The following is a 115,343-nucleotide window of genomic DNA, read 5'->3' as shown; positions in this document are numbered from 1 at the left end:
ACCCGGGGCATAGAAAGGTGCCACGAATTCTTCATTACGGTCAACAGAATTGGCATGAGCAATAGCCGGAGCCCAGGCTTCATCGGAAGTCGGAATTGTAGGAATTTTAACGGATTCCTTCCATTCAGTAATATCTTTTAAAACTATGTGTTCTGCATCATGAACAGGGAACGCACCAAGTTGACCTTCTGGCCATTGCCATGTTATCCCCCACTTATCTTTCCAAGTACCACCGTATTGGGACTTAACTCCCAAAGGCATTTCCATGATCATATTCAAAAATTCATATTGATTAACAAAACGATCCGGATTTCCACCTTTAATAGTTTCAAGTAAATTCTGTTTTTTAGTTAGCATACATCAATACCTCCTTATATTATTTATAATATATTTATGCCGTTGCCAATTCTTTAGCCTTAACTGCAGCGCTACCTGCATCAGGTGTATATGCATCTGCCCCTATTGAAGCTGCAAATTCAGCTGTTACAGGAGCACCACCAACCATTATCTTGAATCCTTTTAATCCACTTTTTCTTAAAGTCTCAACTGTCTTCTTCAAAGCTGCCATTGTTGTAGTAAGAAGTGCTGAACATGCTACTATTTTTACATTTTCATTTGCCTTAACTGCTTCAACAAATCTATCAGCAGGTACATCTACGCCAAGATCTACTATTTTGAATCCAGTACTTTCCATCATCATTGAAACTAGATTTTTCCCAATATCATGTAAATCTCCTGCTACTGTGCCAATAATACATGTGCCTAAGGAAGCTGAAGACCCGCTTGCAAGATGGGGTTTAAGCACTTCTACACCTCTTGACATTGCTTTTGCTGCTATTAGCATTTCAGGTACGAATATTTCTCCTGTGGAGAACTTATCTCCTACAACACCCATTGAATCAATCATAGCTTGAAGTATATCTTCTGCTTTGCTTCCCTCATCTAGTGCTTCCTGCACCAATCCTTTAATAAGTTTAGTTTTACCTGCCTCTAAATTAACTTTTACTTCTTCAATTTTGGACATTATTTTTCCTCCTTATTATCTATATAATTATTTCTTTTTACCAAATATCCCCTCTCTATATGCTCTAATATATTCCATGCAGTACTCGTCTTCACCTAATAGTGCTTCTGTTGCAAACAACATTCCTACCAAATCCTGATTTAATGGATCAAGAATAAAGCTGTCCATTCCTGCATTCATAGCCAATACTGCAAATGCCTGATTGACAATTTTTCTGGCTGGAATATTAAAGGAGATATTACTAACAGCTCCAACAACATGAATCGTAGGATACAATTCTTTGATTTTCTTCATAACTTCGGTTACCATAGTAATCCCTTCTTCTGATGTACACAGCATTTCAATCAAGGGATCAATATGCATCCTAGACGGATCTATATTATATTCTTTTGCTTTTGCCATTAAATCTGCAAATACATCCAAACGGTCTTTAGCAGTCTTTGGAATTCCTTTGTCGCTGTTCAAGAGCGCAACACACTGCCATTTTGTATCAGCAATTGCAGGGAATGCTACGTCAATCTTGTCCCCTTCCATTGACACAGAATTGAAAAGGCCCGGCTTCTTACAGTATTTCATGGCTTCTACACATGTGTGGGCATTAGGACTGTCAACTGCGATTGGCACATCGGTTGCATCCTGTACAATGTCTATAAGCCATTTCATTGTTTCCAGTTCAATGTCATCATCTACTGAAGCACAAACATCAATAAAATCTGCACCTGCTTCTGTTTGCTTTATTGCAAGATTTTTTATAAATTCTGCATCCTTTGCTGCAATAGCTTTACCCGTGGAAGGAATTGCTCCATTAATTTTTTCACCAATTATTATCATAAATATACACCCCTTTAAACATTTATTTTAAGTTACAATTATATCAATTAATGCTACAACACTTTAAATTTCTTTGATTTTCACCCATTGTACACATAGTTGATAAAAATAACGCAGCGAGAGTCAGAAAAATCAGATTTGGTGCTTTTACAAAATTTTTGCATATGATATGTTCATCATTCTGTATTGAAAAAAGTCCTATTAAACATTTACATTAGTGAAGTGTAAACCCTCAGCTGTTCACAACATTTAATTGACCCTAATCATGATATGTATCTGCTGCGTCAATTGAAAGGATATGCCATAATATCTAATTCTCCTGACTGAATTTATACATCTTTTATTATCGTATAAGTAACAGAAGAACCAGCAGAAATCGTTATAATTATACCAACCACTTTATATAATTATATTGTAGCAAATGGAAATTTATAATTCTATTTACATAATGTACATTTTTTTAGAAATAATTTGTACATTATGTATAAATTAGATGAGTTAATTACACTTCGAAGTTCTGAGCAGGATGGGGCATATATTTGTTTTTGAATTGATGAACTAAGGAACATCCTTTTAAAATCTGATATATTTCTAATTCTCTCATGTATTAAGTATTTGACATATCCGATCTTTACTCACACTTGGAAAAGTGTGAGTATTAGAGCGGGTTAGTCATCGGATAAAAATATTCGTCGCATCTTTGACTTGTTATTTTCTTTCAAATGCCTTAATCCAGTATCATAGAATCTATAAAATATTCCTGAAAATCTTCCCTTTTTGATAACTCTATATATGTCGTTTTATTAATAATATCTACTGCACTTTCTCTTATTTGTTTTGACAACAAATATGTTTTAGCTCCACCACCTGCACAATTGCCAACAGATTCAATCTTACCCTTGAGCTCTTTGGGTATCATGCCTATATCAATAGAACTTTCTATATCCATATAATTACCAAATCCACCGCCAATGTACACTTTTTCTATTTCATTAAAGTTTATATTCTTTTCTTTTAAAAGTATTTTGATACCAGCACATACAGCAGCCTTTGCTAATTGAACTTCTCGTACATCCTTTTGTGTAAAGGTAATACTTTCCTCATGTATACTATTTTGTACTAGAATAAACTGTCTCATATTATCTATCTCAACAATCCTATTCTGATAATCCTTGTTTTCCACTTCGTCCGCTCCTGCCATTCTACCTGCTTCATCTAATATTCCAAACTTCACAAACTGTGCCACAGCATCCAGCACTCCTGAACCGCATATTCCGCAGGGTTTTTCATTTCCTATTGTTTCATATATTTTATCCCTTGATAAATCAACCTTGCTTATAGCTCCTTTTACGGCACCAATTCCATGCTTAATATTGGTACCTTCAAAAGCTGGTCCAGCAGCCGTAGAGCAAGTTACTACTTCGTTTTTATTGCCCAGCGCAATTTCTCCATTAGTTCCAAGGTCTAATAATAATGAGTATTTTTCTGAATTTAACATACCACAGGATAATATACCCGCAGTTATATCACTTCCTACAAAAGCTGATATACCAGGAAGTAAGCTTACCATGCCTTTAGTATTAATCCCTATCTCCTTAGCTTCAAGCTCCAGTGCCTTTGTAACTACTGGGATATATGGCGATTTAGTTATATTTTCACATGGAAGTCCAAGTAATAGGTGAATCATAATAGTATTTCCAACAATAACTATATCATATATATTATCTTCACTTATGCTGTTTTTTTTACATAACAGTTCTATCATATCATTAAGCTGACTTATAATATTGTCCCTTAATATACCTAATCCCTTTGGATTTTCAATAGTAAAATTTATTCTTGAAACCACATCAGCCCCATAACTCCTCTGGTTATTAACTCTTGAATCTATATCTATTACTTTCCCATCATTTAGATTTAATAAATAGATTACTATAGTAGTTGTGCCTATATCTACAGCCAATCCATAGTTTTGTTGCAAACAGTTACCCTTTTCTAAATGTAAAAGACGATTCTTATAAAGTGATGCGGTAACATTAAAATCAGCTCCCCTTAACAAATTGCTTATTTGGGGTAAATATTGTAAACCAATAAGTAAATCATCACTTTCACAAGCATCACTTAACCTTCTATAATCATCTCGTTGATCATTAATGGATGGTTTCTCAATTACTAAATATTTTTTCTTCACTACAGTATCTAGAGTATATTGCTGTTCTGTCCCATTTATTAATACTTCCATATCTTTATTCTTTTCTAAAAGTACTATTTCTGCATCTTCATTTATAGTAAAATTACAGGATAACCTAAATCCACTTTCTAACTCTTCTTTAGTTAACTGTTTTATATCAAGTGGAGTAGGTTCCTTTAATCCTTTTATTACTTTAACTTTACATTTTCCACAAATTCCTTTTCCATTGCAGGGACTATCTATAAATATTCCCTTATCCATTAATACATTAAATAAATTTTTACCTGGTTTAACCCTTATGATATCTTTACCCTTTTCTGAATTAATAATAAGTTCAAATTTCTTATTCAAAATATTCATATAATTCCTCCTATGAAGTATTTTTCTTTAAATATAATTATATTCTACTTGAATATACATAATTTAAGTTTTGGAATACAACCGGTTGCGAGCCAGCACTTAAAGATGATGAACTGATTTATAGAACGAACGGAACCTATGGAGTAATTGAAATGTCATTAATAGAAAATGGTGCTATAAGATAATTAAGTTCTTTTTTGCATAAAAAACATTTTGGATTAATTTATTGTTACATTGATCCAAAATGTTTTTTATTTACAAGAAAAATGTTTTATCCCAGTTATGTAGCTTAAAACATTTTTTTACTCATTTCATCTATTGCCTTACTTACTGTCTCATATACATTTGGGAAATACCCCTGAGGTAAACCCGCAGTCAGGCATGGAATAAAGTATTTTTTTCCATTAGCTTTGCAAGCCTCTTCCACATGTTTGATACAATTTTCAATTGTCCAATCCGGAAAGTCAATCAAACCGCTGTGGAGCCCTCCCATAAAGGATATTTTTCCACCATATTGCTTGATCAGTTCAGGAATGTTATTAGTGTTCATAACGCCTTGCCAAATATCGATGCCCAATTCAATCATATATGGAACCAGGTTAGCAGCATAAGAATCACTGTGGTGAACAATCAATTCAACACCATTGGCTTTATAGTAACCATAGATTTTTTTATAAGCCGGAAGAAAGAACTCTTCAAACATTTTAGGAGCCACAAAAGAGTTTTTTTGGCTGCCCCAGTCATCATGATGGAAAATGCAATCTGGATGAATTTTTTCAACTATTACTTTTGCAGCATCCAGCTCATACTGCGTAATGGCATCAATTAACTCATGCATAGCTTCAGGCTCTTCATATAAACCCATTAATGCATCTTCCATGCCCATAAGATGATGTGTCATTTCAAAGACACCCGGAGCATAGAAAGGTGCCACAAATTCCTCGTTACGGTCAACAGAATTGGCATGAGCAATAGCCGGAGCCCAGGCTTCATCGGAAGTCGGAATTGTAGGAATTTTAACGTATTTCTTCCATTCAGTAACATCTTTTAAAACTCTGTGTTCGTCATCATGAACAGGGAACGCACCAAGTTGACCTTCTGGCCACTGCCATGTTATCCCCCACTTATCTTTCCAAGTACCACCGTATTGGGACTTAACTCCCAAAGGCATTTCCATGATCATATTCAAAAATTCATATTGATTAACAAAACGATCCGGATTTCCACCTTTAATAGTTTCGAGTAAATTCTGTCTTTTAGTTAACATACATCAATACCTCCTTATATTATTTATGCCATTGCCAATTCTTTAGCTTTAATTGCAGCACTGCCTGCATCAGGTGTATATGCATCTGCGCCTATTGAAGCTGCAAATTCAGCTGTTATAGGAGCACCACCAACCATTATCTTGAATCCTTTTAATCCACTTTCTTTTAAAGTCTCAACTGTTTTCTTCAAAGCTGCCATTGTTGTAGTAAGAAGTGCTGAACATGCTACTATTTTTACATTTTCATTTCCCTTAACTGCTTCAACAAATTTATCAGCAGGTACATCTACGCCAAGATCTACCATCTTAAATCCAGTACTTTCCATCATCATTGAAACTAGATTTTTCCCAATATCATGTAAATCTCCTGCTACTGTGCCAATAATACATGTGCCTAAGGAAGCTGAAGACCCGCTTGCAAGATGGGGTTTAAGCACTTCTACACCTCTTGACATTGCTTTTGCTGCTATTAGCATTTCAGGTACGAATATTTCTCCTGTGGAGAACTTATCACCTACAACACCCATTGAATCAATCATAGCTTGAAGTATATCTTCTGCTTTGCTTCCCTCATCTAGTGCTTCCTGCACCAATCCTTTAATAAGTTTAGTTTTACCTGCCTCTAAATTAACTTTTACTTCTTCAATTTTAGACATTATCTTTTCCTCCCTATTGTTTTATATAGTTATTTCTCTCTATTATTTTATATAATTATTTCTTTTATATAATTATTTCTTTTTACCAAATATTCCTTCTCTATATGCTCTAATATATTCCATACAGTACTCGTCCTCACCTAATAGTGCTTCTGTTGCAAACAACATTCCTACCAAATCCTGATTTAATGGATCAAGAATAAAGCTGTCCATTCCTGCATTCATAGCCAATACTGCAAATGCCTGATTGACAATTTTTCTGGCTGGAATATTAAAGGAGATATTACTAACAGCTCCAACAACATGAATCGTAGGATACAATTCTTTGATTTTCTTCATAACTTCGGTTACCATAGTAATCCCTTCTTCTGATGTACACAGCATTTCAATCAAGGGATCAATATGCATCCTAGACGGATCTATATTATATTCTTTTGCTTTTGCCATTAAATCTGCAAATACATCCAAACGGTCTTTAGCAGTCTTTGGAATTCCTTTGTCGCTGTTCAAGAGCGCAACACACTGCCATTTTGTATCAGCAATTGCAGGGAATGCTACGTCAATCTTGTCCCCTTCCATTGACACAGAATTGAAAAGACCCGGTTTCTTACAGTATTTCATGGCTTCTACACATGTGTGGGCATTAGGACTGTCAACTGCGATTGGCACATCGGTTGCATCCTGTACAATGTCTATAAGCCATTTCATTGTTTCCAGTTCAATGTCATCATCTACTGAAGCACAAACATCAATAAAATCTGCACCTGCTTCTGTTTGCTTTATTGCAAGATTTCTTATGAATTCTGCATCCTTTGCTGCAATGGCTTTACCCGTGGAAGGAATTGCTCCATTAATTTTTTCACCAATTATTATCATAAATATACACCCCTTTAAACATTTATTTTAAGTTACAATTATATCAATTAATACTACAACACTTCTAATTTCTTTGATTTGTACCTTATGCTTTTCATGCAAACTTTTTCCACTTTTAATAAATCCAATTACGGCACTACTTCTAATCCCAATACGACGCCCATAACAATCAAATAGCATACCAACATATAGTAATCGTTGACAATTGCAATATCATTGACTAAATTATCATTTTTATTACTTACAATAGATATCACAACCATATCACCCATATTATATACATAGTTAATAAAAATAAAGCATCGAGAGTCATAAAACCATATTGGTGCTTTTACAATATTTTTGGATATGATATGTTTATCATCCTACCACGAAAAAAGTCTCATTAAACATTTACATTAGAGAAATGTAATATCCTCAGCTGTTCACAGCATTTAATTGACCCTAATCATGATATATATGTGTTGTGTTAATTGAAAAGATATACCATAATTTCTCATTCTCCTGACTTAATTTATACATTTTTTATTATCATATAAGTAACAAAAGAACCGACAGAAATCGTTGTAATTTATCAATTATTTGATATAATTATATTATAACAAATAGAAATTTGTAATTCTATTTACAGAATATACATTTTTTGAAGAATAATTTATACAAAATGTATGAATTAGAGGTGCTTATGAAATTAAATGCATATATTATCAAAGACTACGTATCATTTCCTATAATCACAAGTTTTTTGAATTCCAATCCTGTTGATTGCAACCTGAAACGTGTGACAGTTTACCGTAAGGATAAAACGCGGCAATCTTCCGATTTGACTTTGATTAAATTAGATGAGTTAATCGCACTTCGAAATTCTGAGCAGGGTGGGGCATATATTTGTTTGGGATATGATAAAAATATAGAATTTAACAAAAACATGGATATTATTTTTGTAACCCCAGAACTTAATCCACTAGAAATAATGGAAAAGCTGCAGGATACGTTCAACCTGTTTTCAAATTGGGAGAAAAAGCTTTTAGAGTTGTTAACCAATAACGCTCCGCTGAAAGAGCTTGGTGAATCTGCACTTCCATTTATAAACAACCCGATTGGAATATATACGCCGGGACTTCGAAACATTTTTTTCTGCGAGAGAAAAAAATCGAGAAATCTGATGCTGTATTCAGAGGAAGACACCAATAAATATTTAAGTCCAGAAGAAATTGATGAACTAAAGTTTAATCCGGAATTTATCAGTACAATAGACGCTACGGAACCGACATTGTTTTCTGCAGAAATGTGGGGATATCGAATTCTGTTTTACAACATTCGCATTTGCGACATTTACGTAGCGCGCATCGTAATCAGTGAAACAGAGCGGCCATTCAAGATAAGCGACTCACCGTTACTGAAATTTTTAAGTAGCATATTAGAAATTTCTATGGTCAAGCAAGATTTCCCGATGAACGATCATCCTAAAGGCTTTGAAACAATGATCAACCAGATTTTAGACAAACAAAGTGTGGATGAATCAAAACTGCAGAAAATTTTACAGTATAGGAACTGGAATATAACGGATTGCTATTTCTGCATTGCAGTCGAAGTCAGTAGATATGACCAGGTTATTCATACGGTTTCAACTATTGGCTCCATACTCGAGGCAAATATTCCAGGAAGTGTAGCTTTAGAGCAGAAAGACTATATTTTGACGATTGTAAATTTAAATGCAGCTACTAAGACGAGAGAGGAACTGCTATCTGTATTAGTTTATATTTTAAGAGATGGACTTTTGAAAGCTGGTATAAGCGAAGAATTCCACAATTTTAAAAATCTCGATGAATACTATCTTCAAGCATGTGATGCAATTCGCATTGGAAGCATTTATGATGAAACAATTTGGTGCTACCGTTATGAGCACTACGCTCTAAAGCGATTAATTCTCCGGGCGGCCGCTGAATCAAACATAGAAGCTCTCTGCCCCCAGGGCTTGCTCAGATTAATGGACTATGATAAAAAGCACAAGCGGGAATATACCAAAACTTTAAAAATATATTTGCAGAACAATCTGAGTATTGCAAAAACTATACGGCACCTTTATGTGCAGAGGGCAACATTTTTATATCAGCTGAAGCGGATTCTTAAAATATCGGAATTAGATTTAGATGATCCTAAAGTCAAGCTTCATTTGCTAATCGTATTTGAAATAATGGAAGAAAGAAGTTTAATTTTGAATGTCAAAGAACATCCTTTTAAAATCTGATATTTTTAAAAATTCATGTCAATTTCTATAACTAAAGATATTAGGTATTTTCAAAGAAATAACTAGTCAGTATGCTAGCCTATTTTCTTTCAAATGCCTTAATCCAGTATCATAGAATCTATAAAATATTCCTGAAAATCTTCCCTTTTTGATAACTCTATATATGTCGTTTTATTAATAATATCTACTGCACTTTCTCTTATTTGTTTTGACAACAAATAAGTTTTAGCTCCACCACCTGCACAATTGCCAACAGATTCAATCTTACCTTTGAGCTCTTTGGGTATCATGCCTATATCAACAGAACTTTCTATATCCATATAATTACCAAATCCACCGCCAATGTACACTTTTTCTATTTCATTAAATTTTATATTCTTTTCTTTTAAAAGTATTTTGATACCAGCACATACAGCAGCCTTTGCTAATTGAACTTCTCGTACATCCTTTTGTGTAAAGGTAATACTTTCCTCATGTATACTATTTTGTACTAGAATAAACTGTCTCATATTATCTATCTCAACAATCCTATTCTGATAATCCTTGTTTTCCACTTCGTCCGCTCCTGCCATTCTACCTGCTTCATCTAATATTCCAAACTTCACAAACTGTGCCACAGCATCCAGCACTCCTGAACCGCATATTCCGCAGGGTTTTTCATTTCCTATTGTTTCATATATTTTATCCCTTGATAAATCAACCTTGCTTATAGCTCCTTTTACGGCACCAATTCCATGCTTAATATTGGTACCTTCAAAAGCTGGTCCAGCAGCCGTAGAGCAAGTTACTACTTCGTTTTTATTGCCCAGCGCAATTTCTCCATTAGTCCCAAGGTCTAATAATAATGAGTATTTTTCTGAATTTAACATACCACAGGATAATATACCCGCAGTTATATCACTTCCTACAAAAGCTGATATACCAGGAAGTAAACTTACCATGCCTTTAGTCTTAATTCCTATCTCCTTAGCTTCAAGCTCCAGTGCCTTTGTAACTACTGGGATATATGGCGATTTAGTTATATTTTCACATGGAAGTCCAAGTAATAGGTGAATCATAATAGTATTTCCAACAATAACTATATCATATATATTATCTTCACTTATGCTATTTTTTTTACATAACAGTTCTATCATATCATTAAGCTGACTTATAATATTGTCCCTTAATATACCTAATCCCTTTGGATTTTCAATAGTAAAATTTATTCTTGAAACCACATCAGCCCCATAACTCCTCTGGTTATTAACTCTTGAATCTATATCTATTACTTTCCCATCATTTAGATTTAATAAATAGATTACTATAGTAGTTGTGCCTATATCTACAGCCAATCCATAGTTTTGTTGCAAACAGTTACCCTTTTCTAAATGTAAAAGACGATTCTTATAAAGTGATGCGGTAACATTAAAATCAGCTCCCCTTAACAAATTGCTTATTTGGGGTAAATATTGTAAACCAATAAGTAAATCATCACTTTCACAAGCATCACTTAACCTTCTATAATCATCTCGTTGATCATTAATGGATGGTTTCTCAATTACTAAATATTTTTTCTTCACTACAGTATCTAGAGTATATTGCTGTTCTGTCCCATTTATTAACACTTCCATATCTTTATTCTTTTCTAAAAGTACTATTTCTGCATCCTCATTTATAGTAAAATTACAGGATAACCTAAATCCACTTTCTAACTCTTCTTTAGTTAACTGTTTTATATCAAGTGGAGTAGGTTCCTTTAATCCTTTTATTACTTTAACTTTACATTTTCCACAAATTCCTTTTCCATTGCAGGGACTATCTATAAATATTCCCTTATCCATTAATACATTAAATAAATTTTCACCTGGTTTAACCCTTATGATATCTTTACCCTTTTCTGAATTAATAATAAGTTTAAATTTCTTATTCAAAATATTCATATAATTCCTCCTATGAAGTATTTTTCTTTAAATATAATTATATTCTACTTGAACTGATTTATGGAATATGCAGAACCTATGGAGTAACTGAAATGTCATTAATAGAAAATGGTGCTATAAGATAATTAAGTTCTTTTTTGCATAAAAAACATTTTGGATTAATTTATTGTTAACATTGATCCAAAATGTTTTTTATTTACAACAAAAATGTTTTATTCCAGTTATGTAGCTTAAAACATTTTTTTACTCATTTCATCTATTGCCTTAGTTACTGTCTCATATACATTTGGGAAATACCCCTGAGGTAAACCCGCAGTCAGGCATGGAATAAAGTGTTTCTTTCCATTAGCTTTGCAGGCTTCTTCCACATGTTTGATACAATTTTCAAGTGTCCAATCCGGAAAGTCAATCAAACCACTGTGGAGCCCTCCCATAAAGGATATTTTTCCACCATATTGCTTAATTAGTTCAGGAATGTTATTAGTGTTCATAACGCCTTGCCATATATCGATGCCCATTTCAATCATATATGGAACCAGGTTAGCAGCATAAGAATCGCTGTGGTGAACAATCAATTCAACACCATTGGCTTTATAGTAACCATAGATTTTTTTATAAGCCGGAAGAAAGAACTCTTCAAACATTTTAGGAGCCACAAAAGAGTTTTTTTGGCTGCCCCAGTCATCATGATGGAAAATGCAATCTGGATGAATTTTTTCAACTATCACTTTTGCAAAATCCAACTCATACTGAGTAAGGGCATCAATTAACTCATGCATAGCTTCAGGTTCTTCATATAAACTCATTAATGCATTTTCCATACCCATAAGATGATGTGTCATTTCAAAGATACCTGGGGCATAGAAAGGTGCCACAAATTCCTCGTTACGGTCGACAGAATTGGCATGAGCAATAGCCGGAGCCCAGGCTTCATCGGAAGTCGGAATTGTAGGAAATTTAACGGATTCCTTCCATTCAGTAGCATCTTTTAAAACTATGTGTTCTGCATCATGAACAGGGAAAGAACCAAGCTGACCTTCTGGCCACTGCCATGTTATCCCCCAATTATCTTTCCAAGTACTACCGTAATTGAACTCAACTCCCAAAGGCACTTCCATGATAATATTCAAAAATTCATATTGATTAACAAAACGATCCGGATTTCCACCTTTAATAGTTTCGAGTAAATTCTGTCTTTTAGTTAACATACATCAATACCTCCTTATATTATTTATGCCATTGCCAATTCTTTAGCTTTAATTGCAGCACTGCCTGCATCAGGTGTATATGCATCTGCGCCTATTGAAGCTGCAAATTCAGCTGTTATAGGAGCACCACCAACCATTATCTTGAATCCTTTTAATCCACTTTCTTTTAAAGTCTCAACTGTTTTCTTCAAAGCTGCCATTGTTGTAGTAAGAAGTGCTGAACATGCTACTATTTTTACATTTTCATTTCCCTTAACTGCTTCAACAAATTTATCAGCAGGTACATCTACGCCAAGATCTACCATCTTAAATCCAGTACTTTCCATCATCATTGAAACTAGATTTTTCCCAATATCATGTAAATCTCCTGCTACTGTGCCAATAATACATGTGCCTAAGGAAGCTGAAGACCCGCTTGCAAGATGGGGTTTAAGCACTTCTACACCTCTTGACATTGCTTTTGCTGCTATTAGCATTTCAGGTACGAATATTTCTCCTGTGGAGAACTTATCACCTACAACACCCATTGAATCAATCATAGCTTGAAGTATATCTTCTGCTTTGCTTCCCTCATCTAGTGCTTCCTGCACCAATCCTTTAATAAGTTTAGTTTTACCTGCCTCTAAATTAACTTTTACTTCTTCAATTTTAGACATTATCTTTTCCTCCCTATTGTTTTATATAGTTATTTCTCTCTATTATTTTATATAATTATTTCTTTTATATAATTATTTCTTTTTACCAAATATTCCTTCTCTATATGCTCTAATATATTCCATACAGTACTCGTCCTCACCTAATAGTGCTTCTGTTGCAAACAACATTCCTACCAAATCCTGATTTAATGGATCAAGAATAAAGCTGTCCATTCCTGCATTCATAGCCAATACTGCAAATGCCTGATTGACAATTTTTCTGGCTGGAATATTAAAGGAGATATTACTAACAGCTCCAACAACATGAATCGTAGGATACAATTCTTTGATTTTCTTCATAACTTCGGTTACCATAGTAATCCCTTCTTCTGATGTACACAGCATTTCAATCAAGGGATCAATATGCATCCTAGACGGATCTATATTATATTCTTTTGCTTTTGCCATTAAATCTGCAAATACATCCAAACGGTCTTTAGCAGTCTTTGGAATTCCTTTGTCGCTGTTCAAGAGCGCAACACACTGCCATTTTGTATCAGCAATTGCAGGGAATGCTACGTCAATCTTGTCCCCTTCCATTGACACAGAATTGAAAAGACCCGGTTTCTTACAGTATTTCATGGCTTCTACACATGTGTGGGCATTAGGACTGTCAACTGCGATTGGCACATCGGTTGCATCCTGTACAATGTCTATAAGCCATTTCATTGTTTCCAGTTCAATGTCATCATCTACTGAAGCACAAACATCAATAAAATCTGCACCTGCTTCTGTTTGCTTTATTGCAAGATTTCTTATGAATTCTGCATCCTTTGCTGCAATGGCTTTACCCGTGGAAGGAATTGCTCCATTAATTTTTTCACCAATTATTATCATAAATATACACCCCTTTAAACATTTACTTTAAGTTACAATTATATCAATTAATACTACTGACAATTACACATCCAAACACAGAAGTAAACGTCAACAAGACAAAGCCGATAATTATCAATGTCTTTTTGTTTATTCTATCTACTAAAGCACTACCAATAAAGCAAAAATCACACCTATTATAGATGGCTCTGATGATAATAGCATTGACTAAGTTATCATTTTTAATACCTGATATGAATTACTTACAATAGATATCACAACCACATAACCCATTATATACATAGTTAATAAAAATAAAGCAGCAAGAGTCAGAAAACCAGATTAGGTGCTTTTACAATATTTTTGGATATGATATGTTTATCATCCTACCCCGAAAAAAGTCCAATTAAACATTTACATTAGGGAAATGTAACCTCCTCTTTTACCATCGTATAAATAACAGAAGAACTAGCAAAAATCGTCATAATTTATCAACTATTTTGATATGATTATATTATAACAAACGGAAATTTGTAATTCTATTTGCAGAATGTACATTTTTTGAAGAATAATTTATACAAAATGTACACATTAGAGGAAGACACCAATAAATATTTAATTCCTCAAAAGAAAAAAGCCTTAAAAGAATTTTGTAAATCCTTCTAAAGCTTGTAATATCAACTGGCGGGAATATGTGAGAATCGAACTCACCCATCGTGGTATTAGCACGACAACACAGTTTTGAAGACTGGCAGGCACACCAGCACCTATCTACTCCCATTTCAAATCACCAAGTACTATTATAAGTAAACCAAAACCCAATGTCAACGAATTCCCATGTGGTTAATAAAGGATTCTTTTATCTTCCATTCTCTTGGTAAACTTTATAGTATCAAAATGCTCCATAAGTGCCAGGGCATACTTTCTACTCGTTTGCAACTCATCTCTAAATTCAGCAATTGATATGCTTCCATGCTCCTTTATAAAATTTATTACAATATCTTTAGCTTTTTCATAGTATTCAGAGAGAAGCCAGAAATTCTCAGAAACTTTAACTATATCTTCCCTATCGACTAAAGATTCAAATACCATTTTAAATGATTTTTTATCCTTGCACATACTCTCTAAATCTGAATACTTTGGTGGAATAAACTTTTGCTTTTCAAATTCACTCAGTATATTTTTCCTAATAGTATTCTGCATATCATTATATTTAGGTTGAAAATCTATTAGGTATACAAAATTTTTATAAGTCTTTATAACATTTTCTTTTTCCAAAAGCTCCATTATGCAATCATATATTTTTTGCTTAATTTTTTTTCCAAATACTTTATTTTTAATTTCCTCTTTTGATATTCCTATTTTTAAAGAATTATTTTCATGAAACCTTTCTAATATATCCTCTAATACATTAATTTTTTCATTCAAAAAATCTTTATGAAGATATACAGTTTTTTCTCCTCCATTTAGCATTACTATTGTTCCACTATCTACTAGTTTTTTTAACTGATCCTTTATACTGACTTCGTTTTTACCCAAAGCTTTTAATATATCCTCTTCTTTAGGATAATTATCGCTTAAATTTTTAATGACACCTTCTAGTATATTTTGTGTATTCCCTTTTTCTTTTATTCTTAACTCTTCTATATATTCCTCATTAAATCTTTTAGCTTTCTTAGCAGAAGGTTCTATTATAATTCCTCCACCTATTGTACTCATAGGAGAATAGCTTCTTATTACAAATCTATCTTTTCTCTGAGAAGTAAGTTGCTTTTCCAATCTAAATTGAACGTAAGAATCTTCTCCTGGATTTACTTCCTTCTTATCAAGTATCACTACCCTACATATGATTTCACTGGTACCATGGTAAATCCTTACCCTTTGTCTATTCTTCAGAGGTTTTGGTGCACTCTTTAAATAATGTAATTTACAATCTATCATGAGAGATGGTTCCATTAAATTTTCTAGTGATATGACATCTCCCCTATTTATACTACTAGTTTTTACATTTGCTAAATTTATTCCGCATCTTTCACCTGCTTCAGCTTTTTTTACCTGCTTATCATTTATTTGTATACCTCTCACTTTAGATAATACTTTGGAGGGATATATTTGTACTTGTTCACCTTCTCTAATACTTCCACTAATTACAGTACCTGTTACAACTGTGCCAAATCCACTTATAGAAAAAACTCTGTCTATTGGAAGCCTAAAATGTCCTCTTACATCTTTACAGGAAACATCTTTTGTAAGTCTATCTATTTCTTTTGCCAGAGAATCTAAACCGATTTTAGTTTTAGAAGAAACTTTACATATAGGAGCATTCTCTAAAAAAGTTCCTTTAAACTCTTTCTTTATATCCTCTATTACCATATCCAACCACTCTTCATCTACTAGATCTATTTTAGTAACGACGATAATACCTTTACTTACATTTAAAAGTTGAAGTATTTCAAAGTGCTCTCTAGTCTGAGGCATAACTCCCTCATCTGCTGCAATTACCATGAGTACCAAATCTATACCACTAACCCCAGCTAACATATTTTTTATAAATTTTTCGTGACCAGGTACATCTATAATTCCAGCTTTTTTCCCTGATGGCAAATCAAAGAAAGTAAATCCAATGTTTATGGATATTCCTCTTTCTTTCTCTTCTTTTAAAGTATCAGTTTCCCTTCCTGTCAAGGCTCTTATAAGTGCAGTTTTGCCATGGTCTATATGTCCTGCTGTTCCTATTACAACATGCTTCATGCAAAATTACCTCCAAACTGAAATGTATCAAGTTAGACATTTGAAAGAAAATACCTTAAACTACAACTCTGTAAAAGCATCTACCAAAACATCAAAATCCCTATCTAGTATAGTCCTTAAATCCATTATAACTTGATTATGTGCTAACCGTACAATTATAGGTACTCTTCTTTTTCTAAACTTTTTATCCACCTGCTCTGGTGATACACTGCTGCTTTCTGCTTTAATTACATAAGTAGGTATTTTTTGTCCCGGCATAGATCCCCCTCCTACCATAGAATTATCTTCTTCTACAGCAAACTTGAAATTCAAATTCTTATTTTCCAGCTTCTCCTTCAAAATAAAAGCCCTACGTTTTTGCTCATCCTCACCTGCAAGTATCATATGCAGTGTTGGTATATTTTTTATTGCTTCACTTTCATCTAAATAATATTTTAATGTGCCTTCAAGAGCTGCAAGAGTCATTTTATCTATTCTAAGAGCCCTTGTAAGCTGATTTTGTTTCATCTTGTCTATATATTTTTTCTTTCCTACAATTATGCCCGCCTGAGGGCCTCCTAGCATTTTATCTCCACTAAAAGTAACTACATCAACGCCTTTATCTATACTTTTCTGTACTGTAGGCTCATACTCAAATCCATATTTAGAAAAGTCTACAAGTGTTCCGCTTCCTATATCCTCTACTACTGGTATCCTGCTTTTTAATGAAAGTTTCACCAATTCTTCTAAAGACACCTCTTCTGAAAAACCAATTATTTTAAAATTAGATGTGTGAACCTTTAAAAATGCTCCCGTATTTTCACTAAGGGCATTTTCATAATCTTTCAGATGAGTTTTATTAGTTGTTCCTACTTCCACAAGATTAACTCCACTAAATTCCATAACTTCAGGTATTCTAAAAGAGCCCCCTATTTCCACTAGTTGTCCCCTGGACACTATAGCTTCCTTTCCACTGCAAAGAGTATTTAAAACCAAGACCACTGCAGCTGCATTGTTATTTACAACTAAAGAAGCCTCTGCTCCTGTAATTCTTTTGATTAGCTCTTCTACATGACTATACCTGGATCCTCTTGTGCCTTTTTCCAGGTCATATTCTAAATTACTATAATTGTGAGCTGCGTCAATTACATTTTTTAGAGCACCATCACTTAAAATGGATCTTCCTAAGTTAGTATGTATGATAACTCCCGTAGCATTTATTACATTTTTCAAGTTGGGCTGCTTTTTTTGTTCAATTATTATTCTAAAGCTTTTCAATATATCTTCTTTTGTAAAGTTTTCAATTTTACCTTTTAAAATAAGATTTCTATAATTGTCTACAGCTTCTCTCAAAGATTCCATTACAATTTCTTTCATTGTAGTACCAGCCTCTAATTTTACAATTTCTTCATTCAATAGTTCATCCATTTTAGGAATTCTTCTTAACAATTGTTTTTTATCCACAACTTGACTTTCACCCCTTTAAACCATTATTCTACTTCTATATATTTCTTTCCCTGAAAAGGTATGACTTCACCTATTACAGAAGATTTGACTTCAAGCTTTGAAAGTTCCTCCATGATTTTAGTAGCTTCTGTCCTACTGCAGGTTATAAGAAGTCCACCAGACGTCTGTGGATCAAATAAAATATCTTCCATCCACTCAGGTACATTTTCTATTGAATATTTACCTTTCAAATAGTCTTTATTTCTATATGCACCTGCCGGTACCAATCCCATTTCAGCATATTCTCTTGCCTCTTGTATATAAGGTATTCTACTTGCATAAAGCTTTAATGTAACACCAGATGCAGAAGCCATTTCATATCCGTGCCCCATAATTCCAAAACCAGTTACATCTGTACATGCACTTACAGAGTATTTACTTACTATTTCTCCTGCATACTTATTTAAAGTAGACATAACTTTAACTGCCTTATCATAAACTTCTTTAGATGCCATTTCTCCTTTTATGGCAGTATTAATTATTCCTATACCTAAAGGCTTAGTAAGTATAATTACATCCCCTACTTCAGATCCACAATTTTTAAGTATGTTACCAGGATGTACGAGTCCCATAACTGACAACCCATATTTAGGCTCATTATCCTCTACAGTATGGCCTCCAACTACTACTGCACCTGCTTCAATAACTTTATCAGCACCTCCTCTTAGTATTTCTCCTAACACCTCTTCAGGAAGACAGGAAGGAAAACAAACTATATTAAGTGCTACTTTAGGCTTTCCTCCCATGGCATATATATCACTTAGAGAATTTGCTGCAGCTATTTGACCAAAAGTATAAGGATCATCCACTATTGGTGTAAAAAAATCAAGTGTTTGTATTACTGCTGTCTCATTATCTAATTTATAAACCGCAGCATCATCCGAAGTCTCTATTCCAACCATTAAATTTTCATTTTCCATTCGAGGTAACTTACCCAGTATTTTAGAAAGGACCTCCGGTCCTATTTTAGCTGCTCACCCAGAAGTTCGACTAAGTTCTGTTAGTCTCTTATGCTTCAAAATAACACCTCCAATAGAAATTCATTCTCTACAATATTGTACACCATTTTATAACAAACTTCATCTATCTATATCTACCTTACCTCTATCTTATCCTTTATCTTTTCAATGGTTTTATCACCTATTCTTCCTACCTTTTTTAAATCCTCAATAGAAGAAAAATCTCCATTTTTTTCTCTATAGTCTATTATCTTTTGAGCAGTAACATCTCCAACTCCAGGTATTGTTTTTAATTCCTCTTTGGAAGCTTTGTTTATATTTACCTTTCCATCTTGTTCTACTCCTCCACTACTACCTCCTTTTCCCCCGGATTCAGCCTTATTTGCTCCATTCTCTCCTTTTTTGTCCACATATATATAATCTTCATCCTTTAACTTCTTAGCTAAATTTAGTTTACTTGTATCTGCTGCAGCTGTAAATCCACCTGACTCCTTCACAATATCCTGTATTCTACTATCATTTTTTAATTTATACACTCCAGGATTTTTAACTTCCCCATTTACATATACAGTTATGCCTTTATCTGATTTACTTTTAGATACTTCTCCGACATTATCCTGATCTTTAAATACTTCTTCACTTTTCGCTGCAGCATTACTGGATGGCCTTGAGTTTACGTACCCTATAATTAGGAACAAGGCAAATACAATCAAAATAACAATTGAACCTACAATTTTTTTCTTATCTCTCATTACTATTCCCCTTTTATATAATTGTGATTTGCAATGAAATATATTTATGTTTATAATTTAAATTATTGACAATTTAAAAAAATTATGTCGCATATATATTATTTTTTTGATATAATATTTAGGAATTGTCCTAAAGGAGGAAAAAATGAAAAGAATAGTCACATTTGCACTACTGTTTTTGCTTATTTGCTCTAATAATCCCTATGGAGTAGTTCATGCTAAAGAAATGCCTCCTCCTGTTTCAGCTGATGGCGCTGTAATTTTGGATGCAGCCACTGGCCAGCTTTTGTATTCTAAAAACCCGGATACTGCATATCCACCAGCATCCACTACCAAAATAATGACTGCACTTTTAACACTTGAAAATACAAATTTAAATGATAAAGTTATAATCGGTAAAAATCCACCAAATGTAGATGGAACTAGAGTTGGACTTTGTGAAGGTGAGCAATTAACTGTAAAGGATTTGTTATATGGTTTGCTGCTAGCTTCAGACAACGATTGTGCAGAGGCACTAGCAGAACATATAGGCGGTACTATGGATAAGTTTGCAGTTAAGATGAATAAAAGAGCTAAGGAACTTGGAGCTAAAAATACCAATTTTGTAAATCCTACTGGATTATTTAATGAAAACCATAAAACCTCAGCAAGAGATTTAGCTCTAATGATGAGAGCACTATCTAAGCATCCTGAATATTCTAAGATAGCTACTACTATATCTTATACTATTCCAGCTACTAACAAATCCCCACAACCAAGGGAAGTATGGAATGAAAATAAATTAATACAAAAACAATCCACCTATTATTACAGTGGATGCTTGGGAGGTAAAACAGGATATACTATACAATCATTTCACTCCTATGTATCTACAGCTACAAGAAATGGACAACAGCTTATAGTGGCACTAATTCACGATAAAAATAAAACTTTTTTTCCTGACGCAGTATCTCTATTTAATTTTGGATTTAACAATTTTACCTTTACTAAATTGTACCAAAAAGGAGCTTTAGTCACAACTTATAATAAAGATGGACTTTCTGTTCCACTGATTGCCGCTTATGATTTTTACTATATTAAAGCTAAAGATGATACAAATGTACCACAGGTAACCCTAAAGGATAAAAACTTAATGTTTAGATTCTTTAAAAAGGGAAATATAGTTGATGAGGCTTCTATATCCTTTGAAGGAAGAGAAATAGGAAAATTAAAGCTTGCAAGCAGCATAACTCATGGTGAAAAACAAGTATTAAATTCTAACAATATGCAAAAAATTATTATGAAAAATAAGTATTTACTCGCTGTACCACCTATCATTATAATTTTAGCTGTTGTATTTGTGTTGAAAAGACGTGTATTCTCTAATAAATAATTATATTAAAATAAGCTGAAACTTAAAATACATAGAGTTTCAGCTTATTTTTTCTATTAATTTTAGAATATCTTCTGGGATAGCAGTTTCTAGCTCCAATATCCTATTTCCTCTAGGGTGTGGAAATTTAAGCCTATAAGCATGAAGTGCCTGCCTATTTATATACATACTGTCGTCCTCTTTTCCATACAATGTATCTCCATAAAGAGGATGACCTAAATAACTTAAATGTACCCTTATTTGGTGGGTTCTTCCCGTTTCTAACGTAAGCTTTAATAACTGATCATTCTTAAAATTCTTCATTACCTTATAGTGAGTAATGCTTTTCTGTCCTCTTTCATCTATAATTCTTCTTATGTCTTCTCCTTCTTGTCTATATATTGGCAAATCTATAGTTCCTTCATTTTCTTCCATCTTTCCATGAATGACGGCAATGTAACTCTTTTCAAATTCTTCACTTTTCATGTCTCTTGCCAGAGCCATATGAGCAAATTGATTTTTTCCAACTATTATAAGACCTGAAGTATCCATATCCAATCTACTTACTAATCTGACTATACAGTCTTCTCCCTTCTCTTTAAAATAATACATAAGTCCATTAGCCAAAGTACCTGAAGGATAACTTCTTGTAGGATGCACCACTATACCCGGTCTTTTATTTACAACTATCAGATCATCATCTTCGTATGCTACTTCTATATCCATTTTCTCAGGCTCTACATTTTGAGACTCCTCTTTTACAAGGTTTAAAGATATACTTTCCCCTGACTTTACTATATGGTTTAATTTTACCCTTTTATTGTTTATCTCTATCCTTCCACTCAAGGCCGCCCCTTTTATAAGTCTGCCTGAAAGTCTCTGAACTCTTTGCAGGTAGTATCTCAATTTCAAGCCTTCATCTTTTTCATCTACTGTAAATACTATCTTATTTTCTTTCATACAACTTTTCCTTTCCACAGCAAGCTGCTAAATACAATTAAGAATTAATAGTTAAGAATTAATAGTTATGGATGATTTTCTTCCGTTAAAACTGCAGAAAATCTAAAATATAGTGCTACTCACGCAAAACTTTAATAAGCTTCAAATTATAAACCTTATATAGTGATTCTAATTGAAATTTGAACTTATACATAAAATATACTGACAAAATTGAAATCACCTTTAAAAACTTTTTAAATAAGTCTTAGCTTGGTATTTTAGAAAATCCTAAGAGATTATATATGTCTGAGGTACGATTTTATATAATCTTCTTTAGGTTTTCTGAAGTGTTAGGAGTTTCTAACTAAAAAATAAACTTATACGTAGAAATATTTTACAATAAACAAGTACATTTAAATATTTTGTATATAAGTCTTAGTGGAAAATTTACAAAAAACTTAGGGCTTTTAAATTGTCTGAGGTACGAGTTTTTAAAAGCCCTTATGTTTTTGCAAATTTTCTGCTTAGACTTATCAAAACATTTAATCGTACTTGTGATTGTAAAAATATTCGGAGTATAAGTTTATTTTTCGTTTAGAAACTCTACAATTAATCAACTAATGCTATTACTTCTACTTCAACCAATGCATCTTTTGGAAGCTTTACTTCTACACAAGATCTTGCAGGCATATCCTTTTTAAAATATTTTGCATATACTTCATTTACAGCTGCAAAATCTGACATATTTTTTACATATACAGTAGTCTTAATAACTTTATCAAAACATGTTCCTGCTTCTTCTAGTAAAGCTTTTATGTTTTCAAGTGACCTCTCTGTTGCCTTTTTAATATCACTTGAGACTAATTCTCCTGTAGATGGATCCAGTGGAATTTGGCCTGATGTAAATAAAAAGTTTCCAACCTTAACAGCCTGAGAATAAGGTCCTACAGCCCCTGGCGCTTTTTTTGTGCTTATTATTTCTTTTTCCATTATAAAAAACCTCCTAAAATAAGCTTAAAATTTATAATATACTAATTATAGCGTATTTACTTGCATACAATTAGAATCTATTTATTAGCTTTTTTAAAAACCAAATAATTTCTGCCGCTAATTGTATTTACATGCAAGAGTTGTCCCCTATCAATTACAACTTTTATAGTATTATTAAAGGCATCTAAAAGTGCAGTATCTAAATTTGTAAACGCCTCTTCTCTAAGTATTTCTACTCCCGGGAAATTTCTTAAAGGCTCTATGTAATCTGCAATATACACTATCTTTTCTAAAAGATTCATATCTTTTTTACCTGTAGTATGACAAGCTACTGCACTCAATATTTCCTCATCATAAATCCCCATAACATTTTTTGCTATCACTGCAGCAATGTTTCCATGGAGAAGTTGAGGATTTAATGCACTTACTTCATCTATAGGAATCTGATTCTCATGTGCCATAGACAAAATTTCATCATTTGACATGTGCTTGGCACAATCATGAACAAGCCCTGCTGTACTTGCCTTTTTAACATCCACATGATAAAATTCAGCTAACTTTATCGCCGTATCCTGTACACTCAAACTATGCTCATATCTGTTTTTCTTCAGCTTCTCATTTAAATATTCTTTGATCTGTTCTTCACTCCACATCCCTTATCACTCCAAAAAATTATTTAATTTCATTTATCCGATGACTACCTGCTCTAATATTCCCGTTTCTCCAAGTGGTAATAAAGAGCAGCTACGTTCCTGGATAACGATTCCCCCTAAAGGATAACGCCTTCTAAGTGCTGAAGCACTAAGAAGCCTGTTAATAAGCATCAGGTGGAGTCAAAACTCCATCTGACGTCAAGGACTCTGTTTATAAAGATTATGTTGTTTAATAATGTCATAAACACTCTCGGGAAGAAGATAACTCACATTTCTGCCCATCCTAATATTTTTTCGTATATCTGTAGAAGAAATATCAAATAGCGGAGCATCTAAATATATAATTTTAGTAGAATACTTTTTTTCTATTTTTTCTTTCTGTTCTTTTATGTTTTGTGCAGTAAAATCTGGAAACCCCGGCCTATTAAATACTATAAATTGACACAACTTAAATATATCCTCTACCCTGTTCCAATTTTCAATGTCCATTAGACAATCTACTCCCGTTAGAAAATACCATTTGGTTTTCCTTTCAGCCTTATTAAAATGTTTTAAGGTATTATACGTATAGCTCAAATTAGGTTTATTTATTTCATATTTACTTACAGAGAATTTACTTTCCGTACCTACAGCTGCCTTTACCATCTCGTATCTCAAAAAAGCACTTGTTACATCTTTGTTCGCTTTATGGGGAGGATTACCTGTCGGTATAAATACAATATTATCTACTCCCAATCTATATAAAGTTTCATAAGCTATATGTATATGTCCATTGTGTATTGGATCAAATGTTCCCCCAAAAATAGCCTTTTTAACCATCTATTTTCTCTCCATTTATTTTTTTATTACATTACATAATCAAATTCAAAATCATTCAGCTTAACTACATCCCCATCTTTAATTCCCATATCCATTAATTCCTGCATAACTCCTTTGTTTTTAAGTACTTTATAAAAATATCGTAATTCGTCAGGATCATTTACATTGACACTTCCAAGTAACCTATCAACAAAACTTCCTTCCACTATAAAAGTATTTTCTTCTTTTCTTATGTTATAAGTAAATTTCTTTTCTTCAGGTACAAATTTATCTTCTTCATTTATTTCAATATTTTCTACAGGTATAGTACTTAGTATCCTAGCAGCTTCCTTCATAAGTTCTTTAACACCCTGTCCTGTAGCTGCAGATATTTTAAATACCTTGTCATATCCTAACTTGCCAACTTTTTTTCTGAAGTTTTCAAATAGTTCATTGTCATATAGCATATCTGATTTGTTTGCAGCAATTATCTGAGGCTTATCCCAAAGTTTAACATCATACTTTTTCAATTCCTTATTTATTTTTGTAAAATCATCAAAAGCATCTCTTCCTTCAATTCCTGATATATCTACTACATGTATTAAAAGTCTTGTCCTTTGGATATGTCTTAAAAATTCAATTCCAAGGCCTACTCCTTCTGCTGCACCTTCTATTATACCCGGTATATCTGCTATTACAAAGCTTTTTATTCCCGAAATATTAGTTACTCCCAGATTAGGAGATAATGTTGTAAAATGGTAATTTGCAATTTTAGGTGTAGCCTTAGTCACTATAGACAAAAGAGTTGATTTTCCTACATTTGGAAATCCTAAAAGTCCTACATCCGCCAATAACTTAAGTTCCAAGGATATATATCTTTCTTCTCCTGGCATTCCTGGCTCAGCAAAATCTGGTGCCTGCCTTACAGGAGTTGTAAATCTTACATTTCCTCTTCCGCCTCTTCCACCTCTTGCAACTATGCATTTGTCTTCAGGATGCGCAAGATCTGCCATTATTTTATTCGTTTTCACATCCCTTACAACTGTTCCCATAGGTACTTTTATGTAAAGATCTTTTCCATTTCTTCCAAAACATTTAGATCCTGAGCCATTTTCACCTTTTTCTGCACGATACTTTTTCCTATATGCAAAATCCAAAAGTGTAGTGCTTTCTGTATCTGCTGCAAGTATAACATCTCCGCCTTTTCCGCCATCTCCACCATCTGGTCCTCCAAAGGCCACATACTTTTCTCTTCTAAAAGAAATGGATCCATCTCCACCATCTCCTGAGGTTACAAATATTTTAGCTGTATCTACAAACATGCCGCTCACTTCCTTTCAAAAATTAATTATATTAAATTAAAAAATCACTTTATTCTAAATTCTATTATTCCCACAGATAAGTAAGTAATTCACTCTAACCACAGTATACAACTTTTTTCTTAAAATAAGGAATTTTAAAAAAGCACCCTCATTAGGGTGCCTTAATAATACTATTCAGCTGCTAATTCTTCTAACTTTAAAGGATATACGCTGGCCTTCTTTTTAGTCTTTCCTACTCTTTCGTATCTAACTACACCATCTATCTTTGCAAATAAAGTATCGTCAGATCCTCTTCCAACGTTAGTTCCAGGATGAATTTTTGTTCCTCGCTGTCTAACCAATATGTTTCCAGCTAAAACAAACTGTCCATCAGCAGATTTAGTACCTAATCTTTTGGATTCACTATCTCTACCATTCCTTGAACTACCTACTCCTTTTTTATGGGCAAATAGTTGAAGATTCATAATTAACATAAAATTACACCTCCTCTACCTTTACATTTATATATTCACCAAAATTAAATTCAATACTTTTCAAACCAAGTAACATAGTTTCCACAAGTACCTGACATTTTAAAATGTCATCCTCTTTCATATCTTTTAAAGAAAAGCTTAAAAATCCATCCTTTATAGAGTACTTTAATTTAAGCTTTAACACTTCTGTTATTCCTATTACAGTAGTTTGAGATATGGCAGAAACAGCACTACACACCATGTCATAACCCTGGTTAACTGACTCTGCATGGCCTTTAAGTACAACTGAAACCAAATTACAGGATTCTCTTTTAAAAAATGCTTCAATCATAATTACGCATCAATTTTTTCAATTTGTAATTTAGTGTAAGGCTGTCTATGTCCCTGCTTCTTTCTGTAATCCTTTTTAGCCTTATACTTGAAGACTATAACTTTTTTAGCTTTTCCCTGTGCCAATACTTTAGCACTTACTTTAGCTCCTTCAACTACAGGTTTTCCAATAACTACACCTGCGTCATCTTTACCTACTACTAAAACCTTGTCAAGTTCAACTGTTGAATCAACTTCAGCATCTAATTTTTCAACATATATAACGTCTCCTTCTGAAACCTTATACTGTTTTCCACCAGTAGCTACAACTGCATACATTTAAAACACCTCCTCAATCCAGTCTCGCCTAAAAGGTATATAGAAAATTCTTTCTATAATTTATAAAACCTTTTTTGAGCGGTCTACAAATGCCATTTTAACACATATGTTATTGTTTGTAAAGTTTTTTCAATTTACTTTAAACTCTTTCAGATGATCTATCTGGCTCATAAACTCAAGAGGTTCTATCTTATAAGATACTTTCTTTTCGTAAGTAATATATATTCTCTTGTCCCCAGCACCTATACCTTTTATGAACCTATCCATATTATTTTTAATATCCTTTTCATAAGATACATCTATCTGTATGTGAAAATCTTTTACATCCCTGTCACAACTTATATTTGAAATTTCATTTCTTATGAGAACCATCATATAAGATAGTTTTATTTTTTTTCCTGTTCCATCACAGTACCTGCAATCTTCCTCTATATAATCATATATTGGTTTTCCCTGTCTTTTTCTAGCTATCTGCACTAGATTCAACTCTGTAAAAGGGTATATAACAACCTTACTTTTGCTATTTAAAAAGCCAGCTTTAAGTTTGTCCATAACATTTTTCTTGTCTACCTCATCCTCCATATCTATAAAATCTATTAATATTATTCCGCTCAAATTTTTAAGCACTATTTGCCTTGCAATTTCTTCTGCCGCTTGCAAATTAGTTATAAATACTGTTTTATCCATTTTATTATTTCTTATGTTTTTACCCGAATTAACATCTATTACAAACATAGCTTCTGTTTTATTTATAACTATATATCCACCACAATTTAATTCTATTCTATTATTTCGTAAATTTAATATTTCATGTTCCATATTATAATGAGACAGAAGAGTTTTTTCACCCGTATACAGTTCTAGGTGTGCATTTACATTGTATACACCCTTTAGGAAATCCTCTATATATTTGTAATCCACATCATTGTTTACATATATCTTTAAATTACTATCCCACAATCTATCTCTAAGTACTTCACCCAGCGCACCCCCACTATCAAACATGAGTTCAGGCTTTAGAGCATACTGAGCTTTATTTTTTACTTTGTTATATATATCATTCAATTTATGGATCTCTTTGTTTATAAATTCTGCTGGAGCATTCTGGGCATCGGTTCTTATCATTACCCCAATACCTAATGGTATTTTTATTTTCTCCAGTATAAGTTTCTTAAAGGATTCATCCTGTATTTTTTGTGAAAACCTCATGCCTTTACTAAAATTACTTAAAACACAATATTTGCCTGGCAAGCTTATAATTTTGATAACTTTGGCTCCTTTTCTTCCGTAATCCTCCTTTGTCACCTGTACCAAAATTTTTTCACCTTTTTTTAAGTTGAGATTTCTAAATTTGCTATCCATATACATATAGGCATTTCTCCTGCAGTTTATATCTATAAAAGCACATTTTATAGCCGGTACTACATTTTTAACTACACCTATGTACACTTCTCCCGGATAAGCATTGCCCTTTTCTTCCTGAATGTGGCATTCTTTTAGAATACCATTATCCTTTATAGCAATTCTCAAAAAACCTTCCGCACTTCTTTCAACAAATACTTCTTCCAAACCATAGTTCACCTCTCCTTCAGGTTAATATAAGTATGATACATACTCATATAATGGGAGTAACTTATTTTGTCTTTTACCATACACTTCTTCTCTCATTATATCAATAAAACAATCTTTGTCAGCATTTTCAGTATTATCTTGTATAAAACTTGATAAAAGTTCTGGAGATAAATTTTCTACACTTCCACAGCTTATCACAGTTTCTAGCCTAAGTTTATTTTCAAAAACATCATAATTCAATTCCTTTATTAATTTTTTTATATCTATTTCCTTCTCTCCCTTTTTAGTCTTCTTTATTGTATCCCAAGTTGTAGATTTCATTAAGTTTTCCATGTTTTCTTTAAGTTTACTTATGTCTTTATATTTTATGTTAATTATGTACTTAGCGGCATTTATTTCCGCCATGGATTTAAATACTTTTTTATTTTCTACATTTTTTACCCTATCTACCCTTAACACTTCTATTCCACTAGGTGCACTTTCATTTAATTTTTCTTTAATATGATCTTCTAAAACTTCTTCTTCAAAATATAAGTCCATATATTCTCCGCAGGAATAAACTCCTACAGCTAGAGGCTGTGCTATAGACATATTTATGTGTGGATTAAATCCCTTAGAATATTCTATAGGAAGCTCTGATCTCTTTATCATCCTCTGTATGGTTCTCAATAAATCAAGGTGTCCTATGAATCTTATACTATTTTTTTTACTGAACTTTATTAAATACTGTGCCCTCAAAGCATTTACCTCCTAAATTAACATTAACTCCACAATTTTTACATCCCAATCTACAATCCGGAGTTACTTCAGCCCTTTTAGCTTTTTCATTTTCCTCTATTAAGAATTTCTTATTTACTCCTATATCTATGAAATCCCAGGGTAGTATCTCTTCATAACTTCTATTTCTATAAGCATAAAAATCGCCATCCACATTACATTCTTTAAAAGCTTCTTCCCATAAATCAAAATTGAAATACTCTGACCAACTATCGAACTTAGCTCCCTTTTCGTAAGCTTTAATAAGTACTTCACAGAGCCTTCTATCTCCCCTTGCAAATACAGCTTCCAAATAACTTAAGGGACTTTCATGCCAATTATATACTATATGTCTACTGCTTATAGAGGATCTCAATTCTCTAATCTCTTCTTTAACATCTTCCATTTTTATTTGAGCCGTCCACTGAAATGGCGTAAAAGGTTTTGGTACAAATATTGAAGTACTGACTGTCACTTTTAATCCTTTTTTTCTTTTATCCTTAGGTACTTTAAAATATTCATCCACTACTTTTTGGGATAAATGCGCAATTTCCTTTACATCTTCCATAGTTTCGTAGGGAAGCCCTATCATAAAATACAACTTTATGGTAGACCATCCAGACTCAAAAGCACTACTTACAGAATCCATCAAATTTTTCTCTGTAACGCCCTTATTTATTACATCTCTCATCCTCTGACTTCCTGCCTCTGGTGCAAAAGTAAGTCCAGTTTTCCTAACCTTTTGTATTTCATTTATAAGTCCTACAGAAAAAGAATCTATTCTAAGTGAAGGTAAGGATAACCCTACTTTGTCTTTTTCATGTTCATTTATGAAATTAACGACTAAATTTTTTAAATCTGAATAATCACATATACTCAAAGAAGTAAGAGATACCTCTGAATATCCTGTACTTTTTATAAGTTTATCTGCTGTTTCCAAAAGTTTGGATGTTTTTTTCTCCCTTACAGGCCTGTATATCATACCTGCCTGACAAAACCTGCAGCCTCTGGTACATCCTCTAAAAGTCTCAAGAGTTATCCTGTCATGTACTATATCCGTATAAGGCACTATAATTTTATCTGGATATTCCACATCATTAAAATTTTTAATTATCCTTTTAGTAATCTTAGGTGGTACATCATCATAAAGCGGTTTAAACTCCCTTATAGTTCCATCTTCATTATAGTTTACATCATAAAGAGAAGGCACATATATACCTTCTATATGGCATACCGCCCTCAAAAACTCCTTTTTTCTTCCTTTATACTCTTTGTAAAGATCCATAATCTCGTTCATCTGTTCCTCAGATTCACCTAAAGCAAACATATCTGCTATATCAAAGAGAGGTTCAGGATTATAAGCGCAAGGTCCTCCACACATAATTATAGGATCTTCTTCTCCTCTATCAGAAGCCCTAACAGAAAGTCCAGCTAAATTTAACATATTTAAAATATTGGTATAACTCATTTCATATTGAAGAGTAAACCCTATAAAATCAAAATTCTTTATAGGATCTTTGCTCTCAAGTCCATAAAGTGATATATTATTTTTTCTCATAAGCTCTTCCATATCAGGCCAGGGTGCAAATACTCTTTCACAATAGGTATCTTTTCTTTCATTTAGTATGTAGTAAAGTATTTTCATACCAAGGTATGACATTCCAACTTCATATACATCTGGAAAGCAAAATGCATATCTAATATCTACTTCATCCTTATTTTTTACATAGGAATTCATCTCCCCTCCAATATATCGGGCAGGTTTTTCCACTTTAAATAATATATCATCAGAAATTCTATTCATTAAAAATCCTCCTCTTAGGTATCATTCCTATATTTTAGCATAACCAAAAATAATTTAAAATATATAAACCTAAGGCAAAGACAAAATCTATACAATCTTGATCCTTCCTTAGGTTAAAAAGTATTATTTATCATTTAATATTTCAATAAATTTTTCTAAAGTTATATTTCCATATAACTTCAACCCTTCTATGATCTCTTCTTCATATATTGTATCCATTAAATTCATCTCATCATCTAAGACCATAAATATATTATACTTATTCTTATCAAATAGCCCCATAGCTGTAAGCAAATCCTGTCTATAGTGTATTGATAAAGTTCTATTTTCAATATAACCTCTCTTTATAAACTTATATCTTTTTTTAATTATATCCCCCATGATTATATATGATATCCTTTCATTTTCCCTTAAAGAAGTAGTAACTATAAATATTCCTATTATTCCTATACTAAAGTTGCTATATCCATTTAAAAATAAGAGAATGTACATAAACATAAGTGCTATTCCAATAAATATACTTGTTATTATCATAACTCTATTTGCTTTTTTATAAGTCATTTTTAAGCTTAGGACACTTCTCAATATCCTTCCCCCATCCAAAGGAAAAGCCGGTATTAGATTAAATAATCCTATAACTAGATTTATAGAGAAAAGCATATAGCAAAGGCTTGAACAAAAATTCTTATATGCAAAATAAAAAACTGCACTAAAAATTAAATTAGCTGCAGGACCAGAAATTGAAATTATTAAATCCTCTCTTGGATATGCTTCATCTAGATCCTTAAGTTTTATAACTGTTCCTATTGCTATAAATTCTATGTCAAATCCAGAAAACTTGTAATATCTAGCAACTAAATAATGAACCATTTCATGGAAAAAAACTATAATAAAAGTATAAATAAGTTTCCCTTTATACCCTACGAAAATCAGAAATATCACATATGGTATAAAATATTTACTTATTTTAATCACAAAAATACCTCTTAAAATTTATTCTTCTTCATTTACTCTAATTCGATTCATTACATTTTCAGCCCCGTTTTTAATATCATTCATATTTAAATTTTTGAGTTGAGTTTCTATCTTACTATAATCATAATTTTCATCCACAATTTCCTTAGAATAACTATATACACTTTTAGTCTGTGGAGTCTGCATAATTTTGCAAACTATAACAAATGCAAATAACACTAAAACTCCTATTAGATCCCTTATAATTCTCTTGACCAAATAATTACTATTTTGGAAAAAGAAACCTCCACTACTTCTCATTCTATCATGATGCGGTGAATAATTGGCTCTTCCTTTTAAAGAATTATAATAATTTTGGTATTCCGAATCATAATTTCCCAATATAGATTCCCCCATTTAAAATGATACACATAATTATATATATTTAAGGGGCACCCTATTTATTACTTAAGCATACTTTCAATAATTAAAAATTAATAGTTAAGAATTAATAGTTATGGATGATTTTTTTCCGTTAACACTTCAAAAAATCTAAAACATAGGCTATTGAAGCAAAGCTCCAATAGCCTATGTTTTAAATGTAACGTAAAAGAATCCACATTAACTATTAATTCTTCATTCTTAACTATTAACTAAAAAAATATAGCTTGTCTACTAATTGTGTGACTTTAGTGCTTTTACAAAAACTTCTGCAGAACCTAAATTAGTAGCTAGAGGTACACAGTGAACATCACAGATTCTAAGTAATGCAGCGATATCTGGTTCGTGAGGCTGTGAAGTTAAAGGATCTCTTAAAAAAATAACTATATCCATTTCTCCCTGTGCCACTTTACTTCCTATTTCCTGGTCCCCACCTAAAGGTCCTGAAAGAAATCTATTAACTTTTAAACCTGTCATCTCATTTATTAGTTTTCCTGTAGTTCCTGTAGCAAAAATTTCATGACCTTCAAAAACATCTTTATATCTTTTTACAAAATCCACCATATCATCTTTCTTTTTATCATGTGCTATAAAAGCAATTCTCATACAAAATTCCCCCTAAAAGTTAATTTTTTTCCTTCTCATACCTATATTTAAAATTAAAGCTATTTCTATAAATGCTGCAAGCAGCGAACTTCCACCATAACTCATAAAAGGCAATGTTATACCTGTTATAGGAAGTAATCCTATAGTCATACCTACATTTTGAAAAATTGAAAATAACATCATCGATGCTATTCCTACACATACTATAGACCCAAAAATATCTTTAGCTTCCCTTGATATTTTTATGAATCTATAAAGCAGAATAACATAAAACAGTATCAAAGCTAAAGCACCAATAAGTCCCCATTCTTCTCCAACTACAGAAAATATAAAATCTGTATGTGCTTCCGGTACATATCCTCCTGATATCTGGGTTCCCTTTAAGAATCCTTTTCCCCAAATTCCACCTGACCCAATCCCTATTTGTGATTGGGTAACTTGAAGAGAATAAGACATTTGATATTTTTCAGGACTAAATAAAGATATAATCCTCATTTTTTGATATTCTTCTATAAGAGGTGTATTCAAAGCTATCACTATTAAAACAGTTAATGCTAAAAGTCCTCCTATTAGTACTCTTAAATCCAATTTTGCAACAAAGACTATTCCAAGGACTGCAAAAAAACACACCATTGTCATTCCCATGTCAGGTTGTTTTACAATTAGAGCCATAGGAATAAGTGGATAAATCATAAGCTTCATAAAATTTTTTACGTTATTTATGTCTCCTTCCATATCCTCCAGCTTTTTTGCAATCATTAATATAATACCTATTTTTGCAAATTCAGAAGGCTGCATGCTAACAGGACCAAGCTTAATCCATGATGAAGCTCCATTAACTGTAGACTGAAATGCCGGTATACAATTTATTATAAGTAAAAACACACAGAACCAATATATTATACCAACATAACCTTTTATCACAGAATAATCTACTAGAAGTATAAAATAAGTTAGTACAAGCCCTATAGCCATATACATAAGCTGTGATTTTAAAAAATGAGTTCCATCACTCATATGAGAAGCACTATAAATATTTAAACTTCCAAAGATACATATAATTATAGCAGTAATTAATATAGGAAAATCAAATTCCCTTAAAAGCTTTCTGTTTATGACAAATTTTTCAAGCATTTTATACATCCCTCCAATGCAACTATAATGATTATAACACAGGAATATAAAAAAGCTATGCATAATTTATACATAGCCTACTTATTATACTTAACTTTTTTTATAGGTATACTGGCCACAAGTGCTGCTGAATTTCCCGTTAATTCCTCTGAATTTGTCATTTTTACATCTATTTCAGAACGATCTATCTCCATATATTTTGAAAGTACTTTAAGTATATCGTCCTTTATATTGTCTAATACTTCCTTTGACATATCACATCTGTCGTGTATCAGTATTAATCTCAATCTTTCTTTAGCTACATCTTTGGAAGATTGCTTAGAGAACATCTTAAACAAGTCCATTCCCCTACTACCCCCTTATTTAATACCAAATATTTTCTTTATTGATGAAAAAAATCCTTCATGGCTAGTATTCAGATCCATAAGAGGCACTTTTTCTCCTGTTATTCTCTTAGCTATATTTCTAAATGCTTGTCCTGATAATGAACTACTAGTTAATACTATAGGTTCTCCCTTATTTGTAGAAATAGTTATATTTCTGTCATCCGGCACTACTCCTATAAGTTCTATAGCCAAACTGTCTAATATATCACTTACATCCAGCATATCTCCACTTTTAGTCATTTCATAATTAATTCTGTTTACTATAAGTTGATGTTTTTCAATTCCCTTAGCATCTAACTTCCCAATGACTCTATCAGAATCCCTAACTGAAGTAACTTCAGGATTTACTACAACTAATGCTCTATCTGCTCCTACTATTGCATTTTCAAATCCATGCTCAATTCCTGCAGGACAATCTATAATTACATAGTCGTATTCATTTTTCAATTCTTCAATTAAATTCAGCATATCTTGGGTACTTATATCATCTTTATCTCTTGTTTGTGCTGTAGGCAAAAGATACAAGTTTGGTAATCTTTTATCCTTTATAAGAGCTTGTTTTAACCTACACTTGTCTTCTACTACATCAAGTATAGTAAATACAATTCTATTTTCAAGTCCCATAAGAACATCTAAATTTCTAAGTCCTGTATCTCCATCCACTACTACTACACTTTTATCCAAAGCAGCTAATGCAGTACCTATATTTGCCGTAGTAGTAGTTTTCCCAACTCCCCCTTTGCCTGATGTTACTACAATTGCTTCTCCCATCTATACTACCTCCATCAAATAAATTTATTAAATAAATCTCTCTTAATATATGAACGTATACAATTAACGATAATCATCTAAGCAATAAAACCATCTATAGAATATTATACTAGACATAACAAGAATAATCCAGAATATTATTCAGTACAATTTATACCAATTATATATCTTTAAAATTACTAACAAAGGACTTCAGCATTAATAAATTTTGCTTAGTAGGAGTATTACACTAGGCAGCCATCAGATAAAATAAAGCTGAAGTTCTTACTAACTATGAGATATCAAATAAACTTATTTGGCAAATAGGGTTCTACTATTATTATATTTTCCCTAACCTTAGCTACTTCTGGATACTGGGGTTTAATATTATCCTCTGGTGACCTGGTAACTATGTCTGCAATTTGAAGCATTTCCGGCTGCAAACAAATTGAAGCAACTATAGCTTTTGAATTTCCCCCAAATCCAGCATGGGCATATCCATGAAGTGATCCAAAAACTATTATGTTACCCCCTGCATATATTTCAGAACCTGCATTTACATCTCCAATTACAACTATATTTCCCGAATAATTTACTATTTGACCACTTCTAACCGTTCTATGTAAAAATTTAGTTCTTCCTTCGTAAATTCCTGAAAATACTTTGCTTGGCTTTTCACTGCTGTCCTCAAATATACAATCCTTTATGAGAAATTTTTCAAACAATATATTTTTAAGTTTATTAAATTGCTTTTCATTTACACTTTTTAATTCTGTTGTTATTTTCAGAGTGCATCCCTTATAAAACATCTTTCCAGTTGAAAGCCTTTTGATTAAGCTTTCAAGCATTTCGTCAAAATCTTTAAAGCCATTATTATTTATAATTATATTTATTCCATCTCTATTACCCTTAATTACTATATTATTATTCCTCATAATTAGCCTCCATAAGTCACCTCATATACTATTTCAACACCCTTTACGTAAATCCTTCTTAATTTCCAACTTTATTTTTTAATATAATACTTGTTCTGGAAATTCTTATTTAAGCTAAATTCTAATTAAAATTATTATCATATAAGGGACTGCCGCATTAAGAAATTTACATACAACATATTGTTTTAAAGATTAATAATAAACCAGTATATTGTAGTATTTATTCTTAGTACAACAGCCCCTTTATTTTAATTACTGTTTTGTTGAGTACTTGTACTAGTAGACGTACCAGTAGACGTACTAGTAGTTATACGGCCTGTTTCAGTAAAATATGCTGAAAGAATATCTCTTGCTACATAAGCTGCACCACTTGCTCCTTGACCACCATCAAATATGACTGCATATACAGCTATTTCTGGTTTATCAAGAGGTGCAAATGCAACATATTCAGAATAGTCAGTTCTTCCTATTTGATCTTGATTTCCCAAACTTGCAGTACCTGTCTTTCCTCCTGTACTTATTGGGAATCCGCCAAATACTTGTGACCCTGTACCACCTTTCTCATTAACTGCACCCATTCCTGCTTTAATAGCAGCTATAGTTTCAGGCTTAATTCCAGTTTTCTGTATAACTTCTGGTTTAACCTGCTCAATAACTCCTCCATTAGGATTTAAATATTTATCTACCAAATGTACTTTATATCTAGTTCCACCATTCACCAGGGTAGCAATATAATTTGCCATCTGAACAGGAGTAAATTGGTTAAGTCCCTGTCCTATAGCAGCATTTTCTATATTAGCCGGTACCTTTAACTGAGCATTTGCATCTGAAACAGTTATGCTATATATGACATCAATCAAATCATTCATTTTCTCATCACTTATATCCTTTTTGTTATTAGGATCTTCCTTTACAAGTTCAGAAAATAATTCTTTGTATTTTTCTTTATCAAAAGCACTCTTTCCATTTTTTACAGAATTCTTTATCAAAGTTTTGATATCATTCTTAATTTGCTTTACCTTGCTTGAATCACTGCTATTATCATATAGATTAATTGAAACTAGCTTATGACCTTTATCATCCTGACCGTCTTTAAGGTCAGCCATAGTTTGCCATAAATAAGTGCTGGCATAAGTATTTTTATTTGATACTGTATTATATACTTGCCCAAATTTTTCTGGAATTTCTATGCCGGTGAATGCTTTTACATCACTATTTACGGAAACGCCAAGTCCAAACTTCCATGCATATTTAGCAAGTCCATCGTCTCCAAGAGCCTCGCGGATGCGCTTGCCTACAGTCATAAAATAAGGGTTACTGGATTTCTGTATGGCAGCAGCTAAATCCACTACTCCATTTCTACCATCCAATATAAACTTTACAATCTTACCACCCTGATCAAACTGTCCTTCATCATCTACACAAAAGCCTGGATTTATTACTCCACTTTCAAGGCCTGCAATAGCAGTCATTGGTTTGAATGTAGAACCCGGAGGTATTAAAGACTGAGTAGCATAATTATAAAACGGTTTTGGAAATATGTCATAAACATCTTGTCTTATAGTAGTGTTATTTTTTATACTTGTATCAAGTGGGAATAACGTGTTTAGCACTTGATCCTCTGTCTCCCCTGGAAAATTTGAAGTTATATTTCTCTTCTCTATATATTCCTTTCCAAGAACTCCTAAATCTGGGCTGAAATATTGCCTATATAAATCTTGAGATATCATACCAGGTTGTGCGAACATATTTGGATCATAACCAGGCCTGCTTGCCATTGCAATTATTGCTCCCGTATTCACATCAATTGCTACTGCTGCCCCTCTAGTTGCATTGGTAGTATCAGATCTATTCTGACCATAAGGATTAGCTCTTAGCTTTGCCATAGTAGCATCCAATGAATCTTCTGCTGCTTTTTGAACCTTGGAATCCACTGTTAACTGAACTGTTTCACCTGGGTAAGAGTCTTTTTTGCCCAATTCTTGAACTATTTTTCCATTTTTATTCAGCTTTACTATTTTTCCTCCCTTTGACCCTTTCAATCTATCTTCAAGTGCACCTTCTATGCCTGCCTGACCTACATAATCACTACTTACATCGTAACCTTTTTCCTTGTATTTATCATAGTCAGAAGATATTTTAGATATGTATCCTATAAAACTAGACCCTAGCTCCTTATTAGGATAATATCTTATAGGCTGGGTATCCACATCTATTCCTGGGAGTTCATTTGACATTTGTAAAAATTTAAAGGCAGTATCCTTCTTTATATTACTTGCAACTGTTACAGGTTTATACCCAGAATAACTCTGCATTTTTAAAGTATCCTTAATAATCATATATCTTCTCTGATCTTCCAAAGAATATGCACTACTTATTTTGTACTTGGCAATAAGTTTTTTGAAAGTATCCTCTGGAGTTATTTTCAGTAATTCTTTATTTACTAAACTCTTCAAATCATTTTCAGATATATTTTTATTTTTTCTTTTAATTTTCTTTTCTATTTCATCGTTTAATCCTCTATCTCTTTTAAACTTAATTTCAAGATCCTTTCTAGTTTCTTCATCATCACTTCTAAATTCAAACCTATAAGGATTTATCTTAAGTTCAAAATCATCCTTCTGACTTTCCCCACTTTCATCTAGTATCTTAAATACTTTACTCATAGTAGGGAAAAAAGTCTTATCATTTTCATCTGTTTGATTATATATAAGCACATAACTTTGAATGCTCTTAGCTAAAACATTCCCATTCTTGTCCAAAATTTTTCCTCTTGGAGCCGCTTCCTGTATTTCTGTCAAAGATTTATTATTGGACTGCTCTTTATACTCTTGCCCCTTTACTACTTGAAGAAAGAGAAGTCTTCCAGTAATAGTTGCAAAAATAGCTACCATAATAACTGCTAGTACAGTATATCTTGTAATATTAGAATGCTTCTTCTCTTTCAAAAAATATCATCTCCACCTTTAAAATTTCCACTTAGCTTCCATATAATCTTTATTGCAAAGATTATATATTGGCTTATACATAAAGATACACAAAATCATATCATAAATTCCTGTGAAAAATACATTTTTTATATTCACATACACTCCACATAAGTATAAAATACCCATTATTAACAATCCCTTAAACAAAACAAGTAAAAAACAAGAAATAACAGGAATAAGTCTTCTTTTTCTAAATATACTATTTCCTACAATACCTGCAATTACACATACTATCATATTTGTAAACGAGTTTATTCCAAAACCATATGAAAAGTATATATCCTGAAGTAAACCTGCAAATACTCCAAGCCACATACCTTCCCACGTTCCATTTACAATGGAATAGCAAATTACAAATATTATAAGTAACCCTGGATAAAAACTCTTTACCGCAAAAAAAGGCATCAGTGCATTATCCAAAATAAATAGCAGAACTGATAGTAAAACTAATACTAATAATTTTTTCATTTTACATCCACCCTAGTATTTTATATCCATTTTGTCTTGAGGCACTACAATAAGTAGTTCCTGAAGCTTATCAAAATTCACATAAGGTTTTATCAAAGCATTTTTCATTACTTTTCCCTTATCATCCTCTACACTTATTACAGTTCCAATTCTTATTCCTCTAGGGTATGAATTATTAATTCCTGATGTTAAAATAACATCTCCCTTTTTTATAGTAGAGTCCTGTGGAAGATAATATAACTTTGCTAAAAATTGATTATTACCATCACTGTATCCTTTTACCATACCACTATTTGTCACATCATTTGCATCTGATTCAGCACCTTCAATAGTTCCACCTACTGCTAAATTTTCATTAGCCAGAGACTGTACTATGGACCAATTACTTTCCACATGGACAACCTGTCCTACCAAACCATCTGCAGTAACCGCAACCATCTGCTTTTTTATACCGTCCTTACTGCCTCTATTTATTGCAAATTCATTTAAGATTCCATCACTACTTCTACCTATTACATCACAGCCTATATAATCATATTCCGATTTTTGGCTTTTAAAATTCAGCTCTTTTCTTAGCTGAGAATTATCATTTTTAAGTGAATTATATTCTACTAATTTATTTTTTAACGAACTATTTTCCTTCTTCAATTCTTCATTTTCACTTTTTACCCTAGAAAAGTTTATTATAAAACTCAGAGAATTTTTTATACTATTGTTGACCTTATATAATCCTCCTTGAAAAGAATTAAAAGTAACACCTATGCCATTTCTTACAATTGAATTGCTATTACCCTTGATACTAAAAGAAATCAAAGCTAAAAAAATAATTGAAAGTACTATTATAGCTAAAACGAGTTTATTTCTCAAAAATCTCATAATACATCACTATTTTCTACTAGCTACTATTTTATCAATAGTATCAAGGGCTTTTCCAGCGCCTAGTGCAACACAATCAAGAGGTGATTCAGCTATATGAACAGGCATATGTGTTTCTTGATTTATCAACTGATCCAATCCTCTAAGCATCGCTCCTCCACCTGCAAGCATAATTCCTTTGTCCATTATATCTGATGCAAGTTCTGGTGGTGTCTTTTCAAGGGTAGTTTTTATAGCATCAATTATTGCTACTACAGGTTCCTTAAGAGCTTCTCTTATTTCACCTTCTGTTATATTTATAACCTTAGGTAACCCTGATATTAAGTCTCTTCCTCTTATCTCCATGGAATTTTCTTCACCTATATCAAAAGCTGAACCTAATTCAATTTTTACATTTTCCGCAGTTCTTTCACCTATCATTAAATTGTATTCTTTCTTTATGTAACCTATTATAGCCTGGTCTAACTCATCACCAGCAATTCTTAAAGATTTACTTGTAACAATTCCTCCAAGTGATATTATAGCTACTTCTGTAGTACCTCCGCCTATATCTACAATCATACTTCCTGTTGGTTCATTTACTGGAAGTCCTGCACCAATAGCAGCTGCCATAGGTTCTTCCATTAAAAGCACGTCCCTTGCGCCTGCATGTTTTGTTGCCTCTTCTATTGCCCTTTTTTCAACTTCAGTAACTCCAGATGGAAAACATACAAATATCCTAGGACTAGTAAATGCTGACTTAGGGCTTACTTTTTCTATAAATTTTCTAAGCATAGTATGAGTAACATCAAAATCAGCAATAACACCATCTTTTAGTGGTCTTATAGCCACAATATTACCAGGAGTTCTTCCTATCATTTCTTTTGCTTCATTACCTATTGCCATTACCTTCTTTACATCATTGTTTATAGCAACTACAGAAGGCTCTCTAAGTACTATTCCCTTTCCTTTAACATATATGAGTGTATTAGCTGTTCCTAAATCAATTCCCATGTCTCTTGACATTCCAAAAAATCCCATTTATATTACTCCTTTCAATATTCCAAAATTCCTTTTTGTTTTAAACTAACATATATTTCGTTTCCTATTATAAGATGATCTAATAGCTGTATGCCTAAAAGTTCACCGCATTCTTTTAATCTATGTGTTATATTTATATCCTCATTACTAGGTGATGGATCTCCTGAAGGATGGTTATGGCACACAATTATAGATGCACTATTTTTCTTTATAGCATAGTAAAATACTTCTCTTGGATGTACAAGTGCAGAATTTAAACTTCCTATAAATACATCTCTAATGCCTATAACTATATTTTTTGTATTCAACATAATAACTTTAAAATATTCCTGCTTCAATCCCTTCATTTCTTCCATGACAAGCATCGCTGCATCTCCTGGATTGCATATCTTATAATCATCACCATCCCTATAGGATTTGAATCTCTTTGCCAATTCCACCACAGCAAATATTTTAGCAGATTTTGCCTTTCCAATGCCCCTAATATTCATAAGATCTTCTAAATTAGAATTAAAAATTCCATTTAGTCCTCCATTGTCTTTTATAATCCTGCTGCTTAAAGATATTATATTTTCTTTTTTTGTACCTGAACCAAGTATTATTGCCAAAAGTTCTGAATTAGAAAGAACTTCTGGACCATATCTGAATAACCTCTCCCTAGGTCTTTCATTTTGTGGTAAATCCATAATTTTTACTAATTCATTCATTTAAAAACTCCTTATTATAGATTTAACCCCATCTCACTTAACATATTATACAACTTATTTAAAGGTAATCCTACTACATTATAATAACATCCATGGATTTCTCTTACAAAAATTCCTCCACGACCTTGAATGCCATAGGCACCTGCTTTATCTTTATATTCTCCTGTTTTTAAATACTCCTTTATGCGTTTATCGTCTATTTTAGAAAATATTACACGAGTACACACAAAGTCCTTAATTATTTTATTTGAAGATTTATCTATAATTGCTATACCTGAATATACCTTATGCTCATTTCCGCTTAAGGACTTCAGCATATGAAAACCTTCCTCTATACTACCTGGTTTTCCAAGTATCTTTTCTTTAAAAGATACTATTGTATCACATCCTATTATTATAGAACTACTGTCTTTCAACTTTGAAGACACATTTTTAGCTTTACCTTTAGCTAGCTCCATAACATAAGAACCACAATTTCCATTAAATTTAACAGAATTTTCATCAAAATCACTTACCATAACTTCAAAATTTCCTGTCAATCTCTTTAAAAGTTCCTTTCGCCTACTGGAAGCCGAAGCCAATACAATCTTCATGTCATCACTTCCTAATATCTTCTATATAGTATTATAGCCACAATTATACCAATTATAGTCATAATGTTTATACTAAACTTTATTCCTAAAGTCAACACTACAACTTTAAGATTTAATATAACTGGTTCAGTCATTCCCACAGAATAAGAATTTTTAAAAAAGTTTAAAAAACTAAAATTATTTCCAATAGCATCTCCTACAAGGCTTCCACATATAGCTCCTAAAATTATAAGAAACCATAAAAAGCTCTTACCTTTTTCAGCCCCTCTCACAAAAATCCCCTACCTTAATATTATATCTTATATAGTTTATCATTTAATAAAAGCATAAACAAGTAGATATATTATTGTTCAAAAAAATTTTTTAATTAAACATAAAAATGACAAGTATTGGTGTAAATATCCCCGTACTTGCCCTTATATTATGACTTATTACCTTAATAATATAAAATTAATTTGATTTGATTTTCTTCAATATATTAAATATATAAATATAATTTTCTTCAACTTTATCCTTCGTTATTTCTTTAGGAAGTTTACTTACATATTCCGTTAAATCTTTTAAAACTAATTTATTATTACCACTTTCCGTTTTTTCACTCTTTAAAGAAGAACACCATTTTTTCAATTCATCTGTTTGTATGGATTTTACATCCTGTTCTGAAAGTTTATTTAGTATCTCTAAGTTTGCATTTACTATTTCAGCTATTTCAGCATTACACAAATCATACCTCTTTATCGTAAATGCCATTTTTGAATTGTCTACTTTTTGGTTTGTAAGAGATTTCATCATTTTCTCTCCAACATCCTCTTGAAACACACCTAAAAATACCCTTGTCTTATCTGAATCCTGTATGGAAAAAGGTAATCCATATTTAGTTAGCAAACTTTTTTCCTCTGCTGCGTTATTTTTATCTTTGTAAATTCCACCTTGTACGGCTATAAATTTAGTAGATTTACCATCCACAGCTGAGCTGCTCTTATTAGAAGTATTTTTGACTTTATTTTCAGATACAGTATTGGCCGCATTGTCATTTAAATTTCCTGATGTTTTAAATACCACTTTAAATATAAAAGTTCCCAATATAAATGCAGCTGCAAGTATTATGCATGTAAAAAACACAAAAGGCTTAGTACTTTTCTCTCTTTTTAAATCATATCGCGTGTACTTCATTTTTTCACCCCTAATTTTATACTATTTCTATATATTAATATTAAGGGATAAAAAAATTATTACTGTTAATTATTGGATTTTTTTCATAATTATCATGTCCATTTGCTTTCCATCTATGTCATAGAAGTTCTTTACTATTCTAATAGTTTTATACCCAGCACTTTTCCATATATTCATATTTTCAATTTCATTTTTAATTGTTCTCGCAAAAAATTCAGTCACATCATATTCCCTAGAAAAGTACTCTATTATTTCTTTTATTAAAATGCCCCCTAAGCTTGTATTTTTATATATTTCAGATAGATAAAAATACCATATCCAGAGTTCATTTTCACTTTTAAACTCAATTCTCCCCTTTAATATTCCTATTAAAATACTGCCCTTTTCTATTTTTAAAAAAAATTCGCACTGACTTATATAACTCTCCAAAAATCTCTCTCTTAGATCTTCTAAATTTGTTTCTCCCTCTAGAAAATCCTTTTTATTCATCAATTTTTGTATAGCCACTAAATCTTTTTCTTGCACATTAGAGATTTTTATATCTTTATATTCTATTTCAACATCCAGCATTGCTTCACCTCTTTTGTACATTTAATTTGATTTAACTATTAAAGGATTATACTTTTAAAATTCTACACAAATTTAAAAATTCCTTTATTTATTAAATCAATTGGCATAAAAGCAACACTGAATTCTTAAATTAACTACATTACCATTAGTAGACTAATTTAAAACTCTAGCTCCCTGCAAATCTGGATCAAGTAAAATAACTTTCCAAGTATCTTCTAGTTCATTTAAGAAATTTTTCATGGAACTTACAAATTTCTCTGCATTTTTGTCTACTACTGCCATAAGTGTAGATCCTGAACCACTTATAAATTCTCCTATAGAGCCTAAGTCTTTTGATTTCTTAAAAACATCATCAAAATTTCTTATTAAACTTTTTCTATAAGGTTGATGGATTTTATCTTCAAAACATATTCTAAGTTTGTCAAATTCATTGTTATAAAGAGCACTTATAAGCATAGCAGACCTAGAAGTGTTAAATATACAGTCCTCTTTTAAATAAGATTTAGGTAAAACTTCCCTAGAAAGAGCTGTGCTAACTTTAAATGATGGTATCATAGCAACAAATTTTAATCTATCTGGCACATTTACCTTTGAATGTTTTATATCCTCACCCACTTTTATAGATATTACCATTCCTCCAAGTGCTGCAGGCACAACATTATCAGGATGTCCTTCTATTTTTGTAGCCAAATCAATTATATCTTCCATATCCATTTTATTTTCCATAATTGCATTTGCCGCTGTTATACCACCGACTATACATGCAGAACTACTTCCAAGCCCCCTTGACATAGGTATATCACATTTAAGCACATTTATTTTAAATCCATTATAAGAATATCCTTGTTCATCCATAGCACTTACTATACTCTTGTATATAAGATTTTCCCTGAAATCCTCTTCTGACCTTAATCCACCATTATATATTTCACTTTTCCCATTTATTTCTTCAACTTCAATTTCATTATATAATTTAAGTGCCATACCTAAAGTATCAAATCCCGGCCCCATATTTGCTGTAGTAGCCGGTACCCTAACCTTCACTTTAGTCATATCTAATATTCCTCCAATTTTGTAAAGATTTTTGCTAAAACTATATTCTTATCATTTATCCAAAACCAATAACTTCTTTACAGACTGTGCGCGCTTTTCACTTTTTACTTTTTTAATATAATCGTCTATTAAATCTTCGTTATCTGCATTTACAAAAGCTACAACTTCTTCTTTATTTCCAGAAACACTATTAGATAAAATATAACAGCTTTTAAAACTTGAAGATATACTTTCTATAATTTCTACTCTATTTTTTGTTTTAATTCTTAAAAGCCACTTGCTTTTTAAATTCCAACTTTTATTTATGCTAGCCTTTTCACTACTAAAAGTAATAGTTTTTTCTCTTTTATTTTCAACTATATCTGCTATATCTGAAAAAACTGCACTAGCTGTAGGAAACATCCCTGCTCCTTTTCCTGAAAACATCACGTCTCCTACTGCATCTCCTTCTACTAAAATAGCATTGTATTCATTCTCAATTTTTCCGAGCATAGAATCTTGTTTTACCATAACTGGCATAACCGCTGCATATATATCATCTTCAGATATTTTGCTAATTCCAAGAAGTTTTATACTGCACTTTTTCATTTTGGCATATCTGAAATCATCGCTATCAATTTGTGTAATCCCCTCTATATTTATATCTTTCCACTCCACTCTTCTGTTATATGCAATAGTAGATAAAATTGAAAGTTTTCTAGCTGCATCATATCCTTTAACATCTGATTCTGGATTTGCTTCTGCAAAACCTAGTTCCTGGGCAAGTTTTAAAGCTTCTTCATAACTCATGCCGTTATGGCTCATTTTTGACAATATAAAATTTGTAGTACCATTTAGTATAGATCTTATACTCTTTATTTCATTACCCACAAGACATTCATTCATTGATTTCAGTATAGGTATTCCCCCTCCAACACTTGCCTCAAAATGAATTGTAACTCCATTTTTTTTAGCTAATTGCAAAAGTTCATATCCTCTTTCTGCCATCAAATCCTTATTAGCTGTAACTACATGCTTTTTCATATTTAAAGCTCTTTTTATATATTCATAAGATGGATTTAGCCCCCCCATAGCTTCCACTATGATATCCACCTTTTCATTGAATATATCCTCTATATTTTCTGTTAAAAGCCCCCTATTTTTATTGTTTAAGTGTTTATCTACATTTCTAACTAAAATTTTTGATATTACTAGTTCCTCATCTAGTTCATCTTTAAATTTATATCTATTTCTAGATATAAGTTCAGCTACTCCGCTTCCTACTACTCCATATCCAAGCATTGCTATATTTGCCATTTTACTTCCCCCTAATTATTTAATCTTATCAAGCTACTCCTAGACTCAGATAAATTTACTTAAGTATTAAGTTACCTTCTAATGCTAAAAAAAACCCTTCCCCACTGGGACGAGTTTTATCGCGTTTCCACCCAATTAACAGTGTCAATTTTTAGTTATCGCTAAAATAACTAAACCCAATACAGCCTAGGATATTTATCCATTACTTAAAAGCCATTACTGTCTCTCAATATCCATAACGCAGACCTGCGGAAATACCTACTGTTAAATTTCAGTATACAACTCAAAGGTGGTTTTCAATAATATTAACTTAGGGAATATTGCAGCCTATGAATCCCCTTCTCTAAAAGCAATGCATTATTTACTTTTCCTTTTCATTGTTTTTACACATAATTTAAAATGAACTTCATTTATTCCACTGCTACCAAACTTACACTTATGACACTATCTAACTTACCTATCTCTTCAACAAGTTCATTAATTTCTACTTCCAATTTAGAAGCATCAAAAGTTATAGATACAGCAGCAGCATTATTTATGGGTATATCCTGATTTAAAGTCAATATGTTGCCACTTCTTTGCGCTATTTTATCAAGTATATTTGATAGTGACCCCGTCTTATGAGCTAGTATAAGTCCAATAGTTACCTTGTGACTTGTTACACCTTCGGATAATGTAAACACTGAATCTTTGTATTTATAATAACTGCTTCTACTTATACCTACTTTCTTTACGCCTTCTGATATATCTTTTACACAACCAGTTCTCAAAAGTTCTTTTACCTTTACAACTTTGTCAAACACATCAGGAAGTATTTTAGTGTCAATTATAAGAAATCTATTATTCATAAAACCCCGCCTTGTCCGTCAGTCAAATACACGTGTGTGTTGTTGAAGTATATGAATTATAATATCATAATAAAAATAAATATTCAACAGTTTTTATAAAAAATTTTATCTCAAAATTCAAGTAATCCTTTACACATAAATTATATTTTTTTAGTTAATAGTTAAGAATGAAAAATTAATAGTTAATGTGGATTTTTTTCGTTACACTAAAAAAATCTTTAATTAAATTTTCTAACTTATACCTATGTAATGTATTAATCTGTAACATTGGTCTATCCATATTTATATGAGTGATTCTAATTGAAATTTTAACTTATACATAAATATACTAACAAAATAGAAATCACACTTAAAAACTTTTTTATTAAATATAAGTAATCATTTACGCGCAAACATTACAAAATCAGATATAAAGTTTTAACTAAAAAATAAACTTGTGCGTAGAAATATTTTACAATAAGCAAGTACATTTAAATATTTTGTATATAAGTCTTAGTAAAAAATTTGTAAAAAAACTTTGGGCTTTTGAATTGTCTGAGGTACGAGTTTTCAAAAGTCCTTAGGTTTTTGCAAATTTTCTACTTAGACTTATCAAAATATTTAACGTACTTGTGATTGTAAAAATATTCGGAGCACAAGTTTATTTTTCGTTTAGAAACTCTATATATTTTCTTTAATCTTCAAATATTATATATGGTACTGTAACTATAGCTATATTTCTTCTTCTCAAAAGCATGGTTTTAATAAATAGTGCCGTTTGATTATGAAGTATGTTTCCCCACCATTTTGTAACTACAAATTGTGGAAGGACTACAGTAACTGTATCTTTAGATCCTGCCGAGTACTCTTCAGATTCTATGAATTTAACAAGAGGACCCACAATACTTCTGTACGGTGATTTTTTTACTATTATAGGTATGTCCACATCATATTCATGCCATTTTTTCAAAAGCTTATTTGTAGCCTCATCGTCTACAGAAACGTGAAAAACTATTATATTTTTAGAAATTGTTCTTGCATAATTTAAAGCTTTCAAAAAAGATTTATTCAAAGTGTCTATAGGCACTATTACGTATCTCTTCTGTTCTGCAAAGTTTATCTCCTTAGGTTTTTCATCAATAGATAGTCTTAACTGTTCTGCTACTTTAGTATAATGTTTTTTTATAATTACCATGAAATATACTATAGTTGGTATAAGTATAAAAACTATCCAAGCTCCACTTGTAAATTTTGTTATTCCAAGTAAAACAGCCGTAAATAAGGTTACAGAAGCACCTACACCATTTATAAAAGCTCTGTGAACCCACCCTTGTTTCTTTATTCTTACCCATCTTACAAGCATCCCAAACTGTGATAATGTAAAAGATATAAAAACTCCCACAGCATAAAGAGGCATTAAATAGTGAGTTTCGCCATTAAATAATACTACTAATAAACAAGATATAATTCCTAAAGTTATAATTCCATTAGAATATCCAAGTCTTTTTCCCCTTTTGGCAAACTGTCTTGGTGCAAAACCATCCTTAGCTATATATGCTAAAAGCATCGGAAGTCCTGCGAAGGCTGTATTACTTGCCATAATAAGTATGACTGCAGTAGTCGCCTGAATTATATAGAACATAACATTATTTCCAAATACCTGAGCTGCTATCTGGGCTACTACGGTTACATTAGAATTAGGAACTGAATGATACAATGTTGCCAGGTAAGATAAACCTAAAAATACTATAAATACAGTAAAAGAAAGAAGTCCTAATACTTTCTTAGCATTTTTTTGACACGGCTCTTTGAAGTTAGGTATTCCATTACTTACTGCTTCAATACCCGTTAAAGCTGTGCATCCTGAAGAAAAAGCCCTTAAAAATAAGAAGAGAGTTATATCCCCTGTAACCTGAGGTACTTTATAAGCAACTACTGGAGTATATCCAAAAATTTTAACCTTACATATTCCCCATGCAATCATAACTAGTATGGATATAATAAACAAATATGTAGGTACACCAAACATTTTAGAAGATTCTCTAATTCCTCTAAGATTTCCTATAGTCATAAATAGTATTAATAATAAAGTTATTTGAACTTTATATGGAAAAAGCGATGGAATTGCAGATGTTACTGCTGCCGTTCCTGCACAAGCACTAACTGCAACGGTAAGTATATATCCTATAGTAAGTGATGCACCTGCTATAAGTCCTGGGGTAGTACCCAGGTTATCTTTGGCTACAATATATGATCCACCGCCGCCTGGATAGGCATCTATAGTTTGTCTATAAGACATAGTAACTAAGAACATTAGAAGTACAATACATAACGTAGCATAAAACATATATTTATATGACATTATTCCAAGTACAGGTATTAACACCCAAAGTATTTCCTCTCCCGCATAAGCCACTGATGAAATAGCGTCACTAGATAATATAGGTAGTCCCCAAAATACATTTAATTTTTCACTTTTTAATTCTTCAGTTTTTAAACTTTTTCCTATTAAAAGTTTCTCTAATTTAGATCCCATTTTTTTGCTCCTCTAAAAGTAAATTTTCTTTTAAGTTTAGTATGGAATGATTATATATTATAATTAACTTTTATCATAACCTTCTTTTGAATATTTAAAGCTCATTTTAAATCAAATTAGTCAATTTAAAGCTAAAAAATAAATTATTTATCTATATTATTCATTAATCCTTCAATTTAATACGATTTTAGTATATTACTAATTATTGACTATTGAAAATACTGATTATTTTTCGCATATACCGTATTTATACTTCTAATTAACTAAGTAAAAACTATATTTATATGTGATATATAAATATAGTTTTATAATAACCCTATAACTGCAAAATATTATTGAATTTTAAAATCGATATATCAAATTTTAAATATGTACTTATTTTAAATCATGGGCTAGTTCTTTCATCTCAGTAGTCATAGATAACACTTCCTGTAACCCAGAATTAATTTGCTAGATAGCTGCTGCTGCATTTAATCCAAGCATTTTTGTCTGATCTGCAATACTCTTTATAGAACCTATAATTTCATATATTTTAGACGACAGTTCCTTTATACTTTCAATTTCCTTACTTAAAGATTGTTGATTTTCTGAAACCGTAGCAGCAGAAGATGCTAGTCCTTCCATAGCTTTAGATATTTGCTGTAAACTTTCATTAACTATTAATTCTTAACTCTTAATTTTTAATTACATTTATCAATTAACGTTCATCCCATTCAATAGAATCCACAATACCTACAATAGACGCATCTATTGGTGTATTATTTTGATAATCACTAGAATTTCTTGATCCACTTCCTGTAACCACAATTACAGTATCATTAGCACCTGCACCTACAGTATCTACAGCAACAAAATGATCACCAATTAAATTTTCTTTTTCATCTATTTTTTTTACTATTAATAATTTGTTTCCTATAAGCTTTTCACTTTTTTGAGTAGAAACAACCTTTCCAACAACTTTGCCTAAAAACATACATATTCCCCTCTATTTACAATTCTTCTAATCACTAGTACTATATAATTAGAATATTTTTTCACATTTTCTTACTTTTAATTACCTGCATAGTAATTTTCATTTTTTTATTATATTTATTAGTATTATAACTATACTGCAATTTTAAACTTAAATCAATTTTGAGATTTATCATTGTATAAATTCAAATCTATGCCATACTTAGTTATTTTTCTATATATAGTTGCCTTGCCTATTTGTAATAATTCAGACGCCTTCATGACATTTCCCTTACAATATTGAAGTGCATTTCGTATACACTGTTCTTCTACTACTTCCAAAGGTAAAACCTCTTTTGATGATTCATTACTTATTGGCACTTCAGCTTTTCCACCCTTACCAATAAGATACTTTGAAGTTATCATTGTATCCTCACAAAGATAATAGGATCTTTCTACTACATTTCTAAGTTCTCTTGTATTTCCCTCAAAATTATATCTTCTCAACTTTTCTATGTAGGAAGGGTCTATATATTTGGGATCACATGGATTCTTAATGTTAAGTTGACTCACAAAATGCTGAGCTAAAAGTTCTATATCTTCCTTTCTATCTCTTAGAGGAATAAGATGGATATTCATGACATTAAGTCTATAATAAAGGTCTCCCCTAAAATTTTTGTTTTCAACCTCATCTTTAAGTACTCTATTTGTTGCCGCAATTACTCTTACATCAATAGATTTTTCATAGTTTCCTCCAACTCTAACTATCTTAAGGTTATCTAATACCCTCAAAAGTTTTGACTGAATATCAAGTGGGAGTTCTCCTATTTCATCTAAAAATATTGTACCTCCATCTGCTAATTCAAATTTTCCTGGATTTCCTCCTTTTGATGCACCTGTAAAGGCACCTTTTTCATATCCAAAAAGTTCACTTTCTACTAATTCTCTAGGTATTGCAGCACAGTTTACAGCTACAAAAGGCCCCTTACTTCTGCTGCTGTAATTATGAATAGATTGGGCAAATACTTCTTTTCCTGTGCCGCTTTCACCTTCTATGAGTATATTACAATTTGTCTTAGCTGCTCTTTTAGCTAACTTTATAACAGTTTTCTCCCTTTCATTTTTTGTAATAACATCATCAAAAGTAAATGAAGCCTTATAACCCACTAAATTATTTACCATCTTATGTAGGTTTTTAGTATCTCTAATAGCCAGTACCAATCCTATAATTCGTCCTCTCAATTTCACAGGCACCAAATTTACAACACATCTTATCCTTTTTCCATCTATATAAAAACTGCAATCCTGAGACCATTTATTTTCTCCAGTAAGTACTACAGTTTTTAATATTTCATCCTTTAATATTTCATTTAAATAAGTTAAATATAAAGTTTCTTCTTTTACTCCCAGTATTTTAACAGTTGTTATATTTACTTTTTTTATTAAAAGGTTTTCATCCGTGATTATGAGGCCATCATAACAGCAATCAAAAATAGCTTTAAGTATAAAGGATGATATATCATATTCCAATATACTGTCCATATCAATCCTGCACATACTACCTACATCATCTAGGAAACTCATATCTTCCATTTTTTAACCTCCTCAATATGTAAATCTTCTATTTAGTTTTAGTATATCACATTTTGAGAATAATCATAAAAGGATTATTGTATCATTATGATAAATATTTATATAATATCATAATGATATTGACTTTTTGTGTCATTATGATATTATATAAATATAAAGTGTCTTGTTTCAATAGAATAACAATTGGCACAAAAATTGCTTTAATATAAATGTGAATATATGTTTGAAAAAACATTTTAATAGCCCTAAACCTAAAAACCTAAAATCTAAGTAAAAAATACTCCAGCATAGTTAGACCCCTATGCTGGAATATTTTTTATATGTATAAATAATTCACAATTAAAGATGATTTTCGAAAGTTAAGTTATATACAACAAAAAAACTAAGAGCCTTCACCATATGCTATGATGAAAGCCCCTAACTTTTATTTATAATTTCATATAATCTTTAACTTATTTCACGTTCGTCGTCATCTTTTTTTTCAATTATATTATTATTGTCGTCATAAGTAACTAATTTAAGAGATTTTGTAGGACAAACTTCTATGCAAGCAGGTCCTCCATCCCTATCCTGACAGAGATCACACTTATTTGCTACCACTCTCCCTTTTCCATTTACAGTAGGATTACCTTCTTCACTCATCTTAAGTGCCTTTTGATCTACAACTTTTCCGTCCTTATATTGAGAAGCTAATTCAATAGCTCCAAAAGGACAAGCTAGCATACAGATTTTACATCCTACACATACATCTTTATCTACACTAACGTAACCATTTTCATTTGAAATAGCGTTAACTGGGCAAGCTTTAGCACAAGGTGCATCTTCACATTGTCTACATTGAACAGGAGCACTTACTTTAGCAGTCTTTATCACATTTAAGCGAGGATTAAAGTTAATTTTTGATACATTTGTATTAAAAAAATCTTCTCCTGAATGTGCAATACCACAAGCTGCTTCACAAGTCCTACATCCTATGCATTTATTAGGATCTGCTACTACGAGGCAATTTTTCATTTTATTAACTCTCCTTTTTTCTTGAGATATACTTAGTGTGCAATAATTCGTGAGACTTACATCCTAATGGTTTGTCTAAGAACTCATCGTATATTTTCTTTATTTCTGGATTTTCATGTGATTTTCTATAAGTAAGATTAGAGTCATGATCATATAGTCCCTTTTTTCTATTATTATAAGCCTCTTCTTTATCTGAATCAAGTATAACTTTAGGTTGTCCTCCACCACTTATACATCCTTGAGGACAGGTCATAACCTCTATAAAGTGTAAATCACATTTACCTGCCTTTACTGATTCCATAACGTCTTTTACATTCTTTAAACCTGAAACTACTCCTACCTTTAGTCTAATATCTCCTAAATCTACTTCAGCAGTTCTAAAACCTTCTCCACCTCTTACCATAGTAAGATCTATGCTTGGAATAGTTTTTTTAGTATAAAGTTCATATCCAGTTCTAAGTGCTGCTTCCATAACTCCACCTGTAGCACCAAATATAGTTCCTGCACCAGTATACATACCAAGAGGAGTATCAAACTGTTCTTCTTCAATAGTATTAAAATCTATATCAGCATCTTTGAACAATTGTGCTAATTCCCTTGTAGTTATAACTGCATCTACATCCCTGTATCCACTGTCATGCATTTCTTCTCTTTCACTTTCAAATTCCTTGCATGTACATGGCATAACAGATACATTATAAATTTTAGCCGGATTAACTTTATTTATCTCTGCTCCATAAGTTTTAAATATAGCTCCAGCCATTTGATTTGGAGACTTACAACTTGAAAGATGAGGTAAAAGTTCTGGATATGTTTGTTCTGCATATTTTACCCATGCTGGACAGCAAGAAGTAAACATTGGCAAAACTCCACCCTCAGCTACTCTTTTTAGTAACTCACTGCCTTCTTCCATTATAGTAAGATCTGCACCAAAGTTTGTATCATATACTTTGTCAAATCCTAATTTTCTGAGTGCAGCTGCCATTTTTCCTTCGCTTAAAGTTCCAAGAGGCATTCCAAAATCCTCTCCTATAGCAACTCTTACAGCAGGTGCACATTGCACAATTTTAAATACATCTTTATTTTCCAAAATTTCTTTAACTCTCTTTGCCTGACCTTTATTGTATGCTGCAAATAAAGGTTCATCTACTTCCTTTAACAATCCTCTATCAAATAACCTTTTGCTAACTGGAGTAGGAACATCATCATATACAGATTGATAGCCTTTACAAACTTGAATGCATTGTCCACACATAACACACTTTTCAGTATTTATCTTCTGAGGTTTACCCTGTTCACCTTCTATAGCATCTACAGGGCAGACATCCGCACATCGTCTACAGCCTGTACATAATTCTTCATCTATATTTATCATAGAAGTACTAGTTGGCATATTTAACATTCCTTTCTTTTCCGGATTTTTATAACTTATAAATTAGAGATTTGCGTTTATATTTAATAGTTCCATAGCAGCTCTTACACTACGATCCTTTTTATCTTCTCTAGGATCTACTAATCTCAAAGCCTCTTTTGGACATTCTTTGACACAGGCAGGTTCTCCTCCCTCTTCCTTACATAAATCACATTTATAAGCTGCTGCTCTTACTTTAACCTGAATTCCTCCTGTAACTACTTTACCTTGAGTTCTAGGAAGTAAACTTACAGCACCTACCGGACATACTATTGTACAGGTCTGACATCCTATACATGCACTTTCATTTATAATGATGCTTCCATCTTTTTCAACTATAGCATCAACTGGACAGGCATTTAGACATGGTGCATCCTCACAATGTCTGCATTGTACTGGCATTACATTTCCTTTATTTTTAACAAAGAATAACCTTGGAGTAACTTTATTATTCATAGTTCCAATAGTTTTTCCTTGAGTATCTTCTCTATGTTTTGCAGCACAGGCAATCTCACAAGATCTACAGCCTATGCACTTGTCAGGATCGGCTATTACAAAAGAATTAAACTCTGGTTTCATTTAAATTACCACCCCTCTTTTAATTTTCACACGTTTTCAAAAATATTTTTGACATCTTTGGCTGTAACTTTCTTCTTGCAGCTGCTGCACATAAGCTTTTCTGGCTGCTCTTTTCCAAGTCTATTGTAAGCATATTTTACGTGTTCTTCTGTAGCAAAATATTCTCCGCACAAATCACACTTAACCATCTTGAATTTTTTACCCCACATTTCTCTTTCTCCATCTTTATCCACAACTTTTATTGCATTAGTTGGGCAAACATTAGCACAGGAAGCACATCCTATACATTCTGGTGAAGGTTCATGATATGGAGTTGCTACTTCTTTATACATACCCCTGTTAACAGTTGAAATTGCTCCAGTACCTAATTCCTTGCAAGCTTTTGCACAAAGTCCGCACAAAACACAATTTTGTTCTGGATCCAATTTGAACCTCTTTACTCTCTTTTCCTCTACTCCAAAGGCTTTAGCTAATTCATTTACTTCCTTATTTTCAGGACATCTTACTTTTAAAAGCATAACTATATTTTTTCTCATTCTCTTTAATTCATCGTCATTAGTTATAACTTCTACTTCCTTACTTACAGGGAATATACAGGAAGTTACTATCTTTGCACGTCCCCTATCTACTACTTTAACTATACATAGTCTACAGCTAGCAAGCCCAGGCAATGCATCACTGTGACATAATGTAGGTATATATATATTATTTCTTCTTGCTATTTGTAATATGAATTCTCCTTTTTCAGCTTCACAAGCTTTTCCATCTATTGTAATTTTCATATCTACATTCACCTCCCTATAGAACCTTAACAGCATCAAACTTACAGATGTTCATGCAGTTACCGCATCTCAAACATTTATCAGCATCTATTGAATGTGGTTTCTTAATTTCCCCTGTTATACAATCAGCTGGACAATTCTTTTTACACATATCGCATCCCTTACATTTATCCGCATCTATACCAAATGTAGTAAGTTTCTTACAAACTCCTGCTCTACATCTCTTATTCTTTATATGTTCTTCAAATTCATCTCTAAAATATCTTATAGCTGCTTTTACTGGATTTGGAGCACTCTTACCAAGACTACACAGAGATGCCTTACTCGTCATGGAACATATTTCAAGAAGTTCTTCTATATCTCCTTCTTTTCCATCACCATTGCATATATCAGTGAGTATTTCAAGCATTCTCTTTACGCCTTCTCTACAAGGTACACACTTTCCACAAGATTCTTCAGCTAAAAAACTCAAGTAATATCTAGTTACATCTACCATACAGGTTCTATCATCCATTACGATCATTCCGCCGGAACCCATCATGGAATCTGCTTTAACCAAAGTATCATAATCTACTGGCAAATCTAAATATTCAGATGGTAAACATCCTCCTGAAGGTCCACCTATTTGAACTGCTTTAAACTTTCTGTCATTTAATACTCCACCGCCAATATCATATATTATTTCTCTAAGAGTAGTTCCCATAGGTACTTCTACAAGTCCAGTATTCTTAACTTTTCCAACTAATGAGAATACTTTTGTTCCTTTACTATCCTTCATAGTTCCTATAGAATGATACCAATCTCCACCTTTTTCAATTATTATAGGTACATTAGCCCAAGTTTCTACATTATTTAAAACAGTAGGTTGTCCCCACAATCCTTTTTCTGTAGTGTGTATATATTTAGCTCTAGGTTCTCCTACCATACCTTCTATAGATGACATAAGTGCAGTAGACTCACCACATACAAAAGCTCCTCCACCTCTTACTATCTGTATATCGAAGGAAAAGTCAGTTCCCAATATGTTATTACCTAATAAATTTTTCTCTTTTGCTTTATTAATAGCTTTCTGCATATTTTCTACAGCAAGTCCATATTCATCTCTTATATAAGCAAATCCATTTGTACCTCCTACTGCATAAGCACACAATGTCATACCTTCTATAACACTGTTAGGATCTCCCTCCATTATACTTCTATCCATAAATGCTCCAGGATCTCCCTCATCACCATTACATACTACATATATAGGTGATGTATCAATATCTGCAGCAGTTTTCCATTTACGTCCTGTTGGGAATCCTGCTCCACCTCTTCCTCTAAGACCTGATTTTGTTATTTCTTCAAGCACATCTTCAGGCTTCATGCTGCTTATTGCTTTTTTAAGAGCTTTATATCCGCCTCTTTCAACGTAATCTTCCAAACTTATTGGATCTATTTCACCAACATTTCTGAGAGCAATTTTGTATTGTCTTTTACAGAATTCACTTTCTTTATGATTTCTTAATCTCTGTTTTGTAGCAGTTTCAAAATATAATAATTTTTCAATTATTTCTCCATTCATCAATGTCTTTTTTACTACGTCTTCTACATCTTCTACTTTAACTTTAAAATATGCAATGTCATCTGGATATATTTTCAGTACAGGACCTTTTTCACACAATCCATCACAACCTGTTGCTTTTAATGTAACATTTACTTCTGCATTTGCACCTAATTTAGCTACTTGTGCCTTCATTTCTTCATATACTTCCATACTGCCTTTAGCTAAACAACCTGTCCCACAACATATATTGACAGTTTTTTTATCACTCATCACTCTCACTCCTATACTCACTAAGAATTTCTTCAACCAGTTTAGGTGTTAAATTTCCATAATATTTGTCATTTATCATCATGACAGGAGCTATTGCACAGCATCCTATACAGTTAACTGTATTTATTGAAAATTTAAGATCTTCTGTAGTTTCACCTGGTTTAATTCCTATTGCCTTTTCAAGTTCATCCATTACAACCATAGAACCAGCAACGTGACAAGCGGTTCCATCACATACAGTTATTATGTTTTCCCCTTTTGGAGTAAGGCTTAATGCCTTATAAAAAGTAGCCATACCATACAGTCTACTTACAGGCGTGTCCAAATACTTAGCTAAATTCTCCAGTGCTTCTCTTGGTATATATTTGTACTTTCTCTGTATATCCTGTAGTATAGCAAGAGTAAATCTCTGCTCTTTAGGATATTTCTGAATTACATCTTGTCCAGACAGGTCTTCATTTTGCTGTTTAGTTAACATTAAATACTTCACCCTCCCATTTAAATATTATAATTGATTTCCCCCTTAAAATATTAGAAGGAATAAGATATTAGCTCTAAATCAAGGATTTGAGCCTCTATACTTAAGAAATAATTTTAAAACATATAACATATTTAATTTAAAATTATTTTAATTACCTTATTTAAAAATTAAAATATAAATTTAGTCCTATTTAATTAAGAACTAATTATGAATATTAACTAATATATAACTATATAACTAATTTTTTAAGATTATATTCAAAAATGTATTAGCAGAAATTGCTATATTATTCTCTGTGGATTTGTATATACATTCATTCTTTCTCCCCTCACAAATCCAATTAATGTAACATTTAAAGCTTTTGCAAATTCTATAGAAAGATTTGTAGGTGCAGATTTAGATATTATTATAGGTACCCCAAGTCTAGCAATTTTATATACCATTTCAAAAGATACTCTGCTACTTACAAATATTATTTTATCTTTTAAATAAATATTTTTTATAAATGCCTCACCTATAAGCTTGTCTACAGCATTGTGTCTGCCCACATCCTCACAAATAGATACTACTTTATCTTCACCACAAAGAGCTGCACAATGTGTTCCTCCAGTGAGTTTAAAAGTCTTGGAATATCCAAGATTGTCCATCATTAAATCATAAATTTTATCGACATGTATGTAAACATTATCATTATTGATTAGACTAATTTTCATGGAATCAATAATATATGAAAAGAATTTACTTTTCTCATTTTCATTAAATGCTGCAGGAAGTATTGGCTTTGAATACAACTCTTTATTAAATTGGCTATTTTTCAAAGTTACCCTGGATGCTCCATTTTTTTCATCTATCTCTAGGAATTTTATTTCATCTAGAGATTTTATAATACCTTTGAAGACCAAGAAACCTATTGTTAATTCCTTAAGCTTTTCAGGAGTACACAAGAGTACTGTCAAATGTTGACCATTTACAAATATATTTAAAGGACATTCGCAAATAGTTGATTCCTCCACTGTCTTCTTACATTCTTTGTCATATTTGACTACATGAAGTTCCACGGTTCTCTTCATTTTTATTTCCTCCTATAAAGTTGTTTTCAATAAAATCAGCTACTTTTTTTATATCATTTATATCAAATACAGGAATATCAGTCATTAAATTTTCATTGGTTACAATAGCTATAAAATTTTGGAAATTATATTTGGAATTTTTGTAGAGTAAACATTTACTTGAATTTTTCCTGTATACTTCTATTTTAGGAAATTCATTCCCCTTGAAACCTTCCACTATTACAATATCTACATCTTCAAAAAGCAAAAGAAGTTCTTCTATACTTTTTGATCCATTTACTTTTTTTATCATAGCCACTGTATTATCCGATGCAATAACAACATTGTCTGCACCTGCCTCTGTAAACCTAAAGCTGTCTTTTCCTGGGTAATCTATCTGTAACTTATGAGCATCATTCTTTATTGCACCAACCTTATATCCTCTGCTTTTTAAAATTCTTATTATTCCTTCTATCAATGTAGTTTTACCCGAATTTGAACTAGATGAAATAATAGAAATCACTGACCTCTTATTTGAATATAAATTTTCCATTTAAAATATCTCCAGCTTTTGCTATATTAGTTCCCTTTTTCATGATAACCACACCATTTGACTTAGTAAGTGTAAAAAGGCCATTGGAATCTTGTCTTCCCACATCATAAGCATAATAATGGTTATCTTCCTTTTTTATGTCTACATACATATAGCAGTCTCTTTCTTTTCTTGATTTAAAATCATCTTTTAAAATTACAGGAAATTCATGCGAAAATATATCTTCTCTTCCCATCATTTTTTTAATGGATGATGCTGCAAAAGTTTCAAATGAATTTATTACGGAAAGTGGATTTCCTGGAAGTCCAAAGAATAGTTTATCTTTAAAAGTTGCAAAAACAACTGGTTTTCCTGGTTTAATAGCTACTGAAGTAAATTTTATATCTGTTCCTACTTTCTGAAGAACATCTTCTATAAAATCGTAATCACCTACAGATGCCCCTCCAGTAGTTATAATTATATCTCCCTCTTCAAATGCAGTTTTTATAGCATTAAAAATTTTATTCTTATCATCTCTTATTATTCCATAAGATTTAACCTCTGCATTTAAATTTTTAATAAGGGCAATTAATGTGTATTCATTACAATTTCTTATTTTACCTTGCATTAAGTTTTGATTTATATTTATAAGTTCATCCCCTGTATTTATTATTATAATTTTAGGGGCTTTGTAACATTTTATTTTAGTATAACCTAGTGATGCCAATAGCCCTATTTCTGCAGGTCTTATGATTTTTCCCTTTTTTAAAGCAACATCACCAATTTTTATCTCCTCACCAGTTTTAAATATGTTGGTTCCAGGAGATACCTTTTCCAATACATGAAGTTCTTTTCCTTCTACTTTTACTTTTTCTATTTGAATAACTGCATCTGCACCTTTTGGTACTGGAGCTCCTGTCATTATTTTTATGGCTTCACCATTTTTCAATACTATATCAGGAAAATCTCCCGCCTTTATGCTTCCCTTAATTCGAAATTTTGACATTTTTTCCTTAGTATCTTCACTTTTTAAAGCATAACCATCCATACAGGATTTGTCAAATGGAGGAAGATTATCTTTTGAACTTATATCCTCTGCCAATACCCTGTTAAGAGAATTTATCAGGGACATATCTTCACTTTTAAGCAGTTTTGTATTATTCATTACTATATTGAATGCTTCATGTACGTCTATCACAGTCTATCAACTCCTATTGATTTAAACCTTTTGGCTAAAAGACCTTTTAATCAAGGTCTTTTTAGCCATGTTTATCCGATGGCTACCATCCGTAACACTCCCACCCTATTAAGGTGGGAGACAACGGCTGACACGCCTCTGGATAAGTTCTTCTTAGACTCAGCTGAAGAAATGTATTCCTCTTAAGCAAACTCCACCTGAGTCTAAGAATCACTTGATATTAAACATTCATCTTTTTCTTTATTGCAGCATATTCATCTTTTATGAATTTTTCAGCTTTTTTCTGATCTTTTATAGCTTCTATTTTTACTGCACAATACTTATATTCTGGAGTTTTTGACACTGGATCTAAATTATTAGCTGTAAGTTCATTACATGCACCTACCCACCACTGATAAGTCATATAAACTGCTCCTTTATTTGCCCTCTCAGTAACAAGTGCACGGGAAACTACAGAACCTCTCCTTGAACTTACTCTCATAAGATCACCATCTACTATTTTCTTAGCCTTTGCATCCACTGGATTAATTTGTACATATCCTGGCTCATCAGCTAGCTGCTGGAGTGCTCTACAGTTTCCTGTCATTGTTCTTACAGAGTAATGCCCTACTTCTCTAACTGTAGAAAGAACAAATGGATATTCTTCATCTATCTGCTCTATAGGAGGTCTCCATTCTGCTGCAAATAAATTTGCTTTTCCATTAGGTGTATTAAATTTATTTCCTTTGTAGAGATAAGAAGTTCCTGGATGGTCTTCAGATGGACAAGGCCATTGAATCCCTCCTACTTCTTCCATTCTCTTATAAGTTGCTCCTTTGAAATTTGGACATAAATTTATAAGTTCATCCCATATTTCCTCAGTATTGTTATAATGCATATCATAACCCATAGAACATGCAATTTCTGAAATTATCTCCCAATCTGGTTTAACATCGCCCCTAGGTTCCACAGCTTTTCTAAATCTCTGGAATCCTCTATCAGCAGAACTGAAGACTCCTTCATGTTCTCCCCAAGACGTAGAAGGTAAAATTACATCTGCATGGAGTGCAGTTTTATTCATAAATATATCTTGAACTATTACAAGTTCCAATTTATCAAGAGTTTCTCTCATTTCATTAGCATCAGCATCACTTTGAACTGGATCTTCGCCCATTATATAATATGCTTTTATTTTATTCTCTTTAAGTGTTAATTCAGGAACTCGTGTTAAGTGATACCCAACTTTGTTTGAAAGTTTAACTCCCCAAGCTTTTTCAAATTTTTCCCTAATTGCATCGTCAGTTACATTTTGATAACCTGGATATACATTAGGAAGTGCTCCCATATCGCAGGCACCTTGAACATTGTTCTGGCCTCTTACAGGCCCTATACCTACATGAGGTCTTCCAAAATTACCAGTTAATAACGCTATAGAAGCTAATCCTTTAACTACATCTACAGCTTGAGCAAACTGGCATACTCCCATACCATATAATATCATAGCATTTTTAGCACTGGAATACATTTTCATAGCTTCTACTATATCCTCTGCAGGTATACCAGTAACTTTTTCTGCATATTCAGGAGTATAATTCTCAACTATGGATTTATATTCTTCAAAACCAACAGTATGATCTTCTACATATTGTTTGTCATAAAATTTCTTGTTTATAAGTATATTGGCAAAAGTATTTACAAGAACCATATTTGTTCCATTTTTTATAGGGAGCCATAAATCTGATATCCTACTAGACTCTGTTATACGTGGATCTACAACTATTATCTTTGCACCCTTTTGTTTTGCCCTAACTATTCTCTTGGCAACTATTGGATGCGAAGCTGCTCCATTGTATCCAAAAATAAGCAGTAAATCTGTATCATCTATTTCATGTATACCATTTGACATAGCACCATTTCCTAAAACGTAAGCCAGACCGGCTACAGAAGGAGCATGTCAAACTCTGGCACAGTGATCTACGTTATTGGTCCCAATAACTGCCCTCATAAACTTTTGCATTACGTAGTTTGCTTCGTTTCCAGAACCCCTAGCACATCCTGTTCCCATTATAGAATCAGGTCCATATTTCTCTTTTATTTGTGACAATCTTGAAGCCGTAAAACTAATAGCTTCATCCCAACTTACCTCTTCTAACTGTCCATTTTTTCTTATCATTGGATGTTTAAGTCTAGATGTCAATATTTTAGGATCGTTTAAAAAATCCCAGCCAAAGTGTCCCTTTAAACACAATGATCCTTCATTTGTCCTACCATTAGCAGGCTCTGCTTTAATTATCTTGCCATCCTTTACATGCAAGTATAAATTACAACCAGCACCGCAGTAAGGACAAATAGTTAAAACTTTTTTATCCATTGTTTACCCCCCAATAACTTTATATATTAAATTTGCCTATAAATTACTTTTACCGATCACAATTTCATTTTAAAATATTCAGAATTTAAAGTCAAGGTTACTAATGTTACTTTTGTTTAATTTTTATTTAATACTTTATTGAGATTTTATTGCAATTTAAAAGAATAGTTTCATTTTTTCAAGTATTTTAAAATATGGTTTTAAAGTAGATTAAAACGAAATACAGATACATTAGGCTAGACATAAAAAGAGAGATCTCTCAACCTCTCTTTAGAAATCATAATCTTCACGATTACTTTTATTTTATCCAAAATACCGTTTAACCTTACTTTGACACCTATCCAAAAATAGGTGGATGTTCTCACAGATGTCTCCATCTTCCTAAACTTTCAACTAATTATAAGTAGGCTTCATGTACCCATCTAAATATTGAACTTCCGTTTATATAACGTAGGTTCAAAACTAAAGCTTACGTATACTTCAGATCTTTTATAAATATCCAAAATGCTTTGATAACGTTTTTACAAATTTATTATATAATAAGTCATTTGCCCTGTCAATTATACTTTATATATTTTTTTACAATATGTATTGCAACTGTAAAATATGCACATATCTGTACTACTATCATATAGATGTCTGTACCATTATTCTAGTAAATAGTTCCATATAATTCTTCAAATTTTGCAACTATTCCTTCGAATTTTTACTTTCCAACTTTTCCTTCAATATCCTTCCAAACTTCTTCATCCTTTTTATCCCTAAGTATCTTATATTCATTTCCTTTTATAGATGTATCAAATTGACAAATAGCAGAATAAATACAATAACTACATCCTGTCCTGCTTTTATTTTTATATGGAGCTGCCTCTATATCTCCTTTTAGTATCTTTTCACTTAAGTCTACTATTGTGCTTCTTACATATTTCCTTAGTAATTCAAATTGCTTCCTAGTTGCTAGAGATGATTGAACCTTTGAAAGGTTACCATCTTTTTTTACGGAAGCACATATAATATCTGAGGCTTTTTCCATTTTACTGTCCATTTGCCTTATTACATCAGGATCATTTAAAAGCAATCCATTCATTCTAAGACTCTTAAGTATCCTCTTCTCTATCTCAGAGTCACTTATATTCCCTTCTGTTTTTATTATGGGATCATCCAATTTAAAATATAATATTCCTCCCGGTATACCTTCTTTATTAAATTTTTCATCCAGTTCCGCAAGTATGGCATCCAAATATATTAAAAGCTGCATTTGAAAACCATAATATATGTCTGACAGTTTAAATTCCTTTGTACCAGATTTGTAGTCTATTATTCTAACATATACAACTGAATTCTGCTCTAATAGATCTATTCTATCCACTCTTCCTATAAGACTAACTTCTTCTCCAGAATGAAGTTTTATTGAAATAGGAGGTATATCCCCAGATTCTCCAAAAGAAAGTTCATAAGCCCTTGGTACAAACTTACCTCTTTTCATATGTTCTGCTATAAGCCATACTGACCTTGTAAGTATTTTTTTTAAATTATCTGTAATATGTTTATACTTCTTTGAACTGTTCAATATAGACCCTGATATACCATTTAAAGTACTATCTACTACAATTTTTACATTTTCCTCACACCAATTCTTATCTATATCATTCCAGGTTAACTTTTTTTCTTTTAACTGTATGGAAAATTTTTTAAGTATATCATGCATAAAGCTTCCCAAATCAGGAGAGCTTAAATTATACATTTTTCTATCTTCAACTTTAAGTCCATACTTTACAAAATATGCAAAAGGGCACTCTGAAAATTTCTCTAATCTTGAAACACTTATATTCAAGTGCTTTCCATAAAGTCCTCTAACCTTACTTTTATCTAAAATTTCAATATAATTGTTATAGGAAAATCCTTTTAAAACAGTTTCAACTTTCTTACTCCAACTAGTATCATTTTTATACCATCTATATACGTTAATCCAAAGTGGATCTACAGAATTGTTATCTTCTATACTTCTTCTTATATTTGAAATCAATTCATTAAACGTATCTTTAGGTCCATTTACAGCTTCTATCCCTGCTTTCTCTCCCAAAATACCTTTCAAATTACTTTCTTCTTGAAGTTTAGGAAATAATTTCTTTATGATAGATATTACAATAGATTGTCTTTTACTTTTTCCTTCTTCATCACTCATTGAATAGCTCAATGTTAAATATTTATCTGCTTTAGTAAGTATTCCATATACTAAAAGTTGTTCTTCAAAAGCCCTGCTTCTAGTATCTTTTGCAAGTTCCATTCCTCTTTTCCTCAGTTCATCCCTGTCTTCATCCGTAAATACTCCATCTAGAGATATAGATGCTGGAAATATTCCATCGTTAACTCCAACAATATAAAGTATTCTTACATCATGACTTCTTAACCTGGTTACACTACTGACTAAAACTTGATCTAATGACGCAGGTATTACTCCTATTTTATATTGGGAAAAGCCATTTACAAGCACTTCACTAAATAACTCCATTCCAATGGATTCATCTCCTATAACAACTGCTATTTGATCTAATATATCCATTACTATATTCCATATTTGGCTATACTCATTTGCCTTATCTAATTTAGAAGCATTTCTAAACTCCTTTATAAGTGCCTCCACTTTTTCTGGAACCTCTAAATTAAGCAAAAAATTATATAGTCCTTCACACATCTGTTGTCCTGTCTTCTTACCTTTTATATCCTCCGAAAGCTTTAAAATAGGCTCTCTAACTTTATCCCTTATACAGTTTATCTTTTTTAAATATTCTGCCTCTTCTTCAGATATTTCTTCATTAAAATTTCCATAGTTTATTCTATAATTCCACGGTTTCGGATCAATCCACTTTTTCCCTCTTATTCCATTTGCAAGCACATAATTTTCTAGCATATCTATTTCATCAAATTCTAGATTCAAAAGTCCTGTTTTTAAATATCTAAATATGGATTCATAGGACCAGTTTTTTGAAAGTATTTCTACGGCTGAAATTATTAAAATTATAATAGGACTATCATCAATTTCTCTTTTTTTATCTATAAAATAAGGTATATTATATTGATTGAACACAGCTTTTATAATATTTTCATATCCATCTAAATCTCCAGTTACAACTGAAATATCTCTAAATCTAAAACCTTCATCCCTGCACATTTTTAATATGTCCCGAGCACTATTTTCCACTTCAGTATATTTATTTAAGGCTTTAAATATCCTTATACTTGAATTTAGGCTTTTATAAGTTTTATAAGGATAAGAAAAGATATATCGTTCTAGATGTGCAAGTTCCGCATTACCTTTAAATCTTCCATAAGAATTGGATTTTAAGGCTTTGGGGCTATCATAAGCTATATTATTATTTTTAGCTATTTCTAAAATTTTTTTTTCGGTAATTTGGGTAGGTAAAAATAAGTCCATACTTTCAAGAGAAGAATTCTCACTTAAAATATCTGTACATAAGGTTATATTTGTTCTATATGATTTACACATAATTTTTTCCAGCACTTTATATTCCTGGGGCGTAAAACTATAAAATTCATCAATCCATACTTCCGCATTGTTAAAAAAATTAGATATATCAAGTTTTTCATATAACAGGGATAGTATATCCTCAGAGTCTATATAATTCTTATGAAGTCTCTCCTGAAACTCCGAGTAAATTATTATTATATCTTCTAGCTTATTTTTCAGATTTATATTTTCTATTCTATCAAGGCTATCTTGTAAGAGTTTAAGGGATATGTCATACTTTTTTAATTCAGTTATCATATCTGAAATCATATTTACAAATCCTTGTTTTTTAGTGGATTTGCCAAATACTTTTAATTTTCTTTTATTCCTCTCTATTATTTCGTAGAGAAGTATAGCTTTCCCTGAATCATTTACATGCTTTCTTGTACCACCACCTACTTCACCAAACACTCTTTCTGCCGCTCTCTTAAAACTCAGTACCTGAGCTTTTAACATACCCTTTTGTCCCACTGATTTTAATAAATTTTTCTCTGCTTGAAAAGAAAATTGTTCAGGTACCAAAAGTATGAGATTTCTATTTTCATTTTCCTCTATTCTCTTTTTTATGCTCTGAAGGCAATAATAACTTTTCCCGCTTCCTGCCCTTCCATATATAAACCTTATGCTCATAATAATCACACACCTGTACTATTAATTTTTCTTCATATTCTTAATCAATTTATTCCATTCATCTACATAACTTCCTAATGACCATTGAGACATAACTGCTGTTTCTCCATTTTTTAAGTCAAGTTCCCTTTCTAGTGTTCCTATTTTTTTATTATTTAAAGAATAGATTTTTAACTTAGTTTCAGTTAAAACAACTATAAAGTCCCTATTTGGAGAAGTATACGCATCCACTGCATCTGGTATCTCTTTTTTTATTACATCAAATGATGGATATAGATCATCATAATCTGTCAAAATTGTAGGAGCTGCATACATCACATCAAAATTACCATAAGGAATTCTGCCTCTTAGCATCCACCTGCCGCTTCTCCTATCTACAGACCAATTAGTTTGCAGCTTATTTTCATCTATTTTATCTGTACTTAAGTTCATTTTTTTTAAATATAAATCTGCACTATATTTTAACCTACTCCCTGCATCATTCCCAAAAGCTTTAGAAAAATCCATCCTATTTCCATTTAAATTATCTAGAGGAAGTACACTAAAATCTCCATTTTCAAATCTTTGGTCACCATCATCATCATTATAAACTTTTCTGTCATCCATAGAAATATATTCTTCACCTACAAATAGTATTTCGCTGCTCATTCCAGAAATGCTGCGATACTTAATTCTTAAAGTTTTGTTGTTTCCAATAGGTTCACCCCAAACAATATCCTTTTTCACATCTTTTTCCCATACTTTTTTTACCCCAACCTTCCAAAATCCACTTTTCCTTGGAATTACTAAATCTTTTATATTCACAATAGGCATAATCTTTCCATATGAGGAACTTATCCACAAAGTTCTGTAATTACACCCTAGTCCCGACTCATCAATACACTTAAGTCCTAAAAGCAATCCGGATTTAGAATTCGTCTCTTTTTGACTCTTTGAAATTATAATCTTAGAATTATTTTTATTTATATTTTTAAATTCAGAATTGTTTATTTGTGTGCCATCCTTAACGAAAAAAAATATTATTCCATCTGTAAACTTTAACATTACGTTTTTATTTATCTGAATGAATTCATCAAAAAAGTTATCTTCAGAAGACACAGTAACTACTTTTATGTACTTTTCATTTATCCCTATAGAAGAAGGGTCAATTTTAAAATTACTTTGAAAATAATTCTGACTATCTAAAACCTTTACTTTAAAACTAGGATTTTTGCATATCAAATTATCAAAGTATACTCCCTTATCACTGAATTCAGCCTTTTTACCTAGCATACTTTTAGCCTTGTCCTCAGAAATAGAAGAGTCACCTGTAAATACATATCTATCTAAAATCCATGTTCCTGCTATAGGTAAATTTATGTTCTTTACGGGAACAATATTGGGATTAAGAGAAGAATTTATATTTTTATACACTACAAATACTATGCATACAACTAAAATACCAATAAGTGCAGTAAGCTTTTTCAAAAATATCACCTTTTCTAAAATTCTAGTTGTTTTCTAACGGAATGGTCAAAGTTATTTCAGTTCCCTTAACCAGCTCACTTGTTATCTCAATTTTTCCGCCATGAAGTGAAACTATTTCTTTGCATATTGATAGTCCTATTCCATTGCTGCACTTATCACTCTTGCCTTTAAAAAACTTCTCAGTGACCTTTGGAAGTTCATCTTCAGGTATTCCAATTCCAGTATCACCTACTATCATAATTAACTTTTTATCTCTTATGAAAGCCTTTAAAGTTACCTTTCCTCCTTCTTGCGTAAACTTAAATGCATTGTCCAGCAAATTGTTAAGCACCTGTTTAATTCTATTTTCATCCAGTAAGGCCAAAGGCATATTATCTTGAACTTTTACAGAAAAGTTTATATTTTGCCGCCATGCCCTTAGCGAAAACTGTTTTTTTATATATTCTATAGTATTTTTTATATCTACATAATCCTTTTTCAGTGTAATTTTACCAGATATGAATTTAGAAAAGTCTAAAAGTTCTTCTACCATCTTAGTTAGCCTGTCACTTTCATTTTCTATTATCTCAAGTCCAGTTTCTAATTCTTCCCTATCACTAAAATCTCCAGTTCTCATAGTAGAAGCCCATCCCTTTATAGATGTAAGTGGGGTTCTAAGTTCATGGGATACAGAGGCTACAAATTCATTCTTTAGTTTCTCATTTTTTAATATTTCATCTGCCATAAAATTTAGTGCATCAAATAGTTCCCCTATCTCATCATCTCTTTTTTTTTCAATTCTCTCATTAAATCTTCCACTCGCCATTTTCCTCGCCATAGCTGTAACCTCTCTTACCGGCCTTGTTATACTGTTTGAAATGAACACACTTATAATTCCTGCCATTATTATTACTGCTATTCCTATAAATATGAGCATAAAAGATATTTTTTTTATTATCGTGTCCACTTCTGAAAGAGAAGTAGCAAACCTAAGTACTCCTTCAACTTTTCCATTGGATTTTAAAGCTTTAGATACATATAGCACTTTTTCACTAGTTTTTTTATCTGTTTCTATAGAAATGCCTAATTCTCCATTTAAAGCATTTTTTATGTCTTCTCCCTTCACTTTACCAGGTATAAAATTTCCTATAGAATCCATAAGCATTCTTCCTGAAACATCTATTACTTGAACTTCTGCAGAAGTATTTTTCCAAAATATATCTGCATTGTCAGTTATATTTTTTTTTAAACTGGAAGAAGCTAAATAGCTATTATAAAAATCTACGGAAACTTCTATTTGATTAGAAACCATATTCTCCATATTTTTATAATAGTATCTGCTAATGGAGAATATCAAAAAAGCTTCAATTATCACTACAGTAAAAATTATTATAAATAGGTAGCTTCCTATCATTCTTTCCTTTATTCCATTTAACATATTATTCTTTTCTCCATCTATACCCTACTCCCCAAACAGTCTCAATATACTTTGGTTTTGAAGAATTTTCTTCTATCTTCTCTCTAAGCCTTCTAATATTTACATCAACTATTTTTGCATCTCCAGGATAGCTATACCCCCAGACAAGATTTAGTAGTTCATTCCTATTTAAAGCTTTTCCTTGATTTTCTATAAATATTTTCATCAACATATATTCTTTTGGGGTAAGTTCTAATTCCTGTTCACTTCTATAGACTTTCATAGCTCCTTCGTCTATTTTAAATTCACCCGATACAAGCACTTCATTTTTACTATCACTTTGTATTCCTATTCTCCTCAAAAGTGCATTTACTCTAGCTATTAACTCCTGGGGATTGAAAGGTTTTATTACATAGTCATCTGCTCCAAATCCAAAACCCATTATCTTGTCCGTATCCTGACTTCTTGCTGTAAGCATTATTATACCCATCTTTGGAAATTCTCTTCTAAGTATTTCACAAGTCTTGAATCCATCCATTCCAGGAAGCATTACATCTAATATTGTAACTATTGGATTTTCAGATCTTGCCTTTTCTAAAGCTCTTTCTCCCGTACTTGCTTCTATCACTATAAACTTGTTTCTTTTAAAATTTATTTTTAAAAATCCTCTTATAGAAGCTTCATCTTCTACTATTAAAACCTTTTTCACACAAACTTCCCCCATATCTCAATTATCAAATTCACAATGCATAATTCACAATTAAGAATGATTTTCTTCCGTTAAAACGTCAGAAAATAAAAATATTGCGAAGCAATATTTTTGAGAAAACAGAGGACAATTGACCTTCATTGTCCTCTGTCCTCTTTCAATGATCCTCTGAAAAATTGCTTTGGAATTTACTTAAAACTGCAAAAGCTAAGTTAATTTACTTAGAATCTTATAAAAAATTACTTCTTTTGAAGCATATCTGCTATTGCTGCCATATTACCAAGAGAAGAAATGGACTCATTTGGCAATATAAGTTTATTTGCTGGATTTTTAGCCATTTCCTTCAGTGCTTCTATTTGTTTAAGCGCTATTACCTTTTCATCTGTACCTGAATCAATTATAGACCTATTAACAAGGTGAATTGCCTTGGACTGTGCTTCTGCTACAGATTCTATTGCCTTTGCTTTACCTTCTGCCTCCAGCATTTGAGACTGTCTCAATCCTTCAGCCCTTCTTATATTTGCTTCCTTTTCAGCTTCAGCTTGCAGTATCTTGGCTTGCTTTTCACCTTCAGCTCTTGCTATATCACTCTGCTTTTGACCTTCTGCCTGAAGTATAACAGCCCTTTTATCACGTTCTGCCTTCATCTGTTTTTCCATGGCTTGCTGAATCTCAGCTGGTGGAATAATGTTTTTAATTTCTACAGACAATATTTTTATGCCATAGGCATCTGTTATCTCATCTACTACTTTTAAAAGTTCTGCATTTATTTTATCCCTTCCAGATAATACTTCATCTAAAGTCATGTCACCTACAATATTTCTCATATTGGTTATGGTGGAAAAAACTATTCCTGCTTTATAATCCTCTATATTATATATGGCATCCTTTGGATTTAATATCTTGTAAAAAATAACGTTATCAATGGATATCTTTACATTATCTTTAGTTATAACACTTTGTGGTTCGATATCAAGTATCTGCTGCTTATTTGAAACTTTCCTTCTTGCAAAATCAATAAATGGTACTAAAAAATGCCACCCTGGTTCCAATACCCTATGAAATTGTCCAAATCTCTCTATAATAGTGGCATATCCAGTATTTACCACTTTTATAGAAGAAACTATAACTGCAATAATAGCTACAAGTACAATCAAAATAAAAATTTTACTTATCATATATTTACATCTCCTTTTTTATAATAACTTTATTTCCTTCCATTCCAATTATCTTTATCATGTCTCCTTCATTAATATTATATCCTTCGTTCTTTATATTCCAGTATACTCCATCAATCCTTATCCCATTATTCTTTGCCATTTCCCTATCTATAATAACCTTCTTTCCCACATAAGTTTTTTCCCTAAGTAAAGTAGGTTTTATAGATTTTTTAATATTTTTTTTAACCATGGGATAACAAACAGCTATAAGCAGTATACTAACTACTAAAAATACTACAAGTTGAACTGTAAAGGAATATTTTAATATTCCTGCTACAATGGCAGCAATTGCTCCTATAGTAAACCATACAAATAGAAAAGCACTAGTTACCATGTCTACAAATAAGGCTACTAAACCAACTACAGTCCATAGAATGATATTAACCATGTAAATTCCAACTCCCCTATCAAAATTTTTCTATCTTTATATTATAAATAGTATACTATATCTATTCATAAATAAATCTGATTTTATATAAATTTTATTTTTGCATCCACAAATTAAAACTGGCATCTGAAGGCATTCTCCAATCTCCTCTAGGAGATAGACTTACAGTACCTACCTTAGGTCCATCTGGAATTGCAGATCTCTTGAATTGTTGAGTGAAAAATCTTTTTGTAAATACTTTCAGCCATTTACAAATAACATCATTATCGTAATCATTTTTAAAAGCTTGTTTTGCCAAAAACAATATCTTCTCAGGAGAATAACTATGTCTAACAAAATAATACAAGAAAAAGTCATGAAGCTCATATGGACCCACTATGTCTTCTGTTTTCTGTGCTATCTTTCCATTTTTATCTTTGGGCAAAAGTTCTGGACTCACTGGAGTATCAAGTATGTCTATTAAAATATCGGATATATTTTTTGATACCTCTTTATCTGCTACATATCTTACCAAATATCTCACCAACGTTTTAGGTATAGAACAATTCACACTATACATAGACATATGATCCCCATTATAAGTGCACCATCCAAGTGCCAGCTCAGAAAGATCACCTGTCCCAATTACAAGTCCACCTTCCTTGTTTGCTATGTCCATTATAATCTGTGTCCTCTCCCTTGCCTGAACATTCTCATAAGTTACATCGTGTATCTCTCTGTCGTGGGATATATCTTTAAAATGTTGAAGACATGCATCTACTATGTTTATTTCTCTAAGTTCCGTTCCTAAACTTTTACACAAATCTACCGCATTATTATAAGTTCTATCTGTAGTACCAAATCCCGGCATAGTAACAGTTATTATATTGTCTCTCGATATCTTTAACATATCAAAAGTTTTCATTGTAACAAGCAAGGCCAATGTAGAATCAAGTCCACCTGATATACCTATAACCGCTTTTTTTAAATTAGTATGACTTACCCTTTTAGCAAGAGCAGAAGTTTGTATGTTAAATATTTCCCTACATCTAATTTCCCTTTCATCTTTACCTGATGGTACAAAAGGATGTTTATCAACAGCCCTATCAAATTTTCCATAATCCATAGTTTCAAATTGAAATTTTACTTCTATAGGTTTCTCCAAAAATAACTTTACACTGTCCCTAAAGCTTACATTTCTTAAACGCTGAGCAGCTAATCGGCCTAAATCTACAATTGTAGTAATAACTTGATTTTCTCTTTTAAATCTTTCTCCAGATTTTAGCATTGCTCCATTTTCAGAAATACACACATCCCCACTAAACACTAAATCTGTAGAAGATTCAAACACTCCGCAAGATGAATATATATAAGAACACATACATCTGGCACTTTGAGATGATATTAAGTTTCTCCTATAAGTGGATTTACTTACAACTTCATTAGATGCAGAGAGGTTTCCTATAATATTTGCACCCATAAGACATAAATAACTGCTTGGAGGTACTACCGTCCATAGGTCTTCACATATTTCAATTCCAAATTTAAAATTACCACAGGTAAATATCAAGTTTGTTCCAAAGGGAATATCTTCCTGAAAATAAAAGTTAACTTTCTTATCTATAACCTTTAGTCCCTCTGTAAACCATCTTTTTTCGTAAAACTCCTCATAATTTGGAATATAACTTTTAGGAACAATACCCAAAATACTACCCTGGAATATTATGTATGCACAATTATAAAGACAACAATTATATGTAAGAGGTGCCCCTACAGCTATTAGTATATCTATATCTTTTGAATAATCACACAGATTTTTTAGAGCTTCTACGGATTTCTCCAAAAGCAGCTGCTGTTCAAAAAGATCTGCACAGGTATACGAGGTTACGCAAAGCTCCGGAAAAACTACAAGCTTTGATTTTTGCTCTAGAGCTCTATCTATACAAAGCTTTATATTATTTAAGTTAAATTCTATATCTGCTACATTTGTTAAAGGACATGCTGCAGATACTCTTACAAAATCCATTGATGACATTATATTTCCCTCCCTAATAATCTTTTAACTTTTATTATATACTTTATATTATAAGTGATGTAGATCAAATTTAAAGCTATTTATGAGTTTAATCTTAAATCCTAAGGAATTGCCTTTTCATCTGGATAAGTGTAAACTGTACAAGTATATTTTTTACTTAGGAGGAGGAAAATATGACTAAAGATAGATTAACAGAATTAGACATAATGAGAGGAATTGCTTTTATCTTAGTAGTAATACAACACACTTTTGGCGGTTATTCTTTTATAAAAGATATTTCTCTAAAAAATAGACTTATTTCAAAACTTATTTATTCAATAGGTAAAACTGCTGTACCTATATTTGTAGCATTAACTGCCATATGCCTCATTTATGTATATTACGATCATATGGATGTATTAAATTTCTATATCAAAAAATTAAAATTTTTAATTTTACCTTATATTTTTTGTTCCCTTGTAAATGATTTAATTTTACATCACAGCACTTATGGTTTTACCAACTTTATAGGGCAAATAGCTACTGGTAATTCTGCTTACCATTTATGGTATATGGCCATGATAATCAGATTATATTTATATATACCCTTAATCTTTCTATTTATGAAGAAATTAAATGGTACAAGCATTCTTATAAAAAAATCGTTTTTTATATTTTCTTTTATACTATACTATTTAATACTAAAAAACAATAATTATGTTACTTCTGCAATTGCAAAATTATTATTTAGAAACCCTTCTAAATTACAACAAAGTTTTATAAACGTAACACCTTTATTATGGATTTTTTATTTTGTAGTGGGAGCATATATGATCTTTAATTATACAAATTTAAAAGCTATGGTAAAAAAATACAAATATGTACTTATTGCTGGATACACTATACTTTTATCATATTTTTACTATGATGATATAAAAGATTTTATAGGTAATCCACTTCCATTTATAAAATTTGACCATGCTTTATATATAGTATATGTAACTACAGCAATAATTTTCTTCTATATGCTGTCTCTATACATAGATATCGCCAGTAAAAAAATCAGTATTTTACTATCATTTATAGGTAAATATTCTTTTCCGGCATATATGCTCCATGTTATCGTTATTCAAGTATGGTCAGAAAAGATACCTTCAACTCACTATCTATATAGTCCATTAATAAAACTTTTAGTAACTATAATAATAACTCCTATTATTTGTTGTATAATAAGTTACATTCCTGGAAGCAAGTACCTGATAGGTATTAGATCAAAATTTAAAAGAAAATCTACAGTAGTACAGAAGTTAAAAATAAATGCTAACAGGTAGATTATTTTTGTTTAATATGAATTTATTTATTCTTTTTGTGTACTAACGTTAAAATAAATTTAAATTCAATACTCCATTTCAAAAAAGCCAACTACAGTTGGATGTAAATATATTTTAGTAAAGTTCTTCTTATAAACACTACTTTAAATACTAACTTAACTGGCAGTAACTATGATATTATTATATAATATGCTTGAAGTAGAAATATTTTAAACATTACAGGGGAGTGAAGATATAGTTGATACTAATAGGGAAATTTAACAAACTAAGAATAACCAGGGAAGCAAATTTCGGATACTACTTAGATGCAGGAACAGGTAGAACTAAAGACGATATACTTCTTCCTAAAAGCGATATTACTGAAGATACCCTTTCCATTGGCGATGAAGTTAATGCATTCATATATAAGGATTCAAAAGACAGAATAATATCCACTTTAAAAAAACCTAAGGCAGAAATAGGTGAACTTGCATATTTAAAAGTTGTAGCTAATACTAATTTCGGAAGTTTCGTAGATATAGGCTTGGAAAGAGATGTACTTGTACCTTTAGCAGAACAAAAATATAAGTTGACTCCAGAAAAATACTATTTATTTTATCTATATGTAGATAAAACCAATAGAATTGCAGCTACTACGGATATAGACAGATACTTGCTTACCCTAGATCTTGAGAGCAATGAAAAAGATGAAAAATACACACTTGGCAGTGAAGTAAAAGGTACTATTTATGGATTTCAAACCAATAACAGCGCTATGGTAGCCGTAGATAATCTTTACCGAGGGGTTATATTGAATAATGAATATTTTACAGATATTCATCCCGGGGACGAACTCAATTTAAGAATAAAAAAAATATACGAAGACGGCAAACTAGGACTCACTCCTAGAAGCGTACCTAAAAATGAAAGATTATCCTTAGAAGAGTCTATATTAGCTTATTTAGAAAATCATAATGGTTTTATGCCATATAATGATAAAAGCTCTCCAGAAGATATAAGAAATACCTTTCATGAAAGTAAAAATTATTTTAAAAATGCTTTAGGTGGACTCATGAAAAGACACCTTATCATACAAGATGAAAACGGAACAAGACTTAAAAACACCAAATAACATAGAACTTCTAATCAAGGTTCCATCAATTAATAATTAATAATAAAGAATTAATAGTTGTTGAGTTAATAATTCTTAGTTTTTAACTTAAAAACCAACTTATATGCAGGCATATTTTTATAATAATGAAGTTCTTTTAAATATTTTGTATATAAGTCTTAGAAAAAAATTCGTAAAAACTTAGAACTTTTAAATTGTTTGAGGTACAAGTTTTCAAAAGTTCTTAGCTTTTTTAGAATTTTTTACTTAGACTTATCAAAATATTTAATGAGCTGAAAGTTGCAAGAAATATCCGGAGTATAAGTTGATTTTTTACTTAGAAACTTTACATTTTCTATAAACAAGCTTTATAATTTCATTCACTAAAAGAGGTACCAAAGAAAGTGCTAATACAAATGTCCAATCATTTATTGTAAGTTTAAACACTTTAAATACTGAAGACAAGAAGGGTACTGTAATAACTATACTTTGCATTATTATACCAAGAACTATTGCATCTATTAAATATTTATTACTGAAAATTCCAATTTCAAACATAGATTTTTCATGATGTCTAATACTTAAAGTATAAAATAGCTGCGATACACTTAAAACTACAAAAGCCATAGTCTGCGCATGTATAAGTGAATTAGTATACAGCTTAGTTCCTATATAAAAGGCAGCTAAGGTAAGTGCTCCTATTAAAATACCATTAACTACTAAAAATAATCCGCTCTTACCTGAAAACAATCCTTTACGTGGATCTCTTGGTTTTTCTTTCATTATATCAGGATCATCAGGATCTACTCCAAGCGCCAAAGCCGGAAGACTATCCGTTATGAGATTTACCCAAAGGAGATGAATTGGTCTTAAAATTGTAGGCCATCCAAGGACTATTGCCATAAACAGTGCTATTATTTCTCCTATATTGCATGAAAGAAGAAATACTATAGACTTTCTTATATTATTATATATATTTCTTCCTTGTTTAACAGCTTCCACTATAGTTGAAAAATTATCATCTGTAAGCACCATATCTGCAGCACCTTTTGCCACATCTGTTCCCGTAATCCCCATAGCCACGCCTATATCCGCAGTTTTTAATGAAGGCGCATCATTTACACCATCTCCTGTCATAGATACTATATTCCCTTTTTTCTTCAATGCCTTTACTATATTTACTTTATGCTCTGGAGATACCCTAGCAAATACTTTTAAATTATCGATTCTATCATGTATATCTTTTTCTGATAATTTATCGAATTCAGCTCCTAATATCGCCTGCGATTCATGATCTGCTATACCAAGTTCCTTTGCTATAGCAAATGCAGTATTTTTATGATCCCCAGTTATCATAACTACACCTATACCAGATTTTTTACACTCATCTATAGATTTTTTTACATTTTCTCTAGGAGGATCTATCATTCCCACAAGACCCACAAAGGTTAATCCACTTTCCATTGAATCAATTTGAATTTTAGGTGAATCTACAACCTTAAAAGCAACTGACAAAACCCTAAGTGCTTCATTTGACATAGAATTTGCTGCATTAATTACATTTGACTTTAATTCTTCTGTAAAAGGTATAACTTCTCCCTTCAGGTATATATTTTCACAAATTTTAATTAAATTATCTACTGCACCTTTCGTAATTATACGATACTCATTCCCATATTTATTTAAAGTAGTCATAAGTTTTCTATCTGAATCAAAAGGTATTTCATTTACCCTACTGTGTTCCTTGCTTTCATCAGATTTAAATACATTGAATTTAACCCCCATTTCTAAAAGTGCAATTTCAGTAGGATCTCCAGTCTTAGAACTTTCTGAATAAGTAGCATCATTACAAAGTACCATGTTTTCTACAAGTTCTTTATGTATATTATTTTTTAAATCAACAGCCGAAATGTTATTTAAAATATTGTCTGCATAAAACTTTGTAACCGTCATCTTATTCTGAGTCAAAGTACCTGTCTTATCTGAACATATTATATTTACAGAACCAAGTGTTTCTATAGCTGGAAGTTTTCTAATTATTGCATTTTTGCCTATCATTCTCTGTACTCCTACTGCAAGCACTATAGTAACCATAGCTGGCAAACCTTCAGGAATAGCAGCTACAGCTAAACTTATAGCCGTTAAAAACATCTCAAATAAATCTCTCTCTTGAATCAGTGATGTTATAAACATAAGTACACATATAATAATAACTACAAAGCCAAGCATTTTGCCAAGCTGGCTTAATTTTCTCTGCAGTGGAGTTAAATTTTTTTCATCATTATCTAACATTTTGGCTATTTTACCTATTTCAGTATTCATACCAGTTGCCACAGCCACACCTACACCTCTTCCATAAGTGGCTAGTGTAGACATAAAGGCCATATTTTTTTGATCTCCAAGAGCTATATCCTGATCTTCTAAAATATCTTCTACATACTTATCAGAAGGCACGGATTCTCCTGTTAATGCAGATTCCTCTATTTTTAAATTTCCGGTTTCAACCAGTCTTAAATCACAAGGAACATACTTACCCGCATCTAATATGATTATATCTCCTACCACTATGTTTTCAGAAGAAATCTCTATAACTTCTCCATTTCTTTTAACCAATGCTTTAGGTACTGAAAGCTTCTTTAGAGAATCCAATGCTTTTTCAGCTTTTGATTCTTGAATTAAGCCTATTACTGCATTTAATACAACTACAAGCATTATTATGATTGCATCACTTATTTCACCAAGTGCCGCTGAAACCACTGCTGCTGCAAGTAATATATATATAAGTACATCATTTATCTGTTCAAATAAAAGCTTTAAAATTGATTTCTTCTTTTTTTCAATTAACTTATTTTCTCCATATTTTTTTATTCTAACTGAAGCTTCCTCAGATGTTAATCCATTTATCACATCTGTACCCAATTCTCTTGTTATTTCTTTAATACTTTTTTTGTACCACATAAAATCCCCTGCCTTTCATTCTATTTTTTGAATTCGCCACAATCTTATACACATTAAATAATTATTGTTGTTACAAAATAATACTGTACAGGATAATATATGCTAATATATTTTTAAAATCAAAAAATATGTATTTTAATTTAATTTTAAATACAATTAACTATATTTTTCACAAAATATTATATATAATAGATATATAGCTCGACTTTCGCAGTTTAAAAATATTGCGAAGCAATATTTTTATATTAAGTCAAAATTTTATATGTGCAAAAATTAAGTATATAATGTTATCACTATCTCAGATAAATAAAAATATGGAGGATTATTATGGAAATTTCTAGAATTGGTGTAACTTCTAAACCTTCTTCAAGCAATAAAAATATATCTGTTAAAAAAGACTTTTCCCAGAGTTTTAATTCACAAATGGAGAAAAAGTCAGAGCAGGAACTTAAAAATATGTTTGATAGTATAAAAAAGAAAGGAAACAGACTTGCCATAACAAAATGCTATTCAGATGTAAGATCTTATAAAAAAATGATAAAAGAATACCTTGAATCCGTCTTAAGTTACATGTATAGCATAAAAAAAGATATCAGCTTCTGGCAAACTCAATATTTCATAACTGTAGATACTATAGATAGTAAATTAGAGGATCTAACTAATATGCTCATGAGTGAACAAAAAGATAACTTAAGCGTAGCCGCTACTATAGACGATATAAGCGGTCTTTTAGTAGATATATATAAATAAGCACTCATTTATATAACTGAGGCTAACAAAAGAATTTCTTCATTATCATTGTATATTTTTGAAAATTGAGTTATTGGAAGTGGATTAGTACCTTTTCCAACTTCTATAGTAAATCCAGGACTACCATGGATTTTTATGAACCAATCCTTATATCCTGAATAAGATGTTATTCCTGAAGTCTGTTCTAATCTATATCCACTTACCCTGGCAAACAATTCTCCTATCCTCCTTGATTCTGGAGGTGTAAATGCATTGTACTGCCAGTAAATAACCTCACCCTGACTGTGATATGCCAAAACTAGTCTAAGATTGTGGCTATTTGTAAATGCTACCATAGACCTAGTTTCAGGTTCTGATTCAGTATAAGGCCCTGAATACCTGGTAGGCCCTGGACCATATACACCATAACTGGGCTCTGCAGCTTTCGAAAGCTCCCACCCTGCATTATAGTTATGATTAATATCTACTCCTCTATTGTTAGCTTCCCAATCCTTAGAAAAATCAGTTTTTCCCTTATTCCACCTTATAAGTTCATTATAAAACGGATTACTTCTCTGTAATCCATTTAAAACTAAATCTACACCATCTGGATTTACCATTGGGACTATATATATACTACTTCTCCTCCATATATCAGCAGGATTATACCCCCTTATATTCCTGCCCTCTGCATAAGCTTTTGCAAAATTTTCTATAAACTTCATTAAAAGTGGAGTGGTAATCCATTCCAAACTATGATGAGATCCATTATAACATACCTCATTAGGACCCACTCCAAGCCTCACATAGTAAATCTTCCTTCCAAGCACACTTTGTCCTGCATTTCCTATAATTATAAAAGGATATCTAGCTTCTAGCCCCACTAAGTCTTGTTCTAATATATCATAAGTGTAATTTATATTTGTATCAACTACGTCTACATTAGTACCCCTAGTACGTTTAAATATTGGCATATAAATTCCCCTAAATATTATTACTATATTATTTTTATGCAAACTTTATAAATATGTGATTAATATATTGTTCCCTAGTACTCACTATAATTTTTAGCCCTTTCAATATAGTCTTCTGCTGACCGTCTAAGAGACTTCTTTTCTTCCAAAGTAAGTCTCCTAATTACCTTTGCAGGTGAACCCATACATAACACCCCTGAAGGTATTTTTTTATTTTTAGTTACCAAACTTCCTGCCCCTATGATGCTCTCGGATCCAATTTCCGCATTATCTAAAATTATAGAGCCCATACCAATTAAAGAATTATTTCCAATTTTGGCTCCATGTATCACTGCATTATGACCAACAGTAACATATTCTCCTATCTCTGCTGAGCTTTTTTCACCAGTATGAACAGTGCAATTATCCTGTATGTTACTTCCTTTTCCTACATATATATTACTTACATCCCCTCTGAGCACAGCCCCAAACCATATGTTTGCATCTTCACAAAGTTTAACTTTCCCTATAACTTCTGCATTATCTACTACAAAACAACTTTTATCTACATCTGGTACGTAATGTTGAAATTTTCTTATCATATAATTTACTCTCCTTAAGAATTTAGTATTTGAAAACCTATATTTAAATTATAAATCATTATAACTACAAAATAAAAACATATGAAGAAAAAAACTATGTTATTTTAAAAATATGCTAAAATATAATATATATCATGAATTGAGTTTTTTTAAAATATATCATATAATATAAAGACACTATATATGGTATTTATAAAATCTTATTTATACTATATATAGTATTTTTCTATTTAAGCAGCTATACATAATAAATAATTCTTCTATTATTAGCTTAAATAAAATCCTTAAATATTTTTAGGAGGTAGGTCAATTGGACTGCGTAAAAGACTTGTTTAAAAGATACTTTACAAAATCTCTTAAACAAAACAATAGTAAAACAGTATATGATTTATTCAAATGGAAAAAAGTTGATGTGTTCTTAGAAGATCATAAAACAGGAAAAGTATTAGTTGATATGAAGAATCTAGAATTTCCTGAAAATTATTCTCAAAATGCTTGCGATATAATAGCTTCTAAATACTTTAGAAAAGCTGGAGTTCCTGGAGAAAATGGTTATGAAAATAGTATGAAATCTGTAACTCACAGGATGGTAAACTTCTGGTGTCAATCACTAAAAGATGAAGGGCTTATAAAAACAGAAGAGGAGTCTTCTATTTTTTATGATGAATGTGCATATGCTCTCTTAAATCAGATGTATGCCCCTAATTCACCGCAATGGTTTAATACAGGTCTTAAACTGTCCTATGACATATGTGGTGCTAAACAGGGAAATTACTACTTCGATGAAGAGCTCAATAAAGTAGTAGAGTCTAAAGATAATTACACAAGAACCCAGGCTTCTGCTTGCTTTATACTTTCTATTGAAGATAAACTTCTAGGATCACATTCCATATCAAATCAATTTGTCACAGAGACAAAATTATTTAAGGGAGGTTCTGGAACTGGTACTAATTTTTCTACTATAAGAGCAAAAGGTGAAAAATTATCTGGTGGAGGTTCTTCTTCCGGACTTATGAGTTTTTTAAAAGCATTGGATAAAAATGCAGGAGCTATTAAATCTGGTGGTACTACAAGAAGGGCTGCAAAAATGGTATGCCTTGATGTAGACCATCCCGAAATAATGGACTTTATAAACTGGAAATCCAAAGAAGAAGACAAAGTAAGAGCTCTTGGTAAAATGGGATATGATACAGATATCGATGGTGAAGCTTACGAAACTGTATCTGGTCAAAACAGCAATAATTCAGTAAGATTTTCCGATGAATTTATGAATAAGGTAAGTAAATTAGAAGAAAATCCAGATGATACCATTGAGCTTATTGGTCGAACTGATCCAAAGCTTAATAGGATAGAAAAAGTAAAAAACATATGGGATGCCTTTAATAATTCTGCGTGGAAATGTGCTGATCCTGCACCTCAGTTCAGTACTACATTTAATGCCTGGCACACCTGTCCTGCAGGTGAAGATGGAAAGCTAAATGCTCCTTATAACAGGATAAATTCTACAAACCCCTGCGGAGAATATGCTTTTTTGGATGATACTTCCTGTAACCTTGCTTCTATAAACATATACAAGTTCTACAATATAACTAATAATACTTTTGACATAGAAGGATATTTACACATAATAGATCTTGTTCAACTTATTCTTGAATCTTCAATACACTGGGGACAATTTCCTACAGAAGATATAGCTAGAAAAACTTACCTTTTTAGAACTACAGGACTTGGTATATCAAATATAGCTTCGTTATTTATGGTTATGGGTTATCCTTACGATTCAGATGAATCTAGAACTTTAGCTGCATCACTTGTTGGAATACTTACAGGTGAGTCTTATTATGTGTCTTCTCTTATGGCAAAAGAAATAGGTCCCTTTAAAAAGTTTGAAATAAATAAGCCCTATATGATGAGAGTTTTAAGAAATCATGCTAGAGCAGCCTCCGTAGATATGGAGTCTCTCCGAGCAATTCTAGGGAATAACTTTTCAAATGAATTTGAAGGTCTAAATTATGTTCCATTAAAGGTAAAACACAGCGTATTAAAAAAGGAAAGACTTTCTTACATAGGAAAGGCTTTAAAAGATTGCTGGATAAATGCACTTAAAAGTGGTATCAAATTTGGATACAGAAATGCCCAGGTTTCAGTTATAGCACCTACAGGAACCATATCCTTTGCCATGGACTGTGGAGCTACTTCAATAGAACCATTTTTCAGTCACATTGTTTATAAAAAGTTATCTGGAGGAGGATTTATGACTATTATAAATCCTGTAATAACTATTGCCCTTAAAAATCTAGGTTATACCTCTGAACAAATAGAAGACATACTGTCCTATGTACTCGAAAAGGAAAATGTATGTGAAAATGACTATACTTATGAAAAAATACTGGATGGCAAAATAGAAGGTGCGCCTCATTTAAAAGATGAACACCTAAGTATATTTGATACTTCAAATAAATGTGGCAGCGGTGAAAGATATATTGATCCTATGGGACATGTAAAGATGGTAGCTTGTTTGACCCCTCTTATATCAGGTTCTGTATCTAAAACTGTAAATTTACCTAAAACTGCTTCAGTACAAGATTTTAAAGATGTAGTTCTGACTTCCTGGAAATTAGGTGTTAAAGGCATCGCCCTTTATAGGGATTCTTCTAAAGCCGCTCAGCCTTTAAATACCACTTTATCAGATTCCAATGATATAAAGATAGAAGACTTTACATATAACCAACTTTTATCAAAAGTGAAGGAATTACAAAAAGGAATAAAATATTCAAAGCGAGATAAAATCATTGGAATTCGCACAGGAACTACCCATCCTGCTCAAATAGATGACGTTAAAATATACACTACAGTAAACAGAAATTCTAATGGAGAAATATCTGAAATATATATAACTACAGATAGAGAGGGTACTATAATAATGGGACTTCTAAATTCTCTTTCTAAAGCAATATCCGTTATGCTGCAATACCATGTTCCACCTCAGGATATATCACGAATGCTCAGGGGACAAAAGTATGAGCCTTATGGATTTGTTCAGAAGCATCCTTATATAAAATATGTATCCTCAATTTCAGACCTTATAAGCAAGGTAATTGATATAGAATTGGGGGATTATTCAAGATGCCAGGTTAAACCCGAAAACTACGATAAGGACAGCTTAGTTTTAGGTAATTCTTCACCTGAATTAAATACCATAAAAACTAATGGAAATGAAACAAAAATAAAAAAAATAGATGGTGAAAAAGTTTATGGTGCAGTATGTCCTACTTGTTCAAGTACTAGAATGGTAAGAAACGGCACTTGTATGGTATGTCTTGACTGTGGTTCTACTACAGGATGCAGTTAATTAGCTTATGCATTATTGCTACTAAGCCTACTTTTTTACTTTTACCTTAATATTTACTAGTTTGACTTCCCGTTAGGCAAAAATGGGAAACTAATTTATAAAGCAGAAATGCAATCCCTGTTGGGTAATAAGAATTAAGAATAATAAAAAAGAAGTGAGTTATAATGTTGATTAAAATATAGATAGTTTTCTATTGAATGTTATGGCTACATTATACAAAGTAGGTGTTTTTAATAAAATAGAGAATTTGTTTAATTCATAATTTACTTAAACATTGCTCATTGTATACAACTTATTTTTAATACAATGGGCTTATTTTTTATATTGTTCATCAAATAAAAATAACCTCTAGATACTTAAAAACGAGTATTTAAAGCTTATTTTAGATAATAATTTTATAAGAGTTTATTTAAAAGATCATATTCCTTATCCTTACCTGAATCTATATAATTTACTTTTCTAAAGTCCACATCTATTATTTTATTGTTTCTGATTCCTACTGCTCTGCATGTCTCTCCCAGTATCAGTAGTTCTACAGCCCTAACACCCATTTTGCTTGCTAGAATTCTATCAAAAACTGATGGTTCGCCGCCTCTCTGTATATATCCTAAAACCGTACTTCTTACAGTTATATTTAGCTTTTTTTGTATGTATATTCCAAGTTCTTCTATGTCATACATTCTTTCGGTTATTATTATTATGTTATCAAATTTACCTCTGCTTATGTTATCCTGTAATTTTAAACATATAGTGTCAAAATCCAATTTTCTTTCAGGAGTAGATATTATCTCACCACCACCAGCTAAAGCAGAATACAATGCCAGATCACCACAGTATCTTCCCATAACCTCTACAATAGTTGTTTTTTCATGGGAGGAGTCCGTATCTTTTATTTTACCTATACAATCCATAACAGTGTTTAAAGTTGTATCAAATCCTATTGAGTACTCAGTATAAGCTAAGTCATTGTCTATTGTTCCAGGAAGTCCTACTACATTAACTCCCATTTCGCTGAGTTTTTCTGCTCCATGGAAAGAACCATCTCCTCCAATTACAACTAATCCTTCTACACCAAACTTTTTTATGGTTTCCACAGCCATTTGCCTTCCCTGCTCTTCCATAAATTCAGGACATCTGGCAGTTTTCAGTATGGTTCCACCCTTTTCTGCCATCCTATCAACCTCATGATGGCCTAGAGGTGTTACCTCACCATTTATCAAACCTGCATACCCATGCTTTATCCCTAGAACTTCTATGCCATAATGATTTGAGGATTTAACTACCGCTCTAATAGCAGCATTCATTCCTGGAGAATCTCCTCCGCTTGTTAAAACACCTAATCTTTTCATTCTCATATCACTCTCTTTTATTTGAATTTGATTTGCTCAGATTTTTAATAATTCCAGCAGCCATTTCAATCCAACTGCTGGAACCTCATTTTACTATTTGATACTATGTTAAACTATTTTTTTCTTCTCCATCAAGGACTACAACTTTACCTGAAACCTTAACCAGGAATCCTACAATAATACCACCTAAGGCTAATACAACTCCAAGAAATATCATACTTGCGGTAAAAGAACCTGTTATATCTTTGATATATCCAACAAGGTAAGGTCCAACGAATCCTCCAAGATTACCTATACTGTTTATAAGAGCTATAGCACCTGCTGAAGCAGCACCAGTTAAGAATGAAGGTGGAATTGCCCAGAATGGTGAATATGAACCAAATGCTCCACATACAGAAATAGTCAATAACACGAAGGCTCCTACTACACTTGATTTTGCAACATAAGCACTTGCTACCATTGCAACTGCACTTATTAATAAACATCCAAAAACATGAAGACGTCTTTCATTAGTTTTGTCAGAATGGTTACCAACCAAATACATAGCAACCATAGCACAAAGGTACATGCCTCCCACAAGCCATCCTAAACCCATAGTACTAAGCTTAAATGATGCAGACATTCCTTTAGTTATAGTTGGAAGAAACATATTTATTCCATAGTAACCCGTCATCCAGCAAAAATAACCTAAGGACATTACCAGCACATCCCTGTCCTTTAAAGCATCCATGAATGTATATCGTTTTGCTTTCTCTTTATGAAGTCTTTCCTTTGTTGTAACATCTATAAGCCAATCTAATTCTTCTTTTGTCAACCACTTTACGTCTTCTATTTTGTCATCTAGATATGCTAAGCATACTATACCTAAGATCAGACATGGTATACCCTCTAATATAAACAGACTCTGCCATCCTGATAAACCAAACACACTTGTACCCAACAATACAGTTGCTATTGGAGAACCTATTGCATTGGCTGCTGGTATTGCAAGCATGAATCCAGCTATAGCTTTGGCATGATTCTTACTTTGATAGAAATTACTTAAGTACCATACCATACATGGATAGAAACTAGCTTCCGCTGCTCCTAAAAGAAACCTAACTGTATAAAATTGTATTGGGGTTTTTATAAGAGACATAGCTGCTGCAATGAATGCCCAAGAAATCATTATCCTTGCAATCCATTTTCTTGCTCCCCATTTAGTCATTACTGCGCTTCCTGGTACCTCAAATATGAAATATCCTATGAAGAATATTCCAGCACCAAACCCATAAACAGCACTGGAAAAACCAAGATCTGCGTTCATTGTCAATGCAGCAAATCCTACGTTTACCCTATCCATTATTGCTATTGCGAAACATATAAACAGAAACGGAATTAGTCTTAATGTGACTTTTTTGACCGTTGAAGCCTCAATTTGTTTTACATCCATAACACTACCTCCAAATAATTTTATAGCATTTTCCAATTTTTCATCAAATATCTTCATTCTTCATTAATCAATTAAGTATATATTATTTTCACTTCTACCCTAGGCCAATCTCGCTTATTTCAAAATATGAATTTGCTACAATTTTAAGATAATTTGTAAACGGTTACTGCTATGCTAAGATTATAATTTTAGAAATTCATTTTACTATTTTGATATAAAAATGTAAATTTAATAAAAGGATATTAAAAATATTGCTTTTATACTATAGGATATCTTAAATTCAACCAGATATCCTATGTTATAATATTGTAAAAAATTTCAAAGTTTAATCCATATGCTGTCCACCATTGATGTCTATATCCTCGCCTGTTATATATGAAGCTTCTTCTGAAGCAAGGAAAGCAATTGTTGATGCAATTTCTTGTGTTTCTCCTGGTCTTCCTATAGGTATATTCCCAATAATTGCATCAGCCTGTTCTTTGGGAAGTGATTTCCATATTTCCGTGTTAATAAGGCCTGGAGCAACGCTATTTACTGTTATTCCGTCAAGTGCTACTTCACGAGCAAGGTTCTTTGAGAATCCTAATACTGCAGCCTTTGATGCTGAATAGTGTGCACCGCCGAATATTCCGCCGCCCCTCTTGCCTGATACTGAAGAAAGACTTATTATTCTGCCGTATTTCTGTTTTTTCATAATCTTCATTACAGTCTGAGTACACAAGAATAATCCGAACACGTTTACATTAAATATTCTCTTCATATCATCCAATGTCATATCTTCAACAGTAACCTTCTGTGAAACACCTGCATTGTTTATAAGTATATCTATTCTTCCATATTCTTTAATGACCTTTTCTACCATAGCTTCATTTGATTCCTTGCTTGTAACATCCAATGTTACGCCTAGCGCTTTTCCACCAGCTTCTTTAACAGCTTTTACAGTATCATCTACACCTGCAGTATTCAAATCCGCTATAACAACTGCAGCTCCCTGCTTTGCAAGTGTTAATGCTATAGTACGTCCTATTCCTTTTGGTGAACCAGCTCCTGTTACTATTGCTACTCTTCCATTTAATTCAAACATAAATTATCTCTCCTCACAATTTATTTAATGTATAATTAGACTTTTACAATTTTTTATTATTTTAGCATTTCTTTAGCTGTTTTTACTATATTAGCTATAGTAATTCCGTTAATTTCCATAAGTTTTTCATAAGGTGCAGACTGTCCAAATTGATCTTGAACCCCTATTCTTACTACTTTACCTTTTCCTTCTTCAGCAACTACTTCACATACTGCACTTCCTAGTCCATTTATAATATTATGGTCTTCAACAGTAATTATCTTTCCAACATTCAAGCATTCAACTACTGCTTCTCTGTCTAAAGGCTTAATTGTATGCATATCTAATAACTTTACAGAAATTCCTTCCTCTTCTAGTTTTTTAGATGCTTCTAATGCTAAATATACAGTATCTCCATTAGCAATAATAGCTATATCTTCTCCGTCTTTTATTTTCTTTGCTTTACCTATTGTAAACTCTTCATTTTCATCATATATTACTGGAATAGCATCTCTTGTAAAACGAAGATATACAGGTCCATAAATTTCTGCTGCTTGTTGTATTAGCTTTTTAGTAGAATAATAATCAGCACCCATAACTACTGTCATGTTTGGTAAAGTTCTAAGAACTCCCATATCTTCTATACATTGATGGCTAGCACCATCATTAGCAGGAGTAAGCCCACCATGAGAACAAGCAATTTTAACATTTAGGTTTGGATAACAAACCTCTTGTCTTATCTGTTCACCCATTCTTAAAGAACCAAATATAGCATATGTGCTTACAAATGGTATTTTTCCAGTTGTAGCAAGTCCTACAGCAACTCCACAAGCATTTTGTTCAGCTATACCAACATTTATATGTTGATTAGGTAACTGCTTTAAGAATTCTCCAGTTTTACATGATTTACCAATATCTATATCAACAACATATATGTCTTTATTCTTTTTTCCTAATGCTAATATTTCATCTCCAAAAGCTTGTCTCGTTGCTTTTTTCACCATACTCATTACTTTAAACCTCCTTCTAACTCTTCCATAGCTTGTTTATATTCTTCATCATTAGGAGCAACTCCATGCCACGAAGCTACATTTTCCATAAATGATACTCCTTTACCCTTTACAGTATTCATTACAATACATTTAGGTTTTCCATTCTTTGCTTCTCTTATATAATCTAAAGTTTCAACTATTTCTTCCATAGAATGTCCATTAATCCTTCTTGTTTCAAAACCAAATGCACTAAATTTCTTTTCTATATCTTGATTTGGCATAATATCTTTACAAGCACCATCACATTGAAGTCCATTATCATCAACAAATACGACTAAATTATCTAATTGATATTTAACTGCAGTTTCAACTGCTTCCCATATCTGACCTTCCTGACTTTCTCCATCTCCTACTATAACAAAGACTCTGTAATCTTTTTCATCTCGCTTACCAGCAATTGCCATACCGACTCCTACAGAGAGGCCTTGCCCTAGAGAACCAGTAGAGATGTCTATACCTGGACACTTATTCATGTTTGGATGTCCTTGAAGGATTGATCCATACTGTCTTAATGTGTGTATAGTTTCATACGGAAAAAATCCCTGTAATGCTAATGCAGCATACTGAATTGGACAAACATGACCTTTTGATAAAATAAACCTGTCACGATCCTCCCATTTAGGATTTTTAGAGTCAATATTCATTTCTTTAAAATAAAGTGCTGCTACTACATCAGCTGAAGAAAGGGAGCCACCTGGATGCCCAGATCCTGCTTCATAAATCATAGTAAGGGCTGTTTTCCTAAGTTCAATAGCTTTTTGTTTTAATTCTTCAACACTTATATCTTTCATACCAATCACCTCGTTAATATTTATTACCTTGTATACTTGTCTACTAAGTATCTTATGATTTCATTATACTTTGGATTCAACTTTTGTCAATAATAAATTAAAAAATTTTTTCTTTTTTCTTAAATTTCAGAAAAATAAAATGTTACTAACACCTCACTATATCTTGGTTTCTGTGAATTAGTGAATGAGTACTTTCTAAGAATTAAAAGAAAGGTACACAACATTCTCTGCAGAAAATTGTTGAATATATTCCCTTATATTGTAAAAAATATTATTGACAATCATATCCCAATAAGACAATGAAAATATAAGTTGCTAAAGATTGTTTTTGTTAATATAATATCAACTTTGTATATACAAATATTCAAAACATAACCAAAAAGATAAATTATCAACTAAAAAAATAAGGGTTGTTACACCAAGAATAAACTCTATAATATGTTGCATTTGTTTTTAATTTACAAAACAGCATATTATATGTTAAATTGCTTAGCATAACAACTCCCGTTATATTATCTCCTATTCCTTCCAATACCTGTCGTACAGATTATTCATGTGTTTAGTCATTTTTTTCATTGCTTCTTCACCATCACAATTTTCAATGGATTTAACAATCTCCCTATGTTCACTTACATTGATATCCCTGTATTCTGGTCTAGTAACAGTTCTATCACGAAGGAAAATCCACATTTTATGCTCTTTCATCACATTGTTTATATCATTGGTAAATTTGATAAACAAATCATTATGAGAAGCTTTTGATATCTCAACGTGTAATTTTTCATCTGTTTCCGGGTTGTATATGCCCTCATTTGCTTCTTCTTCAAACTTATTTTCAATCTTACGTATATTCTCAATCTCCTGATCCGTAGCCCTTTCAGCTGCAAATTTAGCAATTATAGGTTCGATATTCATCCTTGCCTCAACAATCTCTTCTGGGGTCACTGACTCTAGCACCATATTTGACTTATTGTTTCCAATAGTTGGTTGGTTGTTCATAACAAAAACACCTTCACCCTGACGGGAATAAATGTATCCGTTCAATTCCAAAGCACTTAGAGCCTGCCTGACAGGGGCCCTACTTACATTGAACTGTGTACACAACTCCCTTTCTGGTGGTAATTTGTCACCTATCTTAAACATTCCTAATTGGATTTGTGAAAGAATCTGATTATAAATTTGCAAGTATAACTTTTTACTCGATACTGGATTAAAACTCATAGAAATCACCTCATAGAAAAATGTAATTCTTATTTATGTTGTAAACATAACTTTGTGTATTTTTTAACTTTATATAGTAGATTATTTATTATTTTTCCCTTTTTCTCAATATAAAGTATATTATATTTTTCACAACTTGTCTACTTACTTAACAAATCACTTATGATAACATGAATTCGACAAATTAGTAGGAATTCTCATTTTAGCTAAAATGTCAAAATAAATTCTGTGAAATACTAACTATATTATTCGTATTAATTAGTGATAAGATAAGACGAAAGGAGTTAAAAATGAAAATTAACGATAAAAACTTTTTATTAGAACTTAAGGGAAAAAATCCTGCAGCCTTAGAATACATAATTAATATTTACTGTAATTTAGTTTTTAAAGTTGTACTAAATGTACTTGGAAACGATAATTATGAAAATGCAAAAGAATGTATTAATGATGTATATCTTTTAATATGGAATAAAAGTCACTTATATAATCCTGAAAAATCTTCATTTAAGAATTGGCTTTTAGCTGTAAGTAAATATAAGGCTATAGATTATAAAAGAAGCTTAGTTAAACAGGACAACCTTCAGATAGAAGAACAAATGTTAATCTCTAATACTGATATTGAAAATGAATATATATTGAGGGAAAAGAAAGAAGAATTAATAAAGCTTTTGCAATATGAACATAAGCTGGACAGAGAACTGTTTATACGAAAATACCTTTTGGATCAAGATATGGAAACCTTGTGTAAAAATTTTAATTTATCAAAAGGGGCTATCTACAATAGATTATGGCGCACTAAAAACTCGATTATAAGAAAATTACATATTTCAGGTGAAGTGGAGGTATCAAAATGAATTTAAATTTGAATGAAGATGATGTTTTAAAACTTTTAAATGATGTTAATATAAATGGAAATGAATTTAGCAGTGATGACCTCAATGAATTTGAAAAGAAAAAAATCTGTAAAAATATTATTAGTAAAGTAAAACCTAAGAAACCTAAAGGTAAAAAAAATTTTATTGCAGCAGCAATCATCCTTCTGATAACTATTCCTATACTCATATCACAAAGGAATGTTTTAGCTAATATGATAGAAAAACTCACTGTTATATCTGGTATTGGAGAAGTAAAAGTTTCTTCAGATAAACCAAAAATTCTTAAAAACAGTATTAAACAAGGTAATATAACTTTAGCTAATATGTATATAGACAATAATAAAATTATAGTTACTTTAACTATTGAACCTGAAGAGCTTAAACGATCTTATTACACTATTACAGACAATCATGGTAATTCTTATGAACTTCATAGGAGTGACAATCTTGCTATGATGCCGGATAATCACATAGGCTCATACCGGGCAGAATACAATGGTAATATAAAAAAAGCTAATAGCTATACTTTAAGTATTGTAGATAATGATAAAAAGTTTACTAAAGCAACTTTTAAACTAAAAAATTCTGATTTTAAAGAAGCTGCTGAATCAAAAGTTTTATATACTGCAACTAATGGAATAACTACACTAAACGTGACTTCATTAAAAAGAGAGGGGAATATTTTAAAAGTAGATTATTATTTTACAGATACCTTACCAGATTTTAAATCGAAAAAAATAGATACACTTAATTATGGAACATTCCAAGAAGGCAAAGAATGGGGTTGCAAAGAACCAATTAGTACAAAATTAATAAATAATAATTCTATACAAAATTCCCATATTATAATTTCTGATGAATATAATAATGCAGTATATGGCCATAACAATATTAATTATTTAGATAAAGGAAATGAATCTTTATTTGATTTAAGCAAACTCACTGGCAAAAAATTAAAGTTAACTGTTTCAAATGTAGTTTATCATACTGATAGTATTGATTTCAATTCTATTAATAATGATCTCAATAATTATAACGATGAAACTTCTGATTTTAACTTAGAATTAAATGTTCCCAAATCAGGTAAAAACATTTTAAACAAAATAGTTAACTATAAGGGATTTAGATTCAAAATTATTAGTATAAACCGCTTATCAAATGACAGTATAGAGTTAATTTACAATTATATAAATGACAGCAATTCAAAATTACAAACTTCAAATATTTTATTTGAAAGCGTTACTGACGGAGATGGTGAAAGTAACACTAGCCAAAATAATGATAATATTAAAGTTTTTTATCAAATAAAAACTGGAATAGGAGATAAGTTAAAATTAAATCACCTTCAATATACTTTTTCTTCGGTTGGTCCTTTTGAAATAGACCTAAATCCGTCAACAATTAAATAATTTTATAGTTTATCACTAACTAAAAAAACAGCATGTCAAAAATATTCTTTTTTAAAGGTATTCTTGACATGCTCATAATTAATTACAACAGATATTAGAATTATTACCCTTTTTCTTAGAATTTATCTTTTCACCTTCTGATCTTACTTTAATCAGCTCTCCTACAATACTTACTGCAATTTCTTCTGGTGTTTCTGCTCCTATGCTTGTACCTATTGGTGAGTAAACACTTCTAATTTCTTCTTTTGTATATCCCTGATTAAGTAATTGAGTAAAAATCTTATCTCGTTTACTCTTACTTCCTATCATGCCAATATACTTAGCATTGCTGCGAAGTACCTGTTCTAAAACAACTTTATCATAAAGATGTCCTCTAGTCACAATAACTAAATAACTATCTTCATCAATATGTAAATTCGGTAATTTGTTAAACGAATCAATGGTCATAAGTTCTGTAGGCTCTAAAAATCTTCTTCGATTAGCATACTCTTCACGATCATCTAATACTACCGTTCTAAAACCAACTGTTTCACTTAAAGGTGCTATTCTTTGAGATACATGCCCTGCCCCAAAAATATAAACTGTTCCTTCAGGACGTAAAGGTTCTACCAAAAAGCGCTGATTATCTATTACTTCAGCATGTATGGATATTTTCGCTGGTCCAGCTATCAGTTTATCCAAGATATTTGGATCACAATCAATTTTACCAATAAGAGTTTTATCTGGTTTTACTATGCATTGTTGGCATCTCAAATTAGAGGTACCAGAGACATTATCCAGCACTGTAATAAACCATGCTTTTTCCCTCTTTTCCTGAATTTTTACTACTGTTTCATAAATCATTCGATTATTTTCATTCTGAGCATCTATAAAGTCTATTAAAACCTCGCCTTTACCACCACAAATCATATCCATAGAAGCTGCATCATTGTTAGTCAAATCAAAAGACTGCATTACAGTTTGTTTTAAAGACAGTGACTTTTTAGCAAGATCTATGGCATCAGCTTCTAAACGCCCTCCTCCTATGGTTCCAATAATTGAACCGTCATTTCTAACTACCATCTTTGCACCAGCAGTACGCGGTGCTGAACCCGTTTTGTCGAATATAGTCGCTACTACAAAACTTTCTTCTTTCTGTAAAAGCTTTACCATCTCTTTATATAATCCTTCCATTTACATACCTCCATATTCACTAATTACACAATAAATTGGCATTTCAAAACGTTTACTCTTAAATTGTATAACAAAATTTGTAATTGTTCAACTGAATTTATTTTAGCCCTATAACCCTGAATTTAGTTTATTTAGCACATTTTTATAAGTTTCAATTTTCCTCTATCAATTGTCGACTGTTTAAAAATATGTATACATGTTAAAGGGGCTGATATACTAATTAGTTAGTACACCAGCCTCTTTTTCTAATATTTATTTCATTTTGAAAATTCTGTGATAATTAAACCTTACTTTTATTGACTAACCCCGTGTAATTTAATATAATCTCCTCTAAAGTAAGTTATTCCAAATCCAATTGGCTTATCTTTAACATCATTTAATTTTTGCTCTACAACAAATAACGCAACCTCATCATACATTTTTAAAAGTTCCTTAATCTCTTCTCCCGGCATTTTAGCATACATTACAATTTCCTTGTTTAAACTATAAAGAGAAGCCCTATTTGACATCATTTCTGGGAAAGTAGCATTTTCAATCTCATTTTCTATAATTGGAACTCCCCTTTGGTATATTAGGTATTTTAAATCATAAGCCATGGCATCCCCTTGTGTATAAAACAATCTTCTAATTCTTATTATCTTTCTATTTTTACTTATACGAAGATTAGTTGCAAGTTTATCATCAGGCAAAACAACATCTACAGATAGAAGTTTTATGCGATCCACATCATTTATCAAATTGTTTCTCTCACTATAAAAAATAGTATATTTGTTATAATTAGGCTTTTGGACAAAATATCCTTTTCCTGGTATAGAATATATGTATCCATCATTAGATAAAATGGCAAGCCCCTTTCTAACCGTCATCCTGCTTGTACTATATTCACTACATAAAGCTGTTTCAGAAGGCAAATCATCCCCTGTTTTAAGTTCACCACTAATAATTCTATCACGTATATCATCGGCTATTTTACAATATATAGAGTTTTTCATTATTTACTACTCCTTATTAAATTTCATCTAATACATATAAAACAATTTTAACATAATTATAATATTAGAATTATAAAACGTCATTGTCAATATTATAAGCTTTGAGAAATTAAGTCACTTTTGTCACAGCGTAGAAGAGTTTGTAATTACTTACTAAGAATAAACAGAGTCCTGAGCATACATAAAATTTAATTTCAAGTACACTTAGAACTCTATGATCCAGATGCATATTTGCCTCTTCTTCCCAAGTGATAGCTCAAGTAATCACTTTATTATCTAGAGATGGGGGTCTCAGAAATGGAAGTTTAAAACTAAATAATAATCTGGTAAATATAAACTGTAATTTATTTACTAAAAAAATTACAGATATAAACTATATATTTTTTAATAAGGCAATAACTTGTATATACATGTTAGCATATGTATACCTTGTATTTTTATTATATATCAGTTATTTGTGTTTTGTCAACGTTTTTATTATAATTCTACTACTTCCGATAATATATTTAAGTAAAATATACATTTCTTAATTCATGTGTATTGTTTCGCAATTAGTGTCAAAAAATAGCGTTTATAAATAAAAAATATTGATTTATGTAAAAATCTATGATATTATGAATATGTATTAAAAGGTTAATAGATATCCCCTATTTATCCACATGCTCCCCCATGTGGATTTTTTTTATACAAATTAAAAGCCTACCTATAAGTAGACTTTTAATTTGTATAAAAAACTTACTTTTTGTTTTTATTATGTTTTGCTCTATTTGGTTTAGCCTTAGGCTTTATCTTTATGTTGTTTTCTTTTTGTGAACCTTTTACATTATATATGGCACCACTTCTTAAATCCACAAACCATAAAAATAAGACTAAAAATACAGCAGAAGATATGTATTGCCATACACTCCCATTTAAATTATATCTAAAATAGGCTGCTATTATTGTAGGCAAGAAAAAAGCTGCTATAGACAATAAAAGAATTATCCATCTGTTTGGATGAAACTTGTATAAAATACGTATTTTTAATTGATTATATACAAATAAAAATATTATTGCAATAAATGCTACCTGTAATAGTACTTGTAACCATAAAGGCATTTGCTCTCCCCCCTTAGTCTGTCTATATATATTATTATATACTTTCTAACTTATATCAATACCTTTTCTATTTATTTGTCTGAAATCCTAAGTGACAGTAAAATTTTAAGCAAATAGCTAAAGAGGCTGTCCATTTTAGACAGCCTCTTTTTTAGAATATATATTTTTCTTTTCCTGGTTTTCTGCTAAATACGGTCACATCATCAATTTCTTTTTGTTGACATACAAATCTAGTCATTCTTTCAACTCCGAAACCAGCTCCAGCTGTTTTAGGGAGTTCTCCTCTTTTTGCAAGCTCAATGTAGTTTCTAAGTAAACTCTCATCCGTTTTAGCTTCTCTCATTCTTGTAATTATTCTATCATATTTATATTCTCTTTCTCCTCCACTTAATCCTTCTACATACCCCATAGGCCATATTAAATCATAGTTTTTATAAGTACCCATGTTATCCAAATCCTCAGCATCGTAGAATTCTCTCTTATGATTTATTAACCAAAATGGTTGTGTTGCTTTTTGTGAAGCTATAGCCTCAAAATCATCTCCATATTTGGCTTTTAACTCTTGAGTTGTATGTCTCTCAAAAGGACCTGTTATATCTAAGTGAGATGTTCCTATTCCTAATTTTTCAAACTTGTCCTTACATTCTTCTTTTATATAGTCAAACACGTATTTTATGAGACCTTCCATAAATTCAAATACCGTATTCATTGTACCATCTTTAAATTCAAAATCAACCTGAGTAAACTCAAATAAATGTCTTTTATCCCCTCTTTCTGGCAGCTCCAATCTTACATTCGGAGATACAATATAAATTTTTTGTAAGTTTGGATTTGAAAGAGTTATTTGTTTATGAAATATCATAGACTTTGTTAAGTTAAATTCTTGTCCTTGATAAGTAATTGCACACTCTTCTACGCTGTGACAAAGTGGATCTGTTATAGGTGCCAGCATGTTAGGTAAAAGTCTAACTACTCCATTTTTATACATATAATCATCTACTGCCATCAACATAGCTTGTTGTATACCAAGTATAGCAGGTAATTTTTCTCTTCTAACCTTTTCCATAGTTTCATCCAAAAGTTTTAATTCCTTTTCATCTTTTAATACATACGTTTTCATATATGTGGCCTCCCTAAACAATTTATATAAACTCTCAATGAATATTTTTTCTCTAGTTTCATTACCAATATAATAATACTTTTTCATATATTTTGCAATATCATTAATTAATATTATATTTTTTTATAAATTTATCATTTCATTATACCTGAAATTAGAAATTCATAAATTATTTATCAATGATAAGGTTTACAATTATTAATTTATCAAAATTTCTGTTATAATGTTATTGTACACATACTAATTTAAAGTTTTCATAAAAAATACGGATAACTTTAAAAGGAGGAATATAAATTGAGCTTAAAAATTAATGGTTTAGATGACTTAGACCTTCAAATTCTTGAAATTCTTTTGAAGGATTCAAGGACTCCTTTTCTAGAAATAGCTAGACAATGCCATGTAAGCGGTGGAACTATACATGTTAGAGTTAAAAAAATGGAGGACATGGACATAATAAAAGGTACTAAGCTTATAATCGACAATTCAAAAATTGGATTTGACGTATGTGGCTTTATAGGCATTTATTTGGATAAAGCTAAGTCTTTTAATAATTCGCTAGATGAATTAAAACAAATAAAAGAAATCGTGGAAATCCATTATACAACAGGAGATTATTCTATATTTGTAAAGGTTCTATGTAAAAATATCACTGACTTACAAAATCTACTTATGAATAAAATTCAATCCGTAGATGGAGTTCAAAGAACTGATACAATAATATCTCTATTTCAACCTGTAGATAGAAGCATTGATATCGATGTTTTAGGTGAATAGCTTGTTATTTACCTTCTTTTTTCATTTTCTTTTTATTTAAACTCATAAATTTTATAAAATATGCAAATAATATTTTTGTATAAAAATAAAAAGGAGATGTAATTATGAGAACATTAGATATAATTGCACTAGCATTAGTTGTAATAGGTGCGTTAAATTGGGGACTAATTGGTTTTTTTAGATTTGACCTTGTAGCATCACTATTTGGAACAATGTCCATAGCTACTAGAGTAATATACGCTCTTGTAGGACTAGGAGGGTTGTATGCACTTTCGTTTTTCGGAAATGAAAGAAGCACTGGAGATACAAAAGAAGTCAAATAATTATAAGCGTAAGTAGAAAACAATTATAAAGTTCTTCTACTTACGCATTAATTTTACATATTATCTGAGATTTTTCTTAATTCCTCTATTTAATGTATTTTCATAGTTTATAAACTCATATACATCATCTGAAAAAAGAGAGCTAAACTTTTTCAATTCATCTACAGAAACATCTTCTATAGCCTTATCTCTTTCTTCACAATACAATACAATTTCACCAATTACTTTGTGGGCATCTCTAAAAGCCATTCCTTTATTAACCAAGTAATCAGCTGCTTCTGTAGCATTTAAAAATCCTCTTTTAACAGCTTTAAATGTATTGTCTTTTTTGATTTTTAATGTGGAGAGCATACCACTCATAACTTTAAGACAGCTTAATACAGTATCTAAGGAGTTAAAAAACTGTTCTTTATCTTCCTGCATATCCTTATTGTAGGCAAGAGGAATGCCTTTCATCGTGGTAAGCAGTGACATGAGCGAACCGTATACTCTCCCTGTTTTGCCTCTTATGAGTTCTGCAGCATCGGGATTCTTTTTTTGAGGCATTATGCTGCTTCCTGTGGAAAATTCATCATCTATCTGTACAAAATCAAATTCTTTACTGCTCCATAATATAAGTTCTTCACTTAAACGGCTTAAATGCATCATTATTATAGAAAAACTCGCCAATAACTCAAGGACATAATCCCTATCACTTACACCGTCTAAAAAGTTGTCTACAGGCTTTTTAAAGCCCAATTCTTTTGCAGTAAAACTTCTATCTATATTATAAGTTGTTCCAGCAAGAGCACAGCATCCAAGTGGATTTTCATCCATAATTTCAACTGCATTTGATATTCTTGCTTTATCTCTTTTTAACATATTATAATACGCCATTATGTGATGCTTAAAAGTTACAACTTGTGCCCTTTGAAGGTGAGTATACCCAGGCATCATTATATTGTTACTTTCTCCAAGATTTTTGATTACATCTTGAAGTTTCTCTATATTATTTATAACTTCTAATGCACTTTTTTTACAGTATAATCTAAAATCCACTGCTACTTGGTCATTTCTACTTCTAGCAGTATGAAGTTTCTTTCCTACCTGCCCTACTCTCTCTATTAAATTTACCTCTACAAAAGTGTGTATATCCTCATAATCTCCTTCTATTTTAAGTTTTCCATCTTCAATGTCACTTAAAATAGATTGCAGTCCTTTTAATATGGATTCTCCTTCTTCTTTAGACAGTATATTGCATTTGGAAAGCATTTTTACATGAGCCATACTTCCCTCTATATCCTCACTATAAAGAAGTTTATCAAAGCTAAGAGAACTATTAAAATCCTCCATAAGCTTGCTTTCAGATTTTTTAAATCTTCCTCCCCAGAGTTTCATACTAATTTTCCCTTCTTACCGCAGCTCTTATTTTAGAAGGTAAGCTGAAAATTTTAATAAATCCATCTGCATCTTTATGATCATATAAATCACTTGCACCAAACGAAGATATACTTTCATTAAATAGAGGATGTAGGGCATCTATACTTGCTGGCATTATATTTCCTTTGTATAACTTTAATTTTACTGTTCCTGTTACATTTTCCTGAGTAGACTCAACAAAAGCATCCAATGCCTCTCTAAGACTTCCAAACCAAAGTCCATCATATACAAGTTCACCATATCTTTGAGATACTAATTGTTTATAGTGAAAAGTATCCTTATCTATAGTTAATCTTTCAAGGGCAGTATGTGCAGCATATAATATTGCTCCACCAGGAGTTTCATATACACCTCTTGATTTCATGCCAACCAATCTGTTCTCTACCATATCAACTATTCCAATTCCATTTTCTCCACCTAGTTTGTTTAGCTGTTCCATCATATCTAAAGGGCTTAATTCTTTTCCATTTAGCTTTTTAGGTTCCCCTTTTTCAAAATAAAGCTCCACATATGTGTCTTCATCTTTTGCTTTTTCCGGTGTAGTAGTCATAAAGTACATACTTGTTTTATGCTCATTTCTTGGATCTTCCAAATCCCCACCTTCATGACTTACATGCCAGATGTTTTTATCATTTGAATATATTTTTTCCTTAGTTACAGGAACATCTACTCCCTTTGAATTTGCATAATCTATAGCATCTTCTCTGGACTTTATGTCCCATATTCTCCAAGGTGCTATTATCTTTATCGTAGGATCAAAACTTGCTACTCCAACCTCAAAACGTACCTGATCATTTCCCTTTCCTGTACATCCGTGAGCTATATATTTTGCTCCTTCTGCATGAGCTATTTCAACTAATCTCTTGGCCATAAGTGGTCTTGCAAGAGATGTACCTAAAAAATACGCATCCTCATACAATATATTGGCCTTTACTGCCTTAAATAAATAGTCTTTTACAAATTCTTCTTTCAAATCTTCAATATATACTTTAGAGGCCCCTGTTTTAATGGCTTTATTTTCTACTTCTTTCATATCATCATCTTGTCCTACATCTATACAAGCTGCAATAACCTCTAAGTCATAATTTTCCTTTAACCAAGGAATAATAATTGATGTATCTAATCCTCCTGAATATGCTAACACAACTTTATCTTTCATGAATTCGCCCTCCATATATATTTAAATTTTAATAAACAGCTTAAACAAATAAAAGTAATTAGAACTACAGTTAAAATACTGACTTTTTATTTTAGAACTTTATTTAAAAATTCCTTAGTTCTATCTTCTTTCGGATGTGAAAATACTTCCTCTGGAGATCCCTCTTCAACTATCTTTCCTCCATCCATAAATATAACCCTATCAGCTACTTCTCTAGCAAACCCCATTTCGTGAGTTACTACTACCATTGTCATACCTTCCTTAGCCAGATCCTTCATTACATTCAAAACTTCCCCCACAAGTTCAGGATCTAAGGCTGATGTTGGTTCATCAAATAACATTATATCTGGATTCATTGCAAGAGCTCTGGCAATAGCAACCCTCTGCTGCTGTCCACCTGAGAGTTTAGATGGATAATATTCCATCTTATCTGCAAGTCCCACCTTGCTTAAAAGTTGTTTAGCTCTTTGTAAAACTTCTGACTTTTTTTCTTTTTTTACAACTAGTGGAGCTTCCATAACATTTTGAACAGCTGTCATATGTGGAAATAAATTAAAATTTTGAAAAACCATTCCCATCTTTGTAGTTATTTTTCGAAGCATTTTTTTATCCTTAGGATTTAATTTATCCCCTTCTATAACTATAGTTCCACTATCCAATTCCTCCAGATGATTTAGACATCTTAACAGTGTACTTTTTCCTGAGCCTGAGGCTCCTATAACTACAAGAACCTCACCTCTCTTTACTTTCACATTTAAATCTTTAAAAACTAAAAGATTATTAAAACTCTTAGTTAAATTAGATGCTTCTATCATATATTCATTTTTATCTAAATTTTCGCCATTATTTAAAATAGCATTTTCCATAAATCAAACCTCCACTTAAATTACTCTAATTTCTAACTGTAAATTGCCAATCTTCTTTCGAATATTCCAAACACAGTTGTAAATACAGTTGTCATTATAAGATACAATATTGCTGCAGTTAAAAATACAGATATTGGATCAAAACTGCTTGCATATATCTGCTGAGCTGACCTCATAAGTTCAACCATAGCTATAGTAGATACTAATGAAGTATCCTTTAATATGGATATAAACTCATTTCCTACTGGTGGTATTATTATCTTCCAGGTTTGTGGTAAAATAATTTTTCTCATAGTCTCTACGTAACTAAATCCAAGAGCTTTTGCTGCTTCAAATTGTCCTTTGTTTATGGATTGTATTCCACCTCTTATTATCTCAGCCATATATGCACCACAGTTTAGTCCAAGTCCTAATATAGCCGCAGTAAAAGGAGTAAGCTCTATTCCAATAAAAGGTAATCCATAGTAGAAGAAAAATAGCTGCAAAAGTAAAGGCGTTCCTCTAAATATCCATGTATAAAAACTTGATACTAATTTTAATACGATATTTTTAGACAATTTCAAAAGTGCCAAAAACACTCCAAGCATAGTTCCTAATATCAAGGTGATTACTGTAAGTTCAATTGTCATTACACTACCCTTTAATAAAATAGGTAATATATTTTTAATAAATTCTATATTCACTTACCTTACCTACTTTCTTTTTGCATATACTATTTATATATATCTTCTCCAAACCATTTAGTTGAGATTTTAGACATTGTTCCATCCTTTTTTAACTCATCTAACGCTTTTTGTACTGCTGTTTCAAGTTCCTTATCTCCCTTTTTAAATCCTATTCCCATAGGCTCATTGGTAAGTTTTTCATTAAGTACTGTATATTTTCCTTTCTTGTCAGGGCTAGATATATAATATTTTCCAACTGGTTCATCTACTATAACGGCATCAATTCTTCCTATTAATAAATCCTGAAGTTCTTCTGTAGTCTTATCATATTTTTTAACTTCTTTTATGCCTTGTAACGTTTGAACAACTTTTTCACTAGTTGTACCAATTCCTACTCCTACTTTCTTTCCAGCTAAATCTTTTGAAGTCTTAATTGCTTCATTTCCGCTTTTAGTAACTATAATTTGTGCATTTTGTATATAAGGTTCTGAAAAATCTATTTGCTTTTTTCTCTTTTCATCAATACTAAGTCCTGATATTATAACATCAAATTTTCCAGAGTTAAGTGCTAAAATTATTCCATTAAATTCAGTACCTACAAATTGAGTCTTTACTCCAAGCTTTTTGCCTATGGCATTTGCCATATCTATATCAAAACCTTTAAGTACGTTTTGGTTATCTCTAAATTCCATTGGTGGAAAAGAATCTTCAAGTCCTACTTTTAGAACTCCTGCTTTTTTTACCCTCTCTAAAGCATTCTGTCCTTTTTGTCCATCTCCACTATTACTGTTACTGCTCCCGCATCCTGCAAATAAAGCAGCTGCAAAAACAATTGTCAACATTACAATTATTGTCTTTTTTAACTTCTTCATTTTTTTCCCCTTTTCTATAATTATTATTTTTAACTCCTTAGGTTAAATATATAAATAATTATACATTTATTTTTATATTTATTCAATACCTTTTTTGCTTTTTCATAGTATTTTATTGTATTCTTATATATTTTTAAGCTGCAAAAGTTAAGCTAATTAAAAATAAGGGGGCTGACATACTAGTTAACTAGTGAATCAGCCCCTGAATAACAATTTCTCCTAAAAAGGATAACGCCTTCTAAGTGCTAAATGCACTAAGAAGCCTGTTAATAAGCATCAGGTGGAGTCAAAACTCCATCTGATGCCAAGAACTCTGTTTATTACATATTTCTATACTTTTCCATAGTTCCCTTAAACAATTCTGCCGTAGAAGGAGGACTATAGGAAATAGCATTTGCACCTGCTTCTATAGTTTCCTCTATACTTTCCTTAGTCCTTCCACCTGTAGCTATAATAGGAACATCCTTATATTTTTCTCTTATTTTTCTCACAAGGGAAGCACTATTCTTACCTGCAGATACATTTAATATGGAAGTTCCCGATTCAATTCTCTTTTGAATATCATCTCTTTCAGATACTACTGTAACTATAATAGGAATGTCGATAGCCTCTCTAACAGCTCTTACAATTTCATCAGATGTAGGACTATTTAACACTACCCCCATAGCTCCAGTAAATTCAGCATTTAATGCTAAGTTTACAACCCTTTTTCCTGTAGTAAGTCCACCACCTACACCGCAAAATATGGGTACATCAGAAGCTGTAACTAATGACTCTGTTATAACTGATTGGGGTGTAAAAGGATATACTGCTAAAATTGCATCTGCATCTATATTTTTTATAACTGCTATGTCCGTAGTAAATGCAAAAGATTTTATTCTCTTTCCAAAAACTATTATGCCGCTGGCCTCTCTTATTACACCAGGGAAATTTATCATATGTCCTCTAAGTACTCCTCTTATCTCTGGTACATACTTAACATCTTTTTTATTAATCTTTTCACCCATTTTTATATCTCCCAAAATCTATTTTGATATCGTCTCTCTTACATATTATTGTATATTAAACACATTAAATATTCCATAAAAATTATTTTTATTCTAAACTGAAAATAATTCTTCTGCTATTTTTACAGTTTCTCTAGCATCTTTAGCATAATAATCTGCACCTATCATATCTGCATAATTTTGATTTAATACTGCTCCACCTACTACAACTTTACATTGAAGTCCCTTATCTCTTATAGCATCTATAGTCTTTTTCATATTACTTACGGTGGTTGTCATAAGTGCACTGAGTCCTACTAGCTTTACATTATTTTTTATTATAGCATCTACTACTTGGCTGATATCTACATCTCTTCCCAAATCTATAACTTCAAAACCATAGTTCTCCAAAAGCACTTTAACTATATTTTTCCCTATATCATGTATATCTCCTTTAACAGTAGCAAGTACTATTTTACCTCTAAATACCTTATTTTCACCACTCCTAAGCATATCTTTTTTTATTATTTCAAAAGATTGTTTTACAGTTTCAGCTGACTGTATTAACTGTGGCAAAAATATATCCTTGTTCTCATATTGTATGCCTACCTCATCTAACGCTGGAATTATATAAGAATTTACTATATCTACTGACTTTTTACTTTTCAAAAGCTTACAAGTTAACTCTACTGCCTCATCTTCCATTCCATCAATAATCGCCTGTTTTAGATTTTTATCATTTTCACCTAAATTAGGAATATCACTTCCCCATTTTGCTTTTTCACCTTCAGATTTACTGCTATATTTTTTTACGTATTCCTTCCCATCTTTATCTATGTTTGTTAAGACCTCAAAAGCTGAAATAGTATCTTTCACACCTTGGTCTCCTGTATTTATTATTGGCAAGTCAAGTCCTGCCTGAAGGGCAAGTGCAAGAAAAGTTCTATTTAATATGCATCTTCTAGGTAGCCCATAGGATATATTGCTTACTCCAAGAGTAGTCTTTACTCCGAATTGTTCCTTTAAAATTTTTATGGCCTTTATTGTCTCAAGAACTTCCCTTTGTTGGGCAGATGCAGTTAACGTAAGACAATCAACTATTATGTCCTTTCTCTTGATGCCATAGTTTTCGGCAGTTTTGATTATCTTCTCTGCAATCTTTACCCTACCCTCTGCAGTATCAGGTATCCCGTTTTCATCTATAGTTAAGGCTATAACACAGCCTCCATACTTCTTTACTATTGGAAATACTTCTTCCATGCACTTTTTTCTACCATTTACTGAATTTATTATAGGTTTACCGTTATAAACTCTAACTCCAGCCTCCAAGACTTTAGGATTTGGACTATCTATATCTATAGGCAATTGTACTACTTTTTGTATTGCCTTTACTGCTTCTTTCATAGCCTGAACTTCATTAATCTCAGGTAATCCTACATTAAGCCCAAGTATATGTGCTCCTTCTTCTTTTTGCTGTACTGCTTCTTTCTGTATAAAACCTACCTTTCCTTCCTTAAGCTCTTTCTTATAAATATCTCTACCTGTAGGATTAATTCTCTCTCCTATAAACTTTATTCTATTACCTAGGAACACAGTATCCCTGGCTGAACACACTGCGGTATAATTTTTTTCTTTTATGTCTAAAGGTACTATATTTTTCAAGCTTTTTACCATAGTTTTTATAAATTCAGGACTTGTTCCGCAGCATCCTCCAAAAAACCTAACTCCTTTTTTTGCCATAACCACTACATTTTCTGCAAATTCATCTGAAGTTATGTCATAAATCGTATTTTCGCCATCATACTTTGGGAGTCCTGCATTAGGCTGAACTATAATGGGTATAGAAGAATACTTTAAGATTTCATCTACAATATGTTGCAATTCTCCTGGTCCCAAGGAACAATTCACTCCAAGGGCATCCACCCCCAACGATTCAAGTACAAATACCATAGTCTTGGGATCTGTTCCCATTAGAGTTCTTCCATCCTGCTGGAAAGTCATTGTACAAAATATTGGAAGAGAACTATTTTCTTTTGCTGCAAGAATAGCTGCCTTTGCTTCGTACAAATCAGACATAGTTTCTATTAGAATTATATCTGCTCCCGCTTTTTCCCCTATAATAACCTGACTTTTAAATAATTCATATGCAGATTCAAAACTTAAACTCCCTGTAGGCTCCATAACCTGTCCTGTAGGTCCTATGTCAAGTGCTACTAATTTATCCTTTGCCTCTTCCTTTGCAATTTTTACTCCAGCTGTAATTACATCTTTTATTGTATAATCAGAAGAACTATACTTAAGTTCATTGGCACCAAAAGTATTTGTTATTATGATATCTGATCCTGCATTTAAATATTCCCTATGTACTTTTCTTATAATCTCTGAATTTGTTATATTTAATGTTTCTGGAAGTTCACCTACTTTAAGTCCTTCTCTTTGAAGCATGGTTCCCATAGCTCCATCAAAAAAAACAAATTTGTTGTTAAACTTATTTAATAAATCTTTAAATAACATTCGCTGCACTCCTTTTTCAAATACAAGTTTCATGTTCAAATTATTTAATTCATTACTTCTTGTATAAAATTTTAAACTTTAAACAAATTTTCTACAATACATCAAATTATTTAATATTTCATAATTGTATAAATATACATTAATATTATTCAAAATTAATATTTATTTGCTCACTAACTATTAATTTTTCATTTTTGACTATTAACTGAAAAAGTTGCCCTTCAATCAGAAAAGCAACTTTAAATTTGACAAAATCAACTTTCCTTATCTTTCAGAATTTATTTTATTCTGCAGGAATTAGCACCGATGCACTTTAGTGCCGGTTGTTGGGTTTCACTGGGCCAGTCCCTCCACCTCTCGTGATAAAAGTGCTTTAATATTAATACTTTAACTATCAATTGTCAATACTATTTATATCATTATTTTATTATAATTCGTAATATAAATGAATCTTACTTAGTGGGACAAGCAGACATATCAAATCTTTGATTTGATGATAGTCGCTTTCACAGAGTGCGTAGGTAGCTATTAGATAAAATTTCCCAAATATTTTTCTATTGACAAATCTTATCTATGTCTGGTATGATTTTCTCAATCGAATACGGAACTTCTTATCCAGAGCGGCAGAGGGACTGGCCCTATGATGCCCAGCAACCTGAATGATCATTTTCATTCAACGGTGCTAATTCCAGCAGGTGTTAACCTGAAAGATGAGAAGCATGAAGATAGAATCTTCTTGTAACTTATCTTACAAGAAGATTTTTTTATTCTGCCAGGTTATAGAAGTTTCGTCCAAAATATTAAAAAAGTATTAGGAGGAATAAACAATGAGTAAAGAAAGAAAATTAGGATTTGAAACATTACAAGTACATGCAGGTCAGGTGCCTGACCCAACTACAGGTGCAAGAGCAGTTCCAATCTATCAAACTACATCCTTTGTATTTAAAGATGCCGATGAAGCCGCAGACTTTTTCCAGCTAAAAAAACCGGGAAATGTTTATGCCAGAATAATGAACCCAACAGAAGATGTATTCGAACAAAGGGTAGCAGCACTTGAAGGCGGCAGTGCAGGTCTTGCTACATCTTCCGGACTTGCAGCAATACTTTATGCTGTATTAAATGTAGCAAGTGCAGGAGATAATATAGTTGCAGCTAGCACACTTTACGGTGGAACTTATGAATTGTTTTCCGTAACCTTAAAAAAGTTAGGAATTGATGTAACTTTTGTAGATCCTGATGATCCTGAAAATATCAGAAAGGCTATTACAGATAAAACTAAAGCAGTTTATGCAGAAACAATAGGTAACCCTAGAATAAATGTTTTGGATATAGCAGCTGTAGCAAACATAGCTCATAAAAACAAAATTCCTCTTATCATAGATAATACTTTTGGAACTCCATATCTGGTAAGACCCATAGAATATGGTGCAGATGTAGTTGTCCATTCTGCAACTAAGTTTATAGGTGGACACGGAACTACTTTAGGCGGAATTATAGTAGATGGTGGAAAATTTGACTGGGCAGCAAGCGGAAAATTTCCTGACTTTATAACACCTGATGAAAGCTATAATGGACTTGTATACGCAGATCTTGGACCTACAGCTTTTGCTACAAAAGCCAGAGTACAACTTTTAAGAAACACAGGGGCAACACTAAGTCCACAAAGTGCTTTTTATTTCTTACTTGGGCTTGAATCGCTTTCTCTTAGAGTAGAAAGACATGTAGAAAACACACGAAAAGTAGTTGAATTTTTAAGTAAACATCCAAAAGTTGCATGGGTAAACTATCCTGAACTTGATGGAAGTCCATACAAAGAATTAGCTAAGAAATACCTTCCAAAAGGAGCAGGTTCAATATTTACCTTTGGAATAAAGGGTGGATCTGAAGCAGGAAAGAAATTTATAAACAGCGTTAAATTGTTCTCCTTACTTGCAAATGTAGCAGATGCAAAATCATTAGTAATTCACCCTGCAAGTACAACTCATGCAGAGTTGAATGAAAAACAACAAAAAGCTGCCGGAGTTACTCCAGACCTTATAAGGCTTTCAATAGGTGTGGAAAATATTGATGATATTATATACGATTTGGATCAGGCTCTTGCAAAAGCTTAATTAATTAATTTAATTTTTCTCCCATATTTTATATTGTTTCAATTCATAAATAATAAGCTGACTACTAATTAATTAGTATGTCAGCCCTATATGTCTTTTTAAATAGTTGAAAGTTGAGAATATACAATTGATAGTAAAGGATGATTTTTTGTAGTATAACGGAAAAAAATCCACCTTAACTGTCAACTATCAATTGTCAACCTTCAACTCATAATTTAAGTACACTTAATTATAATTTTCAATTTTTTCTATAATAGCTTCAGTAAATCCACTTGTAGTTGTATTTCCTCCTAAATCCTCTGTTAAATATTTACCTTCTCTAAGTACAGTTTCTACAGCTGTCTCAATTTTATTTGCTGCTCCTGTTTCCCCTAAATAGTTAAGCATCATAACTCCTGAAAGTATTATAGCCGTTGGATTTGCTTTATTCTGTCCTGCGATATCCGGAGCCGAACCATGGGCAGCTTCAAATACTGCTGCATTTTCTCCTATATTGGCTCCTGGCACTAGTCCAAGTCCACCTATAAGGCCTGATGCCATATCTGATAAAATATCTCCATATAAATTAGGCATAACAAGTACATCATAATTCTCTGGATTAAGGACAAGTTTCATACTCATAGCATCTACTATTACACTTTCAAATTCAATGCCTTTATATTTTTCTGCTACTTTTTCAGCTGTTCTTAAAAAAAGTCCATCTGAAAGTTTCATTATATTAGCCTTATGAACTGCCGTAACTTTCTTTCTTCCATTTTTAATTGCATACTGAAAAGCTGATTCTACTATTCTCTCACTTGCTTTTTTAGATATTATTTTAACGCTTTCCGCTATTTCATCATTTATCATGTGTTCAATTCCTGAATACAGATCTTCTGTATTTTCTCTAAATATTACAAGATCCACATTATCATATCTGCACTTTACTCCAGCATAAGTTTTTATAGGTCTTATGTTTGCATATAGATTTAAATTTTTTCTAAGAGTTACATTAACACTTTTAAATCCTTTTCCCACAGGAGTAGTAACTGGTGCTTTAAGTGCTACTTTATTTTTCTTTATACTTTCTATAATGTTATCCGGTATTGGTGTTCCATATTTATCCAAGACTGAAGCTCCCGCCTCAAATATTTCCCAGTCAATATCTGCCCCACTCTTATCTATAACTTTTTTTACAGCTTCACAGATTTCTGGTCCTATACCATCACCTTTAATAAGAGTAACTTTATGCGTCATTTTCTATCCTCCATTGTTATCTATTATTCTAAATTTTATACTTACTCTAGCTAGCCCTTTCTTCTTTTTTTTGTGAAATATCCGGCAGCATCTTATCAACTAATAATTCTAATTCATCATTTCCTATTATACTGGTTCTTCCTGATTTATATTGTTCATCCACCCATTCTTTAATTTTAGCAATTCTATTATCCCATTTATCAACTTTTTCTTCATCTTTTAATCTATAATAGGTATTAATCCAGGCTGCAATTCCAGCGTGACCAGAATATTGATTTACAGCTACTACAACTGGTCTTCCCAAAATTTTATCCGTATCAAATATATTATAGATTTCTTCATCTTTTAATATTCCATCTGCATGTATTCCAGCTCTAGTTACATTAAATTCTTTTCCCACAAAAGGAGTTCTAGGTGGAACTGAATATTTCATTTCTTTCTTAAAATACTCTGATAATTCCGTTATAACTTCAAGTTTCATATTTTTAGTATTTCCTTTTATTTGTGCATATTCAAATATCATAGCCTCTAATGGACAATTTCCTGTTCTCTCCCCAATTCCTAAAAATGAGGTATTTACAGCTGATGCACCATATAACCAGGCTGTTGTAGAATTATTCACTACTGCATAAAAATCATTATGTCCATGCCATTCTATACATTCTGAAGGAACCCCACAATTGTTCCTAAGTCCATACATAATAGCCTGTACGCTTCTTGGTAATTCCACTCCACTATAAGATACTCCCAATCCAAGAGTATCACAGGCTCTTATCTTTATAGGAATGCCTGATTGTTTCGATAATTCCATTAATTTATTTACAAGTGGAACTACAAATCCATAAAAATCAGCTCTAGTTATATCTTCTAGATGACATCTTGGACGAATTCCATTATCTAAAGCTTCTTTAACTATACCTAAATACATATCCATAGTTTCTTTTCTAGTCTTTCTCAACTTTTTAAATATATGATAATCTGAACAGGACATAAGCATTCCTGTTTCTTTAATTCCCATTTGTTTTACCAACTTAAAATCTTCTTTATTAGCTCTTATCCATGAAGTAACCTCTGGGAATTCATATCCTCTTTCCATACATACCTGGGCAGCTTTTCTATCTTTCTCTGTGTATAAAAAAAATTCTGTCTGTTTTATTATCCCCGAATTATTATCCAAATCATGCAGGTAATCAAAAATTCTAATTATCTGCTCTGTAGTATATGGAGGCATTGACTGCTGACCATCTCTAAATGTAGTGTCCGTAATACATATTTTTTCAGGTAAATCCTTAGGTATTTGTACTCCATTAAAATTTATTTTTGGAATTTCATCATAGGGAAATATATTTTTATAAAAATTGGGACTGTCTACATTATTTAATTTATATTCATAGGAACTTTTTTTCATTTAATTCATCTCCTCGAATTAGTATTGGACCTATCTTTTAAAATGGCTTTTTGAATTATTTTATACATAATATTTCATATATGAATTTTGCGTCTATTTTTTGTAATTTATATTTATGTACTGTTTTTGAATATTTATAAGCATATTTATAGCTTATAAGGACTATTTCTATAATAAATATGCTTATATTGTATCACTTTTATTATTGATAATCAAATATTTATTTGTTATTTTTGACGCTATTTTATGTATCATATTCATTATAGGCCTTTTATAATACACAATAGGATTTTTGAATCAAATATTGGCTCCTTACTAATTTAAAGTATTGTATATGATATAATAAATGTTGTATTATCATGAACTCATAATTAGAATTTTTCAAGGAGGAATAATTTTATGCTAAAAACTTTTTTATTTTACGTGGTTTTTTTCCTGTACATGGTCTATTCATTAGTTAAAAAATTGAAATTAGACAGAATTAGAAAAAGTGGTTCTGAAAAGGAAGCTGAAAATTATATATATATATCTGTGAAAAAATGGTCTGATTTTATATTAAAGCTTATAAATGCATCTGTAAAAGTAAGCGGTACAGAAAACATTCCACAGGTTCCCTGCCTTTTTGTTTCAAACCATCAGGGTTTTTTAGATATACCTATAATACTAT

Annotated in this window: 100 protein-coding genes, 1 tRNA gene, 1 other RNA gene, 1 pseudogene, 2 riboswitches and 1 other annotated feature (2 of these 106 only partly in view); of the genes and pseudogenes, 12 read left to right on the top strand and 91 right to left on the bottom strand. The window is 31.6% G+C overall.

The window, feature by feature from the left end:
- The 8 genes from DMR38_RS03645 to DMR38_RS21685 form a co-directional block, all read right to left on the bottom strand.
- Positions 1–357, bottom strand: the 5' portion of a protein-coding gene (locus DMR38_RS03645) for a uroporphyrinogen decarboxylase family protein (protein WP_127720036.1). 621 nt of this gene lie to the left of the window's left edge; the window shows 357 of its 978 coding nt (coding positions 1–357); the start codon lies at positions 355–357; the stop codon falls past the left edge of the window.
- Positions 358–391: 34 nt separating this feature from the next.
- On the bottom strand, positions 392–1,024 hold the full coding sequence (locus tag DMR38_RS03640; RefSeq protein ID WP_127720035.1) for a corrinoid protein: 633 nt from the start codon (positions 1,022–1,024) through the stop codon (positions 392–394).
- 27 nt (positions 1,025–1,051) lie between these two features.
- Positions 1,052–1,855, bottom strand: coding sequence for a methyltetrahydrofolate cobalamin methyltransferase (locus DMR38_RS03635; protein WP_127720034.1), 804 nt, complete (start codon positions 1,853–1,855; stop codon positions 1,052–1,054).
- A 727-nt stretch (positions 1,856–2,582) separates the two neighbouring features.
- Positions 2,583–4,406, bottom strand: coding sequence for an ASKHA domain-containing protein (locus DMR38_RS03630; protein ID WP_127720033.1), 1,824 nt, complete (start codon positions 4,404–4,406; stop codon positions 2,583–2,585).
- 289 nt (positions 4,407–4,695) lie between these two features.
- Positions 4,696–5,673 carry a uroporphyrinogen decarboxylase family protein gene (locus DMR38_RS03625; RefSeq protein WP_127720032.1) on the bottom strand — a complete coding sequence of 326 codons (978 nt, stop codon included), beginning with the start codon at positions 5,671–5,673 and terminating at the stop codon, positions 4,696–4,698.
- A gap of 23 nt (positions 5,674–5,696) precedes the next feature.
- On the bottom strand, positions 5,697–6,329 hold the full coding sequence (locus tag DMR38_RS03620) for a corrinoid protein (protein WP_127720028.1): 633 nt from the start codon (positions 6,327–6,329) through the stop codon (positions 5,697–5,699).
- Positions 6,330–6,401: 72 nt separating this feature from the next.
- The gene (locus DMR38_RS03615) at positions 6,402–7,205 is read right to left on the bottom strand and encodes a methyltetrahydrofolate cobalamin methyltransferase (RefSeq protein ID WP_127720027.1); all 804 of its coding nucleotides are present in this window, start codon (positions 7,203–7,205) and stop codon (positions 6,402–6,404) included.
- Positions 7,206–7,232: 27 nt separating this feature from the next.
- Complete coding sequence (locus DMR38_RS21685) at positions 7,233–7,385, bottom strand: hypothetical protein (protein ID WP_175412914.1); 153 nt, start codon at positions 7,383–7,385, stop codon at positions 7,233–7,235.
- A gap of 505 nt (positions 7,386–7,890) precedes the next feature.
- Between DMR38_RS21685 and DMR38_RS03610 the strand changes: the two genes are divergently transcribed.
- Positions 7,891–9,456: a helix-turn-helix domain-containing protein gene (locus DMR38_RS03610; RefSeq protein ID WP_175412913.1), complete on the top strand. Its 1,566-nt coding sequence runs from the start codon at positions 7,891–7,893 to the stop codon at positions 9,454–9,456.
- A 98-nt stretch (positions 9,457–9,554) separates the two neighbouring features.
- Here DMR38_RS03610 and DMR38_RS03605 read toward each other — a convergent pair whose 3' ends face one another.
- The 9 genes from DMR38_RS03605 to DMR38_RS03570 all read right to left on the bottom strand — a co-directional run bounded on the left by DMR38_RS03605 (position 9,555) and on the right by DMR38_RS03570 (position 20,044).
- Entirely contained in the window at positions 9,555–11,378 is a 1,824-nt protein-coding gene (locus DMR38_RS03605) for an ASKHA domain-containing protein (RefSeq protein WP_127720030.1), read from the bottom strand.
- A gap of 230 nt (positions 11,379–11,608) precedes the next feature.
- Positions 11,609–12,586, bottom strand: coding sequence for a uroporphyrinogen decarboxylase family protein (locus tag DMR38_RS03600; RefSeq protein ID WP_127720029.1), 978 nt, complete (start codon positions 12,584–12,586; stop codon positions 11,609–11,611).
- A 23-nt stretch (positions 12,587–12,609) separates the two neighbouring features.
- Positions 12,610–13,242, bottom strand: a complete 633-nt coding sequence (locus tag DMR38_RS03595) for a corrinoid protein (protein ID WP_127720028.1) — start codon at positions 13,240–13,242, stop codon at positions 12,610–12,612.
- 72 nt (positions 13,243–13,314) lie between these two features.
- Entirely contained in the window at positions 13,315–14,118 is an 804-nt protein-coding gene (locus tag DMR38_RS03590; RefSeq protein WP_127720027.1) for a methyltetrahydrofolate cobalamin methyltransferase, read from the bottom strand.
- Between the two features lie 661 nt (positions 14,119–14,779).
- Positions 14,780–14,876 (bottom strand) — tRNA-Sec (locus DMR38_RS21680).
- 64 nt (positions 14,877–14,940) lie between these two features.
- Positions 14,941–16,848 carry a selenocysteine-specific translation elongation factor gene (gene selB / locus DMR38_RS03585; protein WP_127720026.1) on the bottom strand — a complete coding sequence of 636 codons (1,908 nt, stop codon included), beginning with the start codon at positions 16,846–16,848 and terminating at the stop codon, positions 14,941–14,943.
- 60 nt (positions 16,849–16,908) lie between these two features.
- A complete protein-coding gene (selA, locus tag DMR38_RS03580; RefSeq protein WP_127720025.1) occupies positions 16,909–18,291 on the bottom strand; it encodes an L-seryl-tRNA(Sec) selenium transferase in 1,383 nt (460 codons plus the stop codon).
- Between the two features lie 26 nt (positions 18,292–18,317).
- Entirely contained in the window at positions 18,318–19,352 is a 1,035-nt protein-coding gene (gene selD / locus DMR38_RS03575) for a selenide, water dikinase SelD (protein WP_127720024.1), read from the bottom strand.
- 74 nt (positions 19,353–19,426) lie between these two features.
- Positions 19,427–20,044, bottom strand: coding sequence for a helix-hairpin-helix domain-containing protein (locus DMR38_RS03570; protein WP_127720023.1), 618 nt, complete (start codon positions 20,042–20,044; stop codon positions 19,427–19,429).
- Between the two features lie 145 nt (positions 20,045–20,189).
- On the opposite strand from DMR38_RS03570, the gene DMR38_RS03565 reads away from it, so the two are divergent.
- Complete coding sequence (locus DMR38_RS03565; RefSeq protein ID WP_127720022.1) at positions 20,190–21,416, top strand: D-alanyl-D-alanine carboxypeptidase family protein; 1,227 nt, start codon at positions 20,190–20,192, stop codon at positions 21,414–21,416.
- 39 nt (positions 21,417–21,455) lie between these two features.
- Here DMR38_RS03565 and DMR38_RS03560 read toward each other — a convergent pair whose 3' ends face one another.
- The 52 genes from DMR38_RS03560 to DMR38_RS03305 form a co-directional block, all read right to left on the bottom strand.
- On the bottom strand, positions 21,456–22,355 hold the full coding sequence (locus DMR38_RS03560) for an RluA family pseudouridine synthase (protein ID WP_127720021.1): 900 nt from the start codon (positions 22,353–22,355) through the stop codon (positions 21,456–21,458).
- 588 nt (positions 22,356–22,943) lie between these two features.
- Entirely contained in the window at positions 22,944–23,324 is a 381-nt protein-coding gene (locus DMR38_RS03555; RefSeq protein WP_065078836.1) for a RidA family protein, read from the bottom strand.
- Positions 23,325–23,401: 77 nt separating this feature from the next.
- Complete coding sequence (gene yqeK, locus DMR38_RS03550) at positions 23,402–23,977, bottom strand: bis(5'-nucleosyl)-tetraphosphatase (symmetrical) YqeK (protein WP_127720020.1); 576 nt, start codon at positions 23,975–23,977, stop codon at positions 23,402–23,404.
- 198 nt (positions 23,978–24,175) lie between these two features.
- A complete protein-coding gene (nadD, locus tag DMR38_RS03540; protein ID WP_127720019.1) occupies positions 24,176–24,796 on the bottom strand; it encodes a nicotinate-nucleotide adenylyltransferase in 621 nt (206 codons plus the stop codon).
- A 26-nt stretch (positions 24,797–24,822) separates the two neighbouring features.
- A complete protein-coding gene (obgE, locus tag DMR38_RS03535) occupies positions 24,823–26,097 on the bottom strand; it encodes a GTPase ObgE (protein ID WP_127720018.1) in 1,275 nt (424 codons plus the stop codon).
- A gap of 170 nt (positions 26,098–26,267) precedes the next feature.
- Positions 26,268–26,570: a 50S ribosomal protein L27 gene (rpmA, locus tag DMR38_RS03530; RefSeq protein ID WP_013237408.1), complete on the bottom strand. Its 303-nt coding sequence runs from the start codon at positions 26,568–26,570 to the stop codon at positions 26,268–26,270.
- A 4-nt stretch (positions 26,571–26,574) separates the two neighbouring features.
- The gene (locus DMR38_RS03525) at positions 26,575–26,901 is read right to left on the bottom strand and encodes a ribosomal-processing cysteine protease Prp (protein WP_127720017.1); all 327 of its coding nucleotides are present in this window, start codon (positions 26,899–26,901) and stop codon (positions 26,575–26,577) included.
- A gap of 2 nt (positions 26,902–26,903) precedes the next feature.
- Entirely contained in the window at positions 26,904–27,218 is a 315-nt protein-coding gene (rplU, locus tag DMR38_RS03520) for a 50S ribosomal protein L21 (RefSeq protein ID WP_013237406.1), read from the bottom strand.
- A gap of 129 nt (positions 27,219–27,347) precedes the next feature.
- Positions 27,348–28,787: a ribonuclease E/G gene (locus tag DMR38_RS03515; RefSeq protein WP_127720016.1), complete on the bottom strand. Its 1,440-nt coding sequence runs from the start codon at positions 28,785–28,787 to the stop codon at positions 27,348–27,350.
- Between the two features lie 24 nt (positions 28,788–28,811).
- Positions 28,812–29,528 (bottom strand): TIGR03936 family radical SAM-associated protein, encoded by a 717-nt coding sequence (locus DMR38_RS03510; RefSeq protein ID WP_127720015.1) that lies wholly within the window; start codon positions 29,526–29,528, stop codon positions 28,812–28,814.
- The gene (locus DMR38_RS03505; protein WP_127720014.1) at positions 29,497–31,350 is read right to left on the bottom strand and encodes a TIGR03960 family B12-binding radical SAM protein; all 1,854 of its coding nucleotides are present in this window, start codon (positions 31,348–31,350) and stop codon (positions 29,497–29,499) included. Before DMR38_RS03505 ends, DMR38_RS03510 begins: the two co-directional genes overlap by 32 nt.
- 123 nt (positions 31,351–31,473) lie before the next feature.
- Positions 31,474–32,325 (bottom strand): M50 family metallopeptidase, encoded by an 852-nt coding sequence (locus tag DMR38_RS03500; protein WP_127720013.1) that lies wholly within the window; start codon positions 32,323–32,325, stop codon positions 31,474–31,476.
- Between the two features lie 18 nt (positions 32,326–32,343).
- On the bottom strand, positions 32,344–32,706 hold the full coding sequence (locus tag DMR38_RS03495; protein WP_127720012.1) for an endopeptidase: 363 nt from the start codon (positions 32,704–32,706) through the stop codon (positions 32,344–32,346).
- Positions 32,707–32,979: 273 nt separating this feature from the next.
- A complete protein-coding gene (gene mgsA / locus DMR38_RS03490) occupies positions 32,980–33,351 on the bottom strand; it encodes a methylglyoxal synthase (protein WP_127720011.1) in 372 nt (123 codons plus the stop codon).
- A 12-nt stretch (positions 33,352–33,363) separates the two neighbouring features.
- A complete protein-coding gene (gene rodA / locus DMR38_RS03485; RefSeq protein ID WP_127720010.1) occupies positions 33,364–34,485 on the bottom strand; it encodes a rod shape-determining protein RodA in 1,122 nt (373 codons plus the stop codon).
- A gap of 77 nt (positions 34,486–34,562) precedes the next feature.
- Positions 34,563–34,829: a cell division topological specificity factor MinE gene (minE, locus tag DMR38_RS03480; protein ID WP_063556563.1), complete on the bottom strand. Its 267-nt coding sequence runs from the start codon at positions 34,827–34,829 to the stop codon at positions 34,563–34,565.
- Between the two features lie 15 nt (positions 34,830–34,844).
- Positions 34,845–35,642 carry a septum site-determining protein MinD gene (gene minD, locus DMR38_RS03475; protein WP_127720009.1) on the bottom strand — a complete coding sequence of 266 codons (798 nt, stop codon included), beginning with the start codon at positions 35,640–35,642 and terminating at the stop codon, positions 34,845–34,847.
- 281 nt (positions 35,643–35,923) lie between these two features.
- The gene (gene minC, locus DMR38_RS03470) at positions 35,924–36,556 is read right to left on the bottom strand and encodes a septum site-determining protein MinC (protein WP_127720008.1); all 633 of its coding nucleotides are present in this window, start codon (positions 36,554–36,556) and stop codon (positions 35,924–35,926) included.
- 248 nt (positions 36,557–36,804) lie between these two features.
- Positions 36,805–39,504 (bottom strand): penicillin-binding transpeptidase domain-containing protein, encoded by a 2,700-nt coding sequence (locus DMR38_RS03465; RefSeq protein ID WP_127720007.1) that lies wholly within the window; start codon positions 39,502–39,504, stop codon positions 36,805–36,807.
- An 18-nt stretch (positions 39,505–39,522) separates the two neighbouring features.
- Positions 39,523–40,014, bottom strand: coding sequence for a rod shape-determining protein MreD (gene mreD / locus DMR38_RS03460; RefSeq protein ID WP_127720006.1), 492 nt, complete (start codon positions 40,012–40,014; stop codon positions 39,523–39,525).
- A 12-nt stretch (positions 40,015–40,026) separates the two neighbouring features.
- A complete protein-coding gene (gene mreC, locus DMR38_RS03455) occupies positions 40,027–40,890 on the bottom strand; it encodes a rod shape-determining protein MreC (RefSeq protein WP_127720005.1) in 864 nt (287 codons plus the stop codon).
- 9 nt (positions 40,891–40,899) lie between these two features.
- Positions 40,900–41,910: a rod shape-determining protein gene (locus DMR38_RS03450; protein ID WP_127720004.1), complete on the bottom strand. Its 1,011-nt coding sequence runs from the start codon at positions 41,908–41,910 to the stop codon at positions 40,900–40,902.
- Positions 41,911–41,924: 14 nt separating this feature from the next.
- Positions 41,925–42,617, bottom strand: a complete 693-nt coding sequence (radC, locus tag DMR38_RS03445; RefSeq protein ID WP_127720003.1) for a DNA repair protein RadC — start codon at positions 42,615–42,617, stop codon at positions 41,925–41,927.
- A 14-nt stretch (positions 42,618–42,631) separates the two neighbouring features.
- On the bottom strand, positions 42,632–43,210 hold the full coding sequence (locus tag DMR38_RS03440; protein WP_127720002.1) for a Maf-like protein: 579 nt from the start codon (positions 43,208–43,210) through the stop codon (positions 42,632–42,634).
- Positions 43,211–43,221: 11 nt separating this feature from the next.
- Positions 43,222–43,482 (bottom strand): DUF4321 domain-containing protein, encoded by a 261-nt coding sequence (locus tag DMR38_RS03435; protein ID WP_127720001.1) that lies wholly within the window; start codon positions 43,480–43,482, stop codon positions 43,222–43,224.
- Positions 43,483–43,660: 178 nt separating this feature from the next.
- Positions 43,661–44,383 carry a hypothetical protein gene (locus DMR38_RS03430; RefSeq protein ID WP_127720000.1) on the bottom strand — a complete coding sequence of 241 codons (723 nt, stop codon included), beginning with the start codon at positions 44,381–44,383 and terminating at the stop codon, positions 43,661–43,663.
- A gap of 69 nt (positions 44,384–44,452) precedes the next feature.
- Complete coding sequence (locus DMR38_RS03425; RefSeq protein WP_243124430.1) at positions 44,453–44,974, bottom strand: GNAT family N-acetyltransferase; 522 nt, start codon at positions 44,972–44,974, stop codon at positions 44,453–44,455.
- Between the two features lie 132 nt (positions 44,975–45,106).
- The gene (gene thrB / locus DMR38_RS03420; RefSeq protein WP_127719999.1) at positions 45,107–46,006 is read right to left on the bottom strand and encodes a homoserine kinase; all 900 of its coding nucleotides are present in this window, start codon (positions 46,004–46,006) and stop codon (positions 45,107–45,109) included.
- Positions 46,007–46,057: 51 nt separating this feature from the next.
- Positions 46,058–47,302 carry a homoserine dehydrogenase gene (locus tag DMR38_RS03415; RefSeq protein WP_127719998.1) on the bottom strand — a complete coding sequence of 415 codons (1,245 nt, stop codon included), beginning with the start codon at positions 47,300–47,302 and terminating at the stop codon, positions 46,058–46,060.
- A gap of 102 nt (positions 47,303–47,404) precedes the next feature.
- Positions 47,405–47,689 (bottom strand) — a binding site (T-box leader).
- Between the two features lie 23 nt (positions 47,690–47,712).
- On the bottom strand, positions 47,713–48,150 hold the full coding sequence (locus DMR38_RS03410; protein WP_127719997.1) for an ACT domain-containing protein: 438 nt from the start codon (positions 48,148–48,150) through the stop codon (positions 47,713–47,715).
- A gap of 673 nt (positions 48,151–48,823) precedes the next feature.
- Positions 48,824–50,665 (bottom strand): APC family permease, encoded by a 1,842-nt coding sequence (locus DMR38_RS03405; protein ID WP_127719996.1) that lies wholly within the window; start codon positions 50,663–50,665, stop codon positions 48,824–48,826.
- Between the two features lie 450 nt (positions 50,666–51,115).
- Positions 51,116–51,289 carry a hypothetical protein gene (locus DMR38_RS21675; protein WP_175412912.1) on the bottom strand — a complete coding sequence of 58 codons (174 nt, stop codon included), beginning with the start codon at positions 51,287–51,289 and terminating at the stop codon, positions 51,116–51,118.
- Positions 51,290–51,362: 73 nt separating this feature from the next.
- Positions 51,363–51,638 carry a EutN/CcmL family microcompartment protein gene (locus DMR38_RS03400; protein ID WP_127719995.1) on the bottom strand — a complete coding sequence of 92 codons (276 nt, stop codon included), beginning with the start codon at positions 51,636–51,638 and terminating at the stop codon, positions 51,363–51,365.
- A 155-nt stretch (positions 51,639–51,793) separates the two neighbouring features.
- Positions 51,794–53,173 (bottom strand): sigma 54-interacting transcriptional regulator, encoded by a 1,380-nt coding sequence (locus DMR38_RS03395; protein ID WP_243124565.1) that lies wholly within the window; start codon positions 53,171–53,173, stop codon positions 51,794–51,796.
- A 483-nt stretch (positions 53,174–53,656) separates the two neighbouring features.
- Positions 53,657–54,223 carry a 4Fe-4S dicluster domain-containing protein gene (locus DMR38_RS03390; protein ID WP_127719993.1) on the bottom strand — a complete coding sequence of 189 codons (567 nt, stop codon included), beginning with the start codon at positions 54,221–54,223 and terminating at the stop codon, positions 53,657–53,659.
- Positions 54,224–54,227: 4 nt separating this feature from the next.
- Complete coding sequence (locus tag DMR38_RS03385) at positions 54,228–55,616, bottom strand: [FeFe] hydrogenase, group A (protein WP_127719992.1); 1,389 nt, start codon at positions 55,614–55,616, stop codon at positions 54,228–54,230.
- Positions 55,617–55,658: 42 nt separating this feature from the next.
- Positions 55,659–56,213 carry a 4Fe-4S dicluster domain-containing protein gene (locus tag DMR38_RS03380; RefSeq protein WP_127719991.1) on the bottom strand — a complete coding sequence of 185 codons (555 nt, stop codon included), beginning with the start codon at positions 56,211–56,213 and terminating at the stop codon, positions 55,659–55,661.
- Between the two features lie 26 nt (positions 56,214–56,239).
- Positions 56,240–56,995: a 2Fe-2S iron-sulfur cluster-binding protein gene (locus DMR38_RS03375; protein WP_127719990.1), complete on the bottom strand. Its 756-nt coding sequence runs from the start codon at positions 56,993–56,995 to the stop codon at positions 56,240–56,242.
- A gap of 16 nt (positions 56,996–57,011) precedes the next feature.
- The gene (locus DMR38_RS03370) at positions 57,012–58,811 is read right to left on the bottom strand and encodes an NADH-ubiquinone oxidoreductase-F iron-sulfur binding region domain-containing protein (protein WP_127719989.1); all 1,800 of its coding nucleotides are present in this window, start codon (positions 58,809–58,811) and stop codon (positions 57,012–57,014) included.
- Positions 58,804–59,289 (bottom strand): NADH-quinone oxidoreductase subunit NuoE, encoded by a 486-nt coding sequence (nuoE, locus tag DMR38_RS03365; protein WP_127719988.1) that lies wholly within the window; start codon positions 59,287–59,289, stop codon positions 58,804–58,806. Before nuoE ends, DMR38_RS03370 begins: the two co-directional genes overlap by 8 nt.
- 284 nt (positions 59,290–59,573) lie before the next feature.
- Complete coding sequence (gene fdhD / locus DMR38_RS03360; RefSeq protein WP_127719987.1) at positions 59,574–60,362, bottom strand: formate dehydrogenase accessory sulfurtransferase FdhD; 789 nt, start codon at positions 60,360–60,362, stop codon at positions 59,574–59,576.
- Positions 60,325–60,894, bottom strand: a complete 570-nt coding sequence (mobB, locus tag DMR38_RS03355; RefSeq protein WP_127719986.1) for a molybdopterin-guanine dinucleotide biosynthesis protein B — start codon at positions 60,892–60,894, stop codon at positions 60,325–60,327. Before mobB ends, fdhD begins: the two co-directional genes overlap by 38 nt.
- Positions 60,872–62,071: a gephyrin-like molybdotransferase Glp gene (gene glp, locus DMR38_RS03350; RefSeq protein WP_127719985.1), complete on the bottom strand. Its 1,200-nt coding sequence runs from the start codon at positions 62,069–62,071 to the stop codon at positions 60,872–60,874. Before glp ends, mobB begins: the two co-directional genes overlap by 23 nt.
- Positions 62,072–62,291: 220 nt before the next feature.
- Positions 62,292–64,421 (bottom strand): formate dehydrogenase subunit alpha, encoded by a 2,130-nt coding sequence (fdhF, locus tag DMR38_RS03345; protein ID WP_127719984.1) that lies wholly within the window; start codon positions 64,419–64,421, stop codon positions 62,292–62,294.
- Between the two features lie 300 nt (positions 64,422–64,721).
- Positions 64,722–64,911, bottom strand: a non-coding RNA gene (gene ssrS / locus DMR38_RS03340) — 6S RNA.
- Between the two features lie 216 nt (positions 64,912–65,127).
- The gene (addB, locus tag DMR38_RS03335; RefSeq protein WP_127719983.1) at positions 65,128–68,580 is read right to left on the bottom strand and encodes a helicase-exonuclease AddAB subunit AddB; all 3,453 of its coding nucleotides are present in this window, start codon (positions 68,578–68,580) and stop codon (positions 65,128–65,130) included.
- A gap of 21 nt (positions 68,581–68,601) precedes the next feature.
- Positions 68,602–70,056, bottom strand: a complete 1,455-nt coding sequence (locus DMR38_RS03330; RefSeq protein ID WP_243124426.1) for a hypothetical protein — start codon at positions 70,054–70,056, stop codon at positions 68,602–68,604.
- A gap of 13 nt (positions 70,057–70,069) precedes the next feature.
- Positions 70,070–71,464, bottom strand: a complete 1,395-nt coding sequence (locus DMR38_RS03325; protein WP_175412911.1) for an ATP-binding protein — start codon at positions 71,462–71,464, stop codon at positions 70,070–70,072.
- Between the two features lies 1 nt (position 71,465).
- A complete protein-coding gene (locus DMR38_RS03320; RefSeq protein ID WP_175412910.1) occupies positions 71,466–72,152 on the bottom strand; it encodes a response regulator transcription factor in 687 nt (228 codons plus the stop codon).
- Between the two features lie 239 nt (positions 72,153–72,391).
- The gene (locus tag DMR38_RS03315) at positions 72,392–73,330 is read right to left on the bottom strand and encodes an SPFH domain-containing protein (protein WP_127719980.1); all 939 of its coding nucleotides are present in this window, start codon (positions 73,328–73,330) and stop codon (positions 72,392–72,394) included.
- A gap of 4 nt (positions 73,331–73,334) precedes the next feature.
- Positions 73,335–73,760, bottom strand: coding sequence for an NfeD family protein (locus tag DMR38_RS03310; protein ID WP_127719979.1), 426 nt, complete (start codon positions 73,758–73,760; stop codon positions 73,335–73,337).
- 94 nt (positions 73,761–73,854) lie between these two features.
- Positions 73,855–75,774 (bottom strand): NAD(+) synthase, encoded by a 1,920-nt coding sequence (locus tag DMR38_RS03305; RefSeq protein WP_127719978.1) that lies wholly within the window; start codon positions 75,772–75,774, stop codon positions 73,855–73,857.
- Positions 75,775–75,947: 173 nt separating this feature from the next.
- On the opposite strand from DMR38_RS03305, the gene DMR38_RS03300 reads away from it, so the two are divergent.
- The gene (locus DMR38_RS03300; RefSeq protein WP_127719977.1) at positions 75,948–77,084 is read left to right on the top strand and encodes an acyltransferase; all 1,137 of its coding nucleotides are present in this window, start codon (positions 75,948–75,950) and stop codon (positions 77,082–77,084) included.
- 238 nt (positions 77,085–77,322) lie between these two features.
- Positions 77,323–78,195, top strand: a complete 873-nt coding sequence (locus DMR38_RS03295; RefSeq protein WP_127719976.1) for a S1-like domain-containing RNA-binding protein — start codon at positions 77,323–77,325, stop codon at positions 78,193–78,195.
- A gap of 312 nt (positions 78,196–78,507) precedes the next feature.
- On the opposite strand, the gene DMR38_RS03290 is transcribed toward DMR38_RS03295, so the two are convergent.
- Positions 78,508–81,132, bottom strand: a complete 2,625-nt coding sequence (locus tag DMR38_RS03290) for a calcium-translocating P-type ATPase, PMCA-type (RefSeq protein ID WP_127719975.1) — start codon at positions 81,130–81,132, stop codon at positions 78,508–78,510.
- A 327-nt stretch (positions 81,133–81,459) separates the two neighbouring features.
- On the opposite strand from DMR38_RS03290, the gene DMR38_RS03285 reads away from it, so the two are divergent.
- Positions 81,460–81,882, top strand: a complete 423-nt coding sequence (locus DMR38_RS03285) for a YaaR family protein (RefSeq protein WP_127719974.1) — start codon at positions 81,460–81,462, stop codon at positions 81,880–81,882.
- A gap of 8 nt (positions 81,883–81,890) precedes the next feature.
- On the opposite strand, the pseudogene DMR38_RS03280 reads toward DMR38_RS03285, so the two are convergent.
- Positions 81,891–82,805: pseudogene (locus DMR38_RS03280) on the bottom strand (M14 family metallocarboxypeptidase); the annotation flags it as partial.
- A gap of 104 nt (positions 82,806–82,909) precedes the next feature.
- Positions 82,910–83,416 carry a gamma carbonic anhydrase family protein gene (locus DMR38_RS03275; protein ID WP_127719973.1) on the bottom strand — a complete coding sequence of 169 codons (507 nt, stop codon included), beginning with the start codon at positions 83,414–83,416 and terminating at the stop codon, positions 82,910–82,912.
- A gap of 310 nt (positions 83,417–83,726) precedes the next feature.
- On the opposite strand from DMR38_RS03275, the gene DMR38_RS03270 reads away from it, so the two are divergent.
- Positions 83,727–86,768: a vitamin B12-dependent ribonucleotide reductase gene (locus tag DMR38_RS03270; protein ID WP_127719972.1), complete on the top strand. Its 3,042-nt coding sequence runs from the start codon at positions 83,727–83,729 to the stop codon at positions 86,766–86,768.
- 395 nt (positions 86,769–87,163) lie between these two features.
- On the opposite strand, the gene pfkA is transcribed toward DMR38_RS03270, so the two are convergent.
- The 6 genes from pfkA to DMR38_RS03240 form a co-directional block, all read right to left on the bottom strand.
- Positions 87,164–88,117 carry a 6-phosphofructokinase gene (pfkA, locus tag DMR38_RS03265; RefSeq protein ID WP_127719971.1) on the bottom strand — a complete coding sequence of 318 codons (954 nt, stop codon included), beginning with the start codon at positions 88,115–88,117 and terminating at the stop codon, positions 87,164–87,166.
- Positions 88,118–88,220: 103 nt separating this feature from the next.
- Positions 88,221–89,606, bottom strand: a complete 1,386-nt coding sequence (locus DMR38_RS03260) for an MFS transporter (protein WP_207670775.1) — start codon at positions 89,604–89,606, stop codon at positions 88,221–88,223.
- A gap of 268 nt (positions 89,607–89,874) precedes the next feature.
- The gene (locus DMR38_RS03255; protein WP_127719970.1) at positions 89,875–90,633 is read right to left on the bottom strand and encodes a 3-oxoacyl-ACP reductase family protein; all 759 of its coding nucleotides are present in this window, start codon (positions 90,631–90,633) and stop codon (positions 89,875–89,877) included.
- Positions 90,634–90,689: 56 nt separating this feature from the next.
- On the bottom strand, positions 90,690–91,622 hold the full coding sequence (locus tag DMR38_RS03250) for a transketolase C-terminal domain-containing protein (protein ID WP_127719969.1): 933 nt from the start codon (positions 91,620–91,622) through the stop codon (positions 90,690–90,692).
- Positions 91,622–92,464: a transketolase gene (locus tag DMR38_RS03245; RefSeq protein WP_347562538.1), complete on the bottom strand. Its 843-nt coding sequence runs from the start codon at positions 92,462–92,464 to the stop codon at positions 91,622–91,624. The genes DMR38_RS03250 and DMR38_RS03245 overlap by 1 nt, the downstream gene beginning before the upstream one ends.
- Positions 92,465–92,974: 510 nt before the next feature.
- The gene (locus DMR38_RS03240) at positions 92,975–93,676 is read right to left on the bottom strand and encodes a FadR/GntR family transcriptional regulator (RefSeq protein ID WP_127719967.1); all 702 of its coding nucleotides are present in this window, start codon (positions 93,674–93,676) and stop codon (positions 92,975–92,977) included.
- A 290-nt stretch (positions 93,677–93,966) separates the two neighbouring features.
- Between DMR38_RS03240 and DMR38_RS03235 the strand changes: the two genes are divergently transcribed.
- The gene (locus DMR38_RS03235) at positions 93,967–94,530 is read left to right on the top strand and encodes a sigma-70 family RNA polymerase sigma factor (protein ID WP_127719966.1); all 564 of its coding nucleotides are present in this window, start codon (positions 93,967–93,969) and stop codon (positions 94,528–94,530) included.
- Positions 94,527–95,960: a hypothetical protein gene (locus DMR38_RS03230; RefSeq protein ID WP_127719965.1), complete on the top strand. Its 1,434-nt coding sequence runs from the start codon at positions 94,527–94,529 to the stop codon at positions 95,958–95,960. The genes DMR38_RS03235 and DMR38_RS03230 overlap by 4 nt, the downstream gene beginning before the upstream one ends.
- A gap of 78 nt (positions 95,961–96,038) precedes the next feature.
- Here the strand turns inward: DMR38_RS03230 and DMR38_RS03225 are convergent, their stop codons facing one another.
- From DMR38_RS03225 to DMR38_RS03210, 4 genes are all read right to left on the bottom strand, one after another.
- Entirely contained in the window at positions 96,039–97,133 is a 1,095-nt protein-coding gene (locus DMR38_RS03225; protein WP_127719964.1) for an XdhC family aldehyde oxidoreductase maturation factor, read from the bottom strand.
- A gap of 293 nt (positions 97,134–97,426) precedes the next feature.
- The gene (locus DMR38_RS03220; protein ID WP_127719963.1) at positions 97,427–98,125 is read right to left on the bottom strand and encodes a GntR family transcriptional regulator; all 699 of its coding nucleotides are present in this window, start codon (positions 98,123–98,125) and stop codon (positions 97,427–97,429) included.
- Positions 98,126–98,860: 735 nt separating this feature from the next.
- Positions 98,861–99,223 (bottom strand): hypothetical protein, encoded by a 363-nt coding sequence (locus DMR38_RS03215; protein ID WP_127719962.1) that lies wholly within the window; start codon positions 99,221–99,223, stop codon positions 98,861–98,863.
- A gap of 151 nt (positions 99,224–99,374) precedes the next feature.
- Positions 99,375–100,343: an asparagine synthetase A gene (locus DMR38_RS03210; RefSeq protein ID WP_127719961.1), complete on the bottom strand. Its 969-nt coding sequence runs from the start codon at positions 100,341–100,343 to the stop codon at positions 99,375–99,377.
- 294 nt (positions 100,344–100,637) lie between these two features.
- On the opposite strand from DMR38_RS03210, the gene DMR38_RS03205 reads away from it, so the two are divergent.
- Together DMR38_RS03205 and DMR38_RS03200 are read left to right on the top strand one after the other, a co-directional pair.
- On the top strand, positions 100,638–101,117 hold the full coding sequence (locus DMR38_RS03205) for an Lrp/AsnC ligand binding domain-containing protein (protein WP_065078156.1): 480 nt from the start codon (positions 100,638–100,640) through the stop codon (positions 101,115–101,117).
- 104 nt (positions 101,118–101,221) lie between these two features.
- Positions 101,222–101,440 (top strand): DUF378 domain-containing protein, encoded by a 219-nt coding sequence (locus DMR38_RS03200; RefSeq protein ID WP_127719960.1) that lies wholly within the window; start codon positions 101,222–101,224, stop codon positions 101,438–101,440.
- A gap of 60 nt (positions 101,441–101,500) precedes the next feature.
- Here DMR38_RS03200 and argH read toward each other — a convergent pair whose 3' ends face one another.
- From argH to DMR38_RS03165, 7 genes are all read right to left on the bottom strand, one after another.
- On the bottom strand, positions 101,501–102,817 hold the full coding sequence (gene argH / locus DMR38_RS03195; RefSeq protein WP_127719959.1) for an argininosuccinate lyase: 1,317 nt from the start codon (positions 102,815–102,817) through the stop codon (positions 101,501–101,503).
- Position 102,818: 1 nt separating this feature from the next.
- Complete coding sequence (locus DMR38_RS03190) at positions 102,819–104,018, bottom strand: argininosuccinate synthase (RefSeq protein ID WP_127719958.1); 1,200 nt, start codon at positions 104,016–104,018, stop codon at positions 102,819–102,821.
- An 86-nt stretch (positions 104,019–104,104) separates the two neighbouring features.
- Positions 104,105–104,884: an amino acid ABC transporter ATP-binding protein gene (locus tag DMR38_RS03185; RefSeq protein ID WP_127719957.1), complete on the bottom strand. Its 780-nt coding sequence runs from the start codon at positions 104,882–104,884 to the stop codon at positions 104,105–104,107.
- Between the two features lie 32 nt (positions 104,885–104,916).
- Positions 104,917–105,567, bottom strand: a complete 651-nt coding sequence (gene ehuC / locus DMR38_RS03180) for an ectoine/hydroxyectoine ABC transporter permease subunit EhuC (RefSeq protein WP_023162835.1) — start codon at positions 105,565–105,567, stop codon at positions 104,917–104,919.
- 29 nt (positions 105,568–105,596) lie between these two features.
- Positions 105,597–106,421, bottom strand: coding sequence for an ABC transporter substrate-binding protein (locus DMR38_RS03175; protein ID WP_127719956.1), 825 nt, complete (start codon positions 106,419–106,421; stop codon positions 105,597–105,599).
- Positions 106,422–106,741: 320 nt separating this feature from the next.
- Positions 106,742–107,428: a hydrolase gene (locus DMR38_RS03170; RefSeq protein ID WP_127719955.1), complete on the bottom strand. Its 687-nt coding sequence runs from the start codon at positions 107,426–107,428 to the stop codon at positions 106,742–106,744.
- 93 nt (positions 107,429–107,521) lie between these two features.
- Entirely contained in the window at positions 107,522–109,921 is a 2,400-nt protein-coding gene (locus tag DMR38_RS03165; protein ID WP_127719954.1) for a homocysteine S-methyltransferase family protein, read from the bottom strand.
- A 261-nt stretch (positions 109,922–110,182) separates the two neighbouring features.
- Positions 110,183–110,290: riboswitch (SAM riboswitch) on the bottom strand.
- A 239-nt stretch (positions 110,291–110,529) separates the two neighbouring features.
- Positions 110,530–110,638, top strand: a riboswitch (SAM riboswitch).
- A gap of 110 nt (positions 110,639–110,748) precedes the next feature.
- Here DMR38_RS03165 and DMR38_RS03160 point away from each other — a divergent pair.
- The gene (locus DMR38_RS03160; RefSeq protein WP_127719953.1) at positions 110,749–112,032 is read left to right on the top strand and encodes an O-acetylhomoserine aminocarboxypropyltransferase/cysteine synthase family protein; all 1,284 of its coding nucleotides are present in this window, start codon (positions 110,749–110,751) and stop codon (positions 112,030–112,032) included.
- 225 nt (positions 112,033–112,257) lie between these two features.
- Here the strand turns inward: DMR38_RS03160 and DMR38_RS03155 are convergent, their stop codons facing one another.
- Both DMR38_RS03155 and DMR38_RS03150 read right to left on the bottom strand, forming a co-directional pair.
- Positions 112,258–113,268, bottom strand: a complete 1,011-nt coding sequence (locus tag DMR38_RS03155; RefSeq protein ID WP_127719952.1) for an isocitrate dehydrogenase (NAD(+)) — start codon at positions 113,266–113,268, stop codon at positions 112,258–112,260.
- Between the two features lie 46 nt (positions 113,269–113,314).
- Positions 113,315–114,676, bottom strand: coding sequence for a 2-isopropylmalate synthase (locus DMR38_RS03150; protein ID WP_127719951.1), 1,362 nt, complete (start codon positions 114,674–114,676; stop codon positions 113,315–113,317).
- Between the two features lie 399 nt (positions 114,677–115,075).
- Here DMR38_RS03150 and DMR38_RS03145 point away from each other — a divergent pair, with 399 nt between their 5' ends.
- Positions 115,076–115,343, top strand: partial view of a lysophospholipid acyltransferase family protein gene (locus DMR38_RS03145; RefSeq protein ID WP_127719950.1) — the 5' end (the start) only. Its footprint extends 458 nt past the window's final position; only the first 268 of its 726 coding nucleotides appear in the window; its start codon is at positions 115,076–115,078; its stop codon lies beyond the right edge, outside the window.

The sequence above is a fragment of the Clostridium sp. AWRP genome (assembly GCF_004006395.2).
Taxonomy (GTDB): domain Bacteria; phylum Bacillota; class Clostridia; order Clostridiales; family Clostridiaceae; genus Clostridium_B.
Note: the sequence above shows the minus strand (reverse complement) of the source record. Positions and strands in the feature narration are given on the sequence as shown.

Excerpts from the sequence above, each read along its gene's own strand:
- DMR38_RS03310 (WP_127719979.1), bottom strand. The coding sequence starts at position 73,760 with ATGGTTAATATCATTCTATGGACTGTAGTTGGTTTAGTAGCCTTATTT.
- DMR38_RS03300 (WP_127719977.1), top strand. The coding sequence starts at position 75,948 with ATGACTAAAGATAGATTAACAGAATTAGACATAATGAGAGGAATTGCT.
- DMR38_RS03315 (WP_127719980.1), bottom strand. The coding sequence starts at position 73,330 with ATGATAAGTAAAATTTTTATTTTGATTGTACTTGTAGCTATTATTGCA.
- DMR38_RS03600 (WP_127720029.1), bottom strand. The coding sequence starts at position 12,586 with ATGTTAACTAAAAGACAGAATTTACTCGAAACTATTAAAGGTGGAAAT.
- DMR38_RS03215 (WP_127719962.1), bottom strand. The coding sequence starts at position 99,223 with ATGCCTTTATGGTTACAAGTACTATTACAGGTAGCATTTATTGCAATA.
- DMR38_RS03555 (WP_065078836.1), bottom strand. The coding sequence starts at position 23,324 with ATGGAAAAAGAAATAATAAGCACAAAAAAAGCGCCAGGGGCTGTAGGA.
- DMR38_RS03370 (WP_127719989.1), bottom strand. The coding sequence starts at position 58,811 with ATGAGTGATAAAAAAACTGTCAATATATGTTGTGGGACAGGTTGTTTA.
- DMR38_RS03210 (WP_127719961.1), bottom strand. The coding sequence starts at position 100,343 with ATGAAAACGTATGTATTAAAAGATGAAAAGGAATTAAAACTTTTGGAT.
- DMR38_RS03525 (WP_127720017.1), bottom strand. The coding sequence starts at position 26,901 with ATGATTGAAGCATTTTTTAAAAGAGAATCCTGTAATTTGGTTTCAGTT.
- DMR38_RS03325 (WP_175412911.1), bottom strand. The coding sequence starts at position 71,464 with ATGTTAAATGGAATAAAGGAAAGAATGATAGGAAGCTACCTATTTATA.
- DMR38_RS03400 (WP_127719995.1), bottom strand. The coding sequence starts at position 51,638 with ATGTTTTTAGGCAAAGTTGTTGGAAAGGTTGTTTCTACTCAAAAAAGT.
- DMR38_RS03175 (WP_127719956.1), bottom strand. The coding sequence starts at position 106,421 with ATGAAGAAGTTAAAAAAGACAATAATTGTAATGTTGACAATTGTTTTT.
- DMR38_RS03410 (WP_127719997.1), bottom strand. The coding sequence starts at position 48,150 with ATGAATAATAGATTTCTTATAATTGACACTAAAATACTTCCTGATGTG.
- minE (WP_063556563.1), bottom strand. The coding sequence starts at position 34,829 with ATGGACTTGTTTAAGATGTTCTCTAAGCAATCTTCCAAAGATGTAGCT.
- DMR38_RS03240 (WP_127719967.1), bottom strand. The coding sequence starts at position 93,676 with ATGAGTTTTAATCCAGTATCGAGTAAAAAGTTATACTTGCAAATTTAT.
- DMR38_RS03255 (WP_127719970.1), bottom strand. The coding sequence starts at position 90,633 with ATGTTTGAATTAAATGGAAGAGTAGCAATAGTAACAGGAGCTGGTTCA.
- DMR38_RS03635 (WP_127720034.1), bottom strand. The coding sequence starts at position 1,855 with ATGATAATAATTGGTGAAAAAATTAATGGAGCAATTCCTTCCACGGGT.
- minD (WP_127720009.1), bottom strand. The coding sequence starts at position 35,642 with ATGGGAGAAGCAATTGTAGTAACATCAGGCAAAGGGGGAGTTGGGAAA.
- DMR38_RS03640 (WP_127720035.1), bottom strand. The coding sequence starts at position 1,024 with ATGTCCAAAATTGAAGAAGTAAAAGTTAATTTAGAGGCAGGTAAAACT.
- DMR38_RS03610 (WP_175412913.1), top strand. The coding sequence starts at position 7,891 with ATGAAATTAAATGCATATATTATCAAAGACTACGTATCATTTCCTATA.
- DMR38_RS03190 (WP_127719958.1), bottom strand. The coding sequence starts at position 104,018 with ATGAAAGATAAAGTTGTGTTAGCATATTCAGGAGGATTAGATACATCA.
- mgsA (WP_127720011.1), bottom strand. The coding sequence starts at position 33,351 with ATGAGAATTGCTTTTATAGCACATGATAAAAAGAAAGATGATATGGTG.
- obgE (WP_127720018.1), bottom strand. The coding sequence starts at position 26,097 with ATGTTTGTAGATACAGCTAAAATATTTGTAACCTCAGGAGATGGTGGA.
- DMR38_RS03275 (WP_127719973.1), bottom strand. The coding sequence starts at position 83,416 with ATGATAAGAAAATTTCAACATTACGTACCAGATGTAGATAAAAGTTGT.
- DMR38_RS03615 (WP_127720027.1), bottom strand. The coding sequence starts at position 7,205 with ATGATAATAATTGGTGAAAAAATTAATGGAGCAATTCCTTCCACGGGT.
- nuoE (WP_127719988.1), bottom strand. The coding sequence starts at position 59,289 with ATGTTAACTAAACAGCAAAATGAAGACCTGTCTGGACAAGATGTAATT.
- DMR38_RS03570 (WP_127720023.1), bottom strand. The coding sequence starts at position 20,044 with ATGAGAGATAAGAAAAAAATTGTAGGTTCAATTGTTATTTTGATTGTA.
- DMR38_RS03165 (WP_127719954.1), bottom strand. The coding sequence starts at position 109,921 with ATGTTATTTAAAGATTTATTAAATAAGTTTAACAACAAATTTGTTTTT.
- DMR38_RS03430 (WP_127720000.1), bottom strand. The coding sequence starts at position 44,383 with ATGAAGTACACGCGATATGATTTAAAAAGAGAGAAAAGTACTAAGCCT.
- DMR38_RS03170 (WP_127719955.1), bottom strand. The coding sequence starts at position 107,428 with ATGGGTGAAAAGATTAATAAAAAAGATGTTAAGTATGTACCAGAGATA.
- DMR38_RS03290 (WP_127719975.1), bottom strand. The coding sequence starts at position 81,132 with ATGTGGTACAAAAAAAGTATTAAAGAAATAACAAGAGAATTGGGTACA.
- DMR38_RS03590 (WP_127720027.1), bottom strand. The coding sequence starts at position 14,118 with ATGATAATAATTGGTGAAAAAATTAATGGAGCAATTCCTTCCACGGGT.
- DMR38_RS21675 (WP_175412912.1), bottom strand. The coding sequence starts at position 51,289 with ATGGAAGGACTAGCATCTTCTGCTGCTACGGTTTCAGAAAATCAACAA.
- DMR38_RS03225 (WP_127719964.1), bottom strand. The coding sequence starts at position 97,133 with ATGGAAGGATTATATAAAGAGATGGTAAAGCTTTTACAGAAAGAAGAA.
- DMR38_RS21685 (WP_175412914.1), bottom strand. The coding sequence starts at position 7,385 with ATGCTATTTGATTGTTATGGGCGTCGTATTGGGATTAGAAGTAGTGCC.
- DMR38_RS03390 (WP_127719993.1), bottom strand. The coding sequence starts at position 54,223 with ATGAAAAATTGCCTCGTAGTAGCAGATCCTAATAAATGCATAGGATGT.
- mreD (WP_127720006.1), bottom strand. The coding sequence starts at position 40,014 with ATGAAAAAATTATTAGTATTAGTTTTACTATCAGTTCTGCTATTTATT.
- mreC (WP_127720005.1), bottom strand. The coding sequence starts at position 40,890 with ATGAGATTTTTGAGAAATAAACTCGTTTTAGCTATAATAGTACTTTCA.
- DMR38_RS03605 (WP_127720030.1), bottom strand. The coding sequence starts at position 11,378 with ATGAATATTTTGAATAAGAAATTTAAACTTATTATTAATTCAGAAAAG.
- DMR38_RS03395 (WP_243124565.1), bottom strand. The coding sequence starts at position 53,173 with ATGTGCAGGATTGATATGGACAGTATATTGGAATATGATATATCATCC.
- mobB (WP_127719986.1), bottom strand. The coding sequence starts at position 60,894 with ATGGAAAATTTATATTCAAATAAGAGGTCAGTGATTTCTATTATTTCA.
- rplU (WP_013237406.1), bottom strand. The coding sequence starts at position 27,218 with ATGTATGCAGTTGTAGCTACTGGTGGAAAACAGTATAAGGTTTCAGAA.
- DMR38_RS03155 (WP_127719952.1), bottom strand. The coding sequence starts at position 113,268 with ATGACGCATAAAGTTACTCTTATTAAAGGTGATGGTATAGGACCAGAA.
- DMR38_RS03230 (WP_127719965.1), top strand. The coding sequence starts at position 94,527 with ATGAATTTAAATTTGAATGAAGATGATGTTTTAAAACTTTTAAATGAT.
- argH (WP_127719959.1), bottom strand. The coding sequence starts at position 102,817 with ATGAAACTCTGGGGAGGAAGATTTAAAAAATCTGAAAGCAAGCTTATG.
- yqeK (WP_127720020.1), bottom strand. The coding sequence starts at position 23,977 with ATGTGGAGTGAAGAACAGATCAAAGAATATTTAAATGAGAAGCTGAAG.
- DMR38_RS03505 (WP_127720014.1), bottom strand. The coding sequence starts at position 31,350 with ATGAATAGAATTTCTGATGATATATTATTTAAAGTGGAAAAACCTGCC.
- DMR38_RS03235 (WP_127719966.1), top strand. The coding sequence starts at position 93,967 with ATGAAAATTAACGATAAAAACTTTTTATTAGAACTTAAGGGAAAAAAT.
- DMR38_RS03375 (WP_127719990.1), bottom strand. The coding sequence starts at position 56,995 with ATGAAAATTACAATAGATGGAAAAGCTTGTGAAGCTGAAAAAGGAGAA.
- DMR38_RS03440 (WP_127720002.1), bottom strand. The coding sequence starts at position 43,210 with ATGAAGATTGTATTGGCTTCGGCTTCCAGTAGGCGAAAGGAACTTTTA.
- DMR38_RS03150 (WP_127719951.1), bottom strand. The coding sequence starts at position 114,676 with ATGAAAAAAAGTTCCTATGAATATAAATTAAATAATGTAGACAGTCCC.
- pfkA (WP_127719971.1), bottom strand. The coding sequence starts at position 88,117 with ATGAAAAGATTAGGTGTTTTAACAAGCGGAGGAGATTCTCCAGGAATG.
- radC (WP_127720003.1), bottom strand. The coding sequence starts at position 42,617 with ATGAATGAATTAGTAAAAATTATGGATTTACCACAAAATGAAAGACCT.
- DMR38_RS03415 (WP_127719998.1), bottom strand. The coding sequence starts at position 47,302 with ATGGCAAATATAGCAATGCTTGGATATGGAGTAGTAGGAAGCGGAGTA.
- DMR38_RS03260 (WP_207670775.1), bottom strand. The coding sequence starts at position 89,606 with ATGAAGATATTTGATGAAAAATTGGAAAATGCTATAAAATTATTTGGA.
- DMR38_RS03565 (WP_127720022.1), top strand. The coding sequence starts at position 20,190 with ATGAAAAGAATAGTCACATTTGCACTACTGTTTTTGCTTATTTGCTCT.
- DMR38_RS03625 (WP_127720032.1), bottom strand. The coding sequence starts at position 5,673 with ATGTTAACTAAAAGACAGAATTTACTCGAAACTATTAAAGGTGGAAAT.
- minC (WP_127720008.1), bottom strand. The coding sequence starts at position 36,556 with ATGAGGAATAATAATATAGTAATTAAGGGTAATAGAGATGGAATAAAT.
- DMR38_RS03160 (WP_127719953.1), top strand. The coding sequence starts at position 110,749 with ATGAGTAAAGAAAGAAAATTAGGATTTGAAACATTACAAGTACATGCA.
- DMR38_RS03630 (WP_127720033.1), bottom strand. The coding sequence starts at position 4,406 with ATGAATATTTTGAATAAGAAATTTGAACTTATTATTAATTCAGAAAAG.
- DMR38_RS03380 (WP_127719991.1), bottom strand. The coding sequence starts at position 56,213 with ATGAAACCAGAGTTTAATTCTTTTGTAATAGCCGATCCTGACAAGTGC.
- DMR38_RS03450 (WP_127720004.1), bottom strand. The coding sequence starts at position 41,910 with ATGGGATTTTTTGGAATGTCAAGAGACATGGGAATTGATTTAGGAACA.
- DMR38_RS03200 (WP_127719960.1), top strand. The coding sequence starts at position 101,222 with ATGAGAACATTAGATATAATTGCACTAGCATTAGTTGTAATAGGTGCG.
- addB (WP_127719983.1), bottom strand. The coding sequence starts at position 68,580 with ATGAGCATAAGGTTTATATATGGAAGGGCAGGAAGCGGGAAAAGTTAT.
- fdhD (WP_127719987.1), bottom strand. The coding sequence starts at position 60,362 with ATGAAGAGAACCGTGGAACTTCATGTAGTCAAATATGACAAAGAATGT.
- nadD (WP_127720019.1), bottom strand. The coding sequence starts at position 24,796 with ATGGTTAAAAAGGCTATTTTTGGGGGAACATTTGATCCAATACACAAT.
- selB (WP_127720026.1), bottom strand. The coding sequence starts at position 16,848 with ATGAAGCATGTTGTAATAGGAACAGCAGGACATATAGACCATGGCAAA.
- rodA (WP_127720010.1), bottom strand. The coding sequence starts at position 34,485 with ATGCTTGAAAAATTTGTCATAAACAGAAAGCTTTTAAGGGAATTTGAT.
- DMR38_RS03595 (WP_127720028.1), bottom strand. The coding sequence starts at position 13,242 with ATGTCTAAAATTGAAGAAGTAAAAGTTAATTTAGAGGCAGGTAAAACT.
- thrB (WP_127719999.1), bottom strand. The coding sequence starts at position 46,006 with ATGACTAAAGTGAAGGTTAGGGTACCGGCTACTACAGCAAATATGGGG.
- DMR38_RS03560 (WP_127720021.1), bottom strand. The coding sequence starts at position 22,355 with ATGAAAGAAAATAAGATAGTATTTACAGTAGATGAAAAAGATGAAGGC.
- DMR38_RS03620 (WP_127720028.1), bottom strand. The coding sequence starts at position 6,329 with ATGTCTAAAATTGAAGAAGTAAAAGTTAATTTAGAGGCAGGTAAAACT.
- DMR38_RS03185 (WP_127719957.1), bottom strand. The coding sequence starts at position 104,884 with ATGGAAAATGCTATTTTAAATAATGGCGAAAATTTAGATAAAAATGAA.
- DMR38_RS03250 (WP_127719969.1), bottom strand. The coding sequence starts at position 91,622 with ATGAGTATGGTGAAAAAAGCAACGAGACAAGCTTTTGGAGATGAAATA.
- DMR38_RS03425 (WP_243124430.1), bottom strand. The coding sequence starts at position 44,974 with ATGTACAAAAGAGGTGAAGCAATGCTGGATGTTGAAATAGAATATAAA.
- DMR38_RS03405 (WP_127719996.1), bottom strand. The coding sequence starts at position 50,665 with ATGGGATCTAAATTAGAGAAACTTTTAATAGGAAAAAGTTTAAAAACT.
- DMR38_RS03220 (WP_127719963.1), bottom strand. The coding sequence starts at position 98,125 with ATGAAAAACTCTATATATTGTAAAATAGCCGATGATATACGTGATAGA.
- DMR38_RS03385 (WP_127719992.1), bottom strand. The coding sequence starts at position 55,616 with ATGCCAACTAGTACTTCTATGATAAATATAGATGAAGAATTATGTACA.
- DMR38_RS03305 (WP_127719978.1), bottom strand. The coding sequence starts at position 75,774 with ATGTCATCAATGGATTTTGTAAGAGTATCTGCAGCATGTCCTTTAACA.
- rpmA (WP_013237408.1), bottom strand. The coding sequence starts at position 26,570 with ATGTTAATTATGAATCTTCAACTATTTGCCCATAAAAAAGGAGTAGGT.
- DMR38_RS03285 (WP_127719974.1), top strand. The coding sequence starts at position 81,460 with ATGGAAATTTCTAGAATTGGTGTAACTTCTAAACCTTCTTCAAGCAAT.